At 69.0% G+C, this 112,630-nt stretch carries 104 protein-coding genes, 1 tRNA gene and 3 pseudogenes (1 of these 108 cut by a window edge); 57 read left to right on the top strand and 51 right to left on the bottom strand.

Features of this window, described 5'->3' with window-relative positions:
* The 5 genes in view from M2165_RS04440 to M2165_RS04420 are tightly spaced (at most 47 nt apart) and all read left to right on the top strand, a layout consistent with a single transcriptional unit that may run on beyond the window.
* Positions 1-943 carry the 3' portion of a formate dehydrogenase subunit gamma gene (locus tag M2165_RS04440; protein WP_280813470.1) on the top strand. Its footprint begins 248 nt before the window's first position, so the window shows 943 of its 1,191 coding nt (coding positions 249-1,191); its start codon lies beyond the left edge, outside the window; the stop codon is at positions 941-943.
* Entirely contained in the window at positions 940-1,350 is a 411-nt protein-coding gene (locus tag M2165_RS04435; RefSeq protein WP_280813469.1) for a hypothetical protein, read from the top strand. The genes M2165_RS04440 and M2165_RS04435 overlap by 4 nt, the downstream gene beginning before the upstream one ends.
* Before the next feature lie 2 nt (positions 1,351-1,352).
* The gene (locus M2165_RS04430) at positions 1,353-2,207 is read left to right on the top strand and encodes a formate dehydrogenase accessory sulfurtransferase FdhD (RefSeq protein ID WP_280817468.1); all 855 of its coding nucleotides are present in this window, start codon (positions 1,353-1,355) and stop codon (positions 2,205-2,207) included.
* Between the two features lie 47 nt (positions 2,208-2,254).
* Positions 2,255-4,855 carry an FtsX-like permease family protein gene (locus tag M2165_RS04425; protein WP_280813468.1) on the top strand — a complete coding sequence of 867 codons (2,601 nt, stop codon included), beginning with the start codon at positions 2,255-2,257 and terminating at the stop codon, positions 4,853-4,855.
* Positions 4,856-4,896: 41 nt separating this feature from the next.
* Positions 4,897-5,121, top strand: coding sequence for a SlyX family protein (locus M2165_RS04420; RefSeq protein ID WP_280813467.1), 225 nt, complete (start codon positions 4,897-4,899; stop codon positions 5,119-5,121).
* A gap of 145 nt (positions 5,122-5,266) precedes the next feature.
* On the opposite strand, the gene M2165_RS04415 is transcribed toward M2165_RS04420, so the two are convergent.
* From M2165_RS04415 to cyoA, 7 genes are all read right to left on the bottom strand, one after another.
* Positions 5,267-5,824 carry a response regulator transcription factor gene (locus M2165_RS04415; RefSeq protein ID WP_280813466.1) on the bottom strand — a complete coding sequence of 186 codons (558 nt, stop codon included), beginning with the start codon at positions 5,822-5,824 and terminating at the stop codon, positions 5,267-5,269.
* Positions 5,821-7,230, bottom strand: coding sequence for an ATP-binding protein (locus tag M2165_RS04410; RefSeq protein ID WP_280813465.1), 1,410 nt, complete (start codon positions 7,228-7,230; stop codon positions 5,821-5,823). Before M2165_RS04410 ends, M2165_RS04415 begins: the two co-directional genes overlap by 4 nt.
* Entirely contained in the window at positions 7,187-7,942 is a 756-nt protein-coding gene (locus M2165_RS04405) for an SURF1 family protein (protein ID WP_280817467.1), read from the bottom strand. The genes M2165_RS04410 and M2165_RS04405 overlap by 44 nt, the downstream gene beginning before the upstream one ends.
* Positions 7,943-8,013: 71 nt before the next feature.
* Positions 8,014-8,418, bottom strand: a complete 405-nt coding sequence (gene cyoD, locus M2165_RS04400; protein ID WP_280813464.1) for a cytochrome o ubiquinol oxidase subunit IV — start codon at positions 8,416-8,418, stop codon at positions 8,014-8,016.
* The gene (gene cyoC / locus M2165_RS04395; protein ID WP_280813463.1) at positions 8,415-9,080 is read right to left on the bottom strand and encodes a cytochrome o ubiquinol oxidase subunit III; all 666 of its coding nucleotides are present in this window, start codon (positions 9,078-9,080) and stop codon (positions 8,415-8,417) included. Before cyoC ends, cyoD begins: the two co-directional genes overlap by 4 nt.
* A complete protein-coding gene (gene cyoB / locus M2165_RS04390) occupies positions 9,073-11,079 on the bottom strand; it encodes a cytochrome o ubiquinol oxidase subunit I (protein ID WP_280813462.1) in 2,007 nt (668 codons plus the stop codon). Before cyoB ends, cyoC begins: the two co-directional genes overlap by 8 nt.
* A 2-nt stretch (positions 11,080-11,081) precedes the next feature.
* Positions 11,082-12,116: a ubiquinol oxidase subunit II gene (gene cyoA / locus M2165_RS04385; RefSeq protein ID WP_280813461.1), complete on the bottom strand. Its 1,035-nt coding sequence runs from the start codon at positions 12,114-12,116 to the stop codon at positions 11,082-11,084.
* Between the two features lie 177 nt (positions 12,117-12,293).
* Here cyoA and M2165_RS04380 point away from each other — a divergent pair, with 177 nt between their 5' ends.
* Together M2165_RS04380 and M2165_RS04375 are read left to right on the top strand one after the other, a co-directional pair.
* Complete coding sequence (locus tag M2165_RS04380) at positions 12,294-13,637, top strand: MFS transporter (RefSeq protein ID WP_280813460.1); 1,344 nt, start codon at positions 12,294-12,296, stop codon at positions 13,635-13,637.
* A 44-nt stretch (positions 13,638-13,681) separates the two neighbouring features.
* Entirely contained in the window at positions 13,682-14,359 is a 678-nt protein-coding gene (locus M2165_RS04375) for an HAD family phosphatase (protein ID WP_280813459.1), read from the top strand.
* Positions 14,360-14,490: 131 nt separating this feature from the next.
* Here the strand turns inward: M2165_RS04375 and M2165_RS04370 are convergent, their stop codons facing one another.
* From M2165_RS04370 to M2165_RS04350, 5 genes are all read right to left on the bottom strand, one after another.
* Complete coding sequence (locus M2165_RS04370; protein WP_280813458.1) at positions 14,491-15,513, bottom strand: 2-oxoglutarate and iron-dependent oxygenase domain-containing protein; 1,023 nt, start codon at positions 15,511-15,513, stop codon at positions 14,491-14,493.
* Positions 15,510-16,253, bottom strand: coding sequence for an amino acid ABC transporter ATP-binding protein (locus M2165_RS04365; RefSeq protein ID WP_280813457.1), 744 nt, complete (start codon positions 16,251-16,253; stop codon positions 15,510-15,512). The genes M2165_RS04370 and M2165_RS04365 overlap by 4 nt, the downstream gene beginning before the upstream one ends.
* On the bottom strand, positions 16,250-16,972 hold the full coding sequence (locus tag M2165_RS04360; protein WP_280813456.1) for an amino acid ABC transporter permease: 723 nt from the start codon (positions 16,970-16,972) through the stop codon (positions 16,250-16,252). Before M2165_RS04360 ends, M2165_RS04365 begins: the two co-directional genes overlap by 4 nt.
* A 2-nt stretch (positions 16,973-16,974) precedes the next feature.
* Positions 16,975-17,670, bottom strand: coding sequence for an amino acid ABC transporter permease (locus M2165_RS04355; protein WP_280817466.1), 696 nt, complete (start codon positions 17,668-17,670; stop codon positions 16,975-16,977).
* Positions 17,671-17,885: 215 nt separating this feature from the next.
* Positions 17,886-18,713 carry an ABC transporter substrate-binding protein gene (locus M2165_RS04350; RefSeq protein ID WP_280813455.1) on the bottom strand — a complete coding sequence of 276 codons (828 nt, stop codon included), beginning with the start codon at positions 18,711-18,713 and terminating at the stop codon, positions 17,886-17,888.
* 147 nt (positions 18,714-18,860) lie between these two features.
* Here M2165_RS04350 and M2165_RS04345 point away from each other — a divergent pair, with 147 nt between their 5' ends.
* Positions 18,861-19,280, top strand: coding sequence for a group II truncated hemoglobin (locus M2165_RS04345; RefSeq protein ID WP_280813454.1), 420 nt, complete (start codon positions 18,861-18,863; stop codon positions 19,278-19,280).
* A 35-nt stretch (positions 19,281-19,315) separates the two neighbouring features.
* Complete coding sequence (locus M2165_RS04340; RefSeq protein WP_280813453.1) at positions 19,316-20,539, top strand: FAD-dependent oxidoreductase; 1,224 nt, start codon at positions 19,316-19,318, stop codon at positions 20,537-20,539.
* Between the two features lie 32 nt (positions 20,540-20,571).
* Here the strand turns inward: M2165_RS04340 and M2165_RS04335 are convergent, their stop codons facing one another.
* A complete protein-coding gene (locus M2165_RS04335; RefSeq protein WP_280813452.1) occupies positions 20,572-21,240 on the bottom strand; it encodes a Smr/MutS family protein in 669 nt (222 codons plus the stop codon).
* Positions 21,240-21,917, bottom strand: a complete 678-nt coding sequence (gene radC / locus M2165_RS04330; RefSeq protein WP_280813451.1) for a DNA repair protein RadC — start codon at positions 21,915-21,917, stop codon at positions 21,240-21,242. The genes M2165_RS04335 and radC overlap by 1 nt, the downstream gene beginning before the upstream one ends.
* A 108-nt stretch (positions 21,918-22,025) precedes the next feature.
* On the opposite strand from radC, the gene M2165_RS04325 reads away from it, so the two are divergent.
* The 9 genes from M2165_RS04325 to M2165_RS04285 all read left to right on the top strand — a co-directional run bounded on the left by M2165_RS04325 (position 22,026) and on the right by M2165_RS04285 (position 31,045).
* Entirely contained in the window at positions 22,026-22,469 is a 444-nt protein-coding gene (locus M2165_RS04325; protein WP_280813450.1) for an FKBP-type peptidyl-prolyl cis-trans isomerase, read from the top strand.
* 31 nt (positions 22,470-22,500) lie between these two features.
* Entirely contained in the window at positions 22,501-23,469 is a 969-nt protein-coding gene (gene ispH / locus M2165_RS04320) for a 4-hydroxy-3-methylbut-2-enyl diphosphate reductase (RefSeq protein ID WP_280813449.1), read from the top strand.
* Positions 23,466-24,428 (top strand): threonine/serine dehydratase, encoded by a 963-nt coding sequence (locus M2165_RS04315; protein ID WP_280813448.1) that lies wholly within the window; start codon positions 23,466-23,468, stop codon positions 24,426-24,428. The genes ispH and M2165_RS04315 overlap by 4 nt, the downstream gene beginning before the upstream one ends.
* A 24-nt stretch (positions 24,429-24,452) precedes the next feature.
* Positions 24,453-25,784 carry a serine--tRNA ligase gene (gene serS, locus M2165_RS04310; RefSeq protein WP_280813447.1) on the top strand — a complete coding sequence of 444 codons (1,332 nt, stop codon included), beginning with the start codon at positions 24,453-24,455 and terminating at the stop codon, positions 25,782-25,784.
* Between the two features lie 57 nt (positions 25,785-25,841).
* Positions 25,842-25,931, top strand: a tRNA-Ser gene (locus tag M2165_RS04305).
* A gap of 201 nt (positions 25,932-26,132) precedes the next feature.
* On the top strand, positions 26,133-27,362 hold the full coding sequence (locus M2165_RS04300; RefSeq protein ID WP_280813446.1) for a polysaccharide pyruvyl transferase family protein: 1,230 nt from the start codon (positions 26,133-26,135) through the stop codon (positions 27,360-27,362).
* 140 nt (positions 27,363-27,502) lie between these two features.
* On the top strand, positions 27,503-28,720 hold the full coding sequence (locus tag M2165_RS04295) for a hypothetical protein (protein ID WP_280813445.1): 1,218 nt from the start codon (positions 27,503-27,505) through the stop codon (positions 28,718-28,720).
* Between the two features lie 243 nt (positions 28,721-28,963).
* Entirely contained in the window at positions 28,964-29,491 is a 528-nt protein-coding gene (locus tag M2165_RS04290) for a glycosyltransferase (RefSeq protein ID WP_280813444.1), read from the top strand.
* A 138-nt stretch (positions 29,492-29,629) separates the two neighbouring features.
* Positions 29,630-31,045, top strand: a complete 1,416-nt coding sequence (locus tag M2165_RS04285; protein WP_280813443.1) for a HAMP domain-containing sensor histidine kinase — start codon at positions 29,630-29,632, stop codon at positions 31,043-31,045.
* A gap of 142 nt (positions 31,046-31,187) precedes the next feature.
* Here M2165_RS04285 and M2165_RS04280 read toward each other — a convergent pair whose 3' ends face one another.
* From M2165_RS04280 to M2165_RS04250, 7 genes are all read right to left on the bottom strand, one after another.
* Positions 31,188-31,793: a response regulator transcription factor gene (locus tag M2165_RS04280; protein WP_280813442.1), complete on the bottom strand. Its 606-nt coding sequence runs from the start codon at positions 31,791-31,793 to the stop codon at positions 31,188-31,190.
* Positions 31,794-31,868: 75 nt separating this feature from the next.
* Complete coding sequence (locus M2165_RS04275) at positions 31,869-33,200, bottom strand: tryptophan--tRNA ligase (RefSeq protein WP_280813441.1); 1,332 nt, start codon at positions 33,198-33,200, stop codon at positions 31,869-31,871.
* Positions 33,201-33,212: 12 nt separating this feature from the next.
* Positions 33,213-33,884: a site-2 protease family protein gene (locus tag M2165_RS04270; RefSeq protein WP_280813440.1), complete on the bottom strand. Its 672-nt coding sequence runs from the start codon at positions 33,882-33,884 to the stop codon at positions 33,213-33,215.
* Between the two features lie 43 nt (positions 33,885-33,927).
* The gene (locus M2165_RS04265) at positions 33,928-34,563 is read right to left on the bottom strand and encodes an L-threonylcarbamoyladenylate synthase (protein WP_280813439.1); all 636 of its coding nucleotides are present in this window, start codon (positions 34,561-34,563) and stop codon (positions 33,928-33,930) included.
* Between the two features lie 15 nt (positions 34,564-34,578).
* Complete coding sequence (locus M2165_RS04260; protein ID WP_280813438.1) at positions 34,579-35,556, bottom strand: DMT family transporter; 978 nt, start codon at positions 35,554-35,556, stop codon at positions 34,579-34,581.
* A complete protein-coding gene (locus M2165_RS04255; RefSeq protein ID WP_280817465.1) occupies positions 35,553-36,410 on the bottom strand; it encodes a 3',5'-nucleoside bisphosphate phosphatase in 858 nt (285 codons plus the stop codon). The genes M2165_RS04260 and M2165_RS04255 overlap by 4 nt, the downstream gene beginning before the upstream one ends.
* Positions 36,411-36,507: 97 nt before the next feature.
* Positions 36,508-37,536 carry a transporter gene (locus M2165_RS04250; RefSeq protein WP_280813437.1) on the bottom strand — a complete coding sequence of 343 codons (1,029 nt, stop codon included), beginning with the start codon at positions 37,534-37,536 and terminating at the stop codon, positions 36,508-36,510.
* A gap of 140 nt (positions 37,537-37,676) precedes the next feature.
* Between M2165_RS04250 and ppk2 the strand changes: the two genes are divergently transcribed.
* The 13 genes from ppk2 (at position 37,677) to M2165_RS04185 (ending at position 51,950) form a co-directional block, all read left to right on the top strand.
* Positions 37,677-38,591, top strand: coding sequence for a polyphosphate kinase 2 (gene ppk2, locus M2165_RS04245; RefSeq protein WP_280813436.1), 915 nt, complete (start codon positions 37,677-37,679; stop codon positions 38,589-38,591).
* 25 nt (positions 38,592-38,616) lie between these two features.
* Positions 38,617-39,660, top strand: coding sequence for a PHB depolymerase family esterase (locus M2165_RS04240; protein WP_280813435.1), 1,044 nt, complete (start codon positions 38,617-38,619; stop codon positions 39,658-39,660).
* Positions 39,661-39,825: 165 nt separating this feature from the next.
* Entirely contained in the window at positions 39,826-41,094 is a 1,269-nt protein-coding gene (gene urtA, locus M2165_RS04235) for an urea ABC transporter substrate-binding protein (RefSeq protein ID WP_280813434.1), read from the top strand.
* A 164-nt stretch (positions 41,095-41,258) separates the two neighbouring features.
* The gene (gene urtB / locus M2165_RS04230) at positions 41,259-42,806 is read left to right on the top strand and encodes an urea ABC transporter permease subunit UrtB (RefSeq protein WP_280817464.1); all 1,548 of its coding nucleotides are present in this window, start codon (positions 41,259-41,261) and stop codon (positions 42,804-42,806) included.
* Entirely contained in the window at positions 42,803-44,038 is a 1,236-nt protein-coding gene (gene urtC / locus M2165_RS04225; RefSeq protein WP_280813433.1) for an urea ABC transporter permease subunit UrtC, read from the top strand. The genes urtB and urtC overlap by 4 nt, the downstream gene beginning before the upstream one ends.
* Entirely contained in the window at positions 44,035-44,913 is an 879-nt protein-coding gene (gene urtD / locus M2165_RS04220) for an urea ABC transporter ATP-binding protein UrtD (RefSeq protein ID WP_280813432.1), read from the top strand. Before urtC ends, urtD begins: the two co-directional genes overlap by 4 nt.
* Positions 44,914-45,054: 141 nt before the next feature.
* A complete protein-coding gene (gene urtE, locus M2165_RS04215) occupies positions 45,055-45,747 on the top strand; it encodes an urea ABC transporter ATP-binding subunit UrtE (protein WP_280813431.1) in 693 nt (230 codons plus the stop codon).
* Between the two features lie 141 nt (positions 45,748-45,888).
* On the top strand, positions 45,889-47,148 hold the full coding sequence (locus M2165_RS04210) for an MFS transporter (RefSeq protein ID WP_280813430.1): 1,260 nt from the start codon (positions 45,889-45,891) through the stop codon (positions 47,146-47,148).
* A gap of 77 nt (positions 47,149-47,225) precedes the next feature.
* Entirely contained in the window at positions 47,226-48,236 is a 1,011-nt protein-coding gene (locus tag M2165_RS04205) for an aldo/keto reductase (RefSeq protein WP_280813429.1), read from the top strand.
* 70 nt (positions 48,237-48,306) lie between these two features.
* On the top strand, positions 48,307-49,245 hold the full coding sequence (locus M2165_RS04200) for a VTT domain-containing protein (RefSeq protein ID WP_280813428.1): 939 nt from the start codon (positions 48,307-48,309) through the stop codon (positions 49,243-49,245).
* A gap of 49 nt (positions 49,246-49,294) precedes the next feature.
* The gene (locus M2165_RS04195) at positions 49,295-50,656 is read left to right on the top strand and encodes a cache domain-containing protein (protein ID WP_280813427.1); all 1,362 of its coding nucleotides are present in this window, start codon (positions 49,295-49,297) and stop codon (positions 50,654-50,656) included.
* Positions 50,657-50,662: 6 nt separating this feature from the next.
* Positions 50,663-51,319, top strand: a complete 657-nt coding sequence (locus M2165_RS04190) for a response regulator transcription factor (protein WP_280813426.1) — start codon at positions 50,663-50,665, stop codon at positions 51,317-51,319.
* A gap of 4 nt (positions 51,320-51,323) precedes the next feature.
* The gene (locus tag M2165_RS04185) at positions 51,324-51,950 is read left to right on the top strand and encodes a DUF938 domain-containing protein (protein ID WP_280813425.1); all 627 of its coding nucleotides are present in this window, start codon (positions 51,324-51,326) and stop codon (positions 51,948-51,950) included.
* Here M2165_RS04185 and M2165_RS04180 read toward each other — a convergent pair.
* On the bottom strand, positions 51,928-52,533 hold the full coding sequence (locus M2165_RS04180; protein ID WP_280813424.1) for a DUF4329 domain-containing protein: 606 nt from the start codon (positions 52,531-52,533) through the stop codon (positions 51,928-51,930). The two genes, M2165_RS04185 and M2165_RS04180, sit on opposite strands and share 23 nt — an antisense overlap.
* Positions 52,534-52,635: 102 nt before the next feature.
* Here M2165_RS04180 and M2165_RS04175 point away from each other — a divergent pair, with 102 nt between their 5' ends.
* The 8 genes and pseudogenes from M2165_RS04175 (at position 52,636) to M2165_RS04140 (ending at position 60,314) form a co-directional block, all read left to right on the top strand.
* Complete coding sequence (locus M2165_RS04175) at positions 52,636-53,118, top strand: C40 family peptidase (protein WP_280813423.1); 483 nt, start codon at positions 52,636-52,638, stop codon at positions 53,116-53,118.
* Positions 53,119-53,177: 59 nt separating this feature from the next.
* Positions 53,178-53,606, top strand: a complete 429-nt coding sequence (locus tag M2165_RS04170; RefSeq protein ID WP_280813422.1) for a hypothetical protein — start codon at positions 53,178-53,180, stop codon at positions 53,604-53,606.
* 142 nt (positions 53,607-53,748) lie between these two features.
* Positions 53,749-55,815, top strand: coding sequence for a carbon starvation CstA family protein (locus M2165_RS04165; RefSeq protein WP_280813421.1), 2,067 nt, complete (start codon positions 53,749-53,751; stop codon positions 55,813-55,815).
* A 10-nt stretch (positions 55,816-55,825) separates the two neighbouring features.
* A complete protein-coding gene (locus tag M2165_RS04160) occupies positions 55,826-56,032 on the top strand; it encodes a YbdD/YjiX family protein (protein ID WP_280813420.1) in 207 nt (68 codons plus the stop codon).
* A 250-nt stretch (positions 56,033-56,282) separates the two neighbouring features.
* Positions 56,283-58,426 (top strand): annotated as a pseudogene (locus tag M2165_RS04155) (TonB-dependent siderophore receptor).
* A gap of 119 nt (positions 58,427-58,545) precedes the next feature.
* A complete protein-coding gene (locus tag M2165_RS04150; RefSeq protein ID WP_280813419.1) occupies positions 58,546-58,965 on the top strand; it encodes a sel1 repeat family protein in 420 nt (139 codons plus the stop codon).
* 120 nt (positions 58,966-59,085) lie between these two features.
* Positions 59,086-59,433, top strand: coding sequence for a DUF1161 domain-containing protein (locus tag M2165_RS04145; protein ID WP_280813418.1), 348 nt, complete (start codon positions 59,086-59,088; stop codon positions 59,431-59,433).
* A gap of 44 nt (positions 59,434-59,477) precedes the next feature.
* Positions 59,478-60,314 (top strand): alpha/beta fold hydrolase, encoded by an 837-nt coding sequence (locus tag M2165_RS04140; protein ID WP_280813417.1) that lies wholly within the window; start codon positions 59,478-59,480, stop codon positions 60,312-60,314.
* A gap of 3 nt (positions 60,315-60,317) precedes the next feature.
* Here the strand turns inward: M2165_RS04140 and M2165_RS04135 are convergent, their stop codons facing one another.
* The 3 genes from M2165_RS04135 to M2165_RS04125 are packed head-to-tail and all read right to left on the bottom strand — an operon-like array spanning position 60,318 to position 62,728.
* Positions 60,318-61,148, bottom strand: a complete 831-nt coding sequence (locus M2165_RS04135) for an urease accessory protein UreD (protein WP_280813416.1) — start codon at positions 61,146-61,148, stop codon at positions 60,318-60,320.
* Positions 61,149-61,173: 25 nt separating this feature from the next.
* Positions 61,174-61,698: a nucleoside deaminase gene (locus tag M2165_RS04130; RefSeq protein WP_280813415.1), complete on the bottom strand. Its 525-nt coding sequence runs from the start codon at positions 61,696-61,698 to the stop codon at positions 61,174-61,176.
* A gap of 7 nt (positions 61,699-61,705) precedes the next feature.
* The gene (locus tag M2165_RS04125; protein ID WP_280813414.1) at positions 61,706-62,728 is read right to left on the bottom strand and encodes an ABC transporter substrate-binding protein; all 1,023 of its coding nucleotides are present in this window, start codon (positions 62,726-62,728) and stop codon (positions 61,706-61,708) included.
* Between the two features lie 284 nt (positions 62,729-63,012).
* On the opposite strand from M2165_RS04125, the gene M2165_RS04120 reads away from it, so the two are divergent.
* On the top strand, positions 63,013-64,071 hold the full coding sequence (locus tag M2165_RS04120; RefSeq protein ID WP_280813413.1) for a Rieske 2Fe-2S domain-containing protein: 1,059 nt from the start codon (positions 63,013-63,015) through the stop codon (positions 64,069-64,071).
* A gap of 138 nt (positions 64,072-64,209) precedes the next feature.
* Here the strand turns inward: M2165_RS04120 and M2165_RS04115 are convergent, their stop codons facing one another.
* The gene (locus M2165_RS04115; RefSeq protein WP_280813412.1) at positions 64,210-65,511 is read right to left on the bottom strand and encodes a D-amino acid dehydrogenase; all 1,302 of its coding nucleotides are present in this window, start codon (positions 65,509-65,511) and stop codon (positions 64,210-64,212) included.
* A gap of 128 nt (positions 65,512-65,639) precedes the next feature.
* On the opposite strand from M2165_RS04115, the gene M2165_RS04110 reads away from it, so the two are divergent.
* Together M2165_RS04110 and M2165_RS04105 are read left to right on the top strand one after the other, a co-directional pair.
* Positions 65,640-66,107: a winged helix-turn-helix transcriptional regulator gene (locus tag M2165_RS04110; protein WP_280813411.1), complete on the top strand. Its 468-nt coding sequence runs from the start codon at positions 65,640-65,642 to the stop codon at positions 66,105-66,107.
* A 61-nt stretch (positions 66,108-66,168) separates the two neighbouring features.
* Positions 66,169-66,570 carry an OsmC family protein gene (locus M2165_RS04105; RefSeq protein ID WP_280813410.1) on the top strand — a complete coding sequence of 134 codons (402 nt, stop codon included), beginning with the start codon at positions 66,169-66,171 and terminating at the stop codon, positions 66,568-66,570.
* Here M2165_RS04105 and M2165_RS04100 read toward each other — a convergent pair.
* Complete coding sequence (locus M2165_RS04100; protein ID WP_280813409.1) at positions 66,567-66,920, bottom strand: helix-turn-helix domain-containing protein; 354 nt, start codon at positions 66,918-66,920, stop codon at positions 66,567-66,569. The two genes, M2165_RS04105 and M2165_RS04100, sit on opposite strands and share 4 nt — an antisense overlap.
* A 117-nt stretch (positions 66,921-67,037) precedes the next feature.
* On the opposite strand from M2165_RS04100, the gene M2165_RS04095 reads away from it, so the two are divergent.
* The 3 genes from M2165_RS04095 to M2165_RS04085 all read left to right on the top strand — a co-directional run bounded on the left by M2165_RS04095 (position 67,038) and on the right by M2165_RS04085 (position 69,153).
* Positions 67,038-67,913 carry an NAD(P)-binding domain-containing protein gene (locus M2165_RS04095; RefSeq protein ID WP_280813408.1) on the top strand — a complete coding sequence of 292 codons (876 nt, stop codon included), beginning with the start codon at positions 67,038-67,040 and terminating at the stop codon, positions 67,911-67,913.
* Between the two features lie 72 nt (positions 67,914-67,985).
* A complete protein-coding gene (gene lpxO, locus M2165_RS04090) occupies positions 67,986-68,882 on the top strand; it encodes a lipid A hydroxylase LpxO (protein ID WP_280813407.1) in 897 nt (298 codons plus the stop codon).
* Between the two features lie 40 nt (positions 68,883-68,922).
* Positions 68,923-69,153, top strand: a complete 231-nt coding sequence (locus M2165_RS04085; RefSeq protein WP_280813406.1) for an oxidoreductase-like domain-containing protein — start codon at positions 68,923-68,925, stop codon at positions 69,151-69,153.
* A gap of 34 nt (positions 69,154-69,187) precedes the next feature.
* Here M2165_RS04085 and M2165_RS04080 read toward each other — a convergent pair.
* A pseudogene (locus tag M2165_RS04080) lies at positions 69,188-69,632 on the bottom strand (helix-turn-helix domain-containing protein).
* A gap of 75 nt (positions 69,633-69,707) precedes the next feature.
* Between M2165_RS04080 and M2165_RS04075 the strand changes: the two are divergent.
* Both M2165_RS04075 and M2165_RS04070 read left to right on the top strand, forming a co-directional pair.
* A complete protein-coding gene (locus tag M2165_RS04075) occupies positions 69,708-70,589 on the top strand; it encodes a class I SAM-dependent methyltransferase (protein WP_280813405.1) in 882 nt (293 codons plus the stop codon).
* Positions 70,582-71,079: a DUF2938 domain-containing protein gene (locus M2165_RS04070; RefSeq protein ID WP_280813404.1), complete on the top strand. Its 498-nt coding sequence runs from the start codon at positions 70,582-70,584 to the stop codon at positions 71,077-71,079. The genes M2165_RS04075 and M2165_RS04070 overlap by 8 nt, the downstream gene beginning before the upstream one ends.
* On the opposite strand, the gene M2165_RS04065 is transcribed toward M2165_RS04070, so the two are convergent.
* The 8 genes from M2165_RS04065 to M2165_RS04030 form a co-directional block, all read right to left on the bottom strand.
* Positions 71,076-71,552, bottom strand: a complete 477-nt coding sequence (locus tag M2165_RS04065) for a nucleoside deaminase (RefSeq protein ID WP_280813403.1) — start codon at positions 71,550-71,552, stop codon at positions 71,076-71,078. The genes M2165_RS04070 and M2165_RS04065 overlap by 4 nt on opposite strands.
* A gap of 121 nt (positions 71,553-71,673) precedes the next feature.
* A complete protein-coding gene (locus tag M2165_RS04060; RefSeq protein ID WP_280813402.1) occupies positions 71,674-72,441 on the bottom strand; it encodes an ABC transporter permease in 768 nt (255 codons plus the stop codon).
* 9 nt (positions 72,442-72,450) lie between these two features.
* Positions 72,451-73,296: an ABC transporter ATP-binding protein gene (locus M2165_RS04055; protein WP_280813401.1), complete on the bottom strand. Its 846-nt coding sequence runs from the start codon at positions 73,294-73,296 to the stop codon at positions 72,451-72,453.
* 11 nt (positions 73,297-73,307) lie between these two features.
* Positions 73,308-74,342, bottom strand: a complete 1,035-nt coding sequence (locus M2165_RS04050; protein WP_280813400.1) for an ABC transporter substrate-binding protein — start codon at positions 74,340-74,342, stop codon at positions 73,308-73,310.
* A gap of 160 nt (positions 74,343-74,502) precedes the next feature.
* Entirely contained in the window at positions 74,503-75,501 is a 999-nt protein-coding gene (locus M2165_RS04045) for a TRAP transporter substrate-binding protein (RefSeq protein WP_280813399.1), read from the bottom strand.
* 47 nt (positions 75,502-75,548) lie between these two features.
* Positions 75,549-76,814 (bottom strand): TRAP transporter large permease, encoded by a 1,266-nt coding sequence (locus tag M2165_RS04040; protein ID WP_280813398.1) that lies wholly within the window; start codon positions 76,812-76,814, stop codon positions 75,549-75,551.
* A 1-nt stretch (position 76,815) separates the two neighbouring features.
* Positions 76,816-77,430, bottom strand: coding sequence for a TRAP transporter small permease (locus M2165_RS04035; RefSeq protein WP_280813397.1), 615 nt, complete (start codon positions 77,428-77,430; stop codon positions 76,816-76,818).
* A gap of 186 nt (positions 77,431-77,616) precedes the next feature.
* Positions 77,617-79,920, bottom strand: coding sequence for an NADP-dependent malic enzyme (locus tag M2165_RS04030; protein WP_280813396.1), 2,304 nt, complete (start codon positions 79,918-79,920; stop codon positions 77,617-77,619).
* Between the two features lie 216 nt (positions 79,921-80,136).
* Here M2165_RS04030 and M2165_RS04025 point away from each other — a divergent pair, with 216 nt between their 5' ends.
* Positions 80,137-81,471, top strand: a complete 1,335-nt coding sequence (locus M2165_RS04025) for an NAD(P)/FAD-dependent oxidoreductase (protein WP_280813395.1) — start codon at positions 80,137-80,139, stop codon at positions 81,469-81,471.
* Positions 81,472-81,609: 138 nt separating this feature from the next.
* Here the strand turns inward: M2165_RS04025 and M2165_RS04020 are convergent, their stop codons facing one another.
* The 3 genes from M2165_RS04020 to gcl all read right to left on the bottom strand — a co-directional run bounded on the left by M2165_RS04020 (position 81,610) and on the right by gcl (position 85,316).
* On the bottom strand, positions 81,610-82,518 hold the full coding sequence (locus tag M2165_RS04020) for a 2-hydroxy-3-oxopropionate reductase (RefSeq protein ID WP_280813394.1): 909 nt from the start codon (positions 82,516-82,518) through the stop codon (positions 81,610-81,612).
* Between the two features lie 48 nt (positions 82,519-82,566).
* Positions 82,567-83,352 carry a hydroxypyruvate isomerase gene (gene hyi, locus M2165_RS04015; RefSeq protein WP_280813393.1) on the bottom strand — a complete coding sequence of 262 codons (786 nt, stop codon included), beginning with the start codon at positions 83,350-83,352 and terminating at the stop codon, positions 82,567-82,569.
* A gap of 170 nt (positions 83,353-83,522) precedes the next feature.
* Positions 83,523-85,316 carry a glyoxylate carboligase gene (gene gcl, locus M2165_RS04010; protein ID WP_280813392.1) on the bottom strand — a complete coding sequence of 598 codons (1,794 nt, stop codon included), beginning with the start codon at positions 85,314-85,316 and terminating at the stop codon, positions 83,523-83,525.
* A gap of 111 nt (positions 85,317-85,427) precedes the next feature.
* Between gcl and M2165_RS04005 the strand changes: the two genes are divergently transcribed.
* Entirely contained in the window at positions 85,428-86,330 is a 903-nt protein-coding gene (locus M2165_RS04005) for a LysR family transcriptional regulator (protein ID WP_280813390.1), read from the top strand.
* Between the two features lie 20 nt (positions 86,331-86,350).
* Here M2165_RS04005 and M2165_RS04000 read toward each other — a convergent pair whose 3' ends face one another.
* The 6 genes from M2165_RS04000 to M2165_RS03975 all read right to left on the bottom strand — a co-directional run bounded on the left by M2165_RS04000 (position 86,351) and on the right by M2165_RS03975 (position 93,354).
* Positions 86,351-87,859: a carotenoid oxygenase family protein gene (locus tag M2165_RS04000; protein ID WP_280813389.1), complete on the bottom strand. Its 1,509-nt coding sequence runs from the start codon at positions 87,857-87,859 to the stop codon at positions 86,351-86,353.
* Between the two features lie 11 nt (positions 87,860-87,870).
* Complete coding sequence (locus tag M2165_RS03995; protein WP_280813388.1) at positions 87,871-88,311, bottom strand: DUF2141 domain-containing protein; 441 nt, start codon at positions 88,309-88,311, stop codon at positions 87,871-87,873.
* Positions 88,312-88,429: 118 nt separating this feature from the next.
* Entirely contained in the window at positions 88,430-89,497 is a 1,068-nt protein-coding gene (locus M2165_RS03990) for an AI-2E family transporter (protein ID WP_280813387.1), read from the bottom strand.
* 68 nt (positions 89,498-89,565) lie between these two features.
* Entirely contained in the window at positions 89,566-90,273 is a 708-nt protein-coding gene (locus M2165_RS03985; protein ID WP_280813386.1) for a GntR family transcriptional regulator, read from the bottom strand.
* Positions 90,274-90,278: 5 nt separating this feature from the next.
* On the bottom strand, positions 90,279-91,622 hold the full coding sequence (locus M2165_RS03980) for a C4-dicarboxylate transporter DctA (protein WP_280813385.1): 1,344 nt from the start codon (positions 91,620-91,622) through the stop codon (positions 90,279-90,281).
* A 544-nt stretch (positions 91,623-92,166) separates the two neighbouring features.
* The gene (locus tag M2165_RS03975) at positions 92,167-93,354 is read right to left on the bottom strand and encodes a GGDEF domain-containing protein (protein WP_280813384.1); all 1,188 of its coding nucleotides are present in this window, start codon (positions 93,352-93,354) and stop codon (positions 92,167-92,169) included.
* Between the two features lie 282 nt (positions 93,355-93,636).
* Between M2165_RS03975 and M2165_RS03970 the strand changes: the two genes are divergently transcribed.
* The 4 genes from M2165_RS03970 to M2165_RS03955 all read left to right on the top strand — a co-directional run bounded on the left by M2165_RS03970 (position 93,637) and on the right by M2165_RS03955 (position 99,224).
* The gene (locus tag M2165_RS03970) at positions 93,637-94,986 is read left to right on the top strand and encodes a dicarboxylate/amino acid:cation symporter (RefSeq protein ID WP_280813383.1); all 1,350 of its coding nucleotides are present in this window, start codon (positions 93,637-93,639) and stop codon (positions 94,984-94,986) included.
* 173 nt (positions 94,987-95,159) lie between these two features.
* Positions 95,160-96,959, top strand: a complete 1,800-nt coding sequence (locus tag M2165_RS03965) for an ATP-binding protein (RefSeq protein ID WP_280813382.1) — start codon at positions 95,160-95,162, stop codon at positions 96,957-96,959.
* Positions 96,956-98,344: a sigma-54 dependent transcriptional regulator gene (locus M2165_RS03960; protein WP_280813381.1), complete on the top strand. Its 1,389-nt coding sequence runs from the start codon at positions 96,956-96,958 to the stop codon at positions 98,342-98,344. The genes M2165_RS03965 and M2165_RS03960 overlap by 4 nt, the downstream gene beginning before the upstream one ends.
* Before the next feature lie 22 nt (positions 98,345-98,366).
* A complete protein-coding gene (locus M2165_RS03955; RefSeq protein WP_280813380.1) occupies positions 98,367-99,224 on the top strand; it encodes an aldo/keto reductase in 858 nt (285 codons plus the stop codon).
* Between the two features lie 137 nt (positions 99,225-99,361).
* On the opposite strand, the gene M2165_RS03950 is transcribed toward M2165_RS03955, so the two are convergent.
* The 6 genes and pseudogenes from M2165_RS03950 to ppc form a co-directional block, all read right to left on the bottom strand.
* Positions 99,362-100,849: a nucleobase:cation symporter-2 family protein gene (locus M2165_RS03950; protein WP_280817463.1), complete on the bottom strand. Its 1,488-nt coding sequence runs from the start codon at positions 100,847-100,849 to the stop codon at positions 99,362-99,364.
* Positions 100,850-101,389: 540 nt separating this feature from the next.
* Positions 101,390-102,007, bottom strand: a pseudogene (locus tag M2165_RS03945) (NAD(P)-dependent oxidoreductase); the annotation flags it as partial.
* 11 nt (positions 102,008-102,018) lie between these two features.
* The gene (locus M2165_RS03940; RefSeq protein WP_280813379.1) at positions 102,019-102,795 is read right to left on the bottom strand and encodes a GntR family transcriptional regulator; all 777 of its coding nucleotides are present in this window, start codon (positions 102,793-102,795) and stop codon (positions 102,019-102,021) included.
* Between the two features lie 46 nt (positions 102,796-102,841).
* Positions 102,842-103,579 carry an aspartate/glutamate racemase family protein gene (locus M2165_RS03935; protein ID WP_280813378.1) on the bottom strand — a complete coding sequence of 246 codons (738 nt, stop codon included), beginning with the start codon at positions 103,577-103,579 and terminating at the stop codon, positions 102,842-102,844.
* 28 nt (positions 103,580-103,607) lie between these two features.
* A complete protein-coding gene (locus tag M2165_RS03930; RefSeq protein ID WP_280813377.1) occupies positions 103,608-105,104 on the bottom strand; it encodes an NCS1 family nucleobase:cation symporter-1 in 1,497 nt (498 codons plus the stop codon).
* Between the two features lie 283 nt (positions 105,105-105,387).
* Positions 105,388-108,249 carry a phosphoenolpyruvate carboxylase gene (gene ppc / locus M2165_RS03925; RefSeq protein ID WP_280813376.1) on the bottom strand — a complete coding sequence of 954 codons (2,862 nt, stop codon included), beginning with the start codon at positions 108,247-108,249 and terminating at the stop codon, positions 105,388-105,390.
* A 56-nt stretch (positions 108,250-108,305) separates the two neighbouring features.
* Here ppc and hemC point away from each other — a divergent pair, with 56 nt between their 5' ends.
* The 4 genes from hemC to M2165_RS03905 all read left to right on the top strand — a co-directional run bounded on the left by hemC (position 108,306) and on the right by M2165_RS03905 (position 112,629).
* Positions 108,306-109,259, top strand: a complete 954-nt coding sequence (hemC, locus tag M2165_RS03920; RefSeq protein ID WP_280813375.1) for a hydroxymethylbilane synthase — start codon at positions 108,306-108,308, stop codon at positions 109,257-109,259.
* 16 nt (positions 109,260-109,275) lie between these two features.
* Entirely contained in the window at positions 109,276-110,061 is a 786-nt protein-coding gene (locus M2165_RS03915; RefSeq protein WP_280813373.1) for a uroporphyrinogen-III synthase, read from the top strand.
* Positions 110,058-111,161 carry a uroporphyrinogen-III C-methyltransferase gene (locus M2165_RS03910; protein ID WP_280813372.1) on the top strand — a complete coding sequence of 368 codons (1,104 nt, stop codon included), beginning with the start codon at positions 110,058-110,060 and terminating at the stop codon, positions 111,159-111,161. The genes M2165_RS03915 and M2165_RS03910 overlap by 4 nt, the downstream gene beginning before the upstream one ends.
* Positions 111,162-111,339: 178 nt before the next feature.
* Positions 111,340-112,629, top strand: coding sequence for a heme biosynthesis HemY N-terminal domain-containing protein (locus tag M2165_RS03905; RefSeq protein WP_280813371.1), 1,290 nt, complete (start codon positions 111,340-111,342; stop codon positions 112,627-112,629).
* The last annotated feature ends 1 nt before the right edge of the window (position 112,630 follow it).

Raw genomic sequence — 112,630 nt, 5'->3', positions numbered from 1 at the left:
GCAGGGCGTGACCGGCTACAGCAGCCTGCCCGCGCGCGAGGCGCCCGAGGCCGGCAACCTGATCCAGCCCGTGGTGCAGTACCCCGGCTCCCGTCTCACCACCGCGGGCGAAGCATGGCGGCAGGTGCGCAACGACTGGATCATTCCCTACGGTGCGGCGCTGCTGTTCGTCACGCTGCTGGCGCTCGCGATCTTCTATTTCACGCGCGGCACCATCCGCCTGCACGGCGCCGAGACCGGCCGCCGCATCGAGCGCTTCACGCCGTTCGAGCGGGCCGCGCACTGGTCGAACGCGATCGCCTTCGTGGTGCTCGCGATCTCCGGCATCGTGATGGCCTTCGGCCGCTTCTTCATGCTGCCCTGGATGGGCGGCACGCTGTTCGGCTGGATCACCTACGCGCTCAAGAACGTGCACAACTTCGTCGGCCCGCTGTTCGTGGTGACCACGGTGTTCATGGTCTTCACCTTCATCCGCGACAACCTGCCGCGCGCCGTCGACCTGAGATGGCTGGCGCGCTTCGGCGGCCTGTTCGGCGGCCGCGAGGTGCCCTCGCACCGCTTCAACGCCGGCGAGAAGCTGGTGTTCTGGGGCGGCGTGCTGTTCCTCGGCATCTTCATCATCGGCTCGGGGCTCTTCCTCGACAAGCTGCTGCCGGGCTTCGTCTACACGCGCGGCCAGATGCAGGTGGCGCACATGATCCACGGCGTCGCGACGATCCTGATGATGGCGGTGATCATGGGCCACATCTACATCGGCACGCTCGGCATGAGCGGCGCCTACAAGGCCATGCGCACCGGCTACGTCGACGAGACCTGGGCCCGCGAGCACCACGAGCTCTGGTACGACGACATCGCTGCGGGCAAGATCCCGCGGCAGCGATCGCATCCCCCGGGCACTGCCACCGTCCGGGCGCCGAAGCCCGCCGAAGGAACCTCCGCATGAAGACCACGCAGTCCCCGTCGCTGAAGCTCTGCGCGCTGGCGCTCGCGCTGTGCGCGCCGATGGCCTGGGCCAAGCTGCCCGCGCCCAGCCCCGAAGCCAAGGCCAAGTCGGCCGAAGCCGCGGCCAAGACCGCCTGGAGCGGCAAGGTCGATGCGTACAAGCTGTGCCAGGCGCAGGACCGCGTCGCGGCCAAGTACCGGGCGAGCGCGACGGCGGCCGGCAAGACCGTGCCCGCCGCGCCCGAGACGCCCGCCTGCAGCGACCCCGGTCCCTTCGTCTACACGCCGCTCGGCGAGCCGAAGCCGCTCGAGGTGTCGGGCGCGCATTCCCCGGCGCCCACGGCCGCCGCGCCGCCGAGCACCCAGCAGCCCGCCGCCGTCACCAACCCGACGCCGAAGGCGCAGTGACGCTGCCGCTGCCGCGCCTGACCGAGGCCCGCGCCGCGCTGACGCGCGAGATCGAGGTCGTCGACGAGCACGGCGCGCGCGGCACGGTGTCCATTCCCGCCGAGCGCGACCTCACGGTCTACGTCGACCGGCGCGAGCTCGTCACGCTGATGACGCTCGGCGCCCAGCCCGAGCTGCTGGTGCTCGGCTACCTGCTGAACCAGCGGCTGATCGCCTCGGCCGCCGACGTCGAGTCGATCACCGTCGACTGGGAGGTCGGCGCGGCCGCGGTGCGCACCCATGCCGGCATCGACCGCATCGAGGAACGCACCGCGAAGAAGGTGGTGACCACCGGCTGCGGGCAGGGCAGCGTGTTCGGCGACCTGATGGCCGACATCGGAAAGCTCAGCCTGCCGCCCACGCGCATGACGCAGGCGCAGCTCTATGCGCTCGTCAATGCGATCCGGCTTCAGGAAAGCACCTACAAGTCGGCCGGCTCGGTGCACGGCTGCGCGCTCTTCACCCTCGATGCCGACGGCACCGGCGCCACCATGCACAGCTTCGTCGAGGACGTGGGCCGCCACAACGCCATCGACACCATCGCGGGCTGGTGCGCAATGCAGCCGCCCGGCTCGCTCGCCGGCGACCGCGTGTTCTACACGACAGGCCGGCTCACGAGCGAGATGGTGATCAAGTCGGCGCAGATGGGCGTGCCGATCGTGGTCTCGCGCAGCGGCATCACGCAGATGGGCCACGAGGTGGCCGCGCGCGTCGGGCTCTGCGCCATCGGCCGCGCGACCAACCGGCATTTCGTCTGCTACGCGGGCGTCGAGCGGCTGGTGCTGCAGCCGGAACTTGCGCGGCGCACGCCTGCCTAAGTCCCCGAAAAGCCCCCGGCGCCCGCGCGTCGGCTATCGTCTCGCCCATGAATGCCTCCCTCCGCCTTGGCTGGCGCACGCTCTGGCGCGATCTGCGCGCCGGCGAACTGCGCCTCTTGATCGTCGCCGTACTGCTGGCCGTGGCCGCGCTCACGGCGGTCGGCTTCTTCGCCGACCGGCTGCAGGGCGGCCTCCAGCGCGACGCGCGGCAGCTGCTCGGCGGCGATGCGGTGGTGGTGAGCGACAACCCCACGCCCGAACTCTTCATCGCGCAGGCGCGCGCCGAGGGGCTCGAGGGCACCGGCACCTACGGCTTTCCGACCATGGCGCGCGCCGACGACGCGCAGGGCGGCGCGAGCAAGCTGGTCGCGCTGAAGGCGGTGGCCGCGGGCTATCCGCTGCGCGGCAACCTGCAGACGGCCACCGCGGTCGGTGCGCCCGGCGCCATCACGCGCGACATTCCGCCGCCCGGCGAAACCTGGGTCGACGCCTCGCTGCTCGATGCCCTGGGCCTCAAGCTCGGCGACACGCTGCTGCTCGGCGACGCGGGCCTGCGCATCGGCCGCGTGATCACCCTCGAACCGGACCGCGGCGCGGGCTTCATGAGCTTCTCGCCGCGCGTGATGCTCAACCAGGCCGACGTGCCGCGCACCGGCCTCGTGCAGCCCGCGAGCCGCGTGAGCTACCGCTATGCGGTGGCGGGCGAGGATGCGGCCGTGAAGCGCTTTTCCGACTGGGCCGAAGCGACCATCAAGAAGGGCGAGCTGCGCGGCGTGCGGCTCGACTCCTTCGAGGGCGGACGGCCCGAGATGCGGCAGACGCTCGACCGCGCCGAGAAGTTTTTGAGCCTGGTGGCGCTGCTCGCGGCGCTGCTGTCGGCCGTCGCGGTGGCGCTGGCCGCGCGCGGCTTCGCGGCCAACCACCTCGACGACTGCGCCATGCTGCGGGTGCTGGGCCAGAGCCAGCGCACCATCGCGCAGGCCTATGCCTTCGAGTTCGCGATCGTCGGCATCGTGGCCAGCGCGCTCGGCGTGGCGATCGGCTTTGCGGTGCACCACGTCTTCGTGGTGCTGCTGTCGGGGCTGGTCGAGACCGCGCTGCCCGCGGCCACCCTGTGGCCGGCTGCGTTCGGGCTCGGCATGGGCCTCACGCTGCTGTTCGCCTTCGGCCTGCCGCCGGTGCTGCAGCTTGCCAAGGTGCCGCCGCTGCGCGTGATCCGGCGCGACGTCGGCGGGCTCAAGCCGGCCTCGCTGGCGGTGCTCGGCATCGGCGTGGCCGGTTTCGCGGCGCTGCTGGTCGCGGCCAGCAGCGACCTGAAGCTGGGGCTGATCGCGGTCGGCGGCTTCGCGGGTGCGGTGGCGCTGTTCGCGCTCCTGAGCTGGCTCGCGGTCAAGGTGCTGCGCCGCAGCGTCAACGAAGCCACCGCGCCGCGCTGGCTGGTGCTCGCCACGCGGCAGATCTCGGCCCGGCCGGCCTATGCGGTGGTGCAGGTCAGCGCGCTCGCGGTGGGGCTGCTCGCGCTGGTGCTGCTCGTGCTGCTGCGCACCGACCTGGTCGCGAGCTGGCGCCAGGCCACGCCCGCCGATGCGCCGAACCGCTTCGTCATCAACGTGATGCCCGACCAGAGCAGCGCGTTCCAGCAGACGCTGCGCGATGCCGGCGTGCGCAAGTTCGACTGGTATCCCATGATCCGCGGCCGGCTGGTGGCGGTGAACGGCAAGCCGGTGTCGCCCGACGACTACGTCGAGGACCGCGCCAAGCGGCTGGTGGACCGCGAGTTCAACCTCAGCAACAGCGTCGAGGCGCCGCCGCACAACAGCATCGTCGCAGGTGCCTGGACGCCGGAGGCCCAGGGCGAGGTCAGCGTGGAGGAGGGCCTGGCCGAGACGCTCGGCCTCAAGCTCGGCGACACGATGCGCTTCGACATCGGCGGCATGCAGAGCGACGCGCGCATCACCTCGTTGCGCAAGGTCGACTGGGGTTCGCTGCACGCCAACTTCTTCGTGATGTACACGGTGGGCAACCTGCCCGACGTGCCGGTCACCTACATGGGCGCCTTCCGCGCGCCCGAAGTATGGCCCCCGCGCTCCCCCGCTTCGCGTGGTCCGCTGCCCCCCGAGGGGGCGCCTTCCAGCCTGGGGCAGCCCGGCGATGGCAGCACCAGCTTCGACAACGCGCTGGTGCGCACCTATCCGAACGTGACCAACATCGACATGAGCGCGACCATCAACCAGGTGCAGCGCGTGCTCGACCAGGTGGTGCGCGCGGTCGAGTTCCTGTTCGGATTCACGCTCGCGGCGGGCCTGGTGGTGCTGTTCGCCGCGGTCACCGCCACGCGCGAGGAGCGCGCGCGCGAGTTCGCCGTCATGCGCGCGGTGGGTGCGCGTGCGAGCCTGCTGCGCCAGGTGCAGCGCGCCGAACTCGCGGGCGTGGGCCTGCTCGCGGGCCTGCTCGCGAGCCTGGTCGCCTCGGCCATCGGCTGGGGCCTCGCGCGCTACGTGTTCGACTTCAGCTGGACCGCGTCGCCGGTCGTGCCCATCGGCGGCGCGCTGGCCGGCGCGGTGCTGGCGCTGGCCGCGGGCTGGTGGGGGCTGCGCGACGTGCTGCGCCGGCCGGTGGTCGACACGCTGCGCCGCGCGGCGGAGTAGCTGACACGAAACCGCGGCCCTTCTTCCTGTCCAATAGCGGCATGGACAACGAACCCCAACAGCTCGCCGAACGCGTGACCGAGCTCGAGATCAAGGCCAGCTATGCCGACGACCTGCTCGACCAGCTCAACATGACGATCTACCGCCAGCAGCAGCAGATCGACCGGCTCCTCGCCGAGGTCGCGCAACTGCGCGAGCAGAGCCGCAATGCGATGCAGGAAGGCGCCGCGCGCAATCCGCGCGACGAACTGCCGCCGCACTATTGAACACCCCCCATGCCGCTTCGCGGCTCCCCCCTCTCTCGCCTGCGGCGGGAGGGGGGCGCACCCGGAAGCCCGGCGAAGCCAGTTCCTCGGGTGCCCTGGGGGCTTCGCTTTGCTCGCCGGCTGGAGCGGTCGGCGCCTCGACCTGCTACTTGACCTGCTGCTTGCCGAGCTTGCGCGCCAGCGTGCGCCGGTGCATGCCGAGCCGGCGCGCGGTCTCGGAGATGTTGAAGCCGGTCTCGGCGAGCGTCTCGTGGATGCGCTCCCATTCGAGCGTCTTGATCGAAGTCGAGCGGTTGGTCAGCTCGACCTCGGTGGTGCCCGCGGCGCGGCCGAAGGCGGCTTCGATGTCGTCGGTGTTCGAGGGCTTGGCCAGGTAGTGGCAGGCACCGAGCTTGATCGCCTCCACCGCGGTCGCGATGCTCGCGAAGCCGGTGAGCACCACGATCAGCATCTCGGGGTCGTGCCGGTGCAGCCGCTGCACGCATGCGAGGCCCGAGGCCTCGCCGTTGAGCTTGAGGTCGACCACCGCATAGCCGTAGCCGGCGGCCTCGTCCTGCAGCAGCGGCTCGAGCTCCTCGGCGCTCGCGGCCAGCGTGACCGCGTAGCCGCGGCGCTCGAACGAGCGGCCCAGCGTGCGCGCGAAGGCGGCGTCGTCCTCGACGATCAGCAGCCGGCGCACGGTTTCTTCGGCGTTGTCGGTCATGGTTTCTTCGATCCGCCGGCGGCGATCGCCTGTTCGAGTGCTTCCTCGTCCTCTTCCTCGAGCACGATGGCGGCGAGCGGCAGCGTGATCGTCACGACCGCGCCGCCTTCGGGCCGGTTCTGCGCCGCCACGCGGCCGCCCAGCGTGCGTGCCACGTTGGCCACGAGGAACAGCCCGAGCCCGCCGCCGGGCCGGTTCTTGCTCGACTGGTAAGGCTTGCCGAATTCCTTCAGGATCGCCGGCAGGAAGCCCGGGCCGGCGTCGGTGACCGTGATGGTCAGCGCATCGGCGTCGTGCGCGGCCTCGAGGCGCAGCCAGTGCGGCGAGGCTTCGAGCGCGTTGTCGAGCACGTTGCAGATCATCTGCTTGAGGGCCGAGTCGGAGACCATCGGCAGGTCGTCGCCGAAGCGGTTGTCGTACTCGAAGTCTTCCACCGGCCGCGTGGCGCGCCATTCGTCAACCAGGTCGGCCAGGAAGGTGCTGACCGTGGTTTCCTCCGACGACTCGCCGCGCGTCTCGCCCGCGGACAGCAGGATGCCGCTCACGATGCTCTTGCAGCGCTGGATCTGGAGTTCCATTTCGGCGACTTCGGTCAGGAGTTCGGGGTCGGAGCTGAAATGCGGGAGCCGGCGCCAGTCGCCGAGGATCACCGCCAGCGTGGCAAGCGGCGTGCCCAGCTCGTGCGCGGCGCCCGAGGCGAGCAGGCCCATGCGCACGATGTGCTCCTCTTCCGAGGCGCGCTGCCGCAGGTCGGCCAGCCGCGCGTCGCGCGCGCGCAGGTTGCGGCTGATGCGCGTGATGAACACCACCAGCAGCGCCGCATTGAGCGCGAAGCACACCAGCATGCCCTGCACGTAGGGGCTCCAGAGCCCGCGGTCGTGGTCGAGCGGCAGCGGCAGCGGGCGCGAGAACAGCGCCAGCCCGGCGAAGCAGATCGCCGTGATGGCGACGATGGTCCAGGTCGACCAGGCCTTGAGCAGCACCGCGCCCAGGATGACCTGCAGCAGGTAGAGGAAGACGAAAGGGTTGGTCGCGCCACCGCTCAGGTAGAGCTGGGCCGTGAGCGTGGCCACGTCGACCAGCAGCGCGAGGAAGAGCTCGCCGTTCGTCACGCGCCGCGGATTGCGCGAGCGCAGCAGGCTCACGCCGTTGAAAAGCGCGAGGCAGGTCAGCACCAGCAGCATCTGGTCGAGCGGCAGCCGGATGCCGAAGCCGTAGTGCACCACGAGGATGGTGACGACCTGGCCCACCACCGCGAACCAGCGCAGCTGGATCAGCTGCTGCATGTTCTGGTGCCCGGTGGCGTTGTCCAGGCTCGCGACGCCCGCGCGCGGCGGGTGCAGTTCGCCCGCGACGGCCTTCTCAGTCGCGGCGGGCGGCATCGGGACGGGAGCGGGCGGCTGCATGGGGCCCATTTTCGCCGCGCCGGCGGTCGTCGCGCCAAACGAACCAGGCCGCGGCCGCGACCATCAGCGCGAGGCCGTACCAGGTGAGGGCATAGACCAGGTGGCTGTTCGGAAAGGCGATGACCGTGAGGCCGCCCGCGGGCCAGGCGGGTGGCGCATTGGCGGCCGCGGGCGCGGCTGCGGCCTCGGCGTCGATGAAGTAGGGCGCCACGTCGGCCAGGCCGCGCGCCGCGGCGATCGCCTGCACGTCGCGCGAGAACCAGCGGTCGGCCGCGGGATCGTTGCGGCGCAGGAAGCCGCCCTTGGGCTCGGTGAGGCGCAGCAGGCCCGTGACCGTGGTCTCGCCGGCCGGTTCGCCGGTTGCGCGGGCGCTGCGCGCGCGCGCCTCGGGCGGCACGAAGCCGCGGTTGACCAGCACCACGCCGTCGGCAGTGCGCAGCGGCGTGAGCACCCAGAAGCCCGCGCCGAGCCGGGTGCTGGCCTGCACCAGCGTTTCCTTGTCGTGCAGGAAGGTGCCGGCGATGCGCACGTGGCGGTACTCGTCGGCGGCCGCATTCACCGCGGGCCACTGGCTGCGCCCGGGCGGCGCGGCGGCCGGGGCATGCACGCGCTGTTCGACGCGTGCGATGAGATCGAGCTTCCAGGCCCGGCGCTCGACCTGCCAGTTGCCGAGCGCCACGAAGCCCGCGAAGGCGAGCGCCGCGCAGACCATCCAGGCGATCCGCGCGGCCGCGGAACGCGGGCGGCCGGCGGCTGCGGGTGCTTGGTCTGGCGCGGAAGCGGTCAAGGCATGTTCTTCATGTCGTGCACCGACATCGGCATCATGTTGGTGTTCATGTGGTACATGACCCAGAGCGAGCCGGCCAGCGTGATGACGACGAGCACGATCGTGAAGATCAGCGCCAGCATGTTCCAGCCGCTCTCGGACTTGGCGTCCATGTGCAGGAAGTAGACCATGTGCACCACGATCTGCACCGCGGCCAGGCCCAGGATCACGAACGAGGTGGTGCTGGGCTTGCCGAGCACGTTGCCCATGACGAGCCAGAACGGGATCGCGGTCAGGATCACGGCCAGCACGAAGCCGGTCATGTAGCCCTTGAAGGTGCTGTGGCTCTCGGGGCCGTCGTCGTGGCCGTGCTTGTCGCGGCCATGGGCGCCGTGGCCGGCGGTTTCGGTGTGGGTGCTCATTGCATTGATCCCATCAGGTACACGAAGGTGAAGACGCCGATCCAGACCACGTCCAGGAAGTGCCAGAACATCGACAGGCACATCAGGCGGCGGCGGTTGGCGGCGTTGAAGCCGTGCTTGGGCAGCTGGAACATCAGCACCACGAGCCAGATGATGCCGAAGCTCACGTGCAGGCCGTGGGTGCCGACCAGCGCGAAGAAGGCCGACAGGAAGGCGCTGCGCTGCGGGCCCGCGCCCTCGTGGATCAGGTGCGCGAATTCGTACAGCTCGAGGCCGATGAAGCCGGCGCCGAGCAGGCCGGTGACCGCGAGCCAGACGAGCGTGCCGCGCATGCGCTTCTTCTGCATCTCGAGCACGGCGAAGCCGTAGGTGATCGACGACAGCAGCAGCAGCGAGGTGTTGACCGCCACCAGCGGCAGGTCGAACAGGTCGGCGCCCGAGGGGCCGGCCGCGTAGCTGCGGCCCAGCACGCCGTACACCGCGAACAGGCAGGCGAAGATGAGGCAGTCGCTCATCAGGTAGATCCAGAACCCGAGCAGGGTGCCGTTCTCCGGATGGTGGTCGTTGCCGACGTGGAACAACTCGAACACGGGCGGCTTGCCCGTCTGGTCGCTGTGGGCGTGGACGCCGCCGGGGGCGTGGAGTGCGGTGGTGTCAGACATGGGCGGTGGCCAGCAGGCGCGTGCGTTCGGTCTCGGTGCGAACCACCTCTTCGGCGGGGATGTGGTAGTCGCGCTTGTAGTTGAAGGTGTGGATGATCACGGCGGCGACCATGGCGACGAACGCCGCGCCGGCCACCAGCCACATCTGCCAGATCAGCCCGAAGCCGCAGACCGCGGACAGGGCCGCGATGATGAAGCCGGCGCTGGTGTTCTTCGGCATGTGGATCGGCGTGAAGCCCTCGAGCGGACGCGTGTAGCCGCGGCGTTTCATGTCGGTCCAGGCGTCGTTGTCATGGATGCGCGGCGTGAACGCGAAGTTGTAGGCCGGCGGCGGCGACGAGGTCGACCATTCGAGCGTGCGGCCGTTCCACGGGTCGCCCGTGGTGTCGCGCAGCGCGTCGCGGCGCAGGAAGCTCACGACCAGCTGGATCAGGAAGCAGGCGATGCCGAGTGCGATCAGCACCGCGCCGAAGGCGGCGATCTGGAACCAGATCTGCAGCGACATGTCCTGGAAGTGGCTCATGCGGCGCGTGACGCCCATCAGGCCCAGCACGTACAGCGGCATGAACGCGACCCAGAAGCCCACGAGCCAGAACCAGAACGAGCACTTGCCCCAGAACGGATCGAGCTTGTAGCCGAAGGCCTTGGGAAACCAGTAGGTGATGCCCGCGAGCATGCCGAACAGCACGCCGCCGATGATCACGTTGTGGAAGTGGGCGATCAGGAACAGGCTGTTGTGCAGCACGAAGTCGGCCGGGGGCACCGCGAGCAGCACGCCCGTCATGCCGCCGATCACGAAGGTGACCATGAAGCCCACGGTCCACATCATCGGCAGCTCGTAGCGGATGCGGCCCTTGTACATCGTGAAGAGCCAGTTGAAGATCTTCGCGCCCGTCGGGATCGAGATGATCATCGTCGTGATCCCGAAGAACGAGTTCACGCTCGCGCCCGAGCCCATGGTGAAGAAGTGGTGCAGCCAGACCAGGTACGACAGGATCGTGATCACCACCGTGGCGTAGACCATCGAGGCGTAGCCGAAGAGCCGCTTGCCCGAGAAGGTGGACACCACCTCCGAGAAGATGCCGAAGGCCGGCAGGATCAGGATGTACACCTCGGGGTGGCCCCAGATCCAGATCAGGTTCACGTACATCATGGCGTTGCCGCCGAGGTCGTTCGTGAAGAAGTTGGTGCCGACGTAGCGGTCGAGCGAGAGCAGGGCCAGCACGGCGGTCAGCACCGGGAAGGCGGCGACGATCAGCACGTTGGTGCACAGCGCGGTCCAGGTGAAGACCGGCATCTTCATCATCGTCATGCCGGGCGCCCGCATCTTCACGATGGTGACCAGCAGGTTGACCCCCGACAGCAGCGTGCCCACCCCCGCGATCTGCAATGACCAGATGTAGTAGTCGACCCCCACGTCGGGGCTGTAGAGGATGCCCGACAGCGGCGGGTACGCGAGCCAGCCGGTCTTGGCGAACTCGCCGACGAACAGCGACGCCATCACGAGCGCGGCGCCGAAGGTGGTCATCCAGAAGCTGAAGTTGTTCAGGAACGGGAAGGCCACGTCGCGCGCGCCGATCTGCAGCGGCACGACGAAGTTCATCAGGCCCGTGACCAGCGGCATCGCCACGAAGAAGATCATGATCACGCCGTGGGCGGTGAAGATCTGGTCGTAGTGGTGCGGCGGCAGGTAGCCCATGTTGTCGCCGAAGGCGACGGCCTGCTGGGCGCGCATCATGATCGCGTCGGCGAAGCCGCGCAGCAGCATCACCAGGCCGAGCACGATGTACATGATGCCGATCTTCTTGTGGTCGATGCTGGTGAACCAGTCGCGCCACAGCGTGCCCCAGAGCTTGAAGTAGGTGAGGGCGCCCACGATCGCGATGCCGCCCAGCACCACGGCCGCGAAGGTCGCGAGCAGGATGGGCTCATGCAGGGGAATCGCCTCCCAGCTGAGGCGGCCGAAGACGAGCTTCGTCAGGTCGAGGTTTTCGGGCATCGTCATTCTTCGGTGGTGCACATCGCGGTGACGTACTTGCGCTTGGGCGAATCGGTAAGGAGGGAATCGGTCTGCCAGGCCTGCTTGACGGCGACGTTGAAGGCGCCGGGCTTGCCCAGGCCGCCGTCCGCGTCGATGGCCATCATTTCCTTCATGCACATCTTGTTGCGGTCGACGCAGAGGTTGAGGATGGCGTCGTACAGGTCGGGCGCGATGGCGCGGTAGTGGCGCACGGGTTCGTATTCGGTCGGCCGCTCGAGCGTCTTCTGGTAGAGCTCGCGCGTGAGCTCGCCGTCCTTGCCGGCCTTGACCTTCTGCACCCACTGGTCGAAGCCTTCATGGCTCAGGCCGTGGAACTTGAAGCGCATGCCCGAGAAGCCCGCGCCGCTGTAGTTGGCCGAGAAGCCCTCGAACTCGCCGGGCTTGTTGATGACCGCGTGCAGCTTGGTCTCCATGCCGGGCATGGCGTAGATCTGGCCCGCGAGCGCCGGGATGAAGAAGGAGTTCATCACCGTGGAGGCGGTGATCTTGAAGGTGATCGGCCGGTCCACCGGCGCGGCCATCTCGTTGACCGTCGCGATGCCCTGCTCGGGGTAGATGAAGAGCCACTTCCAGTCGAGCGCCACCACCTGCACCTCCAGCGGCTTGACGTCGGCCGGCACCGGGCGCTCGGCGTCGAGGCGGGCGAGCGGGCGGTACGGATCGAGCGTGTGGGTGCTGATCCAGGTGATCGCGCCCAGCGCGATGATGATCAGCAGCGGCGCGGCCCAGATCGCGAGTTCGAGCTGCGTCGAGTGATCCCAGTCGGGCTTGTACTCGGCCTCCTTGTTCGACTGGCGATAGCGCCAGGCGAAGAACAGGGTCAGCGCGATCACCGGGACGATGATGATCAGCATCAGCACGGTGGAGACGACGATCAGCCGCCCCTGCTGGTTGGCGATGTCGCCGGAGGGGTTCATCAGCACCGTGTTGCAGCCCGCGAGCAGGGCCAGCGGGAGCAACAGGAGCCATCGGCGAAGGGATTTGGAGGTAGGCATGCCGAAAGAAGGAAGTGCGTGGGCTGCGCAAAGACCCCACAATCTACGACCAAAGGTTGCGGCCGGCCATTGGACGTTTTGTCCTATGGCGGGAATGCCCGTTCGGTGAGACGCTTGGAGCCTCAGTTCAATGGTCTACCCTTGTCACTGCACGTGACACCCGAATTAAAGAACGCAATGACGACGACGTCCAGCCTCAGTCCGCAAGGCGCACAGCCTGTGCCGCACACGTCCGTGAACGATGCCCGGGAGGGCGACGAGCATTCGCACATTGCGCCAGGCGAAATCGCCGTCGGCGTGGTCATCGGCCGCGCGTCGGAGTATTTCGACTTCTTCGTCTACGGCATCGCCTCGGTGCTGGTGTTCCCGGCGGTGTTCTTTCCGTTCGAGCCGCGCCTCGAGGGAACCCTCTACGCCTTCGTGGTCTTTTCCTTCGCATTCATCGCGCGGCCCTTCGGCACCGTCATCTCGATGATGATCCAGCGCCGCTTCGGGCGCGAGGCCAAATTGACGATCGCGCTCTTCCTGCTCGGCACCTCCACCGCGGGCATCGCCTTCCTGCCGGGCTACGCGAGCATCGGGTTCAGCGCGATCGTGCTGCTGTCGGTGTTCCGCTTCGCGCAGGGCCTCGCGCTCGGCGGCTCGTGGGACGGGCTGCCCTCGCTGCTCGCGCTCAACGCGCCGCAGAACCGCCGCGGCTGGTACGCGATGCTGGGCCAGCTCGGCGCGCCGCTCGGCTTCTTCGTGGCGAGCGCGCTGTTCGCCTTTCTCTACGCCAACCTCTCGCACAAGGACTTTCTCGACTGGGGCTGGCGCTACACCTTCTACGTGGCCTTCGCGATCAACGTGGTGGCGCTGTTCGCGCGCCTGCGGCTGGTGGCGGCCGACGAATACTCGCGCCAGCTCGAGGAGCGCGAGCTCGAGCCCACGAGCGTGGTCGAGCTGATCCGCTCCTCGCAGGGCACCAACCTGCTGATCGGCGCCTTCGCGGCCCTCGCGAGCTATGCGCTGTTCCACCTGATCACGGTGTTCCCGCTGTCGTGGATCACGCTCTATTCCGACCAGTCGATCACCGAGTTCCTGGTGGTGCAGATGATCGGCGCGGTGCTCGGCGCAGGTGGCATCGTGGCCTCGGGCCTGATCGCCGACCGCGTGGGCCGGCGCTTCACGCTCGGCGGCCTGGCCGCGCTGATCGCGGTGTTCAGCGGCTTCGCGCCCACGCTGCTCGACGGCGGCAACATCGGACAGGACATCTTCATCCTGCTGGGCTTCGTGCTGCTGGGCCTGTCGTACGGCCAGGCGGCGGGCGCGGTGAACTCGAACTTCGCGCCCAAGTACCGCTACACCGGCGCCGCGCTCACGGCCGACCTCGCATGGCTCATCGGCGCCGCCTTCGCGCCGCTGGTGGCGCTGGGCCTGTCGGCCAACTTCGGCCTGGCCTACGTCAGCGTCTACCTGCTCTCGGGCGCGGCCGGCACGCTGGCGGCGCTGGGGCTGAACCGCGCGCTGGTGCGCGACTGAAGCCGGCCGCCGCGCCCTCGCGCGCGGTGGCTTAGGATGCGGCCATGTTCGCCGCCGCCATCTTCGACATGGACGGGCTGCTGATCGATTCGGAGCGCCCCATCATGGCCGCATGGATCGAGGCAGCCCGCACGCTCGACATCGAGCTTTCGCACAGCGAGTACCTGCAGGTGGTCGGCCTGGCCACGGCGGAGTCGGAGCTGATCCTCGCCGGACTGCTCGGCGGCGCCGAGGCCTACCGGCACGCGGTCGCGCACGTGCGCAGGCTGCTGCAGCTGGAGCGCTCGGACGGCACGCCGCTGTTCCCGATCAAGCCCGGCGCGGGCGAACTGCTTGCCGCGCTGCGGGCGCGCGGCACGCGCTGCGCAGTGGCCTCGTCGTCGACCAGCGCGCAGATCCGCACCTGTCTGGAGAGCATCGACGTGCTCCACCACTTCGAGGCCTTCGCGGGCGGCGACGAGGTGGCGCGCGCCAAGCCCGACCCCGCCCTCTACCGGCTCGCGGCCGAACGCCTGGGCGTGGCGCCCGCCGACTGCATCGCCTTCGAGGACAGCGAGAACGGCGCCCGCGCCGCGCTGGCCGCGGGCCTGCGGGTGGTGATCGTGCCCGACCTCAAGCACCCGCCGGCGGCCGTCATCGCGCAGGCCTTCCACGTGCTCGAATCGCTGCACGACGCCATGGCGCACCTGCCGCGCTGGTTTCCGGGGATGAGGGTTGCCTGAAGGCGGGCAGCCGAACGCAGAGGGCGCGAAGGTCTCGCAGAAGTCGCAGAAGAACAGCCAAAACTTGATGGTTTTTTTTGCGACCTCTGCGCACTTTTGACTTCCTTCTGCGTTCGGCTGCCCGCCCCCTTTCACAGCACCTCGTCCCGCAACTGCGGGAACACCTTCGAGACCTTGGCCAGCAGGTAGTCGCCGTAGCGGCCGTTGAAGGCGTGCACGTTGGCGCGGTCCCAGCGCTCGGCGCTGTCGTCGCGCGCGGCGGCGCCTTCGAGGCCTTCGATGCGCTGCACGCGGGCTTCGAAGTTCGGATCGAAGAAGAGCGGGAAGGACAGCCGGTCGCGTCCCGAGGTGTTGCGCTTCACCCGGTGCGGCGTCGACTTGTAGAGCCCGCCCGTCATGCGGTCGAGCATGTCGCCGATGTTGCACACGAAGGAGCCCGCGATCGGCGGCGCGTCGATCCAGCCCGCGGGCGTGTGCACCGCGAGGCCGCCGACCGCGTCCTGGTGCAGGATCGTGAGCAGCCCGTAGTCGGTGTGCTCGCCCACGCCCCATTGCACGTCCAGCCCCTCGGGCACCGGCTGCGAGGGATAGTTGAAGAGGCGGAACAGGATCAGCGGATCGGCCGTGTAGCGTTCGGCGAAGTAGCCCGCGGGCAGGCCGAGGCTCAGCGCGATGCCTTCCATCAGCCGGTGGCCGAGCCCGGTCACGGCTGCCATGTAGGCGAGGATGGTCGCCCGGAAATCCTCCAGCCCCGGCGCGTCGGGAAACAGGTTGGGCCCGTGCACCGGCGTCTTCGCCTGCACCAGCGGATGGGTGGCGGGCAGCTCGGTGCCGAGGTAGAGGCCTTCCTTCCAGTCGGGCCGGCCCGAGGTCAGCTCGCCGCCGAGCGGAAAGTAGCCGCGCCAGGCGCGCCCGCCGAGCGCCATGCGCCACTGCATCTTGGTGGCTTCGGGCAGGTCGAAGAAGCGGTGGCTCAGCGCTTCGAGCCGCTGCACCAGCGCCGCATCGACGCCGTGGCCGGTGACGTAGAAGAAGCCGTGCGCGCGGCAGGCGGTGCCGATCTGCGCGGCCACGGCGTCGCGGCCGGGCGCGCCGGCCACCAGCGGCGCGACGTCGATCACGGGGAGGGCGGGGCGGGACTCGGTGTTCGTCATGGGGTGCGGGCGAAGGGCGAGCGGATGTCGGACAGGAACTGCTGCGCGCGCGGATGCTGCGGTCGGTTGAAGAAGTCGTCGGGCGTGGCGCGCTCGAGCACCCGGCCCTCGTCCATGAACAGCACGCGGTCGGCCACCTCGCGCGCGAAGCCCATCTCGTGCGTCACGCAGACCATGGTCATGCCGTCGCGCGTGAGGTCGCGCATCACCAGCAGCACCTCGCCGACCATCTCGGGGTCGAGCGCGCTCGTGGGCTCATCGAACAGCATCAGCGGCGGCTGCATCGCGAGCGCGCGCGCGATCGCCACGCGCTGCTGCTGGCCGCCCGAGAGCTCGCTGGGCCAGGCGCGCGCCTTGTTCGCGAGGCCCACGCGCGCGAGCAGCGCCATGGCTCGCTCGTCGGCCTCGGCGCGCGAGAGGCCGCGCAGCTGCATCGGCGCCAGCGTGCAGTTCTGCAGCACCGTGAGGTGCGGGAACAGGTTGAACTGCTGGAACACGAAGCCGATGCGCGAGCGGAACGCGTTCACGTCGATGCCCGGCGCATGGATGTCCTGGCCGTCGATCAGGATGCGGCCCGACTGGATCGGCTCCAGCCGGTTGAAGGTGCGGATCAGCGTGGACTTGCCCGAGCCGGAGGGGCCGCACACCACCACCACCTCGCCCTTCCGGATGGTTTCGCTCACGTCCACGAGCGCGTGGTAGCTGCCGTACCACTTGTCGACGTTCTGGAGTTCGATCATGCGGACACCTTGGGAGCCGCGTCGGGGTCGGCCACGGCCAGGCCGCGCCGGGCGAGCCGGCGTTCGAGCGCATAGGCCAGGCGCGAGAGCCCGAAGCAGAGGATGAAATAGGTCAGCCCCAGGATCAGGTAGATCTGGGCCGGCTTGGTGAACACCTGGGTGTTGATCTGGGTCGCGATGAACGACACCTCCGCCAGGCCGATGATGTAGCCGAGCGAGGTCTCCTTGATGGTGGAGACGAACTGGTTCACGAGCGAGGGCAGCATGCTGCGCAGCGACTGCGGCAGCACCACCAGGCGCATCGCGGCGCCGTAGCCGAGGCCGAGCGCGCGCGCGGTTTCCATCTGGCCGCGCGGCAGGCCCTGGATGCCGGCGCGCACGATCTCGGCGAGGTAGGCCGCATCGAACACCACCAGCGCGATCAGCATGGTGGTGAACTGGTCGGTCTTCACGCCCGTCACGCTGGGCAGGAAGAAGTAGGCCCAGAAGATCACCATCAGCAGCGGCAGCCCGCGCACCACGAACACGAAGCCCGTGACCGGCCAGCGCAGCCAGCGCCACGGGCTCACGCGCGCGAGCCCGAGCACGATGCCCAGCGGCAGCGCGAGCACCAGCCCGCAGGAGGCCAGCAGCAGCGTGAGCACCAGCCCGCCCAGCGGCCCGTTCGGGTACTGGCCGATCAGGAAGTAGACCCAGTAGTCCTGGACGACGTCGAGCATGCTCACAGCGTGCGCACCGGAAAGCGGTGGTGGTACCAGCTCGCGAGTCCCGTGATCGCGAGCGAGACCGTGAGGTAGGCCGCGCTCGCGAACGCGAAGGATTCGAAGCTGCGGAAGGTCGCGCTCTCGACCTGGCCGGCCTGGTACATCAGCTCGGCGACGCCGATCACGGTCGCGATCGAGGTGTTCTTCCAGAGGCTCAGCGTCTGCGAGATCAGCGGCGGCACGGTCACGCGCAGCGCCTGCGGCAGCACGACGCGGCGCATGGTGCCCAGAAAGCCGAAGCCGAGCGCGCGCCCGGCCTCGAACTGCACCGCGGGAATCGCGCGGATGCCGCTGCGGATGTCCTCGGCCATGAAGGCCGCGGTGTAGAGCGAGAGCGCGACGATGGCGCTGTAGGCCTCGATGTGGCCCTCGTAGAGCCGCTGCTTGATGCCCTCGGGCAGCAGCTCGGGCGCGCCGAAGTACCAGAACAGCATGTGCGCGAGCAGCGGAATGTTGCGGATCGACTCCACATACGCAAAGCCGAGCCAGCGCAGCGGCGCCACCGGCGCGAGCCGCAGCAGGGCGACCACCAGCGCGATCGGCAGCGCGCAGACGAGCGAGACGACGAGCAGTTGCAGCGAGAGCCACAGGCCCGCCACCAGCATGTCGTGGTATTGGCCGGTCAGCAGCAGCGAATAGTCGAACAGCGGCATGAGGGGCGACAGTATCACCGCGGTCGGTGTGGGTCGGTTCTTCGGGCGCGGACTTCCGGACGCAGAGGACGCGAAGGACTCGCGAAGGACGCGAAAGAAAACCTTGAAATTTTTCTTTCTCTCCTTTCGCGTCCTTCGCGGAATCTTCGCGTCCTCTGCGTCCGACTGCCCGCTCCCGCTCCCTCACCCCGCTCGAGCGAGGCGCCCCCGAAACGTCAATCGATCTTGTCGGTTTCGAGCTTGAAGTCGCGCGTCTGGAAGCCCGACGCCGTGTTCGGCCCATACCACTTGAGGAAGATCTTCTGCGCCTCGCCCGACTTCTCGAGTTCGCGCAGCGTGTCGTCCACCACCGCCTTGAGCGCGGTCTCGCCCTTCTTGATGCCGATCGCGAGCGATTCGGTGCTGAGGTTCTGCTTGAGCACCACGTACTTGGCCTTCTGCGGCCCGAGCTTGGCGTAGCTGCGCAGCAGCGCCGCCTCGTCGTCCACGTAGCCCACGCCCTTGCCCTGCTGCAGCGCCTGGAAGGCCTGCTGGCTGGTGTCGAAGGTCACGACCTCGGCCGTGGGCACGGCCTTGCGGATGTTCGGCTCCTGCGTGCCGCCACGGATGGTCAGCACCTTCTTGCCGGCGAGCTGGGACACCTCGGTGATGCCGCTGTCCTTCTTGACGACGGCCTTCTGGCCGGTCACGAAGGTGGTGAGCGAGAAGTCGATCTGCGCCTCGCGCTCCTTGTTGTGCGTGAGGCCCGCGGCCACCAGGTCGACGTGGCCCTGCTGCAGCTCGGGAATCCGCGCGGCCACGGCGATCTGCTTGAGCACCGGCTTCACGCCGATCTTCTTCGCGATCGCGTTCACCAGGTCGACCTCGTAGCCGACGATCTGGCGCGTCTTCGGGTCGATGAAGGTCGCGGGCTCGTCGGTGCCGAGCACGCCGACCACGAGCTCGCCCTTCTTCTTGATGTCGGCGAGCTGGTCGGCATGGGCGGCGCTGCCGAGCAGCAGGGCGGCGGCCGTCAGGGCCGCGGTCAGCAGGGTGTGGCGCATGGTGAGTCTCTTTCTCTCTGCGTGAGGGATGAATCGGGCGCGAACCATATCAATAAAACCCTGGATTATTAAATCGCGAATCGACATATGCATATGGATCAGCCCATGGGCCTGACCCCGGCATGGTCGCCGAGGGATACTCCCGGGATGCAGATTCAAGAAAAGCCGCCCTTCGACACGCCCTTCGAATGGATCGGCGGCGAGCCCAAGGTCCAGGCGCTGGTCGATCGCTTCTACGACCTGATGGAACTCGAGCCGGCCTATGCGCAGTTGCGCGCGGTGCACGGTCCCGACCTCGACAACGCGCGCCAGCGCCTCTTCTGGTTCCTTTGCGGCTGGCTGGGCGGGCCGCAGCACTACACCGACCGCTTCGGCCATCCGATGCTGCGTGCGCGCCATCTGCCGCAGAGCATCGGCGGCCACACCATCGGCATCAAGGAGCGCGACCAGTGGCTCGCCTGCATGGACCAGGCGATGGGCGAGACCGGCGTGCCCGAGGGCCTGCGCGCGCGGCTGCGCGACTCCTTCTTCCAGACGGCCGACTGGATGCGCAACCGCAACGGTTGACCCCCCGATACCCACGACTCCGAAAGACGCTTTCCATGAATTCCATCGTCATCATCGGCGGCGGCCACGCCGCGGCCCAGCTCTGCGCGGGCCTGGCGGAAGCCGGGCAGGGCGCGCGCGTGCATCTGGTCTGCGAGGAGGCCTGCGAGCCCTACCACCGGCCGCCGCTGTCGAAGGCCTTCCTGAAGAACGCCGAAGAAACCCCGCAGCCGCACAAGGCCGCCGACTGGTACCGCGAGGCCGGCATCACGCTGCACCTGGGCGATGCCGCCGTGGCGATCGACCGCGCGGCGCGCACCGTCACGCTGCGCTCGGGCGCGGTGCTGCCCTGGGAACACCTCGTGCTGGCCACCGGCACGCGCGCACGGCAGATGCCCGACCTGCCGCCGGGCCTGGAGAACGTCGCGAGCCTGCGCGCCGCCGACGAGGCGCACCGGCTGCGCGCGCGGCTGGCCGATGCGCAGCAGGTCACCATCCTCGGCGGCGGCTTCATCGGCCTGGAGGTGGCCGCGACCGCACGCGCGCTCGGCAAGCAGGTGCGGGTGATCGAAAGCGCGCCGCGGCTGCTGGGCCGCGCGGTGTCGCCCGAATTCTCGGCGCATGTGCTGGCCACGCACCGCGCGGCGGGCATCGAGATCGCGCTCGGCGCGCGCACGGGCGCCTTCGAGGTCGAGGGCGACCGGCTGCGCTCGATCGAGGTCGACGGCGTGAAGCATCCGGTCGACCTGCTGCTGCTGGGCATCGGCGCCGTGCCCGAGACCGCGCTCGCGCAGGCCGCGGGCATCGAATGCGCCGACGGCATCGTGGTCGACGCCCACATGCAGACCAGCGCGCCCGGCGTGCTCGCGGTCGGCGACTGCACGCGCTTTCCCGACCGCCGCGCGGGCCGCGCGCTGCGGCTCGAATCGGTGCAGAACGCGAACGACCAGGCGCGCACCGCGGTCGCGACGCTGACCGGTGCGGCGCGGCCGCACGATGCGGTGGCGTGGTTCTGGTCCGACCAGGGCGCCCTGCGGCTGCAGATGGCCGGCCTGATGCCCGCCGAGGGCACGCCCGGGCTCGCGAGCGTGCGCCGGCCCGGTCCCAAGCCCGATGCCTTCTCGCTGTTCCACTACGTCGATGGCCAGCTCGTGTGCGTGGAGTCGGTCAATGCGCCGGTCGACCACATGATGAGCCGCAAGCTGCTCGAGGCCGGCCGCAGCCCCGCGCCCGAAGCCGTGGCGGATGCCGCGGTGCCGCTCAAGAACCATCTGGCTTGAAGGACCGCGACCCGCGGCGCGGACCCGTGCGCTCAGCGCCGCGCCGGCGCGAGCAGCACCACGAGCGCGCCGGCACCGCCCTCGGCGGGCTTGGCCTGCACGAAGGCGATGACCTCGTTCTTCTGGATCAGCCAGCGCTGGGTCTTGGTCTTGAGCACCGGCTGGCGACCGGGCGAGCCCAGGCCCTTGCCGTGCACCACGCGCACGCAGCGCAGCCCCTGCTTGTGGGCATTGCGGATGAAGCCGCCGAGCGCCTCGCGCGCCTCGTCGCTGCGCATGCCGTGCAGGTCGATCTGGGCCTGGATGCTCCAGTCGCCCTTGCGCAGCCGCGCGGTCACGTCGGTGCCGATGCCGGGGCGGCGGAAGCTCATCGCATCGTCGACGTCGAGCAGCGTGGTCACGTCGAACTCGTCGGACAGCGATTCGCGCAGCACGCGCTGCTCGTCGAGCTGGTGCTGCACCGGAATGGGCGCCGGCGGCTCGGGCGCGAGCGCCACCACCGCCTTGCGCTTGAGCGGCGCCGTCGCGCCGATCGCGCGCGTGAACAGGTCCTTCTCGGCCGCGCGCCGGCGTTCGGCCGCGGCGCGCGCTGCGGCTTCGGCGGCCTCGCGCTCGCGGGTCTCGGCGATCGCGCGCTGCACCTTCTTCAGGTCCGCAAGGTCCTTGAGCGGCGCCGGGGCAGGAGGCTTGCGCGGCGCCATCAGAGCAGGCCCTGTTCGGCCATCGAGAAGCTCTGGCCGGCGCTGACGATGACGTGGTCGAGTACCCGCACGTCGACCAGCGAGAGCGCGGCGCGCAGCGTCTGCGTGAGCGACTCGTCGGCGCGCGAGGGCGCGATGCTGCCGCTCGGATGGTTGTGCGACAGCACCACGGCCGCGGCCTGGTGGTGCAGGGCGCGCACCACCACTTCGCGCGGATAGACGCTGGTCTGGTTCAGCGTGCCGCGGAACAGCTCCTCCAGCACGATCAGCCGGTGCTGCGCGTCGAGGAACAGCACCGCGAACACTTCGTAGGGCCGCGCGCCGATGTGCATCTGCAGGTACTGCTTGACCGCCTCGGGCGAATCGAAGACCGTTCGTTCCTTCAGGCGCTCCGCCATGGCGCGGCGCGCGAGCTCGAGCACCGCGATGAGTTCGGCGCGCTTGGTGTCGCCGCCCATGCCCTTGACCGTCTTGAGGTCTTCCGCGCTGGTCTGCAGCAGGCCCGCGAGGCCGCCGAAGCGTTCGAGCAGTTCCTGCGACAGCTGGAGCACGTTCTTTCCCGCGACGCCGGTGCGCAGCAGCAGCGCCAGCAGCTCGGCATCGGCCAGCGCAGCGGCGCCGCGCGCCATGAGCTTCTCGCGCGGGCGGGCGTGGGCGGGGAGGTCCTTGAATGCCATCGGAAAACCTGGTGAAACCTTGAAAGAGCGGGCGGAAGCCCCCGCTCCTTAAAATGCAGTCCAGTTTATCGGGACACCCGCCCTCTTTTGCCCACCTCCGCTGCACCCATGTCCCACGTCGTGAATTCCGGCTCCTTCCTGACCCTGCATTACCGCCTCGCGGGACCGGCAGGCGACATCATCAACACCTTCGCCGACAAGCCCGCGACCCTGTCGCTCGGCACCGGCGAGCTTTCGCCCGCGGTCGAGCAGCGGCTGATCGGCCTGGAGGAGGGCACGCACGCCACCTTCGAGCTGCCTGCCGGCGAGGCCTTCGGCGAGCGCAATCCCGAGATGCAGCAATGGGTGGCGCGCAAGCTGCTCGCGCAGATGGGCGATCCCGACGAGCAGTACGCGGTCGGCGACGTGGTGCAGTTCCCCACGCCCGACGGCGCCGGCAGCTATGCGGGCGCAGTGGTCGAATCGAACGAGACGGCGGTGCGCTTCGACTTCAACCATCCGCTCGCGGGCCAGCCCGTGACCTTCGAAGTCAAGCTGATCGGGGTGCTGTGATGTGCCCGCGTCCATCGCTTCGGGAGGCGCCATGAACCCCGGCATCGAGGAAGTCATCCTCGCCGAACCGCGCGGCTTCTGCGCCGGCGTGGACCGTGCGATCGAGATCGTCGAGCGCGCGATCGCCAAGTTCGGCGCGCCGATCTACGTGCGTCACGAGATCGTGCACAACACCTACGTTGTCAACGAGCTCAAGGCCAAGGGCGCGATCTTCATCGAGGACCTGGCCGAGGTGCCGCCCGGCGCCACGCTGGTGTTCAGCGCCCACGGCGTGAGCAAGGCGGTGCAGCAGGAGGCGCGCGACCGCGGCTTCGAGATCTTCGACGCCACCTGCCCGCTCGTGACCAAGGTGCACGTCGAGGTCGCCAAGCTCGCGAAAGAGGGCTACGAATTCATCATGATCGGCCACAAGGGGCACCCCGAGGTCGAGGGCACGATGGGCCAGCTCTCGAGCGGCATCCACCTGGTCGAGGACGTGGAGGACGTGGCCAGGGTCGCGCCCGCGCAGGCCGAGAAGCTCGCGGTGGTGACCCAGACCACGCTCAGCGTCGACGACGCGGCCGAGATCGCGGCGGCCGTGCGCGCGCGCTTTCCGAGCGTGCGCGAACCCAAGCAGCAGGACATCTGCTACGCCACGCAGAACCGCCAGGACGCGGTCAAGATCCTCAGCCCGCAGGTCGACCTCGTGATCGTGGTCGGCAGCCCCACCAGTTCCAACAGCAACCGCCTGCGCGAACTCGCGCAGCGCCTCGGCACCGAGAGCTACATGGTCGATTCGGCCGAGGAACTCAGGCCCGAGTGGTTCGAGGGCAAGACGCGCGTCGGCATCACCGCCGGGGCATCGGCGCCCGAGGTCCTGGTGCGCGACGTGATCGAGCGCGTGCGGGCCTTCGGCGCGGTGTCGGTCCGCAAGATGGACGGCATCGAGGAGACCATCAAGTTCCCGCTGCCCAAGGGGCTCAAGCTCGACGACATTCCACCACCGGGACACATCTCTTGATTCACGCGACAACCAATTGGCGCCTCGAGACCGAGGGCGCCGTGCGCAGGCTGCAGGCCGCTTCGGCGGGCTTCCTGCGCGAAACCCCGCTCTGGAAGCTGCCCGCGGGCGCCTTCGGCCTCGAGATTCCGCAGGCCGAGATCTGGCTCAAGCTCGAGCATCTGCAGGTGAGCGGCAGCTTCAAGGCGCGCGGCATGATGAACCGGCTGCTGGCCAACGAGATTCCGGCAAGCGGCGTCGTCGTCGCCTCGGGCGGCAACGCGGGCATCGCGACGGCCGCGGCGGCGCGGGCGCTCGGCGTGCGCTGCCAGGTGTTCCTGCCCGGCCTCTCGCCCGAGGCCAAACGCGCCCGGCTGCGCGCCCTCGGCGCCGAGGTGGTGGTCGTCGGCGAGGTCTATGCCGACGCGCTCGCCGCATGCCTCGCGCGGCAGAAGGAAACCGGCGCGCTGCTGACCCACGCCTACGACCAGCCCGAAGTCGTGGCCGGTGCCGGCACCCTGGGCCACGAGATCGAGACGCAGGGCGGACTGCCCGACGCGGTGCTCGTGAGCGTGGGCGGCGGCGGGCTGGTCGCCGGTCTTGCCGGCTGGTTCGAGCGGCGAGCCCGCGTGGTGGCGCTCGAACCCGAGCGCGCTCCGACGCTGTTTCGCGCACGCGAGGCCGGCGAGCCGGTCGACGTCGAGGTCGGCGGCATCGCGGCCGATTCGCTCGGCGCGCGGCGCATCGGCGCCATCGCCTGGGAGCTCACGCAGCAGCATGTGCAGAGCGCGCTGCTGCTGTCCGACGATGCCATTCGCGCCGCCCAGCAGTGGCTCTGGAAGGAAATGAAGCTCGCCGTCGAGCCGGCCGCCGCGCTGCCGCTCGCCGCGCTGCAGACCGGCGCCTACCGGCCGCGCGAAGGCGAGAAGGTGTGCCTGATCGTCTGCGGCGCGAACGTGGATCCCGCCACGCTGGCCTGAACCCCGGCCACCTAAAATCGCCCGATGCTCGACATCACCCTGCTCCGCAAAGACCTGGCCTCGGCCGTCGCCGGTCTCGAAAAACGCAAGAAGAACCAGCCCTACCTCGACGTCGCGGCCTTCACCGCGCTCGAGGCCGAGCGCAAGACCCTGCAGACCCGCACCGAGGAAATCCAGGCCCGCCGCAACGTGCTCAACAAGCAGATCGGCCCGCTGAAGGCCAAGGGCGAATCGGTCGATGCGCTGATGGCCGAGGTCAACGCGCTCAAGGCCGAGCAGGAATCGGGCGCGAAGCGCCTCGACGCGATCCAGCCCGAACTGCAGGCGCTTCTGCTGGCCGTGCCGAACCTGCCGCACGCCAGCGTGCCGGTCGGCGAGGACGAGACCGCCAACGTCGAGCAGCGCCGCTGGAGCCCGCAGGGCGGCGCCGGCGCATCGGCCGCGCCGCTGGGCTTCACGCCCAGGGACCATGTCGACCTTGGCGCGCCGCTGGGGCTCGACTTCGAGACCGGCGCCAAGCTCGCCGGCTCGCGCTTCACCGTGATGAAGGGCCCGATCGCCCGGCTGCACCGCGCGCTCGCGCAGTTCATGCTCGACATGCAGACGCAGCAGCACGGCTACACCGAGTGCTACGTGCCCTACATCGTCAACGCCGCCACCCTGAGCGGCACCGGCCAGCTGCCGAAGTTCGAGGGCGACCTGTTCGCCGCCAAGAAGGGCGGTCAGGACGGCGAGCCCGCGCCCGACCATTCGGCGCTCTACCTCATTCCGACCGCCGAAGTGCCGCTCACCAACTTCGTGCGCGACGAGGTGGTGGCCGAGTCGCAGCTGCCGATCCGGCTTACCGCGCATTCGCCGTGCTTCCGCTCCGAGGCCGGCAGCGCCGGCCGCGACACGCGCGGCATGATCCGCCAGCACCAGTTCGACAAGGTCGAGATGGTGCAGATCGTGCACCCCGAGAAGAGCTACGAAGCGCTCGAGCAGATGACCGGCCATGCCGAGGCCGTGCTGCAGGCGCTGGAGCTGCCCTACCGCGTGGTGCTGCTGTGCACCGGCGACATGGGCTTCGGCGCCACCAAGACCTACGACCTCGAGGTGTGGCTGCCGGCGCAGGACACCTACCGCGAGATCAGCTCGGTCTCGAACTGCGAAGCCTTCCAGGCGCGCCGCCTGCAGGCGCGCTTCAAGAACGCCCAGGGCAAGAACGAACTGGTCCACACGCTCAACGGCTCCGGCCTGGCCGTGGGCCGCACGCTCGTGGCGGTGCTAGAGAACCACCAGAACGAGGACGGCTCGATCCGCGTGCCCGCCGCGCTGCGCCCCTACCTGGGCGGCCTGGAAACGCTGCGGCCCTGAGCGACCGCGTGCAAAACCGCTCAATTTCTCTGCTAGAATCGCAGGCTCGACAGCACCGGAGAGGTGGCAGAGTGGTCGAATGTACCTGACTCGAAATCAGGCGTACGTGCGAACGTACCGAGGGTTCGAATCCCTCCCTCTCCTCCAAGAATGGCCCCGCAAGGGGCTATTTTTTTTGCTCGTCGCGCCGAATTCGCCCGTCATTGCTTTTTCCGATGGCGATATAGTCTGTCCTTGGACTGCGCGGTGGAATCGGGTATCCGGGCTCGCCGCCATGGCGTAAATGCATCTGCCTGTCCTGATTGCCGGGATCGGTAAATAGATTTGTCTTAATGTCAGCGCGGTAAAATGTTGCCCTCTTTTTCCGACGATCCATTTTTATTGTTGCTGCAGTCGCTCGCCGGCGAGCATGTTCACTTTTTCCCGAAATCGGGGAATGCCGGTGACGGATTTATTGCTCATGCAACCTACGAGTTGTTCAAGTCGTACGGAATAAAATTCACGGCGCATCATCAGACTGACACGGTTCGAAGTGGGACTGTGTTGATCGGCGGCGGTGGCAACCTCGTGGAAGGCCGATATGACGACGTGGCGGATCTGATCAGACGTCACGAAGCGGTGGACCGCATCATCTTGCTGCCCCATACCATCGTGGGCTTTGCGGATGTGCTTTCTCGTACCAAGCAGAATCTCACGGTATTCTGTCGCGAGCCCGTTTCCCATCGCATGGCATTGATGAACGGGGCCTCGGAGAAGAATACCCACTTGTCCCACGACGTCACATTCTTTCTGGATGACTCGTTTTTTGCCCGGTATTTTCAAGCAGGTTCCGGTTCTCTAAGCGCGTTTCGCACCGATGGTGAGGCGGCAGGCCGGATTCCTATACCGAGGGGAAATGTCGATATCTCCATGTCATGGAACGGAGATGTTTGGACTTCCGAGGAATTCTGCGGCCATGCCACGAACTCGATGGCTGCCTTCATCGCGCCATTCGAAATGGTTCGTACGGACAGATTGCATGTTTCGATCTTGTCCGCTTTCTTGAAAAAAAAGGTTTATTTGCTGCCAAATGCGTATTACAAAAATCGCGCGGTCTTTGAGCACTCGATGAGATCTCGATTTCCGAACGCGATTTTCGTGAATACCTCGGCGGATTCGACCGAACCGGACCTTGAAGGCCATGGCACGTTGCCAGACGCCGATGAGTCGGCGCGGGAACGGCGATGGAGGCTTGAGCTCGAAGAGGCTCGCGCTGTCATTCAGGAATTGAAAGAGGCACTCGAGCGAGAAACCACGCAGCGGGAAAAGCACCAGAGGGCGCTGCGATTGCAAAAGGACCGGTGGGACCTGAGCATGCGGGAGTTGAGAAGCGAGCTTGAAAACAGCGATGCGAGATGCCTTGCCGGAAAGCACCGTGAAGATGAGCTCCTGCTCGAGCTGGCTCGCACCCATGCAGAACTGAAAAAGGTGCTTGCCTCCTCCAGTTGGCGAATCACTCGGCCGCTCCGAGTGGTTGCAGAAGGCATTCCAGGCGGCTTCAAAGAACAGATCCGAAAGATCATCGGAAAAAGCAACTGACGAGGTTTGCGGCCGGCCCGTTCAAGTATCTATTGTTGTGACGACCAAATATGCGGCAGCAAGAATCGGTTAGTTCCCGTCTTCCCGGAGTCTCTCGAGAACTCGCAGAAGTCGGCATTCGCAGATTCGAGAAGCTGGCAATGTTCCTGAATCCAGGCCATGGCGGACTGCGAGCAGGCATGGGGACCGCGGGATCCGCGGCTCGCGACGAGGCCTGGGCTGCGCTGGAGGGGCGTGCCGCGTTCAGGCGAGAAGAAATTGCCCGCGCACTCGGATCCATGTCGCTTTCCGCGCCGGAAGCATTCGCTCTCGATGCGACTGTGGATCGGACGGCGCTCGTATCCAGCCTTCAGGAGAAGTGCATCTCGATCTACGTGAGCTCTCTAGGCAACATTTTCATGAAAGAGATTGCCGAGGACCTTGCGGCAGACCTCCGCAGTGCAGGCGTGAAGGTTGCACTGCTGGACGAGCGGGCGGAATCGAGAGCAGAGATGTCCTTGGGGATCGTGGTGGCGCCTCATGAGTTCTTCATCCTTGGTCAAGGACCGAGGTGGATGGAAGGCTCTTTCGTGGCCAACTCTTTCATGCTCAACACGGAGCAGTTGCAGACGCCCTGGTTCGCGCGAGCCCTGCCTGCGCTGTTGATGTCCCGCGGCATCCTGGATCTTTCGCCACAAGTGAGCTGCTTGCTTGCGCAGGCCGGGCTGCCAGCGCTGCACTTTGAGCCGAGCTCGAAGGTTCAGGCCTACGCCCTGGATGAAGCGGATGTGGACCATCCGCTTTTCAAAAGCCTCCCCGCGCAGGCGAGAAACAGGGACTCGCGCGCCCCCGATTGGTCCGCACGCCCTATCAGTGTTTCTTTTTTCGGCAGCGAGAGTGCGCGAAGAGATGCATTCTTTGCTCGCAACGCTGGTTTTTTTGCCAGAATTCCTTCATTCATTTACTACCGTCGTGCGTCGCGCGGCCCTATCCGTGCGGAAGCGGAGAATCAATCGTTGACTCGGCTGGCTGGGCATGTCGCTGGGCAATCGAAGATCAGTCTCAATATCCACCGAGACGAGTTTCCCTACTTCGAGTGGCATCGGATGGTTCGGCAGGGCATGGCATCGGGCGCTTTGGTTGTCACTGATCCATGTTTGCCCCATCCAGAGTTCAAACCGGGACAGCATTTCTTTCAGGAAGATGCCCGACATCTTCCGGCGTTGCTGGATTGGTTGATGTTCGATGTCGATGGGCAGGTCGAAAGCATGAGAGTCCGAGAGAACGCAGCAGCGCTGCTATCCCACGAACTGCGAAAGACGGCAAAAATCGACACTCTCTTGGCCTTTTTGGCGCAACACGAAAGTATTCAGCAGTGAATATCCGAATGACGCCTCGGCTGATTCGCCATGAAGTGGTCTACGAGAAAGTCCATCGCGCTCGGCCCGAAGCGCGCGGCATCACTGTAGCGGTCAGCCTCTACAATTACGCGCAGTTCGTCATAGAGTGCTTGGACTCGATATCGGCGCAGACACATCAAGATCTCGAGTTGATCGTGGTGGATGACCATTCCGTACGCGACGACTCCGTCGACGTCACAAGACGCTGGATGGAGCTGAACAGTGCCCGGTTCGATCGGGTTTCATTGCTTCGGCATGTTCAGAACCAGGGGTTGGCCGAGGCCCGAAATACTGCCCTTCGAGTACGCCCGGACGGACCCTGTATTCGTCATCGACGCGGATAACCAGATTTACCCTAGAGCGCTCGAACGGCTGCTGGAGGCTTTCAACGGCCGCGAATACGATGCGGCATATTCTCAGATCGAACTCTTCGGCAACCAGACCGGATTGGGGCTGGCGGATGTATGGAGCAAGAATCTTTTCCGATCCGGCAATTATGTCGATGCGATGGCATTGATCTCCAAGCGGTCGTGGTCACAGGTGGGTGGCTACTCTCACATCGAAAGCGGATGGGAGGATTTCGATTTCTGGTGCAAATTCGTGGACCACGGGATGGAGGCGATCTTTGTGCCGGAGATCCTGTGCCGCTACCGCGTGCACGGAGCTTCGATGCTGCGTACCGACACGATTGCTGCCACGGAGAGACTGAGGGTCGAGCTGACACTCCGCCATCCGTGGCTCGAGCTTTGACGTCACCGTCCTTGTGCACGCCCGATACAGGCGTGCCGTGCGGGCTATGACGACGCTGGTGGAATGGCCCGTTAAGATCGCCGTCATTTCGATCCTGCGAGCGATCGCTATTTCAACAACGAGGAGGCCCAGCGCCACATGGCCAATCCGTCGATCACGAGCGTGACACCGGTTCCGGCCTCCGCAGACGAAGCCGAATCGTGGGTCCGCGGCGAGTTGATCCGCAGCCTGATGCGTTCCGCGCGCGGTTCCTACCTCGTGTCGGCGGCGCTGATGCCCGCCATGGTCGGCCTGAACTGGAGCTACGTGCCGCGGTGGGAACTGCTCACCTGGCTCGCGGCCGGCCTCATCGCCACCATCTGCCGCGCATGGGGCGCGCGGGTCTATGCGGTGCGCTATGCGGGGCGCAGCGCCTCGGCGCAGCTGCAGTTCACCGAGCGCTATGGCTTCGTCTGGAGCACCAGCGCGATCGTCTGGGGCCTGTCGATCCTGCTGTTCTTCGAGCGCACGCCCCAGGTCAACCAGTTCATGAGCTGGCTGATCGTGGCCGGGGTGGGCACCTTTCCGCTCAACGGCCTGGCGCTGCATCCGCCGCTGCTCAAGCGCTACGTCAACACGCTGTTCATCACGATGCTCGGCGCGGTGCTGATCCGGCTCGTGAGCCTCAACATCGAGGAGCCGCATTTCCAGTACGGCTACCTGATGCCGATCCTGCCGATGCTGCACTGGTTCCTGCTGCTGCGCGCCGGCCGCCACATCCACGAGACGGCGCGCAACAGCCTGGAGCTGCTGTTCCACAACCACATCCTGATCAAGTCGCTCACGCAGCAGCGGCAGGCCGCGGTGTCGGCCGTGGCGATGAAGAACCGCTTCCTCGCGAGCGCCGCGCACGACATGCGGCAACCGGTGCTGGCGCTGTCGCTCTACGCCGACTGGCTGCGCAACGAGCCGGAACTGGTGCTCGAACTCGCGCCCAAGATCGTGCGCGCCACGCATGCGGTGAACGCGCTCTTCGATTCGATGTTCGACCTCGCGCGCATCGACTCGGGGCAGGTGCGGCTGCACATCGAGCGCGTCGACGTGGCCGAGCTGCTGCACGACCTCGAACTGCAGTACCGCCCGGTGGCCGAGAGCCGCGGGCTCGATTTCCGCGTGCACGTGACGGAAGGCAGCTTCCTCACCGATCCGATCCGCGTGCGCCGCATGATCGGCAACCTGCTCGCGAACGCGATCAAGTACACCACCCATGGCGGCGTGCTGCTGGCCTCGCGCCAGACGCGCGACGGCCTCAGGGTGGAAGTGTGGGACACCGGCATCGGCATCGCGCCCGAGCATCTGCGCGACGTGTTCCTGGAGTTCTACAAGGTGGCCGACCACGCCGGCACCTCGGACGGCTTCGGCCTCGGCCTCGCGATCGTCGCGCGGCTCTCGCACGTGCTCGGCCATCCGGTCAGCGTGCGCTCGCGCCTGGGCAGCGGCAGCGTCTTCCGCGTGGCGCTGCACGACGCCGACGAGGCGGTGGCGCAGGCCCGCGTCAGCGCCTCCGGCGGCTGATCGCAAGCAAGCCGCGCCTTTCCACCCTACGCACCCACCAACGCAAAACCGCGCCGAAGCGCGGTTTCTGCAGCGGGAGCCCCGCCTCGACGCGAGGCGCCGTCCGTGCCGGTGTTGCCCGCCCGCGAAGGGCAGTGCCTCCTCAGTTCCCCGACGACAGCAAGCCGTTCGTGCGCGCGTAGTGCAGCGCCTGCGTGCGGCTCTTCACGCCCAGCCGGCGGAACAGGCGCCACAGGTGCACCTTGACCGTGTGCTCGCTGATCTCGAGGTCGGTCGCGATGTCGCGGTTGCTCATGCCCTTGTCGAGCATCGCGATCAGTTGCGTCTGGCGCTTCGAGAGCTTGCTGTTGCTCGCCAGGGCCGGCTCGTCGGCTTCCTCGGAGCCGGCCATCAGCAGGCCGCGCAGCGCCGCCGCGAGCTCGGCCGAACTCGCCGACTTCTCGATGTAGGTGTCGGCGCCCGCTTCGATGCAGGCGTCTTCCATGTCCGCGGCCGGCGCCGCCGAGTAGACGGCGATCGGCACGTTCGGATAGACCTGCTTGACCGCGACCACGCCCGAGACGCCGTTGGTGTCCGGCAGCTTCAGGTCGAGGCAGAACAGCGTGGGCGCGCCGCGCTGCGCCACGGAGCCCGCGAGCTTGTCGAGGCGGTCGAGTTCAACGATGTTCTCGGCCGGCCGAAGGCGTCGCAGCACCATCACGATCGCGTCGCGCATCAGGGGGTGGTCGTCGATGACATAAATGCTCATGTTTTCTTCCTCGTTGGTGATCGCCCGTCGTCTTCTCTTCTGGTCACTCTCCGGCACTCGGCCGCGGGAGGGAGCTCAGCTTCCGTTGCCAGCGGATGCCGCCTCCGCCAGTGCTTCCAGCGCTTCGCTCGCAGCGCGCAATTCTTCCGTGCCCGCCGGCTCGAGCTGGTCCGCGAGCGCGGACAGCGCCGCGCCGCGCTGCTGCTGCAGGGCGGCAATGGCGCGCCCCGCCTCCTGCGGCGAGACGAAGCCGCGGCTCTGCAGCAAGGCGGTGCCCTGCGCGTCGAGCAGCTTGAAATAGAACATGCCGTCGCGCTCGCGGTACTGCTTGAAGCTCGGCTTCGAGGCCTTGGCCGCCTTGCGCGCGCCGCCCTTGTCGCGGCCCGCCGCCAGGTTGCGCAGCCCGACCGCGTGGCGCAGCTCGGTCATGAAGGGGCGCGAGAGCAGGCGCGCCTTCTCGGCGCCGGCGAGCAGGATGCGCTCGATCTGCGCCGGGTCGTTCATGAGCGCTTCGTAGCGCTCGCGCAGCGGCGCCACTTCGCGGTCGATGCGCTCGAACAGCAGCTGCTTGGCGTCGCCCCAGGCGATGCCATCGGCATAGGCACGGCGCAGGGTCTCGGTCTCTTCGGCGCTCGCGAAGGCCTGGTAGATCTGGAACAGCGCCGAGCCCTCGGTCTCCTTGGGCTCGCCCGGTGCGCGCGAGTCGGTCACGATGCTTGCAATCTGCTTCTGCAACTGGGCGCGCGGCGCGAACATCGGGATGGTGTTGCCGTAGCTCTTGCTCATCTTGCGGCCGTCGAGGCCGGGCAGGGTGGCGACGGCGTCGTCGATCTCGGCCTCGGGCAGCGTGAAGTGCTCGCCGTACTGGTGGTTGAAGCGCTGCGCCATGTCGCGCGCCATCTCGATGTGCTGCACCTGGTCGCGGCCCACGGGCACCTTGTGCGCGTTGAACATCAGGATGTCGGCGCCCATGAGCACCGGGTACATGAAGAGGCCGGCCGTCACGTCGGCGTCCGGGTCCTCGCCCTTGGCGATGTTCTTGTCGAGCTGGGCCTTGTAGGCATGGGCGCGGTTGAGCACGCCCTTGCCGGTCACGCAGGTGAGGAACCACGTGAGCTCGGGGATCTCGACGATGTCCGACTGGCGGTAGAAGGTCACGCGCTCGGGATCGAGCCCGCAGGCGAGCCAGCTCGCGGCGATCTCGAGCGTGGAGCGCTGGATCAGCGCCGGGTCCTGCACCTTGATGAGTGCGTGGTAGTCGGCCAGGAAGAAGAAGCTCTCCACGCCCGGCGCCACGCTCTGCCGCACCGAGTGGCGGATCGAGCCGACGTAGTTGCCGAGGTGCGGCGTGCCCGACGGCGTGATGCCGGTCAGGACGCGCAGGGGAGCGGAGGAAGACGTAGCCATGAGAGAAGGAACTTAACGCAGCAAAGCCGTGAGCGGGGAAATAAGCAGGTTCAGGACGGCGTATCCGGCATCCATCAGCGGACGCAGCCAGAAGGTGCTGACGATGCCCGCGAGCACCAGGCCCATCACGATGAAGAAGCCGAAGGGCTCGATGCGCGCGAGGAAATTCTGCGCCGGTCCGTTGGGAAGCAGGCCCGCGAGCACGCGGCCGCCGTCGAGCGGCGGCAGCGGAAAGAGGTTGAAGGCCCACATCACGAGGTTGACCAGCACGCCGCCCTGCGCCATCTTGATGAAAAAGGTCTCGTCGACGCCCGCGGCCAGCAATGCCACCAGCAGCAGTGCCCACAGGATGGCCTGCACGAAGTTCGATGCGGGGCCCGCCAGCGCCACCCAGATCATGTCGCGCTTCGGATGGCGCAGCCGGCCGAAGTTCACCGGCACCGGTTTGGCATACCCGAAAAGGAAGGCACCGGAGGTCGCGAAATAGAGCATCAGCGGCATCAGGATGGTCCCGATGGGATCGATGTGCTTCATCGGATTGAGGGTCACGCGGCCCATGACTTCGGCGGTGTTGTCGCCGAAGTGGCGTGCCACATAGCCGTGCGCCGCCTCGTGCACGGTGATGGCGAAGATCACCGGCAGTGCGTAGATCAGGACGGTCTGTATGAGGTTGGAGATATCCACTGGGCGATTGTGTCAGACAGCGTGAAGGCTTCGATGCCGCTCGTCAGAGGCCGAGCACCGCCAGCGCGCCGCGGCCCTGGCGCACGACCAGGGGCTCGTCGCCCGTGCCCATCGGCGTGAGATCGACCACGGTGGTGGGTTGCGAAGGGCAGGCGCCCGCGTCGATCACGGCGGCGATCTGCTTCTCGAAGCGCTCGCGGATCGCCTGTGCATCGTTCATCGCCTCGGTCTCGCCGGGCGGGATCAGCGTGGTGGCCAGCAGCGGTGCGCCATGCAGTGCGAGCAGTTCGCCGAGCACGCGGTGGTCGGGCACGCGCAGGCCGATGGTCTTGCGCTGCGGGTGGCTCACGCGGCGCGGCACTTCCTTGGTGGCTTCGAGCAGGAAGGTGTAGGGGCCGGGCGTGGCCGCCTTCAGCAGCCGGTACTGCTTGTTGTCGACGCGCGCGTAGTTGGCCAGTTCGCTGAGGTCGCGGCAGATCAGCGTCAGGTGGTGCTTCTCGTCGACCTGCCGGATGCGGCGCAGCGCGTCGACCGCGTCCTTGTCGTCGAGATGGCAGGCGAGCGCATAGCTCGAATCGGTGGGCACCGCCACGATCTCGCCGCGCTGCAGTAGCGTGGCGGCCTGCTTGAGCAGGCGCTGCTGCGGGTTGTCGGGATGGACTTCGAAGAACTGGGCCATGGGGAGGACTCCGGGTCAGGATTCAGCGGGTTCGATCGGCACGCGGCGCTCGCGCACCGTGAGCCAGGCGCCGGCGGCGCCGCAGACGGCGATCATCGCCATGCCGATCAGCGAGAAGCGGTCGGGCACGTGCGAGAACACCAGCCAGCCGCCGAGCATCGCGAACGCGATCTGCGCGTAGAGGTAGGGCGTGAGCGTGGAGGCCGGCGCGCGCTGGTAGGCGAGGATCAGGATGAAGTGCCCCACCGTGCCCATGAAGCCCATCAGGCACAGCAGCGCCCACCAGTGCCACGAGGGCAGGGCGGTCCACACGAAGGGCAGCGCGAGCGACGCGAGCAGCGTGCCGACCCAGCCGGTGTAGAAGTGCATCGTGAGCGGGCTCTCGGTCTGCGCCAGCTTGCTCGTGAGCACCTGGAACCAGGCGTTGGTCAGCACCAGGCCGATCGGCAGCAGCACGGCCCAGCTGAAGGCGTCGCCGCCGGGGCGCAGGATCACCAGCGTGCCGGCGAAGCCGCCGGCCACGAGCGTCCAGCGCAGCGCCGAGACGCGCTCCTTGAGCGTGGTGGCCGCGAGCAGCGTGATGACCAGCGGCGCGATCAGCACGATCGAGGTGAACTCGGCCAGCGGCATGTAGCGCAGGCTCAGGAAGGCCAGCGTGCTCGAGGCCAGCAGCAGCGCGCCGCGCAGCAACTGGTAGCGCGGGTGCTGCGTGCGCAGCAGCGCGACGCCATGCATCGGCAGCAGCACGGCCGTGGTGGCCACGGCCTGGAAGGCATAGCGGAACCAGACGCCCATCAGGATCGGCACCGCGGCGGTCGAGGTCTTGGTGGCCGTGTCGAGCGTGGCGAAGCAGGCCACCGCCACCAGCACCATGCCGATGCCCGCGAGGATGCGTTCGGATTCGAGGTCGCGCGTCTCGCGCGCCGCGGCGCGCGCCTGGGCCAGTGCCGCGGTGGCCGCGCTGTCGGTGCCGGGCCCGGGGGACTGGCTCACTGCTGGATGCGGTCGCTGAGCAGTTCCCACACCGGCGTGAGCGCACCGGGCAACGGTGGCAGCTGGCCGAGGTCGCAGTGGCTTTCGTCGGGGCTGTGGAAATCGCTGCCGCGCGAGGCGGCGAAATCGAACTCGAGCGCCTTGTCGGCGTACTCGACATATTCGGCCGTCGTATGGCTGCCGGTGACGACCTCGATCGCCTGCCCGCCATGCGCCTTGAACTCGAGGAACAGCGCGTATTCCTCGTTCGCGGTGAACTTGTAGCGCCCGGGGTGGGCGATGACCGCCATGCCCTTGGCGGCCGTGATCCATTGCACCGCGTCCTTCAGCGTGGCCCAGCGGTGCGGCACGTAGCCGGGCTTGCCTTCGGTCAGGAACTTGCGGAACACCTCGGGCGTGTCGCGGCAGTGGCCCTGCTCGACCAGGAAGCGCGCGAAATGCGTGCGCGAGATCAGTTCGGGGTTGCCGACGAACTTGAGCGCGCCTTCGTAGGCCCCGTGGATGCCCACGCGCGCCAGCCCCTCGGCCATCTCCATCGCGCGCTTGCCTCGGCCGCCCCGGGTGTCGTACAGGCCCTGGGTCATCGCGGCGTCGTCGGGGTCGAAACCCAGGCCCACGATGTGCACGGTCTCGTTGGCGAAGGTGACCGAGATCTCGGTGCCTGTCAGGTAGCGCATCCCGTGCGCGCGGGCCGCGGCGGCCGCGCGGTGCTGGCCGCCGATCTCGTCGTGGTCGGTCAGCGCCCACAGCTCCACGCCGTTGGCCGCGGCGCGCGCGGCCAGTTCTTCGGGCGTCAGCGTGCCGTCCGAGACCACGGAATGGCAGTGCAGATCGGCGTTGAGAATGGAGGACACCACGGCATTCTATTGGGTATGGAACGCCGATGCGGGCGCATGGATGCTATTGGGGTTGCTATTAAATAAATAGCATTAATGCAACGTGCCATGGGCGCTAGCGCTTCTTGCGAAAAGCCGCCCAGGCGGCCACCGCGGTGAAGCTCGCGACGATCGCCACCACGATCCAGAAGCCGTGCCTGTGCTCCGCCAGCGGGATGCCGCCCACGTTCATGCCGAACAGGCCCGCGAGGATGTTGATCGGCAGCGCGAGCACCGTCACCACCGTGAGCACGAACAGGCTGCGGTTGTTGTCCTCGTTCACGTTGGCGGCGATTTCTTCCTGCAGCAGCTTGATGCGCTCCTGCAATGCCTGCATGTCGCGCAGCACCACCGAGAACTCCTCGGTCGAGGCGCGCAGCGCCTGCGCATCGGGTTCGGCCATCCAGGCCGGCGGCCCCTGCAGCAGGCGGAACAGGGCGGCCGGCTCCGGCGCGAGCAGCCGCTGCAGCCGCACCAGCAGCCGGCGCAGCACGCCGAGCCGCGCGCGCTTGTGGTCGAGCCGACCCGCGAGCAGCTCGTCCTCGATGCGGTCGATGCGGGCCGTGACGCCGCGCACGATCTTCACCAGCACGTCGGCCTGCGCGCGCAGCAGATGCTCGAGCAGCTCGGTGCTCGAACGCGGCGCGTCGCCGGCCTTCACTGCAGTGCGCAGCGCATCGACCGAGCGCAGCGGCTTGGCGCGCGCCGTGACCACGAGCCGCGGCCCGACGCTGATCCAGAGCGTGGAGATGTCCGAGGGCTCGAAGCTGAATTCGAAATGCACGTCGTTGATGACCGCGATCAGCGAGTCGTCGGCGCGCTCGATGCGCGTGGAGGGCAGGCCCTCGTGCAGCGCTTCGTAGAAGGCGTCGGAGAGCCGCGCATGGCGCAGCAGCCAGCGCTCGGCCTGGGCGTGGCTCAGGTTGAAGTGCAGCCAGAGGAAGGCGGGGCCGGCCGGCGGTTCGGCGCCGAGCCAGGCCGCGGCCTGCGTCGAGTCGATCGCGTGCACCGGCGCGGGCGCGTCGGTGTCGAACAGGTAGCCGCAGATCAGCCCGGCTTCGTCGCCGCCGTACGAATTGGCGGCCAGGTCATGGAGTGCCGGCAAGGTCTTGCGTGTGCGTTGGTGGCGTGGGAACATGGTGTTCGCCCCGTGTGACAACTTCGTGTCAGCCGCGGCCGGCCGTCACGCAACCGTCATCCGGGCCGGGCAGCATGCCCCGTTCCATGCGACTTCCCTTGCCTGCCATGACGATGCCGACGCCGGACCACGAAGACCTGATGCAGCGCATCGCGCGCGACCTGATCGACAGCTACGACGAGGAGCTCGAACTCGAGATTGAGGACCGCGACATCGACGAGGCGGGCCAGGGCGTGCGCGCCGGCGACAAGGCCGCGCGGCAGCTCTATTTCAAGGAGCTGTTCCGCCTGCAGGGCGAACTGGTCAAGCTGCAGGACTGGGTGCAGCACAGCAGGCAGAAGGTGGTCATTCTTTTCGAGGGCCGCGACGCGGCGGGCAAGGGCGGTGTCATCAAGCGCATCACCCAGCGCCTGAATCCGCGCGTGGCGCGCGTGGCGGCGCTGCCCGCGCCCAACGATCGCGAACGCACGCAGTGGTACTTCCAGCGCTATGCGGCGCACCTGCCGGCCGCGGGCGAGATGGTGCTCTTCGACCGCAGCTGGTACAACCGCGCCGGCGTCGAGCGCGTGATGGGCTTCTGCACCGACGACGAGTACGAGGAATTCTTCCGCACCGTGCCCGAGTTCGAGAAGATGCTCGTGCGCTCGGGCATCAAGCTCATCAAGTACTGGTTCTCCATCACCGACGACGAGCAGCACATGCGCTTTCTCGGCCGCATCCACGACCCGCTCAAGCAGTGGAAGCTGAGCCCGATGGACCTCGAGAGCCGCCGCCGCTGGGAGGAATACACCAAGGCGAAGGAAATCATGCTCGAGCGCACGCACATCCCCGAGGCGCCCTGGTGGGTGGTGCAGGCGGTCGACAAGAAGAAGGCGCGGCTCAACTGCATCAGCCATCTGCTCGGCCAGCTGCCCTACCAGGAGGTGCCGCATCCGCCCGTCGAACTGCCCGCGCGCGAACGCCATGCCGACTACCTGCGGCAGCCGGTGCCCGCGAGCATGATGGTCCCCGAGATCTACTGACCGGAGGGGCTGGCACACTGCACCCATGCCCCGTCTTTCCACCGCTGCACTGTTCGCCCGCGCCTACGAGCGCAACCTGCGGGCGCTCACCAAGGCCACGCTCGGCAACAGCCGGCGCATCGCGGGCCAGGTGCAGCGGGCGACCGCCAAGCGGCTCAAGCCGCCGCCGGGCCGGGGCGACTGGCTCAGCGGCATGGCGATCGGGCCCGGCGGGGCGCGCGGCTACCACCTGTTCCGGCCGGCCGATCTGAAGCTGCAGCCCGGCGAACGCCTGCCGCTCATGGTCATGCTGCACGGCTGCGGCCAGACCGGGCGCGATTTCGCGGCCAGCACGCGCATGAACGCCCTTGCGGCGCGGGAGCGCTTTCTGGTGCTCTATCCCGAACAGGACCGCCTCGCCCATCCGCAGGGCTGCTGGAACTGGTACGAGCGGCGCTCCGGCAAGGCCGACGCCGAGGCTGCCACCTTGATGGCGGCCGTCGACCAGGCCTGCATGCTGTACCCCGCGGACCGCAGCCGGGTCGCGCTCGCCGGCCTTTCTGCCGGCGCCAGCATGGCCGCGCTGCTCGCCACGCGGTATCCGCTGCGCTTTCGTGCCGTGGTGATGCATTCGGGCGTGGCGCCCGGCGCGGCGAGCTCGTCGGCCACGGCGCTCGGCGCCATGCGCGGGCGGAACGTGCCGCCGATGCCCAGCACGGCCGTCGGCAAGGCGATGGGCGCGGCGGCGGTGTTCGCGACCCTGCCGCCGATGCTGGTGCTGCACGGCGACGCCGACACGGTCGTGGCCCCCAGCAACGCCGTCAACAGCGCGGCCGTCTGGGCCACGGCGCTGGGCGCCAAGCCCGGGCTCGCGCGCGAGGTGCGCCGCGGCAAGCGCCGGCCGATGCGCGTCACCAGCTTCAAGCGCAAGGGGCGCACGCTCGTCACGCTGTGCGAGGTCGAAGGCCTCGGGCATTCGTGGAGCGGCGGGGCGCCCAAGCTGCTGTTCAGCGACCCCGAGGGACCGGATGCCACGCGCATGAGCTGGGCCTTCGCCGCTGCGCAGTTCAAGGCGCAGATCGCGGCCTGAAGCGCGTCGCTTCGCCGCGCCGCGCATGGCGCCGCTCGGCCCCGCGGGCAGTCGCCATGTACGCCACCCGGCGTATTTCACCGCGATGGTGCATTCCGCAGACTCGCTCCCACGCCGGCAAAAGCGCCGGCGACAGGTTCAAACCACCCCGGAGCAGGAGTCCACATGCAACGTCGTTTCACCCTCAAGGCGCTCACCGCCGCCGTCGCGCTGGCCAGCATTTCTGCTGCGCCCGCATTCGCTGCCGACACCATCAAGGTCGGCGTGCTGCATTCGCTCTCGGGCACCATGGCCATTTCGGAGACCGTGCTCAAGGACACGGTGCTGATGGCCATCGACGACATCAACAAGAAGGGCGGCGTGCTCGGCAAGCAGCTCGAGCCCGTGGTGGTCGACCCGGCCTCCAACTGGCCGCTGTTCGCCGAGAAGACCAAGCAGCTGCTCGGCCAGGACAAGGTGTCGGTGATCTTCGGCTGCTGGACCTCGGTGTCGCGCAAGTCGGTGCTGCCCGTGGTCGAGGAGATGAACGGCCTGCTGTTCTACCCCGTGCAGTACGAAGGTGAAGAGCTCTCGAAGAACGTCTTCTACACCGGCGCCGCGCCCAACCAGCAGGCCATTCCCGCGGTCGACTACCTGATGAGCAAGGAAGGCGGCGGCGCCAAGCGCTGGGTGCTGCTGGGCACCGACTACGTCTACCCGCGCACCACCAACAAGATCCTGCGCGCCTACCTCAAGAGCAAGGGCGTGAAGGAGTCGGACATCGACGAGAAGTACACCCCCTTCGGCCACAGCGACTACCAGACCATCGTCGCCGACATCAAGAAGTTCTCGGCCGGCGGCAAGACGGCCGTGGTGTCGACCATCAACGGCGACTCCAACGTGCCCTTCTACAAGGAACTCGGCAACGCCGGCCTCAAGGCCAAGGACGTGCCGGTGGTGGCCTTCTCGGTCGGCGAGGAAGAGCTGCGCGGCGTGGACACCAAGCCGCTCGTGGGCCACCTCGCGGCATGGAACTACTTCATGTCGATCAAGAACCCGACCAACACCGCCTTCATCAAGCAGTGGAGCGACTACGCCAAGGCCAAGAACATCGCGGGCCACAAGGACAAGCCGCTGACCAACGACCCGATGGAAGCCACCTGGATCGGCATCCACATGTGGAAGCAGGCGGTCGAGAAGGCCAAGTCCACCGACACCGACAAGGTGATCGCCGCCATGGCCGGCCAGACCTTCACCGCACCCTCGGGCATCGTCTCGAAGATGGACGAGAAGAACCACCACCTGCACAAGAGCGTGTTTATCGGCGAGATCAAGGCCGACGGCCAGTTCAACGTGGTGTGGAAGACGCCGGGCCCGGTCAAGGCCAAGCCCTGGAGCCCGTACATCGAAGGCAACGACAAGAAGCCGGACCAGCCCGCCGGCAAGTCGATGTAACTGGGCTCGCCCCCAGGCTGCGCGCACTTCGTGTCGCTTCGCCAACCCCCTACCGGGGGCAACACCTGCGGCCCGGCAAAGCCGGTTCCGCGGTGTTTCCCGGATGAGAAAACGCCGTGCAACTTCTACTGCGCTCCATTTGCTCCTGCGCGACGGCGCTGCTGCTGCTGCTGCTGGCGGCGCCTGTCCACGCACTGACCGCCGACGAGGCCAAGGCCATCGCCTCGGGCGATTCCGAATCACGCATCACGGCGCTGAACCAGGCCGTGCTCACGGCCGACGAGAAGACGGCGGCCTTCATCCAGGCCATGTCCGAGGACGCGGTCAAGTACACCGAAGACAAGGTCTTCGTGATCAAGGACGACAAGGCCTACGACCCGGTGAGCGGCGAGGCGCTCGCGCTGCCCGACAACGCCGAGGACGTGGTCAACAACAACCTGATGCGCGGCGCGCTCGATGCCGCGCAGGCTGCGCTCAAGCTCACGAGCAAGGACGCCGCGGTGCGCGCCGAGGCGGCGCAGGCGCTGTTCAAGGAGCCCGACGAATCGCGCCTGCCGATGGTCGAGAAGGCGCTGGCCGCCGAGACCGATGCCGGCATCAGGGCGCGGCTCGAACTCGTGCGCGCGGCGAGCCTGCTCGGCAGCGCCGACCAGGCGCGGCGCCTCGCGGCCGCGAAGGAGCTCGGCGCCCACAGCAGCCCCGACACCAAGCTGCTGCTCAACCAGCGCCTCGCCGACGAGACCGATGCCGACGTGAAGGCTGCGATCACCGCCTCGATCGCGCGCATCGACGGCGCGCTGGTCTGGGGCGACCGCATCAACGCGGTCTTCAGCGGCGTGAGCCTGGGCTCGGTGCTGCTGCTCGCCGCGCTCGGCCTCGCGATCACCTACGGCCTGATGGGCGTGATCAACATGGCGCACGGCGAGCTGATGATGATCGGCGCCTACGCCACCTACGTGATGCAGGGCCTGTTCCAGCGCTACATGCCCGAGGCCGCGTTCGGCTGGTACCTCGTGGCGGCCATTCCGGTCGCCTTCCTGAGCTCGGCCCTCGTGGGCGTGGTGCTCGAGCGCGGCGTGATCCGCTTCCTCTACGGCCGGCCGCTGGAGACGCTGCTCGCCACCTGGGGCATCAGCCTGATGCTGCAGCAACTGGTGCGCTCGATCTTCGGCGCGCAGAACGTGGGCGTGGAGAACCCGGCCTGGATGAGCGGCGGCTTCACCATGCTGAGCAACGTCACGCTGCCGTGGAACCGCATCTGCATCATCGTCTTCGCGGCGCTGGTGCTCGTCGCCATGGGCTGGCTGATCGGCCGCACGCGCCTCGGCCTGTTCGTGCGCGGCGTCACGCAGAACCGCCCGATCGCCTCGTGCATGGGCGTGAACACCGCGCGCATCGACACCTACGCCTTCGCGCTTGGCTCGGGCATCGCGGGTCTCGCGGGCTGCGCGCTGAGCCAGATCGGCAACGTCGGTCCGGACCTGGGCCAGAGCTACATCGTCGACAGCTTCATGGTGGTCGTGATGGGCGGCGTGGGCCAGCTCGCGGGCACGGTGTACGCGGCGCTGGGCCTGGGCATCCTCAACAAGTTCATCGAAGGCTGGGCCGGCGCGGTGCTCGCGAAGATCGCGGTGCTGGTCTTCATCATCATCTTCATTCAAAAGAGGCCCCAGGGCATCTTCGCCATGAAAGGCCGGAGCGCAGAGGCATGAGCAAGGTCGTACTCCCAACCAAAGGGCCGCTCCTGAGCGGCAAGGGCTGGACGGCCTTCTTCGTCGCGCTGATCGTGGTCTGCGCGGTGGCGCCCGTGCTCAACATCTGGGTGCCCGCGGGCAGCCCGCTGCACATGAGCGACTACGCCGTCGCGCTCGTCGGCAAGATCATGTGCTACGCGATCTGCGCGCTCGCGATGGACCTGATCTGGGGCTACACCGGCATCCTTTCGCTGGGCCACGGGCTTTTCTTCGCGCTCGGCGGCTACATGATGGGCATGTACCTCATGCGCCAGATCGGCCGCGACGGCAACTACAAGAGCGAACTGCCCGACTTCATGGTGTTCCTCGACTGGAAGACGCTGCCCTGGCACTGGAGCTTCAGCGACAGCTTCGTCGCCACGCTGGTGCTGATCGTCGCGGTTCCGGGGCTGATCGCCTTCGTGTTCGGCTTCTTCGCCTTCCGCTCGCGCATCAAGGGCGTGTACTTCTCGATCATCACGCAGGCGCTGACCTTCGCGGCGATGCTGCTGTTCTTCCGCAACGAGACCGGCTTCGGCGGCAACAACGGCTTCACCGACTTCAAGCGCATCCTCGGCATTCCGATCGCGACGCAGCAGATGCGCATGACGCTGTTCGCGCTCACGGGCGCCACGCTGCTGGGCTTCTTCCTGTTCGCGAAGTGGCTGATCGCGAGCAAGTTCGGCCGCGTGCTGCAGGCGATCCGCGACGCGGAGTCGCGCGTGATGTTCTCGGGCTACAACCCGCTGCCGTACAAGCTCACGATCTGGGTGATCTCGGCCGTGATGTGCGGCGTGGCGGGCGCGCTCTACGTGCCGCAGGTCGGCATCATCAACCCGGGCGAGATGAGCCCGGCCAACTCGATCGAGATCGCGATCTGGGCCGCAGTGGGCGGACGTGCCACGCTGGTCGGGCCGATCCTCGGCGCCTTCATCGTCAACGGCGCGAAGAGCTGGCTCACGGTGGCCTATCCCGAGTACTGGCTGTACTTCCTCGGCGCGCTGTTCATCGCCGTCACGCTGTTCCTGCCGAACGGCATCGTGGGGCTGGCGCGCCAATGGCTCTCGCGCGGGAAGGCGAAGAAGGCGGAACCCGCCGCACCGGGTGCCGGCCGCGAGGAGGCGCAGCGCGCGCTCGCCGCCGCGCAGGGCATGGAGCCCGCGTCGCTGCATGCGCCGCTGGCGGCCGAAGTGAAGGGAGCCCGCGCATGACGCCCGACCTGATGGAAGCCGGCGCCGAGCGCGCGGCGCGCGCCAAGGGCCTGCACGGCGCGAGCGGCAACACCGAATCGGGCGGCCGTGCTGCCGGCTTCGGCCGCATCGCCACGCCCGGCGAGGTCGACGTCACGCACGGCCGCATCCTCTACCTGGAAGACGTGAGCGTGAGCTTCGACGGCTTCAAGGCGATCAATAAGCTCTCGCTCGACATCGCCCCGGGCGAGCTGCGCTGCATCATCGGCCCCAACGGCGCGGGCAAGACCACGATGATGGACATCATCACCGGCAAGACCCGGCCCGACGAGGGCACGGTGTTCTTCGGCAGCACCATCGACCTGCTGCGCCACAAGGAGGCCGAGATCGCGCAGCTCGGCATCGGCCGCAAGTTCCAGAAGCCGACCGTGTTCGAGCACCTGACGGTGTTCGAGAACCTCGAGCTCGCGCTCAAGACCGACAAGGGCGTGCGCGCCTCGATGCTGTTCCGCCTCGACTCGGCGCAGAGCGACCGGCTCGCCGAAGTGCTCCAGACCATCCACCTCGCCGACGCCGCGAACCGGCTCGCGGGCAACCTGAGCCACGGCCAGAAGCAGTGGCTCGAGATCGGCATGCTGCTGATGCAGGACCCGAAGCTGCTGCTGCTCGACGAGCCCGTCGCCGGCATGACCGACGAGGAGACCGCGCGCACCGCCGAACTCTTCCTTTCGCTCAAGGGCAAACACTCGCTGATGGTGGTGGAGCACGACATGAGCTTCATCCGCACCATCTCCGAGATCGTGACCGTGCTGTGCGACGGATCGGTGCTCGCGCAGGGCACGCTCGACGAGGTGCAGGCGGACGAGCGGGTGATCGAGGTTTATCTGGGCCGCTAGAAAGCGGACAGCCGAACGCAGAGGTCGCGAAGGTTTCGCAGAAGTCGCAGAAGGAAAGCCAAAATTTTCTTGGCTCCTTCTGCGACCTCTGCGTAGTTTTTGTCTTTCTTCTGCGTTCGGCTGCCCGATTTGGGAATTCACATGCTCACAGTCAAGAACATCCATCAGTACTACGGCGGCTCCCACATCCTGCGCGACCTGAGCTTCGAGGCGCGGCTCGGCAAGGTCACGGTGCTGCTGGGCCGCAACGGCGTGGGCAAGACCACGCTGTTGAAATCGCTCATGGGCCTGGTGCCGATCAAGAGCGGCAGCATCGAGCTCGAACGCCGGCCGATCCACAAGGCCACGCCGTACGAACGCGCGCGCGCCGGCATCGGCTTCGTGCCGCAGGGCCGCGAGATCTTCGCGCGGCTCACGGTCGAGGAGAACCTGCGCATGGGTCTCGCCTACAAGCGCGGCAGCACGCCGATCCCGGCCGAGCTGTTCGAGCTGTTTCCGGTGCTCAGGCAGATGCTGCACCGCCGCGGCGGCGACCTCTCGGGCGGCCAGCAGCAGCAGCTCGCGATCGCGCGGGCGCTCGCGCCGGGGCCGCGGCTGTTGATCCTCGACGAGCCGACCGAGGGCATCCAGCCGAGCATCATCAAGGACATCGGTCGCGTGATCCGCATGCTGGCCGACCGCGGCGACATGGCGATCGTGCTGTGCGAGCAGTACTACGACTTCGCGCAGGAACTCGCCGACGACTACCTCGTGATGGAACGCGGCGAGATCATCGCGCGCGGACTCGGCAAGGACATGGAGGCGCAGGGCGTGCGCCAGCTCGTCGCGATCTGACCGGCCCCGCCCGCCGGATGGCGGCCCGCGGCGCATCCGGGTACTGGGGTGACAGCATCCGCGTATCGGCGCAAATTCAGGGTTTACCCTAAAATCGGCCGCTGCCCGTCGCCGCCGGGCGACCTTCCCAGGAGCCTGGCCGTGAACGCCTCCCCACCCGCGCCGGACCGCGCGGACACCGACATTTCCGCCTCGCCTTCGTCGGCCGCGCCGGTCAACTTCCTGCGCGCCGTGCTGGCGCTGGGCGTCGGCGGCTTCGCGATCGGCACCGGCGAGTTCGTGATCATGGGCCTGCTGCCCGAGGTCGCGAGCGACATCGCGGTCAGCATTCCGCAGGCCGGCCACGTGATCAGCGCCTATGCGCTCGGCGTGGTGATCGGCGCGCCGGTGCTGGCGGTGCTCGCGGCCGGCTGGCGCCGCCGCGCATTGCTGATCGCACTGATGGCCGTGTTCGCCGCCGGCAACTTCGCGAGCGCGATGGCGCCCGGCTACACCTCGCTGAACCTGCTGCGCTTCGCGACCGGCCTGCCGCACGGCACCTACTTCGGCGTCGCCGCGCTGGTGGCCGCCACGCTCGCGCCGCCCGGGCGCCGGGCACGCGCCGTGGGGCTGGTGATGCTCGGCCTCACGGGCGCCACGCTGGTGGGCGTGCCGATCGCGGCCTGGCTCGGCCAGCTGTTCGGCTGGCGCGCGGCCTTCGTGTTCGTGGGCGTCATCGCGCTGGTCGCGGTGGCGCTGCTGCGCCGCGACATCCCCGACCTGGCGCCGCCCGCGGGCGCCAGCCCGTGGCGCGAACTGGGTGCGCTCAGGCGCAAGCAGGTCTGGTTCACGCTCGGCATCGCCGCCATCGGCTTCGGCGGCATGTTCTCGGTGTTCAGCTACATCAAGCCCACGCTGGTCGAGGTGGCCGGCCTGCCGCTCGGCGGCGTGCCCTTCGTGCTGGCGCTGTTCGGGCTCGGCATGGTCACCGGCAACCTCGTGGGCTCGCGCCTGGCCGACAAGTCGCTGATGCGCACCATCGGGGGCTTGCTGGTCTACGCGGCGCTGGTGCTCGCGACCTTCACCTTCGCAGCGCACAACGTCTTCACCGCGGCCTTCAACGTGTTCCTCATCGGCACCACCGTCGCCATCGGCCCGGCGCTGCAGATCCGCCTGATGGACGTGGCCGGCGACGCGCAGACGCTCGCCGCCGCGCTCAACCACTCGGCCTTCAACATGGCGAACGCGCTCGGCGCCTGGCTCGGCGGCGTGGCGATCGCGGCCGGCCTCGGCTGGACCTCGACCGGCTGGGTCGGCGCGCTGCTGGCGCTCGCGGGCGTGGGCATCTTCGGCTGGGCGGTGGCGAGTGCGCGCGCGAGCGCCCGGCCGGGCGCCGGCCGGCGCGCCACCAGCACCCCGTAGATCGCCGGCGCCTGCAGCCTCGTGCTGCGGTGACTATGATGGCCGTCGCCCTTTCATCGCCCGGAGCGACTTCCATCATGAGCCTTTCCACCACCCGCCTGGGCCGCACCGGCCTGACCGTCTCGCGCCTTGCGCTCGGCACCATGACCTTCGGGCTGCAGACCGACGAGCCGACCTCGCACCGCATCCTCGACAAGGCGGCCGAGGGCGGCATCAATTTTCTCGACACCGCCGACGTCTACCCGCTCGGCGGCACCGTCGAGACCACCGGCCGCACCGAGGAGATCATCGGCCGCTGGCTGCAGAAGCAGGGTCTCTCGGGCCGCCGCCGCTTCGTGCTCGCCACCAAGGCGGTGGGCAAGGTCGGGCCGCACAGCTGGGACCAGGGCGCCTCGCGCAAGCACCTGCTCGACGCGATCGACGCCTCGCTCGCGCGGCTGCAGACCGACCACGTCGACCTCTACCAGCTGCACAGCGACGACCGCGAGACGCCGCTCGAGGAAAGCCTCGAGGCGCTCGACGTGATCGTCAGGTCGGGCCGCGCGCGCTACGTGGGCGTTTCCAACTTCCTGGCCTACCGGCTCGCGCGCGCACTCGGCAAGGCCGAGCTGCTGCGGCTCACGCGCTATGTGTCGGTGCAGCCGCGCTACAGCCTGCTGTTCCGCGAGATCGAGCGCGAGCTGCTGCCGCTCGCGGCCGAGGAGGGCCTGGGCGTGATCCCCTACAACCCGCTCGCGGGCGGCCTGCTGACGGGCAAGTACAAACCGGGGTCGGCGCCCGAGCAGAACACCCGCTTCACCCTGGGCACGGCCGGCGGCATGTACCAGGACCGCTACTGGAACGAACGCAGCTTCAACACCGTGGCGCAGCTGCATGGCCTCGCCGACGAGGCCGGCGTGCCGCTCGCCACGCTGGCCGTGGCGTGGGTGATGGCGAATCCGCTGATCACCGCGCCGCTGCTCGGCGCCAGCCGTCCCGAGCAGCTCGACGCCACATTGGCCGCGGCCGAATACAGGCTCGATCCCGCGCTGAAGCAGAAGCTCGACGAACTGACCGCCGAATACCGCAAGGGCGACGCGCCGCGATAGGCATCGGCCACCACGTGCATTCCCCAGGAACCGACCCCCAACCACGCACGCGCAGGCAGGCGCGCCGGCCATGGCACAACTGATGTCGCTGCTGGTGCAGAACGCGATCGCGATCGTGTTCGCGGCCAGCTTCGCCGCGCGCCTCGGCCTGCCGGTGCCCGCGGCCGCGGTGCTGGTGGTCTCGGGCGCGCTGCTCGCGGCCGGCAACGTGTCGGTGGCGGGCGTGGTGCTGGCGGCGGTGCTCGCCAACCTGCTCGGCGACGGCGCATGGTTCTATGCCGGGCGCCGCTTCGGCTACCGCTTCATGCGGCTCCTGTGCCGCATTTCGCTCTCGCCCGACTCCTGCGTGCGGCGCGGCGAATCGCTCATCACGCGCTGGGGCGGCCTCTCGCTGGTGGCCGCGAAGTTCGTGCCGGGCGTCTCGGTGGTCGCGCCGCCGATGGCTGGCGCGCTGGGCATGTCGGTGCCGCGCTTCATCGGCTACGACACCGGCGCGGCGCTGATCTGGACCGGCGTGTTCCTCGGCCTGGGCTGGGTCTTCCGCGACCAGATCCAGGAAGTGCTCGCCATGCTGGCCCAGGCGGGCGGCATCGCGACCGCGGCGCTCGTGGTGGTGCTGCTGGTGGCGCTGGCGGTGCGCTACTGGCGCCGCCGCGCCTTCATGCGGCTCACGGGCATGCCGCGCATCACCGTCGACGAGCTGCACCGGCTGCTGGCCAGCGATTCGCCGCCGATCCTCATCGACGTGCGCGGCGAGGCCGGCGTGAAGGTCGATCCGCGCCGCATCCCGGGTGCCCTGCCTTACACCCTCAAGGCGCTGCAGCAGCGCCGGCTCGACCTGCCGCTCGACGGCATGCGCGACGTGGTGCTCTACTGCAACTGCCCCAACGAGGTCTCGGCCGCGCTGGCCGCGCGCGTGCTGCTCGCGCGCGGGGCGCGGCGCGCGCTGCCGCTCACGGGCGGGCTCGACGCGTGGGTGGCGTCGGGGCATCCGACGAGCCTGCACTGAGGAAGGCGTGGGCGGGCCGCCCACGGGCCGGTGGTAGTCTTCCGCCTCCATGAACCTCCGCACCAAGATCGTCGCGCTGGCCGTCGCACCGCTCGTGGTGGCGCTGGTGCTGGTGGCGCTGGCCGTGCGGCACCAGGAGCACGACCTCGCACGGCGCGAGCGGGCGCTGATCGAGAAGAGCTACATGGACCAGCGCCGCAGCGAACTGCGCAGCTACGTCGACCTGGCCGTGAGCACCGTGCGCCCGCTCTACGACGCGGGGCAGGACGACGAGGAGACCCGCAGCGAGGCGCTGCGCCGGCTGGCGGCGCTCGACTACGGCGACGACGGCTACTTCTTCGTCTACGACATGGAGGGCCGCTCGCTGATGCATTCGCGCCAGCCCGAGCTGGTGGGGCAGAAGCTCTGGGAAATGCGCGATTCGCACGGCCGCTTCACGATCCAGGACCTGATCGCCGGCGCGCGCGCGGGCGGCGGCTACGTCGAGTACGAATGGCGCAAGCCCTCGAGCGATCAGATGACGGCCAAGCTCGGCTACGTGACTTCGCTGCCGCGCTGGAACTGGATGGTCGGCACTGGCCTCTACCTCGACGACATCGAAGCCACCATGCGCGCGCTCGACCGGCAGATGAGCGCCAACGTCACGACCACGCTGCTGTGGATCGCGGGCATCGCGGCGCTGTGCCTCGGCGTGGTGAGCGCCACCGGGCTGCTGCTCAACCTCAGCGAGCACCGCGTGGCCGAGGCCAAGCTGCGACTGCTCGCGCGCCGCGTGGTGCAGTCGCAGGAAGAGGAGCGCGGCCACCTCGCGCGCGAGCTTCATGACGGCACGAGCCAGACGCTGGTCTCGGCCAAGCTGCTGATCGAGTCGGCGGTCGACGCGCTCGACCGCGGCCGGCAGCCCACGCCGCCCGCGCTCGGCAAGGCGCTGCAGCGGCTCAACGACTCGCTGCTCGAGGTGCGCCGCATCTCGCACCGGCTGCGGCCCGCGCTGCTCGACACCCTGGGCCTGCCGGCCGCGCTCGCGCGGCAGGTCGACGAGTTCGCCGAGGAGGGCCCGGTCGGCGCCTCGATCATGGTCGAGGGCGAGGCCTTCGAGCTCACGCCCGAGGCCAAGACGGCGCTGTTCCGCGTCACGCAGGAGGCGCTCACGAACGTGCGCAAGCATGCGCAGGCGCAGCAGGTGCACGTCGCGCTCGGCTTCTCCGAGGAGGGCGTGCGGCTCGAGATCGGCGACGACGGCGCGGGCTTCGACGTCGATGCGGTGCAGCTCGATCCGCGCCACGGCATCGGCCTGCGCAACATGCGCGAGCGCGTGGAGGCGATCGGCGGCATGCTGCGCGTGCACTCGCAGCGCGGCCGCACCACCATCGTGGCCGAGGTGCCGGCGCAGAGCGCGCGGGCCGCATAGCCGACCATGACGAACGCCACACCCTCCGCCGCTTCGATCCGCCTCTTCCTGGTCGACGACCATCCGCTGGTGCGCGACGGCCTGCGCGCGCGGCTCGGCGCCGTGCCGGGGCTGGAGGTCGTCGGCGAGGCGGGCGGCGCCGACGAGGCGCTGGCGCTGGTCGGAACGCTGGCGCCCGACCTGGTGCTGATGGACGTGGGCATGAAGGGCATGAACGGCATCGAACTGGCCGCGCTGCTGCTCGCGCGCTGCGAGCCTGCGCCGCACGTGGTGATGCTGAGCATGTACGACAACCCCGAATACGTGCAGAAGGCGCTGCAGGCGGGCGCGCGCGGCTACGTGCTGAAGGATGCGCCCGCGGCCGAGATCGTTGCGGCCATCGAGGCGGTGTCCGCGGGCGGCACCTTCCTGAGCCCCGCGGTGTCGAAGAAGCTGTTCCGCAACCAGGCCCCGCGGCCGCTGCTCACGCCGCGCGAGAGCGAGATCCTCGCCGCGCTCGGCCGCGGCGAATCGAGCAAGCAGATCGCGCGCGAACTCGGGCTGAGCGTGCGCACGGTCGAGGCGCACCGCCAGAGCATCAAGCGCCGCCTCGGCATCGAGGGGCAGGCCGAGCTCATCAAGTACGCGGTGGAGCATGCGCGCGAGTTCGGCGCGGGCGAGTGAAGCGATGACGCATCCGCCGCTGCCCTCCAGCCCGGCCGCCGAGCGCAACAAACAGCCGATCCTCGAAGTGCTCGCGCGCGTGCTGCCGGCGCACGGCGACGCGCTCGAACTCGCCGCGGGCACGGGCCAGCATGCCGCGTGGTTCGCGGCCGCGCTGACGCGATGGAACTGGCAGCCGACCGAAGCCGATGCGCGCCTGCTGCCCGTGCTCGCGCGCCGCGTCGAGGCCGCCGGGCTGCCGAACCTGCGCGCACCGCTTCAGCTCGACGCGACCGCGCCCGAATGGCCGCTGCCGGCGCACGCCTTCGATGCGATCTACTGCGCCAACATGCTGCACATCGCGCCGTGGGCGGCCTGCGCAGGGTTGATGCATGGCGCGGCGCGGCATCTGCGCGCGGGCGGTCTGCTCGTGACCTACGGGCCGTATCTCGAGGATGCGGTGCCCACGGCGCCGGGCAACCTCGCATTCGATGCCGACCTGCGCGCACGCGATCCCGCCTGGGGCCTGCGCCGCCTCGAGGACGTGGCCGCCGAGGCGCGCCGCGCAGGGCTGGCGCTGCGCGAGCGGCATGCCATGCCCGCGAACAACCTGCTGCTGGTGTTCGGCTTCAGCGAAGCGGCGGCATCTTGAGCGGGCGCTGCGCCGGGGCTTTGGGTTTCACCTTGGGCGGCGGCGGCGGTGCCGAGGGCGAGAGGAACTCGTACTTCAGTTCGAGATCCTGCTTCACCGTCTTCCAGTCCGGCACCGGCCCGCTGTCGGCGTTGCGCAGGCATTCGCCCGCGATGTAGGTCTTGCCGCTCGCGCGGTCGTACTTGAGGAACAGCCCCGAAACACTGCCGACGTAGGCATCGATCCCGGCCGACTTCGCCACGTCGACGTCGTCGCTCGAGAACTCGTCGGGCAACATCGTCATCTCCGCGCCCGCGACGTTGGGATGGGTGTGGAAATACGCCACTGCCACCGCCTTGGCGCCGACCGGCATGCAGCCCTTGTTCTCGTCCCGGTGGCCGGGGTAGACCTTGTTGCGCTCGCCGATGGTGAAGTGCGACACATAGAACTTGGTGCCGCGCCTGCAGATCATGCCGCCGAACTCGTTGCGGTTGGCGATCGACTGCCGCAGCAGCGCCTGCAGCGCGGCGCGTGCGGCTTCCTCGGGCGTGTCGAAGGGCTGGGTCGGCTTGGGAAACGGCGGCGGCGCGATGATGATTTCCATGCCCGCGAGTCTGCCGGCCACGCGCCGGCGACGCCATCGGCCGGATTGGATAGACCTCGCCTCCATTACAGTCGGGCCCACGTCCACAAGCCTCGCACCACCATGCTCTTCTGGATACCCCGTCTCCTGGCCCTCGCGGCCTGTCTTCTCGCGCTCGGCTGCGCCAGTCCGCGGCTGCCGCCGTCCCCGGCCTCGCACCCGCCTTCGCCGCTTTCGGCCGAGCAGTCGAACGGCGTCGCGATCCATGCGCTCGGCCTCGTCGGCACACCGTACCGCTACGGCGGCAACACGCCCGAGGGCGGCTTCGACTGCAGCGGCCTGATCGGCTACGTCTACCGCCACAGCGCGGGCCAGGCGATGCCGCGCACCGTGGCGCGGCTCGCGGGCTTCGGCCGGCCGGTGGCGGCGTCCGACATCCGCTCGGGCGATCTGGTGCTGTTCGGTGCAGCCACGCCGTCGCATGCTGGCATCTATGTGGGCGACGGGCAGTTCGTGCATGCGCCCTCCACGGGCGGCGAGGTGCGGCTCGATCGTCTCGACGGCGTCTACTGGTCGCGCCAGCCGGTGCAGGTGCGCAGACTCTGAAGCCGCGTGCGCGTGTGGCATGCTGCGCGGGTGCGACCGAACCTCCGCGGAGACCTGCCATGAAGAAATTTTTTGTACTTGCCATCCTGGGCCTCGCGAGCAGCCTTCCGGCCTTCGCGCAACGCGACTACGACGCCTACGAGCGCGACCGCCACTACTGCGCGAGCGGCCGCTCCGGCGTGGACTTCAACACCTGCATGTGGCGCGTGCAGCGCGAGCGCGAGGAGCGCCGCCAGGACCGCCGCGAGCAGCGTGCCTACGAAAGAGAGCAGCGCGCCTACGAGCGCGAGCAGCAGCGGCGCGAATACGAACGGCGCGAGCGCTGGGCCGCGCCGCCGCCGCCGGCCTACCGCCAGTGGGACGACGGCCCGCGCGGCGAGCCGCCGCGGCTCAGCGACATGCAGCAGCGCGCGCTCGACAACTGCAACCTGCTCGCGCCGCGCGACCAGCCACGCTGCCGCGCGACCGTGATGTCGACCGTGCGCTGACCTCGGCGGGCGCGCCCGGCGCCACGGATTAAGGGTTTTCCATTACGCAAAGCCACGCGGCCGGGCCGCGCGGTCCGACGGATGCGCGCGACCCGCGCTCACGCAACACTCCCGGGCTTCGATTCCCGAGGAGACATCCCGCATGCACAGCATCCGCCGCCACCTGGTGTGGCTCGTGGTGGCCGTGGTCGGCGCGTTCGCGCTGGCCACCGTCGCCCTCACGCGCGGCGAAAGCGTCAACGCCCTCTGGGTGGTGACCGCCGCGATCTGCACCTACCTGATCGCCTACCGCTACTACAGCCTCTTCATCGCCGACAAGGTGCTGGGCCTGGACGCGAATCGCAAGACGCCGGCGCACCGCCACAACGACGGGCTCGACTACGTGCCCACCGACAAGAACGTGCTGTTCGGCCACCACTTCGCGGCCATCGCGGGCGCCGGTCCGCTCGTGGGCCCGGTGCTCGCGGCGCAGATGGGCTACCTGCCGGGGCTCCTGTGGGTGCTCGCGGGCGTGGTGTTCGCCGGCGCGGTGCAGGACTTCATCGTGCTGTTCATCTCCACGCGGCGCGACGGCCGCTCGCTCGGCGACCTGGTCAAGCAGGAGATGGGTGCGGTGCCCGGCATGATCGCGCTGTTCGGCACCTTCATGATCATGATCATCATCCTCGCGGTGCTGGCGCTGATCGTGGTCAAGGCGCTGGCCGAATCGCCGTGGGGCACCTTCACCGTCGCCGCCACGGTGCCGGTGGCGCTCTTCATGGGCGTGTACCTGCGCTACATCCGGCCCGGGCGCATCGGCGAGGTCTCGCTGATCGGCTTCGTGCTGCTGATGCTCGCGATCTTCGGCGGCCAGGCCGTGAGCCAGAACCCCGAGTGGGCGCCGCTCTTCACCTTCGACGGCAAGGCGCTGACCTGGATGCTCGTCGGCTACGGCTTCGTCGCCGCGAGCCTGCCGGTGTGGCTGCTGCTCGCGCCGCGCGACTACCTCTCGACCTTCCTGAAGATCGGCACCATCATCGCGCTCGCACTCGGCATCGTGTTCGTCATGCCGACGCTGCAGATGCCCGCGCTCACGCAGTTCGCCGCCGGCAACGGGCCGGTCTGGTCGGGCAGCATGTTCCCGTTCCTCTTCATCACCATCGCCTGCGGCGCGGTGTCGGGCTTCCATGCGCTGATCTCCTCGGGCACCACGCCCAAGATGCTCGACAACGAACGCCATGCGCGCTTCATCGGCTACGGCGGCATGCTGGCGGAATCCTTCGTCGCGGTGATGGCGCTGGTCGCGGCCTCGTGCATCGAGCCGGGCATCTACTTCGCGATGAACAGCCCGGCCGCGCTCGTGGGCAGCACCGCGCAGCAGGCGGCGCAGACCATCTCGGGCTGGGGCTTCGTGGTCACGCCCGAGATGCTGATGCAGACCGCGAAGGACGTGGGCGAGACCACCATCCTCGGCCGCGCGGGCGGCGCGCCCACGCTGGCCGTGGGCATGGCGCACATCCTGCACCAGGTGATCGGCGGCCCCGCGATGATGGCCTTCTGGTACCACTTCGCGATCCTGTTCGAGGCGCTCTTCATCCTCACGGCCGTGGATGCCGGCACGCGCGCGGGCCGCTTCATGCTGCAGGACCTGCTCGGCAGCTTCGTGCCCGCGCTCAAGCGCACCGACTCGCTGCCCGCCAACCTGTTCGCGACCGCGCTGTGCGTGGCGGCCTGGGGCTACTTCCTCTACCAGGGCGTGGTCGATCCGCTCGGCGGCATCAACACGCTGTGGCCGCTGTTCGGCATCTCCAATCAGATGCTGGCCGCGGTGGCGCTGTTGCTCGGCGTGGTGGTGCTGTTCCGCATGAAGCGCGAGCGCTATGCCTGGGTCGCGATCGCGCCGGCCGCGTGGCTGCTGGCCTGCACGCTCACCGCCGGCTGGCAGAAGATCTTCTCGAGCGATCCGAAGATCGGCTTCCTCTCGCATGCGGCCAAGTACACCGAGGGCCTGGCCAACGGCGTGCTCGTGGCGCCCGCGAAGACGCCGGAGGCGATGTCGCGCATCGTCTTCAACGACCGGCTCGATGCCGCGCTGTGCGCGCTCTTCATGTTCGTGGTGCTCAGCGTGCTGGTCTACAGCATCAAGGCCTGCCTCGCGGCGCGCGCGGCCAACCGGCCGACCGCGCACGAGACGCCGTTCGAACCCGTCGCCGCATCGGCGGCGCGCTGAGGCCGGCGCCATGGGGCTCGCACTGCCCGAAGCCGGGCGCTACTTCGCCCGCTCGCTCAAGCAGTCGCTGCGGCTCATGGTGGGCCTGCCCGACTACGACGCCTACCTGAGCCACATGGCGGCCACGCATCCCGGGCAGGCGCCGATGAGCTACGAGCAGTTCTTCCGCGAGCGGCTCGAAGCGCGCTACGGGGCGGGCAAGGGGCGCTGCTGCTAGCGGCCTGCGCGCCCCTTTTGGTCACGCTTGTCAACGGACCACCTCCGAACCCACTGAACAGGCCCATCGGTCTATAGAATCCGCCGCGTCGCGCGATGCGACCCCCTTGCAGTCCCCCGGCACGTTGCCGGTGTGCGCACCGCAAGGGCCCCCAACCCAGAACTTTCCAGGCAGGGCACATGCGTTCCGCATCCACCGATGCGGACGGCATGTCGCTTCGCGCGCCTCGTCAATGTTCAGGGAGAAAATCATGTCCGTTCGTTCGCGCGCGCCGCATCTGCGCCGCCATTCGCTTTGTCTTGCCGTCCTGGCGGTGCTGCACTGCAGTGCACAGGCCCAGGAGGCCGCCACGCTCAAGGAAATCACCGTCACCTCCGAGCAGGAGGCCGGCTACGCGCCCGCGGTCGGCAGCACCGCCACCAAGGGCAGCGCGCCGCTGCGCGACGTGCCGCAGGCGGTGAACGTGCTGCCCGCGCAGCTGCTGCGCGACCAGGGCGCCACCTCGATGCAGGATGCGCTGCGCAATGCGCCCGGCGTGTCGTTCAGCCACGGCGACGGCCAGCGCGACCAGGTGGTGATCCGCGGCTTCACCGCCATTGCGGACTGGTTCGTGGACGGCGTGCGCGACGATGCGCTCTACTTCCGCGACCTGTCGGACACGGAGCGCGTCGAAGTGCTCAAGGGGCCGGCGGCCGTGCTGTACGGCCGCGGCTCGTCGGGCGGCCTCGTCAACCGCGTGACCAAGAAGCCGGTGTTCGGCCGCCAGGCCGGCGAAGCCTCGCTGGGCCTCGGCAGCCACGACTTCAGGCGACTCACGGCGGACCTCAACACGCCCGTGGGCGAGAACATGGCCTTCCGCCTCAACCTCGCGCGCGAGAAGTCGGGCAGCTACCGCGACCAGCAGTTCGTCGACCGCTACAACGTCGCGCCTTCGCTCGCGTTCAAGTTCAGCCCGCAGACCGACCTGCTGCTGCAGTACACCAACGCGCGCGACCAGCGGCTCACGGACTTCGGCATTCCCGCGCTCAATGGCCGCCCGGTCGACGTGCCGATCGGCACCTACTACGGCTCGGCCTTCGCGAAGCGCGACGACACCACCACCTCGAAGGTGCAGTCGTTCACCGCCACGCTCGACCACCGCTTCAGCGATGCGCTGAGCCTGCGCAACACCTCGCGCTACTACCGCTACGCGCTCGATCGCCACAACACCCTGCCCAGCGGCACCACCGACCCGGTGCGCTTGACCGTGGGCCGCACGCGCGGCTTCATCGAACGCGACGAAAGCGGCTGGTTCAACCAGACCGACCTGACATGGCGCAACGAGCTCGGCGGCCTGAAGCAGGAGTGGCTGGTCGGCGCCGAGTTCGGCCGGCAGCAGAAGGGCGCGCATTCGGTGTCGACGCCCTCCGGCTACGAGCGCGTGAGCATCCTGAACCCCGTGTCCGCACCGGCGCCGATTCCGCTCGCGAACTACTGGCCCAGCAATGCGAGCACCGCGACCTTCGAGACCGCGGCCCTCTACGCGCAGAACCAGATCACGTTGGCGCCGCAATGGAAGGCGCTCGTCGGCGGGCGCTACGACGTGTTCGGCCAGCGCACCGTGCTCGACCGCAACGGCGACACGGTATCGCGCACCGACCGCAAGTTCAGCCCGCGCGCCGGGCTGGTGTGGCAGCCCGGCGATGCGCAGTCCTACTACGTCTCGTACAGCCGCTCGTTCCAGCCCTCGGCCGAGACCTTCGCACTGTCGGCGAGCAACGCCGGCAGCGAGCCCGAGATCACGGTCAACAAGGAGATCGGCGCCAAGCTCGACTTCCTCGACGCGCGCTCAACCTCACGGCGGCGGTCTTCAACCTGGAGCGCTCGGGCATCAGGAACACCGACCCGGCCAACCCCGCACGGCAGATCAACGTGGGCACCCAGCGCACCAACGGCATGGAGCTCGCGCTCGCGGGCAAGTTGCCGGGGCGCTGGGACGTCAGTGCGGGCTATGCCTACCTGGACGCACGCATCGTGCGCTCGCTCGCCACGATGAAGGGGCAGCAATTGCCCGTCGGCCCCGCGATCCCGGTGCAGGGCAAGGTGGCGGCGATCACGCCCAGGCATTCGGCCTTCGTGTGGCTCATGAAGGACCTGGGCCACGGCTTCAGCGCGGGCGGCGGCATGAACTACGTGGCCGCCCGCTATGCCTCGCTCACCAACCTCGTCACGCTGCCTTCGTACCTCACGGCCGACCTCGCCGCGAGCTACAGGACCGCGCGCTACGAGCTGTCGCTGAACCTGAAGAACATCGCCGACCGCAAGCACTACGTCTCCGCGCACGGCAGCGTCGACAACCTGATCCTGCCGGGTCCGGGCCGCGAGCTGCAGCTGATGCTGACCACGAGGTTCTGAGCCTGCACCGGGCGCCGGGCTCAGGCGCGGGCTGAGCCTGCCTGCGCGAAATCCGGCTTCTTCGCACGCTCTGCCGCTGCCACGATGCATGCCATCGTAACGAATGGTGGAGTCCATCGATGGCATCCGAACTCGCTCAGGTCGCAAGCTGGTCGCTGCGCTGGCGCATTCTTCTTTCGGCCGTGCTGTGCGTCGCCGCGGCGCTCGCGGTGGCGGAGCCGCCGGGGCGCGAGGCGACGCTGTACGCCGAGCAGCGCTTCCAGCTCGCACTCGAGGCGCAGGCCGCGCGCGACTACCCGGCCATGCTCGCCGAGCTGCGGCAGGCGGCCGTCGAAGGCCATCCGGGGGCGCAGGAGATGCTCGGCATGGTGCTGCTGGCCGGGCCGACGCTCTACGGGCCGGCCGTGAAGGCGAACCGCTGCGAGGCGCGCCGCTGGATGCTGCGCGCCGCATCGCAGGGCAGCGACACCGCCCGGGTCCAGCTCACTTTCCTCAACCGGCTGCGCCAGTCGCCCGCCGGCCTCAACGCCTGCGAATGAGCAAGGCGCCGCTGCCGGAGCCGACGGTTTCCGGCAGCCGCGCGGGGAAGTGTCCGGCAGCGCGCCGGGAAGGGAGGGGGCTAGACTCGGCGCTCACATTCCTCGCGAAGAGGCAGCCCCATGACCCACCCCCGATCGATTTTTCTCGTGCTCGCGCTCGCCTGCGCGGGCGCCGTCCACGCCGCGGAGGGCTGCGAAGCCCTGCGCGCCCAGATCGAGTCGAAGATCGCCGCGGCCGGCGTGGCGCGCTTCGCCGTGCTCACCGTCGATGCCAATGCACAGGCCGCCGGCCAGGTGGTCGGCAGCTGCGACCTGGGCACGCGGAAGATCGTCTACCAGCGCGATGGCGCCGCGGCATCCGATGCGGCGGCCGCGCCGCGGGCGGCACCTGCTTCCGCGCAAGACGAGCCCATCCTGACCGAGTGCAAGGACGGGACGGTGAGCGTCGGCGGCGACTGCAGAAAATAGACCCGCAGTCGCGCATCCGGCCACCGCATCTTCTGGAGCAGAACTTGTCCCGCAACAAAGCATTTCGCATCGCACTCTCGGCTTCGGCCGCGGCCCTCGGCGGCATCGCCGCCTACTGGACGCTGCTCGCCACACGGCAGGGACACATCCTCTTCGACGCGCGCAGGCTGCCGGTGGTCCATCTGTCGGACGACTTCTCCACCTATTCGCACACCGTGCCGGGCGGCATGGTCCGCGGCTACGTCTACCACCCGCAGGGCGAAGAAGCGCTGCGCGACCTGTTCATCTACTTCGCGGGCCGCGGCGAGGACGTGCGCGCCACCGCGCAGGCGCTGCACTGGCTGCCCGAGGGCTTCGGCTTCGCGGCGGTCAACTACCGCGGCGTGGCCGATTCCGAAGGGCATCCCTCGGAGATCGCCTCCGTGGCCGATGCGGCGCAGTTCGCCAGCCACCTGCGCAAGGCCTTTCCGCTCGCCCGGCTGCACGTGGTGGGGCGCAGCCTCGGCACCGGGGTTGCGATCCAGCTGGTGGCGCGGCAGGACTTCGCGAGCCTGCAACTGGTCACGCCCTACGATTCGATCCTCGAGGTGGCGAAGCGGCGCTTTCCGCTGGTGCCGCTCTCGCTGCTGCTGCGCAACCGCTTCAATTCGCTCGCGCACTGCAAGGAAGTGGCGGCCAAGACGCAGGTGCTGCTGGCCGAGCGCGACGACGTCGTGCTGCCCGAGCGTTCCGACAAGCTCATCGCCGCCTGGCCCACGCCGATCTGCGTGCAGACCGTGCCGGGCTCCGACCATCACAGCATCATGCGGATGGAGTCCACCTGGCTGCACCTGGTGGACTTCGCATTGACCGCCATCATCCCCGAGCCCAAGGCCGCGTAGCGCTCAGGTGGACCAAATGCGCGGGGTGCTCGGGGGCAGCCGCCAGAGCTCGGCACGCCACGCCTGCCACACCTGACGCAGCAGCTGCATCGCCGGCTCGACCACGGGCGCGAGCACGCGCAGCAGCACGATCTCGGCATGCGGGCTGGTCGCGCCCGCGCTCTGCGCGAGGCCGTGCGCATCGATGGCCTCGCGCGCGAGCGCGAGCAGCGCCTCGCGCCGTGCGCGCTCGGCCGGCGTGCCCGCGACGAAAAACAGCGAAGCGATGCACCGGTGGCCGCCGAAGCCCAGCGGACTCTGCAGCAGCCGCTGGTCGGCCGCGTCGATGCGGCCGCGTTCGAGCCACACGCCGGGCACCTCGATGTGCTGCAGGTAGCTGCCGCGCTCGAAGGGCTGCTGGGCATTAGGCAGGCCCAGGGCCGTGACGTCCCAGCCGATCAGCTCGGCGCCGGGCGCGGCCTCGATCACGAGGCGGTTCTCGGCATGGCAGCCGCTGTAGCAGATGGCTTCGAGCGGCAGCCATTCGAGCCGGGCGCCGCGCGCGAGCCGGATGTGCGTGCGCTGCAGCGCCAGCTCGCCTTCGGATCGGTAGAAGCGCGAGGCGCCGGGCGTGGTGACGAGGCCGTGGCTGCCGTCCGCGGCCTCGATCGCGATCTCCAGCGTGTCGCCGCCCACGAGACCGCCGGGCGGATGCACGAGCACGTTGTGGCAGACCGCATCGCCTTCGGGATAGAGGCTCTGCAGGATGCGCAGCGGCCCGTCGTGGCGGAAGCGCGCGACGGTGCGCGCGGCTTCCCGTCGGTAGTCGAGATGGAGATGGGCGTGCCAGGGCATCGGGCGAGTCTATGCGCCCGCCATGCTACTTCCAGGCACCATCGTGCGCGGCGGCGGCCTCGTCCAGCAGCGCGGGGCCGATGCATTCGATCGGATGCGGGGAGGCGCGGAACACGTCGCGGCACGACAGTTCGGCGTCGCGCTGGTCCTGCCGCTCGCCGCGGAACACGCGCAGCCGCTCCGCGTCGATGCCGAACACCACGCGGCCGATGTTCGACCAGAAGATCGCGCCCGCGCACATCACGCAGGGCTCGCCCGAGGCGTAGAGGGTGGCGCCCGCGAGCGCCTCGCGCGTGAGGCCGCGGCCCGCGAGCGCGCGCAGCGCGTTGACCTCGGCGTGCGCAGTGCAGTCGCCGGTCTCGTGGTTGCTGTTGGCGGCCTCGGCGAGCACCTCGCCCTCGGCCGAGACGATCACCGAGCCGAAGGGCCGGTTGCCGCGGCGCCGCGCCGCATGCGACCAGACGATGGCCTTGCGCAGGTAGCGCTCGTCGCGTTCGTCGAGCGTGCTTTCCTCGGGAAGGGTGGTGGAACTGTTGCTGCTGAAATTCATGCCGGGTTCATGCCTTGGGAAGGTTGCGTTCGTTGCGCGATGGCAGCATCGACGAATTGAAGATCGCGTCGGACGCGGGCTTGACCTTGAGGCCGAATACGTCGACGACCTCGTCGACCTGCTGCTCCAGCGTGAGCTTGCGGATGTCGCCCAGGCCGTGGCCGCGCGTGTCGGCGGCGCCCACGTACTGCGCCGTGACGCTCCAGCGCTCGCGTTCGATCTTCTCGTCCAGGATGGGTTCGCGCTGGCGCATCGCGGCAATGCTGGGGCCCGGGTCGGCGAAGGTCTCGACGATCGCGCGGTTGGTGGCGCGCAGGAAGGCGGCCACCAGCGCGGGATTCTGCGCCACGAGGTTGCTGCTCGCGAGGATCGCGTTGCCGTAGAGGTTGACGCCGGCATCGGCATAGCGCAGCACCGAGAGATCGTCGGCCTTCATGCGCGCGAAGAGCGAGATCGCCGAATCGTGGAAGTAGGTCGCCGCATCGACGTCGCCGCGCACCATCACGTTGTCGCGTGCGCTGAAGTCGGTGGTCTGCCACTGGAAGGCATCGGCGCGCATGCCCTGCTTGCGCGCCACCATCGGCCATGCGCGCCGGGTCGACTCGACGGCGGCCGCGGCCACCTTCTTGCCCGCGAGGCTCTTGAAGTCGCCCGTGATGCCGCGGTCCCTGCGGCCGATGATCACGAACGGTGCGCGGTTGTAGTACTGGTAGACCGCCTGCACCATCGGCGTGCCCGGATTCTGTGCGTTGAATTCGACCAGCGAACTGATGTCGCCCAGGCCCATCTGGTACACGCCGCTCGCGATGCGCGTGATCGAGGCGACCGAACCCGCGCCGGTGTCGATGGCGACGTCGAGGCCCTCGTCGCGGTAGTAGCCCCTGGCCTGCGCGAGGAAGAAGGGCGCGGTCTGGCCATTGATGCGGAAGTCGAGCGTGAACTTGAGCGGGGTGAGCCGGGGGCCGCCCTGCGCGAGCACGGCGGGGGCGGCGAGGGTGGCTGCGGCGGCAAGGAAGAAGCGGCGTTGCATCGTGGGGCCTCGGGGTCATGGGTCTTGATCCCTCCTGCGGTGGCGGGAGGTGCCTCAAGAGCAATTTCCGGGCGGGCGCACGATCGTGGTGCGTGCGCTGCTGAACGCTTCTACTCTTGCGGCGGTTCATGCACGACGCATGCCAGCGTGCGACCGCTGCGGCACAATGCGGGCGCGCAACTTGCATGGCAGGCGGCGCAGAGTAGAAGCGTTCAGCCCTTGCGGCGGGAAATTGCTCTTTCAGGTTCGTTCGTACCCCCACGCGCCACAGAAGGAGTTCCCGCATGCTCGTCACCCGACAACCCGTCTTCCGCAAGTTCTGGCATGCCGTCATGCCGCTCACCGCGCTTGCCGATGGCCCACGACCTTTCAAGCTGCTCGGCGAAGACATCGTCCTCTTCCTCGATGCCGAGGGCCAGCCCGCCGCGCTGCGCGACCGCTGCTGCCACCGCACCGCGAAGCTCTCGAAGGGCTGGTGCGTGAATGCCGAGGGCCGCGCCTGCGGCCAGGGCGCGATCCAGTGCGGCTACCACGGCTGGACCTACGACCGCAGCGGCCAGGTGATCCGCATTCCGCAGTACGAGCCCGACCGGCCGATCTCGCCCGACTACCGCACCACCGCCTACCGCTGCACGGCGCGCTACGGCTACGCCTGGGTGGCGCTGGAGGAACCGATCGCCGACATCCCCGAGATCCCGGAGTTCGACGATCCGGCCTACCGCACCATCTTCCAGTTCTACGAGGAGTGGCAGACCAGCCCGCTGCGCGCGCTCGAGAACTCGTTCGACAACTCGCACTTCAGCTTCGTGCACCGCGCCACCTTCGGCGTGGCCGCGAGCCCGAAGCCGAGCCGGTACGAACTGGTGGAGAACGCGAACGGCTTCCACGCCGAGACGGTCATCGAGGCGACGAATCCGGTGAAGTTCCACGCGATCAGCGGCGTGACCGATCCGATCACCACGCGCCACATGCGCAACGCCTACTTCATGCCGTTCTCACGCCGGCTCGACATCGAATACCCGAGCGGCGTGCGCCACATCATCATCAACTGCTTCACGCCGATCGACGACACGCGCATGCAGCTGTGCCAATGGCTGTTCCGCAACGACACCGAGGCCGATTGCGCGGCCCGGATGCTGATCGACTTCGACGAGGAGATCACGCGCGAGGACAAGGACATCCTCGAATCGACCGACCCCGACGCGGTGGTCGACACGCGCCGCCGCGGCGTGGAGTACTCGATGGACTCGGACCGGCCGGGCATGCTGATCCGCAAGCACCTGATGCAGCTGCTTGCGCGGCACGGGGAGGCGGAGGTGTATCGCGGGATGGAAGCTGCTTGAAGGCGGGAGCGGGCAGCCGAACGCAGAAGGAAGACAAAAGTCTCGCAGAGGTCGCAGAAGAAGACCTCGAAAAATCTTCTGGATTTCTTAGCGACTTTTGCGGAACCTTCGCGACCTCTGCGTTCTGCCCCCGCTTTCTCAGGCCGTCGCAGCAGCAGGGCGCCCGCCACGCAAGCGCGTGGACTGCGCCTCGTAGCGATCCATCGCCAGCCCATCGGTGCGGATCTCCGGGCGCTGCCCCGTCACGATGTCGGCGATCAGCTTGCCCGAGCCGCAGGCCATGGTCCAGCCCAGGGTGCCGTGGCCGGTGTTGAGGAACAGGTTCGCATGGCGCGTGGCGCCGATGATCGGCGTGCTGTCGGGCGTCATCGGGCGCAGGCCGGTCCAGAAGCTCGCGCGCGGCAGGTCGCCGCCCGGGAACAGGTCGCTCACCACTTTCTCGAGCGTGGCGCGGCGCTGCGGATTGAGGCTCAGGTCGAAGCCGCCGAGCTCGGCCATGCCGCCCACGCGGATGCGGTTGTCGAAGCGCGTCACGGCCACCTTGTAGGTCTCGTCGAGCACCGTCGACTGCGGCGCCAGCGATTCGTCGACCAGCGGCACGGTCAGCGAATAGCCCTTGACCGGGTACACCGGAATGTCGAGGCCGAGCGCGGCGACGGCCGCGCGCGAGTAGCTGCCGAAGGCCATCACGTAGCGGTCGGCCGTGAGGATCTTGCCAGTCGTGGTGCGCACGCCGGTGATGCGGTCGCCCACGGTCTCGAGCGCCTCGACCGCCTGGCCGAAGCGGAAGTCCACGCCCAGGCCGCGCGCGATCTCGGCCAGGCCGCGCGTGAACAGGTGGCAGTCGCCGGTTTCGTCGTTCGGCAGCCGCAGGCCGCCCGCGAGCCGGTCGCGCGCGCCCGCGAGCGCGGGCTCGACGCGGGCCAGGGCATCGCGGTCGAGCAGTTCGTAGGGCACGCCGCATTCCTCGAGCACCGCGATGTCGCGCTGCACCGCGTCGAGCTGGGCCTGCGTGCGGAAGAGCTGCAGCGTGCCGCCGGTGCGGTGCTCGTACTGCAGCCCGGTGTCGGCACGCAACTGCTGCAGGCAGCGGCGGCTGTACTCGGCCACGCGCATCATGCGTTCCTTGTTGACCGCATAGCGCTCGGGCGAGCAGTTGCGCAGCATCGCGGCCATCCAGCGCAGCTGGAACAGCGTGCCGTCGGGGCGGATCGACAGCGGCGCATGCTTCTGGAACATCCACTTCAGCGCCTTGAGCGGAATGCCAGGCGCGGCCCACGGCGTCGAGTAGCCCGGCGACACCTGGCCCGCGTTGCCGAAGCTGGTTTCCTCGGCCGGACCGGGCTGCCGGTCGAGCAGCGTCACTTCGGCACCGGAGCGCGCGAGGTAGTAGGCCGTCGTGGTGCCGATCACGCCGCCGCCGAGAACGAGGACTTTCATGGGTATTTACCAGAATGAAGGTGAATACGCTGAATTTACGGGTCAGAATGCAGTGGATTCCACCGAAATAAAGCCTTCCGCGGTGAAAACCGCTGCCAGGAGCCGCGCCGGACCGCGCGCGAAGTGAAATGCCCGAACTCGACCGCATCGACCGCAAGATCCTCGACGTGCTGCAGCGCCAGGGCCGCATCGCCATGACCGAACTCGCGGAGCGCATCGGCCTCTCGGCCTCGCCCTGCGCCGAGCGCGTGAAGCGCATGGAGCGCGAGGGCGTCATCACCGGCTACCACGCGCACGTCGCGCCCGAGGCGCTCGGCAAGACGCTGCTGGTGTTCGTCGAGATCAAGCTCTCGGCCAAGTCGGGCGACGTGTTCGACAAGGTGCGCAAGGAACTGCTGCACATGCCCGAGGTGCTCGAATGCCACCTCGTCTCGGGCAGCTTCGACTACCTCGTGAAGGCGCGCCTGAGCGGCATGAGCGAATACCGGCATCTGCTCGGCGACATCCTCAAGAAGCTGCCGGTGGCGGCGGAGTCGCACAGCTACGTGGTGATGGAGGAGATCAAGGAGACGCTGGTGCTCGCGACGGATCGCTGAGCGCCGGCGCGCGCCCCGCGGCTACGATCGGCGGCGTGATCCACCACCCGCGAACCGCACCATGAGCATCTCGATCCGCCGCGACGGCACCACCGGCACGCGCCACATCCTCAAGATCCGCAACCACGAGATCGCCGTCGATGCCTCGCCCGCAGGCGGCGGCAACGACGACGGCCCCCAGCCGCACGACCTCTACGACGCCTCGCTCGCGGCCTGCAAGGCGCTCACGGTGCTGATCTACGCGCGCCGCAAGGGCATTCCGGTGGAGGACATCGAGGTGCTGGTCGACCGCGACGACAGCGAGGAGCGCAAGGGCACCTACCGCCTCGACACCAAGCTGCGCGTGACCGGCGCGCTCAGCGAGGCGCAGCGCGACGAGCTGATGCGGGTGGCCGGCAAGTGCCCGGTGCACAAGCTCATGACCGAGGTGAAGACCGAGATCAGCACCGGCTGGGCCGATTAGGCCGAGGCCTGCGCCGCCTTGCGCGCCGCTTCCACGCGCTTCGCGTAGCGGTCGCCCCAGTCCGCGAGCGGACCGAGCGCCGCATTGAGCGTGGCGCCGAGCTTCGTCTCCGAATACTCCACGCGCGGCGGCACCTCGCGGAACACCTCGCGCGCGACGATGCCGTCGGTCTCGAGCTCGCGCAGCTGCTGGATCAGCATCTTCTCGCTGATACCCGGCAGCAGCCGCCGGAGCTCGCCGAAGCGGCGCGGCTGCAGGTGCAGCTCCCAGAGGATCAGCGCCTTCCACTTGCCGCCGATCACCTCGAACGCGGGCCCGATGCCGCAGACGTAGGGCTTCTTCGATGCCATGCCGTTCGCTCCAATACTGATGTTTTGGTAAGTACCTCACTTTATTGTAGGTACTTGACCGTTGGAGAGCCAGCTTCGAGGATGCAGGCCTTCTCAACAACATCCGGGCGAACCGACATGAACGACAGGCAGATCACCGTGCTGGGGCTGGGCTCCATGGGCAGCACCATCGCACGCCTCTATCTCGACCAGGGCTACCAGGTCACGGTCTGGAACCGCAGTGCCGACAAGGCGGAGCCGCTCGTCGCGCGCGGCGCCACCCTCGCGCGCAGCGCGGCCGACGCCGTGCGCGCGAGCCCGGGGGTGCTGATGTGCGTGTACGACTACCGCGCGGCCGACGCGATCCTGGCCATGGAAGGCGTCGCCGCCGCCATGGACGGCCGGCTCCTGGTGCAGCTCACCACCGGCAGCCCGCAGGACGCGCGCGATGCCGACGCCTGGGCGAAGCGCCACGGTGCGCGCTACCTCGAGGGTGCGATCCAGGCCGCGCCCGACCAGATGGGCCAGCCCGACACGCCGATCCTGATGTCCGGTGCCGAGGCCGTGTTTCGCGCGGCCGAGCCGCTGCTCGGCGTGCTCGGCGGCGGCACCGTCTACCTGGGCGCGGAGGCGGGCGCTGCGGCCGCCATGGACCTCGCGACGCTGTCGACCATCTACGGCACGCTGCTCGGCTTCATGCACGGCGCGCGCGTGGCGGAGCACGAGGGCTTCGACGTGGCGGAGTTCGGCCGCATCGTGGCCGGGATCATGCCGACCTTCGGCGGCTTCCTGCAGCACGAGGCGCGCGTGATCCAGTCGGGCGATTTCGCGATCTCGCAAAGCCCGATGCGCATTTCCGTCGAGGCCACGCAGCGCATCCTCGACACCGCGCGGCAGGCCGGCATCGACACCGAGTTCCCGGCCTTCGCGGCGGGTCTTTTCCGGCGTGCGGACGCGGCCGGGCTCGGCGGCGAGGAGATCGCGGCGCTGATCAAGTTGCTGCGCGGCGCCTGAAAAGGCGCCCGGCCGCCCGAAAAAGCATGAAGAACTACACTATCGGGCTGCCTACAGCACACATTCACACCGATGAAGTGGGTCATCCTCGCCATCTTCGCGCTCAGCGCTCTCTACGTTCACTTCCGCGGCCAGGTCCGGCACCGCTTCTTCCGGCAGCTGTCGGACCATTCGACCTTCCTCGCGCCGCTGAACGTGTTCATGTACATGTTCTCCAAGGTGCCGGGCACGCCGTACCTGTCGCCGGCGCAGTTCCCGGAGATGCGCGTGCTCGAGGAGAACTGGGAAGTCATCCGCGAAGAAGCGCTCGCGATGCGCAACGGCGGCAGCATCAAGGCCTCGAACCAGTTCAACGACGTCGGCTTCAACTCCTTCTTCAAGAGCGGCTGGAAGCGCTTCTACCTCAAGTGGTATGACGATGCGCATCCCTCGGCCGCCGTGCTGTGCCCCCGCACCACCGAGCTGCTCAAGGGCATCGGCACCATCAAGGCCGCGATGTTCGCCGAGCTGCCGCCGGGCAGCCGCCTCGTGCGCCACCGCGATCCCTTTGCCGGTTCGCTGCGCTACCACCTGGGCCTGTGGACGCCGGGCGTCGAAGGCTGCTACATCGACGTGGACGGCCAGCGCTACCACTGGCGCGACGGCGAGGCCGTGGTGTTCGACGAGACCTACATCCACTACGCCGAGAACACCACCGACCACGACCGCGTGATCCTGTTCTGCGACATCGAGCGTCCGCTCAAGTACCGCTGGGCCAGCGCGGTGAACCGCTGGTTCGCGAAGAACCTGCTCGCTGCGGCCGCATCGCCCAACGACGCGGGCGACAAGACCGGCGGCCTGAATCGCGCCTTCAAGTACATCTACCAGATCCGCGTGCAGGGCAAGCGGCTCAAGGCCTGGGACAAGCGGGTGTACTACCTCGTGAAGTGGGCGATCTTCGGCGGGCTGGCGCTCTGGATCTTCTGGTAGCCGCTGCCGACGCGGCCCGCCGGCCGCGGGACGCCATGCCATGCCGCTTTCCGACCGAGACCTCGTCGCACCGACGGACCTGGCCAGCGCCGAGGCGCTGATCGGGCGCATCCAGGCGCTCCTGGCGGCGCATGAGCTTGCCATGCGCGCACCGCCGCCGCCGCCCACCACCTGCTGCGGCCGCGGCTGCAACGGCTGCGTGTGGGAGGGCTGGCTCGCCGCCGTCGCCTACTGGCGCGACGAGGCCTCGCTGGTGCTGCCGCAGGGCTGACCACGCCTCCCGCACGGGAGCCAGCGGTTCGTGCTCAGGTCCGGTATGGCGCCGGCACCTTCCGGCGCCGCCCGCCGCCGATGGCACCCGACGCCGCCGCGCCCAGGATGCGGCGGAAGGTCGGGCATTCCATGTGGCTCGGCGCGGGGCACACGGCCGCATGGCGCAGGCCGTCGCGCATCGCGGTCAGGCCGCGGATCGTCCGGTCGATCTCGTCCGCCTTGGCCGTGAGCATCCGGCGGTCGATGTCGGGCCGGCCGTCGGCCGCGAACATCGCGGCGATCTCGTCGAGCGAGAAGCCGGCCGCGCGGCCCAGCGCGATCAGCGCCAGCCGCTCGAGCACGCGCTCGTCGAACAGCCGGCGCAGGCCCCGCCGGCCGGTGGGAGGCGATCAGCCCCTTCTCGTCGTAGTAGCGCAGGGCCGACGCGGTCAGGCCGGAGCGCTGCGCCACCTCGGTGATGTCCAGATGTCTCGTCACCCTCTTGACCTCAAGTTGACTTGAGCTTGCATAGTGCCGCTTCCGCTTGACCAAAGCAAGAGAAAGGACCAAGCCATGAACGACATTCCCGACACCGGCGACGAGCAGGCGCGGCTCTGGAACGGCCCCGCGGGCCGCGCCTGGGTCGATACGCAGGAACTGCTCGACCATCTGTTCGAGCCGCTCGCGGCACCGCTCGTCGAAGCCGTGCCCGAAGGCGCGGCCGCACGTGTGCTCGACGTGGGCTGCGGCACCGGCGCTGTGACGCTGGCCGTCGCGCGCCGGCTCGGCGCCGCCGGGCGCTGCACGGGCATCGACATCTCGCAGCCGATGATCGCGGCGGCCCGCATGCGCGCCGAACGCGCGCGCCTCGCAGCCGGCTTCGTCGAGGCCGATGCGCAGGTCCATGCGTTCGAGACGGCGGCGTTCGACACCATCGTCTCGCGCCTCGGCGTGATGTTCTTCGCCGACCCGGTCGCTGCCTTCGCCAACCTGCGGCGCGCCGCGAAGGCGGGCGCCGTGCTGCGCTTCGTCGCGTGGCGCGGCGCGGCCGAGAACCCGTTCATGACCACCGCGGAAAGGGCCGCGGCACCGCTGCTGCCGGACCTGCCGCCGCGCCGGCCCGGTGCGCCGGGGCAGTTCGCCTTCGCCGAGCGCAACCGCGTGGCCGCGATCCTCGAGGACAGCGGCTGGACCGGCATCGAGGTGCAGCCGGTCGAGTTCGCCTGCGCCATGCCCGAGTCCGGCCTGCTGCCGTACCTGCAGCGGCTCGGCCCCGTCGGGATCGCGCTCGCGCAGGCCGATGCGCCGCTGCGCGCGCGCGTGGTCGAGCGCGTGCGCGCCGCCTTCGAGCCCTACGTGCAGGGCGGCGAGGTGCGCTTCACGGCGGCATGCTGGCTGGTGGAGGCACGCGCCCGGTCGGCGCCGCCCGCGGCAAGGAGGGCCGTCCATGTCTGAAGCGATCGAATTCGCATGGCGGGCGCTGCTGATCGGCGCCGGTGCGACGCTCGTCATGGACGGCTGGACGCTCGCGCGCAAGCGGCTGTTCGGGAGGCCTTCGCTCGACTACGCGCTGGTCGGGCGCTGGGTCGGCCACATGACGCGCGGGCGCTTCATGCACGATCCGATCGCCGCCTCGGCGCCGGTGCGCGGCGAGCGGGCGTTGGGCTGGGCGGTGCACTATGCGACCGGCATCGGCTTCGCGGCGGTGCTGCTCGCGCTCGCCGGCCCCGGCTGGGCGCGCAGCCCCACGCTCTGGCCGGCGCTCGCGCTCGGCATCGGCAGCGTGGCCGTGCCTTTCCTGGTGATGCAGCCGGCCCTGGGCGCGGGCATCGCCGCGCGCCGCACGCCGCGCCCGGCCGCCGCGCGGCTGCAGAGCCTCGCGACGCACGGCGTGTTCGGGCTGGGGCTCTATGCGGCGGCCTGGCTCACGCGCGGCTGGCCCTAGCGGCTTTCCCAGAAGCCCCGGTGCGTGGCGATCATCTCGTCGGCCACCTCGGGCACCGGCCCGATCACCTCGATCTTCTTCTGCCCGCGCGCGAACACCTCGCGGCAGGGCAGGCTCAGCGTGGGGTTCTCGGGATGGTCGCCCGTGAGCGCGAGCAGCGCGCTCTCCTCGGCGCCGTAGACGACGCGGCCGATGTTGGCCCAGTAGCTCGTGCCCGCGCACATCGCGCAGGGCTCGAAGGTGGTCACGAGCGTGCACTGCCAGAGGTAGTCGGCGGGCCAGTTCTGCGCCGCGTGCCGCGCGAGCGTGGCCTCGGCATGCTGCACGGTGTCGATGTTGCCCTGCTCGGCGAGGATGGTCTCGCCATCGGGCGCGACCAGCACCGCGCCGAAAGGATGCCGGCCCATCGCCATCGCGCGGCGCGCCACTTCGTCGGCCCGCCGCAGCGCCCGGATCACCTGCGCCGGCGTCATGCAGTGCATCCCGTGCGCGAAACACCGCGGAACCGGCTTTGCCGGTTCCGCGGTGTTGCCCCCGGCGAGGGGGTGGGCGAAGCGACACGAAGTGCGCGAAGCCTGGGGAAGTGCCTCATGCTCACGCCTGCGAACCCCGGTGCGCCCAGCCGGTGGTGTGCTTCTCGACCAAGCTGAAGAGCTCGTACATCAGCATCGCCATCGCGCCCACCACCATCAGGCCCGCGAAGGCCAGACCCATCTGCATCGCCGAGCCGGCGGAGATCAGCAGGTAGCCGATGCCTTCGTTGGCCGCGGTCATCTCGCTCACCGTGGTGCCGACGAAGGCCAGCGTGATCGCCACCTTGAGCGAGCCGAAGAAGTAGGGCATGGAGCGCGGCAGGCCGATCTTCATCAGCACGTCCCAGCGCTTGGCGCCGAGCACGCGCAGCACGTCCTCCAGCTCGGGCTCGAGCGTCGCGAGGCCGGTCGCGATGTTGACCATGATCGGGAAGAAGCTGATCAGGAAGGCGGTGAGGATCGCGGGCCCGATGCCGATGCCGAACCACACGACCAGGATCGGCACGAAGGCCGCCTTGGGCAGCGCGTTGAAGGCCGTCATCAGCGGATAGATGGCCGCATAGGCGAGCCGCGAGCTGCCGATCACGAAGCCGAGCAGCACGCCCACCACGATCGCGAGGCCGAAGCCCGCCATCGTGACCCAGAAGGTGCGCCAGGCATGGCCCGCGATGATGGCCTTGAACTCCCAGAACTGCTCCCAGATGCGCAGCGGGCTCGGGAAGATGAAGTCCGACACGCCGAAGCCCGCGCAGATCACCTGCCACAGCAGGATCACCGCCACGAGCAGCAGCCAGGGCGACCAGCGTTCGAGTTGCTTGCTGTTCTTCATGGCCGTTCCTCAGTGCGCCGCGGCCGCCGGGGCGCCCGCCGCATTGCCGCGGATCGCGCCGATGTGGCTGCGCAGCTCGAGCACGATGTCGGTGAATTCCTTGGTGTAGGTGAGCTCGAGCTCGCGCGGGCGCGGCAGCTCGATTTCGCGCTTCACCACGAAGCGGCCGGGGCTCTTGCTCATCACGTAGACCGTGTCGGCGAGGAACACCGATTCGCGCAGGTCGTGCGTGACCAGGATCACGTTGAACTGCTGCTCGGTCCAGAGGTCGCGCAGGATGCACCAGAGCTCCTCGCGCGTGAAGGCGTCGAGCGCGCCGAAGGGCTCGTCGAGCAGCAGCATCTTGGGCTCGTGGATCAGCGCGCGGCAGATGCTCGCGCGCTGCTGCATGCCGCCCGAGAGCTGCCACGGAAACTTGTCCTCGTAGCCGCCGAGGCCCACCTTCTGCAGCAGGCGGCGGGCGCGCTCCTCGTATTCCTTGCGCTTCGCCTTGAAGCTGGAGCGGTAGGGCTCGACGATCTCCAGCGGCAGCAGCACGTTGTCGACCGTGGTGCGCCACGGCAGCAGCGAAGGCGCCTGGAACGCCATGCCGGAGATCTTGAGCGGCCCGTTCACCGGCTGGCCGTCGATGCGGATGCGGCCCATCGACGGCATGCGCAGCCCGGTCGTGAGCTTCATGAAGGTCGACTTGCCGCAGCCCGACGGGCCGACGATCGCGATGAACTCGCCGCGCCGCACCTGCAGGTCGATGGCCTCGACCGCGAAGTGGTTGGCGCGCAGCAGCTCCTCGTTGTAGGCGAGCCAGACGTCCTGGAAATCGACGAAGGGGGCGGCGGCCGCGTCGTTGTTCGTCAAGGCGGCCTGCATCACTTGCGCAGGATTCCGCTCAGTTCAGCCGCGGGCGGCAGCAGCGCGGCCGTCCACACCGCATCGGGGCTCACGCGGGTCTTGGTGTTGAAGGCGTCCGACACCTGCGAGGCCATGAGCGACATGCGGCCCGCGTTGGCCGCGCCGAAGCCGTCGGCGCGCGCGTCGGCGCTGTTGATCACCGTGTCGATGGCCAGTTGCAGCCGGCGCGTCTCGAGCTTGCTGTCGATGATGCCGTCGCGCGCCTTGACCGATTCGATCGCCGCAGCCGGGTTCGCGATGACCTCCCGGGCGCCCTTCGCGAAGGCGGAGAGGAATTTCTTCACCGCCTCGGGGTTCTCCTTGATGAGCTTGGGCGAGGCGATGATCACGTTGCCGTAGAGCTTCACGCCGTAGTCGGGGTAGGGGAGGATCACCACGTCGGCGGCCTTGGCGCCGCGCGCTTCGAGGTTCAGCAGCGAGGTGAAGGTGAAGCCGGTGATCGCGTCGATGTCGCCGCGGATCAGCATGGTCTCGCGCAGCGTCGGGTCCATCGCGGTCCAGTTGACGCTGCCGATGTTGTTGGCCTTGGCGAAGATCGGGAAGGCGCGGCGGCCCGCGTCGAACACCGGGGCGCCGAGCTTCTTGCCCGTGAGGTCGCCGGGTTTCGTGATGCCGCTCTTCTTGAGCGTCATCACCGAGGCCGGCGTGTTGTTGTAGACCATCATCACCGCGACCGGCTTGTTCGGGCTGTCGGGGTTGTTGGCGTGGAACTCCATCAGCGCCGCGAGGTCGGCAAAGCCCATGTCGTAGGCGCCCGAGGCCACGCGCGTGACCGTGCCGCCCGAGCCGTTGCCCGCGTCGATCGTGACGTCGAGCCCCGCCGCCTTGAAGTAGCCCTTGGCTGCGGGATGCAGGAACAGCGCGGCCGGCCCTTCGAAGCGCCAGTCGAGCTGGAACTTGATCGGCGTCGTGGTCTGGGCCAGGGCCGAGGAAAGGCCGAAGCTGAGGGCCGAGGCGGCGAGGAAGGACTGGAGCAGTTGGCGCTTGTTCATGCGGAATCCGTGGATGTGAATGCTTCGGCATTCAAGCAAAAACGGTGCCCGCACGCGATTGGTGCGAACCCTCCCGCGGCCCCGCTTGCGGTGCGGCGATGCACCGTTGTCGTGAACACGCGCGCGAAATGAACCAGCGTGGGGCGCGCCGGCCCCGGGCTCAGAGTGCCGCGCCGATCCTGCGCAGTTCGGCGATCTGCGGCGCCTTCGGCAGCCAGATCTTGTCGAAGGCCGCGATCACCGGCGCGGGGTCGTAGCCCGCATCGCTCCTGATCGCGAGGCCGCTTGCCTTGAACTTGTCGATCAGGCCGAGCTCGGTGGTCACGATGTCGCGGATCTGGGCGTCGAGCGACTGCTTCACGAGATCGGTCACCAGTGCCTTGTCCTTGGCGTCGAGCGTCTGCCAGATGCGGCCCGACACCAGCGGGGCGAAAGGCATGAAGAGCGCGTTCATCGGCAGCATCGTCTTCGCGACGCGGTCGAAGCGCTGGTTCCACGAGAACTCGATGTCGGCCTCGAGCCCGTCGACCTGGCCGTTGGACATCGCGTCGAACACCGCGGGCGTGGGAATGGGCGTGGGCGCCGCGCCGAGCAGCTGGTAGAAGTCGCGGTACACCGGCGTCGGGTTGATGCGCAGCTTCATGCCCTTGAGGTCGGTGGGCGTCCCGATCGGCTTGGTGGAGAACACCACCCGCATGCCGGTGATGCCCCAGCCCAGGCCGATGGTGCCGGTCTCGCGCGGCAGCACCTCGAGCAGCTTGAGCGCCGCGGGCGTGCGCACCAGCGAGGCCACGTTGGTGGTCGAGCGCACGAGGTAGGGCGCGTTGATCGCCGCCACGCTCGCCACGCGCGAGCCGAGCTCGGCGGCCTGGATCCAGCCCATGTCCAGCGCGCCCGACTGCAGCTGCTGCATCATCGCGGACTCGTTGCCGAGCTGGCCCGAATGGAACACCGTGGCGCCGAGCCGGCCGTCGGTGGCCTTCTTGAGCGCCTCGCCGAAGCTCACGGCGGCGCGGTTCCACGAATGGCCGGCCGGCGTGATCAGGCCGAGGCGGAAGTCCTTCGCGGCGGCGGCGCGCGAGACGGTACCGAAGAGCGCGGTCGATGCGGCGGCGGCGCCGGCGGCGGCCTGGACGAAGTGGCGGCGGGTGAGGGACATGCGTGACTCCGGGGTCGAGTGAAAGAACGGGGGACCGGACGCGCCGCCTACTTGAGCAGCGCGAGCGAGAGGCTCGGGAACAGCGACAGCAGCACCAGCGCCGCGCAGCAGACCAGGAAGAAGGGCAGCGTGACCATGAACATCTTCCCGGGCTTCGCGCCGGTCACGGCCGACGCGACGAAGAAGCTCAGGCCCACGGGCGGCGTCATCAGCCCGAGCACGAGGTTGATCACCACCACCACGCCGAAGTGGCGCGGGTCGATCCCGTAGATCTCGGTGGCGATCGGCAGCAGGATCGGCACCGTCATGATCAGCCCCGGAATGCCGTCGATCACGGTGCCGATCACGAGTAGGATCAGGTTCGCGAGCAGCAGGAACGCGACCGGGTCCTTCGCTACGGTCTGGATCCAGGCGGCCGTGGCCTGCGGCACCTTGCCGTAGATCAGCAGCCACGAGAACACCGCCGCCGCGGCCACGAGGAACAGCACCACGGCCGAGTAGATCGCCGACTTCAGCAGGATCTGCGGAATCATCGCGAAGCGGAATTCCCTGGTCACGTAGCGCCCGACCAGCACCGCGGCCACCGCGCCCACCGCGGCCGCTTCCGTCGGGTTGGCGAAGCCGCCCAGGATCGAACCCACGATGACGATCGGAATGAGCAGCGTCGGGCAGGCGGTGACGATGGTGCGCAGGCGCTGGCGCAGCGTGCGCCTTTCGGTGCGGGGGTAGTCGTAGATCCAGCCCATGCAGGCGATCACGACGAAGAACAGCAGCGTGAGGATCACGCCCGGCAGGATGCCCGCGATCAGCATGTCGCCCACCGCCACCTGCGCGAGCACGCTGTAGACCACGAACATCACCGACGGCGGGATGATCGGCCCGAGCATGCCGCCATACACCGTGATGCCGGCCGCGAAGGTCTTGTCGTAGCCCTGCTTCTCCATCTCGGGCACCATGATCTGGCTCATGATCGCCACCTGCGCCGTGGCCGAGCCGATGATCGACGACACCAGCATGTTGGCCAGGATGTTCACGTAGGCGAGCCCGCCCTTGACCGAGCCGATGAAGGCCAGCGCGAGATCGACCAGCCGGCGCGTGATGCCGCCGCCGTTCATGACCTCGCCGATCAGGATGAAGAGCGGGATCGCGATCAGGCTGTAGCTGTCGACGCCGCCGAACATCTGCGCCGGGAACGACTGGAACAGCACCGTGTCGCCGGCGTTCAGGATGTAGACGATGCCCGCGAGGCAGAGGCAGGCGCCGATCGGCACGCCGACCAGCATGATCACGAGGAAGAAGATCGAGGTCAGCATCTCAGTTCACCGCGTCCGCGCTGGTGACGCCGAAACCCGTGAGCGTGCGCCGCGGCGCGAGACCCAGGTCCTCGATCAGGTTCGCCAGCGCATGCAGGCTCAGCGTGGCAGAGAAGAGCGGCAGCACCAGCTGCACCGCCCAGACCGGCCATTCGAGCGTCTGCGTGCGCTCGGTGTAGAGGAAGTTGAACGAGGCCGCCGCGTAGTCCCTGGCATCGAAGCCGTGGCGCGCGATGCCCGCGGGGTCCATGTAGAGCCAGCACATCGCGAGCAGCGCGAGGCCCAGGGCCAGCACCCCGCCCGACGCCAGCGCCTTGGCGATGCGCACGGCACGGGCGCCGAGCTTGTCGGTCAGCAGCGTGACCGCGAAGTCGAGGCGCAGCCGCGTCATCGCCGAGGCGCCGAGGAAGGTGAGCCAGACCACGCAGTACACCGACGCCTCGTCGACCCAGTAGAGCGGCATGCGGCCGTAGCGCGTCGCCACGTTCAGCAGCACCAGCACGATGAGCAGCCCCATGAGGCCCGAGAGCAGTCGGCGCTCGCAGCCCAGGACGAAGTCCGAAGCGTCGAGCAACCGGTGGGCGAAGGCCGCGCGGCGCGGGGCAGGTGCGTGCATGGTGTCTCGTTCCGGTGCGTCGAAGGGAGGGATGAAGGTTCTAAATATATTAAGAAGATATTTGGAATATCCGATCAGGGTATTAGCAGATTGCGTGCCAGCGCGAAAGATGGTGGGCGGTGCGCGCAAGAAAAAACGCCCCGCTGCGTGACACAGCGGGGCGCGGGCGCGGCGGGGTGCGCGGTGTTATTTCAATGCAGTCGTCGCATTGGCCACTGCCAGCGCCGTCATGTTGACCACGCGCCGCACGGTCGACGACGGCGTGAGCACGTGCGCCGAGCCGGCCGCGCCGAGCAGGATCGGGCCGACCGTGATGCCGTTGGCGCCGGTCATCTTGAGCACGTTGTAGAGGATGTGCGCCGCGTCCAGGTTGGGGCAGACGAGCAGGTTGGCCTCGCCCGTGAGCGTGGTCTCGGGCAGGGCGTTGCGGCGGATCTCTTCGGACAGTGCCGCGTCGCCGTGCACTTCGCCGTCGCATTCGATGTCGGGCGCCATCTTGCCGAACAGGTCGCGCGCGAGCCGCATCTTGCGCGCCGCGCCACGGTCGGAGCTGCCGTAGTTCGAGTGCGAGAGGAAGGCCACCTTGGGCGGCAGGCCGAAGCGGCGCACTTCCTCGGCCGCCATCCGCGCGATGTTCGCGAGCATCTCGGCATCGGGATCGTCGTTGACGTTGGTGTCGGTGATGAACACGGTGCGCTTCTCGAGCGTGAGCGCATTGAGCGTGGCGAAGCCCGGCGCACCCTGCCTGAGGCCGATCAGGTTGCGGATGTGCTCGAGGTGCGCGTCGAAGCGGCCCACGAGGCCGCAGATCATCGCGTCGGCATCGCCCAGGTGCAGCATCAGCGCCGCGATGGTGGTGTTGGAGCGCCGCACCATCGTCTTCGCCGCCTCGGGCGTCACGCCGCGCCGGCCCATGAGCCCGCGGTAGGTCTCCCAGTAGGTGCGGAAGCGCGGATCGTCCTCGGGGTCGACGATCTCGAAGTCGGTGCCGGAGCGGATGTGCAGGCCCGCCTTCTTGATGCGCGCCTCGATCACCGCGGGACGGCCGACCAGGATCGGCTGCGCCAGGCCCTCGTCGACGGCCCATTGCGCCGCGCGCAGCACGCGCTCGTCCTCGCCTTCGGCATAGGCCACGCGCTTGGCGGCCGCGATCTTGGCGGCGCTGAACACCGGGCGCATGAACATGCCGGTCTGGAACACGAAGCGCGTGAGGTGCTGGCGGTAGGCCTCGAGGTCTTCGATCGGCCGCGCGGCCACGCCCGACTCGTGCGCGGCCTTGGCCACGGCCGGCGCGATGCGCAGGATCAGCCGCGAATCGAAGGGCTTCGGGATCAGGTAGTCGGGGCCGAAGGCGAGTTCCTGTCCGGCGTAGGCGGTGGCCACTTCCTCGCTGATGTCGGCCTTGGTGAGCTCGGCGATCTCGCGCACGCAGGCGAGCTTCATTTCCTCGGTGATCTTGCTCGCGCCGCAGTCGAGCGCGCCGCGGAAGATGTACGGGAAGCACAGCACGTTGTTGACCTGGTTCGGATAGTCCGAACGGCCGGTGGCGATGATGCAGTCGGGCCGCACGGCCTTCGCGAGCTCGGGGCGGATCTCGGGCTCGGGGTTGGCGAGCGCCAGGATGATCGGCTGGCCGGCCATGGTCTTGACCATCTCGGCCGTCAGCACGCCGGGCGCCGAGCAGCCGAGGAACACGTCGGCCTCCTTCACCACGTCGGCCAGCGTGCGCGCGCCGGTGTCCTTCTGCGCATAGCGCGCCTTGGAGTCGTCGAAGCCGCCCGCGCGGCCCATGTAGATCAGGCCCTTGGAGTCGCAGGCGAAGATGTTGGCCGGCTTCGCGCCCAGGCCCACCATCACGTCGAGGCAGGCGATGGCCGCGGCGCCCGCGCCCGAGACGGCGATCTTCACGTCCTCGATCTTCTTGCCCACGAGCTCGAGCCCGTTGATCAGCGCCGCGGCCGAGATGATGGCCGTGCCGTGCTGGTCGTCATGGAACACCGGGATGTTCATGCGCTCGCGCAGCTTCTTCTCGATGTAGAAGCACTCGGGCGCCTTGATGTCCTCGAGGTTGATGCCGCCCAGCGTGGGCTCGAGCGCCGCGATGATGTCGACCAGCTTGTCGGGGTCGGTCTCGGCCAGCTCGATGTCGAACACGTCGATGCCCGCGAACTTCTTGAACAGGCAGCCCTTGCCCTCCATCACCGGCTTGGCCGCGAGCGGGCCGATGTTGCCCAGGCCGAGCACCGCGGTGCCGTTGGTCACCACGCCCACCAGGTTGCCGCGCGCCGTGAACTCGGCCGCCATGGCCGGATCGGCCGCGATGTCGAGGCAGGGATAGGCCACGCCGGGCGAGTAGGCGAGCGACAGGTCGCGCTGGTTCAGGAGCGCCTTGGTCGGCGTGACCGAGATCTTGCCCCGGACGGGCGAGCGGTGGTATTCGCGCGCTGCTTCGCGAAGTGCTTCTTCTGCGGGGGAGAGGGGTGCAGCCATGAAATGTCTCCTTGTTTCTGACGGGCAACGAGGCTACCGCAAAAGCATGGCTCGGTCGTGCAAAGGGAATGCCGAAAAAGCCTGAACCCATAGCGGCGGCAGCGCCGGCGGCCCGTGGCGGTTCGCTAAACTCCGCAACCTGTTAACCGGGGTCACATGCTGTCGACTGCGGTAACGTCATCGTCAACAAGACACAACGATATCGAGGGGCAGCGCATGACACCCGGACCTTTCACCAGCACCGAGCCCGACGTCGTGGTCATCGGCGGCGGCCCTTCGGGCTCCACCGTGGCCGCGCTGCTCGCGGACAAGGGGCACGACGTGGTGCTGATCGAGAAGGCGCAGCATCCGCGCTTCCACATCGGCGAATCGCTGCTGCCGATGAACATGCCGCTGTTCGACCGGCTGGGCGTGCGCACCGAGGTCGAGGCGATCGGCCTGCGCAAGCACGGCGCGGAGTTCGTCTCGCCCTGGCACGACCACAGCAGCGAGTTCCGCTTCGGCGAGGCGATGGACAAGAGCTTTCCCTATGCGGTGCACGTGCGCCGCTCCGAGTTCGACGAGCTGCTGTTCCGCCATGCCGGCAAGCGCGGCGCGCGCACCTTCGAGGGCCAGCGCGTCACCGGCGTCGACATGGAGGCGGGCAAGGGCACCGCCGACAACCGCCCGCTCGTGAAGGTCAAGGCCGACGACGGCAGCGAGACCGAATGGCGCCCGCGCTTCGTGATCGACGCGAGCGGCCGCGACACGCTGCTGTCGAGCCAGTTCGACGTCAAGCGGCGCAACCGCAAGCATGCGAGCGCGGCGCTCTACGGCCACTTCGTCAATGCCGAGCGCCGGCCGGGCCGTTTCGAGGGCAACATCACGCTGTTCTGGTTCGACCACGGCTGGTTCTGGTACATCCCGCTCAAGGACGGCACCGTGAGCGTGGGCGCCGTCGCTTCGCCCGCCTACTTCAAGCGCCGCAAGGGCTCGCTGGAAGAGTTCCTGATGGAGACCATCGCGCTCGCGCCCAAGCTCGCCGCGCGGCTCAAGAACGCCACGCTGGTCGACGGCGTCACCTCCACCGGCAACTACGCCTACGACTCGGCCTTCTGCCGCGGCGACCGCTTCGTGATGGTGGGCGACGCCTATGCCTTCGTCGATCCGATGTTCTCCTCGGGCGTCTACCTCGCGATGAACAGCGGCTTCGAGGCCGCCACCGCGGTCGAGCACTGGCTCAAGGGCGAGGCGAAGGAAGCCGAGCGCGCCTTCCGCCACTACGAGAAGGTGATGAAGCGCGGACCGCGGATGTTCTCGTGGTTCATCTACCGCATCACCTCGCCCGCGATCCGGCGCCTCTTCATGAATCCGCGCAACATCTGGCGCATGCAGGAGGCGCTGCTGTCGATCCTCGCGGGCGACCTGTTCCGCAACACGCCGATCGGGCCGCGCTTCTGGGGCTTCAAGGTGACCTACTACGCCTCCTGCCTCGGCATCCTGCCGCAGGCCGTGAAGACCTGGGCGTGGCGGCGGCGCAATCTGAAGGAGTCGCTGGAGGCGGCGAAGTAAAGCGGGAGCGGGCAGCCGAACGCAGAGAGCGCGAAGGTTCCGCAGAGGTCGCAGAAGAAAACCAAAAACAGGTTCCTGGTTTGTTCTGCGACTTCTGCGTAGTTTTTGTATTCCTTCTGCGTTCGGAAGTCCGCTTTCTCAGTCCGGCGCCACCGTGTGCTGCGCCAGCGCCTCGAGTGCGCGCACCAGCGCCGAGTGGTCCTGCTGGCCGTGGCCCAGGGCCGCGCAGGCGTTCATCAGCTGCGCGGCGCCCGCGGTCTGCGGCAGCGCCATGCCGAGCGAGCGGGCGCTCTGCAGCGCGAGGTTCAGGTCCTTCTGGTGCAGCCCGATGCGGAAGCCCGGCGCGAAGGTGCGCTTGATCATGCGCTCGCCGTGCACCTCCAGGATGCGCGAGCTCGCGAAGCCGCCCATCAGCGCCTGGCGCACCTTGGCCGGGTCGGCGCCGGCCTTCGAGGCGAACAGCAGCGCCTCGCCCACGGCCGCGATGTTCAGCGCCACGATGATCTGGTTGGCCACCTTGCAGACCTGGCCGTCGCCCGCGCCGCCCACGAGCGTGACGTTCTTGCCCATCTTCTCGAGCAGCGGGCGCACGCGGCCGAAGGTGCCCTCGTCGCCGCCGCACATGATCGTGAGGCTCGCGGCCTTGGCGCCGACCTCGCCGCCCGAGACCGGCGCGTCGATGTAGCCGCAGCCCAGCGCGGTGATGCGCTCGGCGAACCCCTTGGTCGCGATCGGATCGATGGAGCTGCAGTCGACCACGATCTTGCCCTTGCTGAGCCCCGCGGCCACGCCGTCGCGGCCCGGCTCGCCGAACAGCACCTTCTCCACGTCGGGCGTGTCGGGCACCATCACGAAGATCACGTCGGCCTGGCGCGCCACCTCGACGGGCGAGGCGCAGATCGTGGCGCGCGAGATGAAGGGCTCGGGCGTGTTGCCGTGCGTGTTGACGAAGAGCTGGTGACCGGCTTCGAGCAGATGGCCCGCCATGGGCGCGCCCATGATGCCGAGGCCGATGAATCCGATGCGTTGCGATGCTTGTTGTGTCATGTCTCAGGTTTCCTAGGGGATGTCGTCGTGTCGTCTTCGTTCGTTCAATCAGTGCGCGCGGGTCAGCGCCTCGCGCCATCCCAGGCCTTCCGCCGTGGTGCCGCGCGGCTTGTATTCGCAGCCGATCCAGCCGTCGTAGCCCAGCGCGTCGATGTGCCGGAAGAGCCACGGGTAGTTGATCTCGCCGGTGCCCGGCTCGCCGCGGCCCGGGTTGTCGGCCAGCTGGATGTGGCCGATGCGCGCGAAGTGCTTCGCGAGCGTGTTGCCCAGTTCGCCCTCGGTGCGTTGCGCGTGGTAGATGTCGTACTGCACGCGCAGGTTGGCCGAGCCGACCTCGTCGATCAGCGCGATCGCCTGCTCGGTGCGGTTGAGGAAGAAGCCGGGAATGTCGAAGGGATTGATCGGCTCCACGAGCAGGCCGATGCCCGCCGCCTCGAGCTCGCTGGCGGCGAGGCGCAGGTTCTGGACCAAGGTCTTCTGCGCCGCGTCGGAGCTCACGCCGGCCGGCAGCTTGCCGACCAGGCAGTTGACTTGCGGGCAGCCGAGCGCGGTCGCGTAGTCGATGGCCATCGCAATGCCTTCACGGAACTCCCCCGTGCGGTCCGGATGGCAGGCGATGCCGCGCTCGCCCTTGTCCCAGTCGCCGGCCGGCAGGTTGTGCAGCACCTGCACCAGGCCATTGGCGCGCAGGGCGGCCGCGAGTTCCTTCTTCTCGAAGGGATAGGGAAACAGATATTCCACCGCGTCGAAGCCGGCCTTGGCGGCGGCCTCGAAGCGCTGCATGAAGGGCAGCTCGGTGAAAAGCATGGTGAGGTTGGCGGCGAACTTGGGCATGGGGTCTCTCAATCAAGGCAGGTCGAAATCGGGATCGGATTTCCGGACGCGAAGGACGCGAAGGTTCCGCGAAGGTCGCAAAAGAACAGCCACAAAAAGGTTTTTCTTGAATTCCTTTCGCGTCCTTCGCGAAACCTTCGCGCCCTCTGCGTCCGGCTGTCCGTATTCGCTCAGTCCAGCAGCACCGCAGCAACAGCGGTCGGCGCATCGGCCGGCGTCTCGGCGAGCGGTTCGAACTCGGTGATGTTGTCGATCTCGGTGCCCATCGCGATGTTGGTCACGCGCTCGAGCATCACCTCGATCACCACCGGCACGCTGTGCTCGGCCATCAGCGCCTCGGCCTGGCGGATGGCGGGTGCGATCTCTTCCTGCTTGTTCACGCGGATCGCCTTGCAGCCCAGGCCCTCCACCACCTTGAGGTGGTCGACGCCGTAGCTGCTCTCGATGCCCGCATCGGGACCGGCGTTGATGTTGTCGAACGCGAGCTGCACGCAGTAGTCCATCTCGAAGCCGCGCTGCGCCTGGCGGATCAGGCCGAGGTAGGAGTTGTTCACCACGATGTGGATGTAGGGCAGCTTGAACTGCGCACCCACCGCGAGCTCCTCGATCATGAACTGGAAGTCGTAGTCGCCCGAGAGCGCGACGATCTTGCGCGTGGGATCGGCCGCGCGCACGCCCAGGGCGGCCGGGATGGTCCAGCCCAGCGGGCCGGCCTGGCCGCAGTTGATCCAGTGGCGCGGGTTGTACACGTGCAGGAACTGCGCGGCCGCGATCTGCGACAGCCCGATGGTGCTCACGTAGCAGGTGTCGTTGTCGAAGTTGTTGTTCATGCACTGGTACACGCGCTGCGGCTTCATCGGCACGTCGTCGAAGTTGGTCTTGCGCAGCATCGTCTTCTTGCGCTCGATGCACGCGCGCGCCCATTCGCGGCGGCTCGGCAGCCGGCCCGCGGCCTTCATCTCCTCGGCCACCTCGACGAAGAGTTCGAGCGCGGCCTTGGCATCCGAGACGATGCCGAAGTCGGGCGTGAACACCCGGCCGATCTGCGTGGGCTCGATGTCCACGTGCACGAACTTGCGGCCCTTGGTGTAGACGTCGATCGAGCCCGTGTGGCGGTTGGCCCAGCGGTTGCCGATGCCGAGCACGAAGTCCGAGGCCAGCATGGTCGCGTTGCCGTAGCGGTGGCTGGTCTGCAGCCCGCACATGCCGGCCATCAGCGGATGGTCGTCGGGGATCGCGCCCCAGCCCATCAGCGTGGGGATCACCGGCACGCCGGTGGCTTCGGCGAAGCGCACCAGCAGATCGCTCGCATCGGCGTTGATCACGCCACCGCCGGCCACGATCAGCGGGCGCTCGGCGGCGTTGAGCATCTCGATCGCCTTTTCGATCTGGCTGCGCGTGGCGGCCGGCTTGTAGGGCTTGAGCGGCTCGTAGCTGTCGATGTCGAACTCGATCTCGGCCATCTGCACGTCGAAGGGCAGGTCGACCAGCACCGGGCCCGGGCGGCCCGAGCGCATGAGGTGGAAGGCCTGCTGGAACACCTGCGGCACCTGGCCCGGCTCGCGCACCGTGACCGACCACTTGGTGACCGGCTTGGAGATCGACTCGATGTCGACCGCCTGGAAGTCTTCCTTGTAGAGCCGCGCACGCGGCGCCTGGCCGGTGATGCACAGGATCGGGATCGAATCGGCCCAGGCCGAGTAGAGGCCCGTGATCATGTCGGTGCCCGCGGGCCCCGAGGTGCCGATGCACACGCCGATGTTGCCGGCCACCGCGCGGGTGTAGCCCTCGGCCATGTGCGAGGCGCCCTCGACGTGGCGCGCGAGGATGTGCGAGATGCTGCCGCGCGCACGCAGCGCCGAATACATCGGATTGATCGCCGCGCCGGGCACGCCGAAGGCCTGCGTCACGCCTTCCTTCTCCATCACCAGCACCGCGGCCTGGACCGCCTTCATCTTTGCCATGAACTGTCTCCTTGTGGAGTGCCCACTGTAGGAAGCCGGGGCGCCGCGAAGAAGACGGCCAGGGGCCATAAAGCCTATTCCGGATTGGAATAAGTGACTACGATGGCGGCCATGGACAGATTGCTAGCGATGGAGATGTTCGTGCGCGTGGTCGAGACCGGCAGCTTCTCGAAGGCTGCGCGCGAGTTCCACACCACCCAGCCCACGGTGACCAAGCAGGTCGCGGCCACCGAGGCGCGGCTCAAGGTGCGGCTGCTCAACCGCAACACGCGCGGCGTGAGCCTCACCGAGCCGGGCGCGCTCTACTACGAGAAGTGCAAGACCATCGTGCGCGAGGCCGAGGAGGCCGACAGCATCGTGCAGCTGCGCCAGACGCAGGCGCAGGGCCTGCTGCGCGTGGGCACCTCGGTGGCCTTCGGCCGCCGCGTGGTGGTGCCCCTCGCGCTCGAGTACATGCGCCGGCATCCGCAGGTGCAGCTGGACCTGAGCTTCGAGGACCGCTACGTCGATCTGATCGCGCAGGGCATCGACGTGGCGATCCGCATGGGCAAGCTGGCGGATTCCTCGCTCGGCGCGCGCTACCTCGGCACCAATCCCTGGGCGATGGTGGCCGCGCCCGGCTATCTCAAGAAGCACGGCACGCCGAAGCGCGCGCAGGACCTGAGCGCGCACGTGGCGCTGGTCTACAGCAGCGTGGTCGGCGACGAGTTCTGGCGCATGCACACGCCCCGGGGCGAGGCCGTCACGGTGCCGGTGTCGGGCCGCTTCCGCTCCAACAACCTCTCGGCCGTGCTGGCCGCCGCGCGCGACGGCCTCGGCATTGCGCTGATGCCGCGCTACGTGGCGAGCGATTCGCTGGCCTCGGGCAAGGTGCTGGAGGTGCTCGCCGACCACGCGCTGCCGGAGCAGGAGATCCACGCGGTCTTTCCTTCGCCCAAGCTGGTGCCGGGGAAGGTGTCGGGCTTCGTGGCCTTCCTGCAGGGGCGGTTCGCCGAAGGATGGTGGGGGGGATAGGCTCCCGCATTCCGCGGCCCTCAAGCCGCCGCGAACACCCCATGCAGCCCCAGCGGCAGCGCATACGGCAGCGTGGCCTGCGCCACCGGCCCGGCGCCCAGCGCATCGGCCGCGAAGCACGACAGCAGCGTCTTCTGCCGCCCGAAGTCGAGCGCCGTGCCGAGCACCCAGCCGGGTCCGGTGCCGTCGGGCACGAAGACGTGTTCTTCGACGATGGCCTGCGCGCCGTAGCCGTGCTGCTGGCTGCGGCCGGTCTCGACGTCGGTGCGTGCGATGGCGCTGAAGCCGGGGCGGCCCGGCAGGCTGCGGCTCGCGTGGATCACATGGCGGTGGCGCAGGCCGGTGCGGCGCGGATCGATGCGCGGGAACTCGGCGTCGACGGGCAGCGCGGCCTGCGTGGCGCGGCCGGTGCCGAGGTCCAGCCTGACCGTGGTCAGTTGCGGCACCGGGCGCTGCACCCAGCGTGCGCGCATGAGTTCGCGGCTGGTGGTGAAGACCGTGTCGGCGGTGTCGGAGCGCACGTAGTCGACGTGGATGCGCGTGCCTGCCGGCGTCTCTTCCTCCCACGCATTGCCGACGTGGAACAGGAAGCCGGCGGGCAGCGCGAGCATGCGGCGGCGCGTCCAGTCCTTCTTCTCGACCACGAGCACGCGCATGCCGAGCTCGGGCCGCCAGACGTGCGCATCGAGGAAGCTCGCGCCGGCCTCCTTGCGCTTCGCGTCGTAGACCAGCGGCGGCATCAGGAACACGAGGTGCCGTGCAGTCACCGCGAAGTCGTGGATCATCGGCAGATCGGGCACGAGGATGGCATCGGCGCGGCGCAGCGCGCCGTCGGGCGCGATCTCGTAGAGCGCGAGCAGGCCCTGGCCCGAGCCGATGCCGAAGTTCCAGACCGTGCCGTCGGGGTCCACGCGCGGATGGGCCGAGAACGGCATGCCCGCGAGGTCGGGCCGCCAGGTCTTGAAGCCCAGCGTGTCGAGCGTGCGGGCGTCGAGCCGCACGGCCGAGCCGCCTTCCCACAGCGCGAGCAGTTCGCCCGCAAGCCGCAGGAGGCTGGTGTTGGCCACGTTGATGCTGTCGGGCGAAGGCGGCGGTTCCGCGCCCGGCGGCAGGGTGCCGAAGGCCTCGGCGAGCCGGCGGCCGGCACGCAGTTCGGCCACGCGCTTGGGCGTGGCGACGTAGCGGCCCTCGTGCAGCACCTCGCGGCCTGCGATCGTGAAGCGCTGCACCATGCCGTCGCCGTCGAACCAGTGGTGGTAGCGCTCGCCGCCGAGGTCGTGGCCCGCGGGCCCGTTGCGCAGCAGCGTGCCCGCGACCGCATCGGGAAAGCGGCCGCGCACGCTGGCGCGCACCGGCGGCAGGTCGGCCCGGGGCGTGGCGAAGCCCGATTTCCAGGGCACCTGGGCGGCCTCGAACTCGGCCTGCCAGTCGTCCTTCGGCGCCGCGGCGCGCGCGAGCGCGGGCAGCCAGGGAAGGACGCCGGCGGCGAGCAGGCCGCGCAGCAGTTCGCGTCGCTGGGTGATGGTCATGGCGGACCTCCTCAGCGCAGGCGGATCACGGCCGAGCGATCGGCCGTGTCGATCTGCAGCGCGGCGGCCTCGAAGGCTGGCGCGCCGCGGTTGCCCCTGGCGTCGTTCGAGAAGCCGTAGCGCTCGAGCGGCAGGCCCATCGGGTTGGTGTCGAGCTGGCCGTTGCCGTTCTCGTCGGCGAACACGCGCAGCGCGTAGTGCCCCGGCGCAAGATTCGGAAAGCGCAGCTGCGCCGAGCCTTCGCGCAGCGGCGCGATCTGCGTGGCCACCGGCTTGCCGCCGCCGGCAAAGGTCTCGGCGCTGTCGTACAGCGCAGCGTAGAGCGTCGCCTCGGCGGCCGGGCCGTCGGTCACGCGCAGGGTCAGCTCGGCGGCGAGCGCCGCCAGCGGCGACGCGAGGAGCAGGGCGGCGCAGCGCATGCGCGGCCCGCGTGGCAGTGGGAAGTTCGTCATCGTCAGACCTCTTGGAAGTGGGAGGTCCGGACGATCCCGCAACGCGCCTGCGCTGCGAAGCGGCATGCGACGGAATGCGCCGTTGCCGCGCGAAATGCGCCCCGCGGGCGCGAACGGCTCAGGCCTTGGGCGGGACTTCGAGCTTGTGCGAGGCCACGAACAGGCTCCACGCCGCCATGAACAGCGCCGCGATCACCGGGCCGATCACGAAGCCGTTGATGCCGAAGATCGCCATGCCGCCGATGGTGGACATCAGCACGATGTAGTCGGGCATCTGCGTGTCCTTGCCCACGAGCACCGGGCGCAGGATGTTGTCGACCAGGCCGATCACGAACACGCCCACGAAGATCAGGACGCCGCCCTGCCAGAAATGCCCCGTCGCGAGGAAGTAGACCGCCACCGGCGCCCAGATCAGTGCCGCGCCCACGGCGGGCAGCAGCGACAGGAAGGCCATGAGCACGGCCCACAGCAGCGCACCCTGCACGCCGAGGAACCAGAACGCGAGCCCGCCGATCGTGCCCTGCGCGATCGCGACCGCCACGTTGCCCTTCACCGTGGCGCGGATCACGGTCGTGAACTTGTTGAGCAGGTACTCGGTGTGCGGCTGCGCGAGCGGCACCGCCTCGCGCATCGTCTTCGACAGGCTGGCGCCGTCGCGCACCAGGAAGTACAGCAGATACAGCATCACGAAGAAGCTGACCAGGAAGTCGAAAGTGTTCTGTCCGATGGTGAGCGCCTGGCTCGCGATGAGCTGGCTGCCCTGCGCCGCGCCGGCCGAGATGCGCGTCTGCCAGGCTTCCATGTCGCCCAGCGCGAAGCGGTCGAAGATGCTCCGCAGGCTCTGCGGCATCGCGTTGAGGATCTGCTGGAAGTAGGCGGCGAAGTTGATCTGCCCCGAGCGGATCTTCTGCGTGACCTGCGTCACTTCCTGTACCAGCGAGACGCCGATCATCGTCAGCGGAAGAATGACGATGAACAGGCAGATCGCGAGCGTGGAGAGCGCCGCGGCATTGTGCTTGCCCGGCATCTTGCGCAGCAGCCACTTGTAGAGCGGCGTGAACAGGATCGCGAGCGAGACGCCCCACAGCACCGCGCCGAAGAACGGCATCAGCACCCAGAAGAAGGCGACGGTGACGACGGCGAGCAGGGCGAGGAAGACGCCGCGCTGGAGTTGGGGTGAGTTCATACGTGAACCGCACTGTAGCCGAGCACGGCGGCGGCGGCGTGTCGGCCGGCGCCGCCCGCCGCTGCCGCTCAGCGCCGCGCGCGCAGCGGCAGCGCCACCGGTGCCAGCGTGGCCCGCAGCCGTGCGGGTGCGTCGGGTTCGGCGGGGCTCTCGACCTCGAGCGAGCGCTCGACGTTGCCGATGTGGTCGAGCATCAGCCGGCGCGCCTTGTCGGTGTCGCCGGCTTCCAGCGCGGCGACGATGGCGCCGTGCTCGGCGCACGACTGCCCGGCTTCGTGCTTCGACTGGTAGAGCGTGGCCGCCAGCGTGGTGCGGGCCGTGAGGTCGCGCAGCACATCGACCAGCAGCTGGTGCCCCATCTGCTCGGCCAGGCAGACGTGGAAGTCGGCCAGCAGGAAGGCGCGCGTGGCGGCATCGGCGCCCTCGATCGCGCGCTGCTCGTCGGCGATGTGGTCGCGCAGCTTGCGGATGGCCTTCTGCAGCGGCCGGCCTTCGCTCTCGGCCAGGATGCCGGCCTCCACGATGCGGCGCGCCGAGAAGGCATCGCGCGCCTCTTCGGCCGAAGGCTCGACCACGTACCAGCCGCGGCGCGACTGCACCTCGACGAAGCCGCGCGCCTGCAATTGCATCAGCGCCTCGCGCACCATGGTGCGGCTGACCGCGAAGTTCTCGGCCAGCGCCTGCTCGCCGAGCCGCTCGCCGGGCGCGAGCTTCTGCGCGAGGATGGCCTCGACCACGCGCTCGGCGATGGCGGTGGGGGTGACGTCGGTGCTCATCGCGCTCAGTGGCTGCCGACGCGCGCCGCGCCGGTGGCGGCGAGCGGCGGCACGGCCACCGGCTCGGCCGCGGCTTCCTCGTCGGGCACCCAGGTGCCGTCGAGCACCGCATGGGCGCGTTCGCGGTCGATGTCGCCTTCCCAGGCCGCCACGGCCACGGTGGCCACGCAGTTGCCGATCAAGTTGCCGAGCGCGCGCGCGATGCCCATGAACCAGTCGACCGAGAGCACCAGCACCAGCCCGATGGCCGGGATCGCGGGAATGGCGTGCAGCGTGGCCGCCAGCACCACGATCGCCGAGCCCGGCACGCCGTGCGCGCCCTTGGAGGTGACGAGCGCGATGGCCAGGATGGTCAGCAGGTCGCCCATGCCGATCGGTGTGTTGGTGGCCTGCGCGATGAACACCGCCGCGAGCGTGATGTAGATCGAGAAGGCATCGAGGTTGAACGAGTAGCCGGTCGGGATCACCAGCCCCACGGTCGAGTCGCGGATGCCCATGCGGCGCAGCTTGGCCATGATCTGCGGCAGCACGCTGTCGGACGAGGTGGTGGCGAACACGATCGCGAGCTCCTCGCGCAGGTAGCGCAGCAGCTTCCAGAGGCTGAAGCCCGACATGCGCATCACCGCGCCGAGCACCACGAACACGAACACCAGCACCGCGCCGTAGAACAGCGCCACCAGCATGCCCAGCTGCTTGAGCGAGCCGACGCCGTACTTGCCGACGGTGAAGGCGATCGCGCCGAGCACGCCCAGCGGCGCGAGCTTGATGATGATGCCCATGATCTTGAAGAGCACCAGCGAGAGCGCGTCCACCACCACCGCCACCGGCTTGCCGCGCTCGCCCAGCAGCGAGAGCGCGCAGCCGAACAGCACCGCGAACAGCAGCACCTGCAGCACGTCGCCGGTCGCGAAGGCGTTGACCACCGTGGTCGGGATCAGCTTCATCAGGAACTCGACCGTGCCGCCGCTGGTGAGCTTGTCGGCGTTCGAGGCATAGGCGCTCATCGCGGCCGCATCGAGCTTGCCCGGGTCCACGTTCATGCCCACGCCGGGCTGGAACACGAAGGCCAGCACCAGCCCCATCGCGAGCGCGAGGGTGGTCAGCACCTCGAAGTAGATCAGCGCCTTCACCCCGACCCGGCCCACGCGCTTCAGGTCGCCCGCGCCCGCGATGCCGTGCACCACCACGCAGAACACCAGCACCGGGATGATCATCTTGATCAGCTTGATGAAGCCGTCGCCGAGCGGCTTGAGCTTGACGGCGAATTCCGGGGCGACGAGCCCCAGTGCGACACCGACCAGGAGCGCGAGGACGACCTGGCCGAAAAGGGAGCGGGTGAAGCGACGCATGGGGTTGTCTCCGGTTGTGCTTGCATGCATGCAAGTCGTCAGCAATCTTGCATACAAGCAATGTAGGCAAGGAGCGGCCGACGAGGCAGAGGGTATTCCCTGGGAAACCGCATGCGAGCACGCTCTGCGGCTGCCTTCACAACGTACATTCCTGTTCCAAGGCCGCGCAAAGGCATTCAGTGGGCGGCCGAAATGCTCGTTTGGGCGCATGTCCCCGCAACCTGCGAGCAATTTCGCCAACTGTCGGACCTGTCGTCGCAACGCAGACGCTCGGTACTGGAAGCCAGATGACATGAAGCTCGGAGGCCCAACGGCGATCCTTCTGACAACGTTGACCATCCTCTGCGCGGCCGCAGGGTGGTATGGCTGGGAGCGCGGAAAGCAGCCGCGGGCTTCTGCGGTGGACGCCTGCAGGAAGCAGTGCCACCCCTTGCCTGGGCAGGTCAGGGGCGAAAAGCGGATCCCCAATGCGCCGGAGGGCTGGCGCAACTATCCCGTTCTTCCGACCTGCGTCTGCGGTTGACCGGCGGTGCCGGCGGCCGCTTCAGGCCGCCGAAGCCATGACGACGCGGTCGCGCCCCGCCGCCTTCGCGCGGTACAGCGCCTCGTCGGCGCGCCCGAGCATGTCGTCGATGTCCGCGCCGGGCCGGTGCGGCGCCACGCCGATGCTGACAGTCACGGCGCCGACGGCCGCGAGCGGCGAGTCGGGCGGCAGGGCCTCGCGGGCGTGCGCGCCGAGGCGTGCCGCGAGCTCGGCGGCCTCGGCGGGCGATGCATCCGGCAGCAGCACCACGAACTCCTCGCCGCCGTAGCGGCCGAGCAGGCCGCTGTCGCCGAGCGCGCGCTCCATGCGGCCGACCACCTCGCGCAGCACGGCGTCGCCGGTCTGGTGGCCGAAGCGGTCGTTGATCGGCTTGAAGTGGTCGACGTCAACCATCATCAGCGCGAGCCGCCGCGCCTTCGCCGCGCCCTCGCGCGCCGCGGCGGCGAGTTCGGCCTGGCAGGCCTCGAGCAGCGCGCGGCGGTTGAGCACGCCCGTGAGCGGATCGCGCGTGGCGAGGAACTGGAACTCCGAGCGCATGCGGTCGGTGGCCATCAGGATGGCCGCGATCGTCAGCAGCAGCACGGTGAAGGAATACATCGAGATGTAGAGCGACTGCAGCCAGGTCGCGTCCATCAGGCTGCTGCCGGCCATGCCAGCGAGCACCGAAACCAGCCGCGCCGCCGCCACCGTGGCCTGCAGCAGCAGCAGGCCCGTCATGAGCTGCTTGCCGAACACCCGGTCCTTGTGCCGCAGGTACAGCGCGGCATGGTTGAAGAACAGCGCGGCCACGAGCGCGGTCACGACCAGCAGCCGCATCGCGTAGTCGGGCTTCACCTCGCTGTACCAGAAGAGCAGCACGCCCATCAGCAGGTTGATCGCGACCCAGGCGCGGGTGTTGCTGCGGCCGAGCAGGAACTTCTGGCTGCCCGCGTAATAGAGCGTGCAGGCCTGGAACAGCACCATGTTGGCGACCACGATGGTGAAGAAGTCGGGAATCACGTCGCGCGCCGAGAACAGCACGGTGCTCGCGAAGGCCACGAGCGGCGCCCACGACCACTCACGCAGCCCGCCGATGCTGGCCGGGTAGGCGCGCCGCATGAAGAACACCACCACCGACATCACCATGCCCATGAAGCCGGCCAGCACGATGACGGACCGGGGGTCGAGAACGGAAGGCAAGGCACCCATGTGCCCCGGATTCTGCACGGCGGCGCGGACGCTTCCGTGGCGGCGCCTTCCGGAGGCTGTCTGCGCCGACCTAGGGTTTTCCCTTGGCAGCGCGTCCGAAACGCCGGACGGCCGGCGCGGCCCACGTCCGGAAGCTCGGCGGCCGGTTGCTGCGGCTTGTGACTTTTCTCAATGAAATCAATGGCTTGGATCGTCCCAGCATGTGATTTCCACTGGCATGTGCGTTGCTCCACGTTCCCGCCCGCTGCCATCCGGCGGCGCACGAAAACCAGGAGATAAACCGTGGATCACGCACCCGCATCCCCCGCCGCACCCAAGCCTTTCTACCGATCGCTCTACTTCCAGGTCATCACCGCCATCGTCATCGGCGTGCTGCTCGGCCACTTCTACCCCGACACCGGTGCCGCGATGAAGCCGCTCGGCGACGGCTTCATCAAGCTCATCAAGATGATCATCGCGCCGATCATCTTCTGCACCGTGGTGGTCGGCATCGCGGGCATGGAGGACATGAAGAAGGTCGGCAAGACCGGCGGCCTCGCGCTGCTGTACTTCGAGATCGTGAGCACCATCGCGCTGATCGTCGGCCTGATCATCATCAACGTGGTGCAGCCCGGCCACGGCATGAACGTGGACGCGAGCCAGCTCGACACCAAGTCGATCGCGGCCTACACCGGCCCCGGCAAGATGGCCTCGACGACCGAGTTCCTGCTCAACGTGATCCCGAGCACCGTGGTCGATGCCTTCGCCAAGGGCGAGATCCTGCAGGTGCTGCTGATCGCGGTGCTGTTCGGCTTCGCGCTGCACCGCTTCGGCGGCCGCGGCACGCTGGTGTTCGACTTCATCGAGAAGTTCTCGCACGTGCTGTTCGGCATCGTGGGCTACATCATGAAGGTCGCGCCCATCGGCGCCTTCGGCGCGATGGCCTTCACCATCGGCAAGTACGGCGTGGGCTCGCTGGTGCAGCTCGGCGCGCTGATGGCCACCTTCTACGCCACCTGCCTGTTCTTCATCTTCGTGGTGCTCGGCGCGATCGCGCGCGCGCACGGCTTCAGCATCTGGAAGCTGATCAAGTACATCAAGGAAGAACTGCTGATCGTGCTGGGCACCTCGTCGAGCGAGGCCGCGCTGCCGCGCATGATGGCCAAGATGGAGAACCTCGGCGCGAAGAAGTCGGTGGTGGGCCTGGTGATTCCCACGGGCTATTCGTTCAACCTCGACGGCACCTCCATCTACCTGACGATGGCGGCGGTGTTCATCGCGCAGGCCACCAACACGCCGATGACGCTGACCCAGCAGCTCACGCTGCTGCTCGTGCTGCTGCTCACCTCCAAGGGGGCGGCGGGCGTGACCGGCAGCGGCTTCATCGTGCTCGCCGCCACGCTCTCGGCCGTGGGCCACGTGCCGGTCGCGGGCCTGGCGCTGATCCTCGGCATCGACCGCTTCATGTCGGAAGCGCGTGCGCTGACCAACCTGATCGGCAACGGCGTCGCGACCCTGGTGGTCGCCAAGTGGACCGGCGACCTCGACAGCGCGCGCATGACGCGCCACCTGAACCAGGAAAGCGGCACCGAGGCCGACGAGCCCGAGCTCGTGCTCGACGCGACCGACGCGCACATGCCGGTCAAGGCCTGAGAGGCCGCTGAAATCGGACGTCCGGACGCAGAGGACGCGAAGGTTCCGCGAAGGACGAAAAGGAATATGCAGGGGAGCTTCTGGTTTATCTTCTGCGACTTCTGCGTTGCTTTCGTCTTCCTTCTGCGTTCGGCTGTCCGCTCCCTCTTCGACTTCATCCGAGAACCCACCCCGTGACGATCACGCCGCGCACGCTTCGCTCGGTGCTTCGCTGGAGCGCTGCGCTGGTGCTCGTGGCGCTCGCGGCCCTCGTCGGGCAGCGCATCGCGCTGCAGGCGGGGCTCGCGCGGCTGTCGGAGGCGGCCGAGCACCGGCTCGACATGATCGCGACCGGGCTCGATGCCGAGCTCACGCGCTTCGACTACCTGCCGGCGCTGCTCGAGATGACCCCGGTGGTGCCCGAGCTGCTGCGCGCGCCGGGCGATGCCTCGCTGCGCGATGCGGCCAACCGCTACCTCGCGGGCGTCAATGCCACCGCGCGCGCCGAGATGCTGTACGTGCTCGACGCCGGCGGCACCTCGCTCGCAGCCTCCGACTGGGACCGGCCGGGCACCACGCTGGGCCAGGACTTCTCGTTCCGCCCCTACATGATCGATGCGCTCGCGCAGGGCCGCGGGCATTTCTACGGCGTCGGCATCACGAGCCGGCGGCCGGGCTACTACCTCTCCTATGCGCTGCGCCGCGAGCAGGCCATCCTCGGCGTGGTGGCGGTGAAGATCAACCTCGAGGACAACGAGTCGGCCTGGCGGAAGCTGCCGGGCGACGTGGTGGTGGTCGACCAGCGCGGCGTGGTGATCCTCTCGACGCGCGACGACCTGAAGTTCCGGCCGCTGCTGCCGCTCGACGCGCTGCAGCGGGCCGAGGTGCTGCGTTCGCGGCCCTATGGCGAGGCCGCGCTCGCGCCGCTGCGCTGGGAGCGCATCCAGGCGCTGGGGCCGGGCGTGGCGCTGGTGCGCGTCGAGGGCGCGGACAAGCTGGCGGCCAGCCGGATGCTGCGCCATGCGCCCTGGCAGCTGATGACGATCGACGACCTCGCCGCGCTGCGCGTGGGCGCGCGCAATGCGGGCGCCACCGCCGCGCTCGCCATGGTGGCGCTGCTGCTGCTCGGCGTCGCGCTCTGGCAGCGCCGCCGTGCCGAGCGCCAGAAGCTCGCGAACCAGGCTGCGCTGCAGGCCGCGCACGACAACCTCGAGTCGATGGTGGTCGCGCGCACCGCGCAGTTGCGCGCCGCGCAGGACGAACTCGTGCAGGCCGGCAAGATGGCGGCGCTCGGCCAGATGTCGGCCGGCCTCGCGCACGAACTCAACCAGCCGCTCACGGCGATGCGCACCTTGTCGGAAAGCGCCGCCATCCTGCTCGACCATGGCCGCGACGACGAGGTGCGCGGCAACCTGCAGCGCATCCGCGACATGGTGGACCGGCTCGCGCGGCTGACGTCGCAGCTCAAGACCTTCTCGCACAAGAGCCGGCTCGGGCCGGCGCCGGTGTCGCTCGCGCATGCGATCGGCGACGCCCGCGTGATCGTCGCGAGCGCCGCGGAGAAGCACGGCGTGCAGATCGAGGTCGACATCGATCCGCCGCAGCTCGCGGTGATGGCCGACGAGGCCGCGCTTGGCAGCGTGCTCGTGAACCTGATGCGCAACGCGATCGAGGCGATGGAGCACATGCCCCAGCGCGTGCTGCGGCTGGAGGGGCGGCTCGGCGCCGACGGCCGCGCGGTGCTCAGCGTCAGCGACACCGGCCCGGGCATCCGCGACGACGTGGCGCCGCGGCTCTTCGAGCCCTTCGTCACCACCAAGGCCGCGGGCGCGGGGCTCGGGCTCGGCCTGGTGCTGTGCGCGCAGCTCGTGCGCGCGATGAACGGCGGCCTGCGCGCCGCCAACCGCGAGGACAGGGACAAGGACAAAGGCGAGGGCGGCGGCGCATACTTCGTGGTCGACCTGCCCGCCGCGCCGCCTTCGACCCCGCCATGACCAACCCGCCGCCCGCCGCCGCCAACGAAGCCCCCGCGATCCGCGTGCTGCTGGTCGAGGACGACGACGACGTGCGCCTGAGCACCACGCAGATGCTGAGCCTCGCGGGCTTCGAGGTCGAGGCCTTTCCCAGCGTGGAGCGGGTGCGGCCGCACATCGTCTTCGGCGTGCCCGCGGTGGTGGTGTGCGACGTGCGGCTGCCGCGCATGAGCGGCACCGAATGGCTGCCCGAGGTGCGCGGCATCGACCCCGAGCTGCCGGTGATCCTGGTCACCGGCCACGGCCACATCGCGATGGCGGTGGCGGCGATGCGCGACGGCGCCTACGACTTCATCGAGAAGCCCTTCACCACCGAGCGGCTGGTGGCGATCGTGCGCCATGCGATCGAGCGGCGCCAGCTCGCGCTGCAGGTGCGCAGCCTGCGCGAGGCGCTCGACAACTGGAACGGCATCCAGTCGGTGCTGATCGGCCGCTCGGCGCAGATGCAGCAGGTGCGGCGCAACGTGATGACGCTGGCCGGCACCTCGGCCGACGTGCTGATCTACGGCGAGACCGGCACCGGCAAGGAACTGGTGGCGCGCTGCCTGCACGAGCACAGCGCGCGCCGGCGCCAGCATTTCGTGCCGCTCAACTGCGGCGGCCTGCCCGAGGCGCTGGCCGAGAGCGAACTCTTCGGCCACGAGGCCGGCGCCTTCACCGGCGCCAGCCGCACGCGCGTGGGCAAGTTCGAATACGCGAGCGGCGGCACGCTGTTCCTCGACGAGATCGAGAGCATGCCGATGGCGGTGCAGATCAAGCTGCTGCGCGCGCTGCAGGAACGCAGCGTGGAGCGCATCGGCGCCAACAAGCCGATTCCTTTCGACTGCCGCGTTGTGGCGGCGAGCAAGGACGACCTCAAGGAGCTCAGCGACCGGCAGAAATTCCGCGCCGACCTGTACTACCGCATCGGCGTGGCCTTCATCGAGCTGCCGCCGCTGCGCGAGCGGCGCGAGGACATCCCGCTCCTGTTCGAGCATTTCGTGCTGCAGGCGGCCGCGAAGTACGACCGTCCCGCGCCCGTGCCTAGCGCGGCGCAGATGGCCGACCTGATGGCCTACGCCTGGCCCGGCAACGTGCGCGAGCTGCGCAACGTGGCCGACCGCTTCGTGCTGGGCCTGCTCGGCGAGCGGCTCACGCAGGTGCGCGGCATCGGCCTGGGCGACGCGCCCGCACTGCCGCAGGCGCTGCCGCAGCAGGTCGAGGCCTTCGAGCGCGCGGTGATCGTCGAGGCGCTGCGCCGGCACCACGGCGACCAGCCCGCGACCGCCGGCGCGCTCGGCATCGCGCGCCAGACGCTGTTCGACAAGCTGCGCAAGCTCGGCATCGCGGCCGACGAGTTCAAGTAGCGCCCGGCGCTACCATGCGCCGATGCGGACACTTTCACTTCCAGACGGTGGCGAGATGCCGGTGCTGGGCCTCGGCACCTGGCGCATGGGCGAGGTTTCAGGCCGCCGAAAGGCCGAGGTGGCCGCGGTGCGCGAGGCGATCGCGCTCGGCTACCGCCTCTTCGACACCGCCGAGATGTACGGCGAGGGCGGCGCCGAGAGCGTGCTCGGCGAAGCCATTGCCGGCGCGCTGCGTGCCAACGAGGTGCGGCGCGACGAGCTCTTCGTCGTCAGCAAGGTCTATCCGCACAACGCCAGCCGCCGCGGCACGCCCGCGGCCTGCGAGCGCAGCCTGGCGCGGCTCGGCCTCGACGCGATCGACCTCTACCTGCTGCACTGGCGCGGCAGCCATCCGCTCGCGGAAACCGTCGAGGCGATGCAGTCGCTCGTCGCGGCCGGGCGCATCGCGCGCTGGGGCGTGAGCAACTTCGACACCGACGACATGCGCGAGCTCGAAGCGGTGGTGCAGGGCGGCCCGCCCTGCGCGGCGAACCAGGTGTACCTCTCGCTCGGCGAGCGCGGCCCCGAATTCGACCTGCTGCCCTGGCTGCGCGAACGCGGCATGCCGCTGATGGCCTACAGCCCGATCGACCAGGGCGCGCTGGCGGGCGACCAAGGGCTCGGCAAGCTGGCGTCCGAACTCGGCGTGAGCGCAGCCCAGCTCGCGCTCGCGGCCGTGATCGCACGGCCCGGCGTGGCGGCGATCCCCAAGGCGGTGGGCAGCGCCCACCTGCGCGAGAACTTCGCCGCGGCCTCGCTGCAACTCGATGCCGGGGTGCTCGCGAAGCTCGACCGGCTGCATCCGCCGCCGAAGCGGAAGATGCCGTTGGCGATGATCTGAGGCTGTTGAAAGCGGACAGCCGAACGCAGAAGAAAGACAAAGGTCCGCAGAAGTCGCAGAAGACACCTTTTTTGGCTGTTCTTCTGCGACCTCTGCGCAACCTTCGCGACTTCTGCGTTCGGCTGTTCGTCTGCGATTCAGTGCGCGTCCGCGTGCTTCGCCGCCGCGATCACCGCCTCCTCGTCGTGCTTCGCGCCGTTGAGGAACAGGTTCAGCGCCACTGCCGCAATCGACGCGAGCAGGATGCCCGATTCGATCAGCGAATGGATCGCATGCGGCATCCACTGCTTGAAGTTGGGCGCGATCAGCGGAATCATGCCGATGCCGATCGACACCGCGACGATCATCGCGTTGTGGCGGTTGTGCTTGAAGTCCACGCCCGCGAGGATGCGGATGCCCGTGGCGGCCACCATGCCGAACATCACGAGGCCGGCGCCGCCGAGCACCACCGTGGGCAGCGATTCGACCAGCGCCGCCATCTTCGGCAGCAGGCCCAGCACGATCAGGATCACGCCGCCCGCCACGCACACGTAGCGGCTCTTGATGCCCGTGACCGCGACCAGGCCCACGTTCTGCGAGAAGCTGGTGTAGGGGAAGGTGTTGAAGATGCCACCGATCAGCGTGCCCAGGCCGTCGGTGCGCAGGCCCTTGGCGAGGTCCTGCTGCGAGATGCGGCGCTCGGTCATCTCGCCGAGCGCGAGGAACATGCCGGTCGATTCGATCATCACCACGACCATGATCAGCGTCATCGTGAGGATCAGGACCGGGTCGAACTGCGGCATGCCGAAGTGGAACGGCAGCACCACGTCGAACCAGGCCGCCTTGCCGACCTTCTCGTAGGTCATCAGGCCCGTGGCCGAGGCCACCACCGCGCCGATCACGATGCCGAGCAGCACCGAGATGTTGGCGACGAAGCCGCGCGCGTACTTCACGATCAGCAGGATCGACACCAGCACCAGCGCCGCCACGCCCAGGCCCGACAGATCGGCGTACTTGGGGTTCGGCACCGTCGGCATGATCGCGAAGCCCTTGGGCACCGCGGGGATGGAGCTGCCCGGCGAGGTGACCTCGGCGAGCCACTTGGCATAGACCGGATCGACCAGCGCGGGCGCCGTCGGCCCGACCGGGTTGCCGAAGATCCAGTTGATGCCCACGCGCATCAGGCTGATGCCGATGACCGCGATGATCGTGCCCGTGACCACGGGCGGGAAGAAGCGCAGCATGCGGCTCACGAAGGGCGCGATCAGGATCGAGACGATGCCCGCGCCGATGATCGCGCCGAACAGCAGTTGCGCGCCGTTCTGGCCCGGATTGGCGTTGGCGATGGCGACCATCGGCGCCACGGAGGCGAAGGTCACGCCCATCATCACCGGCAGCTTGATGCCGAACCACTGCGTGGCGCCGAGCGCCTGGATCAGCGTCGCGATGCCGCAGCAGAACAGGTCGGCCGAGATCAGCAGCGCCACCTCGTCGGGCGTGAGCTTGAGCGCGCGCCCGACGATCAGCGGCACCGCCACGGCGCCCGCGTACATCACCAGCACATGTTGAAGCCCCAGGGCCGCGAGCTTGCCCGAAGGCAGGCGCTGGTCCACCGGATGGACTGTGGAAAGGGAGTCGGCCGACATCGTGAATCTCCTGCTGCGGCAATGAGAGAAAGACAGATGGAGGGCGTGGCGCGCAGTCGTCAAGCGCGTCCACCGCATCTGGTGTACGCGAAACTGTATACAATTTATGCGGCAATTCTTCTTGAGGAAAACCCGGGTGCCGCGTATCCGGGTGTTGCCGCGGCTCCGCGCTTCTCCGGCCACCGGATACGGCCCGTCCTCGAACGGCTCGGCGTGGTAGCCCTTGCTGCCGACCGCGAGCGCGAGTTCGCTGCGAAAGTCGCGGCCTTCGCGCAGGCACCGCAGCACATGCGCGAAGCCGAAGCGCGGGTTCCAGCCCAGCGCCTGCCGCGCACGCGCGTTCACGTACACGCGGTCGATGCCCGCGGGCAGGGTCCAGCCCCGCTGCGCATAGAGCGCCTCGCCATCGGGAAAGAGCCGGCGCAGCACGCGCGGCGCATCGTCGCGCAGCAGGGCGAGGTCGCCGGGGCCGAAGGGCGTGGTGGCCGAGACGATGTAGCGCCCGAAGCCGAGCGTTGGTGCCCGCTCGGCGGCACAGAGGTGCGCGTCGACGATGTCCGCGATGTCGGCACGGCGGTGCAGCAGCTCGTTGGCCTGCGCGTTCTCCAGCGTGTGGCGCGCGCGGGCCTCGGCGTCGTCGTCGGCCTCGGGAAAGAAGCGCGAGGTGCGCAGCACGATCGCGTTCAGGCCGTGCCTGCGATGGAAGAGCTCGCACAGGTCCTCGGCCGCGGTCTTGGTCACGCCGTAGATGTTCTTCGGGACCGAGGCCACCTCCTCGGTGATCCAGGCCGCAGGCTCGCCCGCCGCCGGCGTGAGCGCGGCGCCGAAGGCGCTGGTGGTGCTGGTGAAGACGAAGGCCTCGACGCGCGCCGCCACCGCTTCCTCGAGCAGCGCGAGCGTGCCCGAGACGTTGGTGTCGACGAAGTCCTGCTTCGGATGCGTGGCCACGTGGGGCTTGTGCAGCGTGGCCGCATGCAGCACCGTGCGCACGCCACGCAGGCAGTCGCGCACGAAGCCGCAGTCGGTGATCGAGCCCACGCGGTCGGTGAACGGCGACGCGAGCAGGTCGATGCCGCGCGCCGCCCGGCCGTTCGCGCGCAGCGTGCGCATCAGCGCTTCGCCGAGATGGCCGGCGCTGCCGGTGACCAGGACGACCACGGGCGCTCCTTTCAGGCCAGCAGCGCCTTCACCAGATCGAGTTGGCGGTCCGGCTTGCCGGTGCCGAGTTCGAGGCTGGCCTCGATGCGCTCCAGATGCTCCGTCATGCTCGCGACCGCGCCTTCGACGTCGCCCTTGCGGCAGATGCGCAGGAAGTCGGCGTGCTCGTCGGACGAGCAGTGCGGATCGTTCGAGGAGTGGTAGACCATCGCGATCAGCGAGCTGCGCGCGACGAGCTCGCGCACCAGTTCCGCGAGCGTTCGATTGCCCGTGGCCTCGGCCAGCACCACGTGGAAGTCGCCGAGCAGCTTCTCGCGCACGGTGCTGCCCATGGTGGTGCTCTGGCGCAGCGCGTTGCGCTCGAAGCGGATGTGCTGCTCCAGCGCCTGGTAGTCGCGCGGCCGGGCGTTGGCGATGAACAGGCGCACCACCTCGGTCTCGAGGATGCGGCGCACCGCGAACACCTCGCGCGCTTCCTCGACCGTGGGCTGGCAGACGAAGGCGCCCTTGTCGGGAATGATCTCGATCAGCTTGTCCTTCGAGAGCGTGAGCAGGGCCGCGCGGATCTTCGTGCGGCTCACCGAATAGACGCGCCCCAGCGCCTCCTCGCGCAGCCAGGTGCCGGGCGGCAGCCGCTTCTCGACGATGGCGGTGGCGATGTCCTGGGCAATGCTCTCGATGGAGCTGTTCCTGTCGGCCGCGCCGGCGGGCACGGAGGCCGGACCTTCGTCGATCGGCGAGGGCGCGGCGGGCGCGGGCTTGGCGGTGGATCGGGGGGCGCGTGGCATGGGCGGATTGTCGCTCGACGGTCGACGCCCCCGCGGCCCGTGCCGGTCAGCCGTGGAGCGTGAAGCCTTCGAGCGCGCCGACGATCGGCTTGGGCAGCGGCTGCGCGAGCTCGCCGCGCTTGCTCGTGCCGAGCCGCAGCGCCACCATCGATTCGACCAGCTTGGTGCCGGCCGCCACGCCGTCGATCACCGGCACGCCGAGCAGCCCGGCGATGTGCGCGCACAGGTCGGTCATGCCGGCGCAGCCGAGCACGATGCAATCCGAGCCGTCCTCCTCGAGCGCGCGCCGGCATTCGTCGACGATGCGTTCGCGCGCATTGGAGCCGGGTTCTTCCAGTTCGAGCACCGGCAGTTCGCAGGCGCGCACGTTGGCGCAGAAGCGCTGCATGCCGTAGATCTCGGCCAGGTGCCAGGCCTGGCCCATGGTGCGGCTGAGCGTGGTGACCACGCTAAAGCGGCTCGCGACCATGCTCGCCAGATGCATCGCGGCCTCCGCGATGCCGACCACCGGGCCGCGTGCGAGCTCGCGCGCGGCCTTGAGTCCCGGGTCGCCGAAGCACGCGATCACGTAGCCGTCGATGCCCTCGCGCTCGCCGGCCGCGATCTCCTGCAGCAGGCCGGGCACGGCCAGCGCCTCGTCGTAGTGGCTCTCGATCGACACCGGTCCCATCGAGGGGCTCACGGCCACGATCTCGGTGCCGGCGTGCGCTACCGCGCGGGCGCAGGCACCGATCTTCTCGGTCATGCTCCAGGTGGTGTTGGGATTGATGATCTTGATGCGCACGTGGCGGCCTTCCTTTCGATGCTTGGGGTCAGTTCGGTCTGTGGTTGCGGTTCAGCAGCGCGTAGATCACGAAGCCCAGCGCCATGCCGATGAACCAGGCGTAGTTCGCCGCGCCACGCAGCGTGGGCACCATCACGCAGAGGATGGGCACGATCGCCGAGGGGATCATGGCCTGGATGGCCTTCGGGTTGTAGCCGCCGCTGTACCAGTACGCGCCGCTGGTGTTCATGGTGTAGAGCGCGTCCACGTCGATGCGCTGGCGGCGCACGATGTAGTAGTCGGCGATCAGGATGCCGAACAGCGGTCCGATGAAGGAGCCCAGCACGTCGAGCGTGTAGTGGATGACCTCGGGGCTGTTGTAGAGGTTCCACGGCGTGAGGAACACCGAGCCCACCGCGGCGATCATGCCGCCCGTGCGCCAGCTGATGTGCTGCGGCGCCACGTTCGAGAAGTCGAAGGCCGGCGAGACGAAGTTGGCGACGATGTTGATGCCGATGGTGGCGATCATGAAGGTCAGCGCGCCCAGCACCACGGCGGTGGTGCTGTCGATCTTGCCGACGGTGTGGACCGGGTCGGTGATCAGTTCGCCGAACACCGGCAGCGTGGCCGCGGTGGTGATCACGGTCAGCAGCGAGAAGAACACGAAGTTGACCGGCAGGCCCCAGAAGTTGCCCTTCTTCACCGCCTCGAAGCTCTTGCCGTAGCGCGAGAAGTCGCCGAAGTTGAGCATCGGCCCGCTGAAGTAGCTCACCACCAGCGCGATCGCCGAGAGCATCACCGGCAGCGCGTCCCAGCCCTGGAACTTGATGCCGCCGAGGTTCAGGTCGATGTTCTGCCAGCCGGCCTTCCACACCAGCCAGCCGCAGAGCACGGCCATCACCACGTACACCGCGGGGCCGGCCCAGTCGATGAACTTGCGGATCGCTTCCATGCCGTGCCAGAACACGAAGGCCTGCAGCACCCACATGATCATGAAGGCCACCCAGCCGAGCGTGGAGAGGCCCACGAAGCCGTGCTGCGCCACGTCCGCGTAGGGCGCGAGGTTGGGGAACATGTGCAGCGCCAGCACCATGAAGGCGGCCGAGGCGAGGTAGGTCTGCACCCCGTACCAGGCCACCGCGATCAGGCCGCGGATGATGGCCGGGATGTTGGCGCCGAGCACGCCGAAGGAGGCGCGGCACACCACGGGGTAGGGCACGCCGGTCACCTGGCTGGGCTTGGCCACGAGGTTGCAGAACACCTGCACGATCACGATGCCCACGAGCAGCGCCACCAGCACCTGCCAGCTCGACAGGCCGAGCGCGAACAGGCTGCCGGCCGTGATGTAGCCGCCCACGCTGTGCACGTCGGACATCCAGAACGCGAAGATGTTGTACTGGCCCCAGGTCTGTTTCTTCAGCGGGGCGAGGTCTTCGTTCGTCAGCCGCGGGTGGTAGCCGGGCTTGATGAGGGCGTTCGATTCCGCGTGCGGCCCGGTGACGGACTCGCCGACCCCGATGGGGGCGTCGCTGGCGACTGTGCTCATGGTCTTACCTCGTTGAGTGGTTGGTTGGGAAGCCCGATGCGACGCAAATTTCGCGCCCGTTATGAGTTCGATATTTGTATACAAAAAATGGATGCGATCAAGGGCATCCGGAAACTCATATATCCGTACATTCCCTGAGAACGTGCGCGCCGCCCTGGCCTGGGGCGCGGGCTGCACCGCGCAGGGGCGCGCATCGGCCGCCCTGGGGGCCGAGGTCGAGGTTGGAGAGGAAGGCGCTCCCGCGCGCACGGGCGCGGGAGCATGGGGCGCTGCGGCGCCCCGGTCAGCCGGTGTTGCGCAACCCGGCGGCCACGCCGTTGATGGAGATGTGGATGCCGCGCTGCAGCCGCTCGCCGCCGTCGCCCGCGCGGTAGCGGCGCATGAGCTCGACCTGCAGGTGGTGCAGCGGGTCGATGTAGGGGAAGCGGTGGCGCACCGAGCGCTGCATCTCGGCGTTGCCTTCGAGCCGCTGCTTCGCGCCGGTGATCAGCGTGAGCGCGTCGGAGGTGCGGTGCCACTCGGCGTCGATCATCGAGAACACCTTCTGGCGCAGCTTGCGGTCGCTCACGAGTTCGGCGTAGCGCGAGGCCAGCGCCAGGTCGCTCTTGGCCAGCACCATGTCCATGTTCGACAGCAGCGTGCGAAAGAACGGCCACTGCGCGTACATGCGGCGCAGCACCGCCACCCGCTCCTTGCGCGCCGCCGGCGTGGCCGCCGCCGCGAGGAACTGCTCCACGCCCGAGCCGAAGCCGAACCAGCCCGGGATCGTGAGCCGGCACTGGCCCCAGCTGAAGCTCCACGGCACCGCGCGCAGGTCGTCGATCTTGTGGCTCGGGTTGCGCGAGGCGGGGCGCGAACCGATGTTGAGTTCGGCGATCTCGCGGATCGGCGTCGCGCCGAAGAAGTAGTCGCCGAAGCCCGGCGTCTCGTACACCAGCTTGCGGTAGGCCGCCATGCTCGCCGACGAGAGTTCGGCCGCCGCCGAGAGGAAGGTGGCGGGCGCGGACTTGCCCTGCGGCAGCAGCGTGGCCTCGAGCGTGGCGGCCACCAGCGTCTCGAGGTTGCGCCGGCCGATCTCGCGGTTGGCGTACTTGGAGCCGATCACCTCGCCCTGCTCGGTGAGCCGGATCTGGCCGCGCACCGTGCCCGGCGGCTGCGCGAGGATCGCCTGGTAGCTCGGGCCGCCGCCGCGTCCCACCGTGCCGCCGCGGCCGTGGAACATGCGCAGCCGGATCGGCGGGCGGCCGTTGCGCGCGGCTGCCTTCTTCTTGTTGAGTTCGTCGAACAGCGCCACCAGCGCGGTGCCGGCGCGGTAGAGCTCCCAGTTGCTGGTGAAGATGCCGCCGTCCTTGTTGCTGTCGCTGTAGCCGAGCATCACGTCCTGCTCGCCGCCGGAGCGCTCCACCAGTTCGGCGATGCCGGGCAGGCCGTAGAAGGCGCGCACGATCGGCGCGGCATTGCGCAGGTCCTCGATGGTCTCGAACAGCGGCACGACGATCAGGTCGCACACCGCGTTCTCGCTCAGGCTGCCGCGCAGCAGGCCGACTTCCTTCTGCAGCAGCAGAGCTTCGAGCAGGTCGCTCACCGTCTCGGTGTGGCTGATGATGTAGTGGCGGATCGCGGCCGCGCCGTAGCGCGCACGCGCGGTGCGCGCGGCCGCGAAGATCGCGAGCTCGCTGGCGGCGAGCGGCGAGTACGCGGCATCGGGCACGCGCAGCGGGCGTGCGTCGTCGAGCAGCTTGAGCAGCAGCGTCTGCTTGGCTTCCTCGGCCAGCCCGGCGTAGGCGGGCTCGATGCGCGCGGTGGCGAGCAGTTCGGCGATCACGGCCTCGTGCTTGTCGGAGCTCTGGCGCAGGTCCACCGTGGCGAGGTGGAAGCCGAACACCTCGACCGCGCGGATCAGCGGCCGCAGGCGTGGCGCCGCGAGCACGCTGCCGTGCTTCTCGCCGAGCGATTCCTCGATCGTGCGCAGGTCGGCCAGGAACTCCTCGGCCGCGGGGTAGGGGTTCTGCGGCGGCACGGCGTGGCGCGCGGCCTCGCCGCCGGTGAGCTCGCGCAGCGTGGCCGCGAGGCGCGCGTACACGCCGGTCAGCGCGCGGCGATAGGGCTCGTCCTTGCGGTGCTCGCTGGTGTCGGGCGAACGCTCGGCCAGCGCCTGCATCTCCACCGACACGTCGACCAGCGTGGCCGACACCGAGAGCTCGCCGCCAAGGTAGTGCACCTCGGTGAGGTAGTGGCGCAGCGCGAGTTCGGCCTGCCGCCGCAGCGCGTATTCGAGCGTCTCGGCCGTGACGTTGGGGTTGCCGTCGCGGTCGCCGCCGATCCACTGGCCCATGCGCAGGAAAGGCGCCACCGACGGCACCGTGCCGCCCTGGCCGAGCGCCTTCTCGAGGTCGGCGTAGACGCGCGGGATCTCGCGCAGGAAGGTGGCCTCGTAGTAGCTCAGCGCGTTCTCGATCTCGTCGGCCACGGTGAGCTTGGAGAAGCGCAGCAGCCGCGTCTGCCACAGCTGCGTGACGCGGATGCGCATCTGCGTTTCGTTCTCGGCGAATTCGAGCGGCGTGAGTGCGTCCTTGGCGCCGGCATAGGCGCTCTGGCGCAGCTTGATCTCGTCGCGCGCGGTGAGCAGCTGCGCGATCGCGCGCTCGGCATCGAGGATGCTCTTGCGCTGCACTTCGGTCGGATGCGCGGTCAGCACCGGCGACACATAGCTGTGCGCGAGCGAGGCCACCACTTCCTCGGGCTTGACGCCCGCCTTGCGGATGCGCGCGAGGGCGGTCTGCAGGTCGCCGTCGGCGCTTTCGCCGGCGCGCTCGGCCTCGGTGCGGCGGCGGATCTGGTGCCGGTCCTCGGCCAGGTTGGCAAGATGGCTGAAGTAGGTGAAGGCGCGGATCACGCGCACCGTCTCGACGGCGCTCAGCCCCTTGAGCAGGTTCTTGAGCGCGCGGTCGGCCGCATGGTCGGCATCGCGGCGGAACGCGACCGAGAGCGTGCGGACCTTCTCGACCAGCGCGTAGGTCTCGGGCCCCTCCTGCTCGCGGATCACGTCGCCGAGGATGCGGCCCAACAGCCGGATGTCGTCGATGAGGGGTTGGTCTTCGGCTTGCCGGCGCTTCGCGGGCGCAGGTGTCTTGCTGGCTTTCATTCGATGGTTGTTCCTGGACGTGAAAGAAGACGCCGCCTGCGTTGCTGCGGCGCAACATGCTAGCATTCCGGCCGTTTGGAACTCGTACTTTTTTGGGAGCGGTCTTGAGCCCTATCGTGATCGCCACGCGCGAAAGCCGGCTGGCCCTGTGGCAGGCCGAACACGTGCAGCAGCTGCTCCAGGCCCGCGGCCACGCCGTCAGCCTGCTCGGCATGACCACCCGGGGCGACCAGATCCTCGACAAATCGCTCAGCAAGGTGGGCGGCAAGGGCCTCTTCGTGAAGGAGCTCGAGCTCGCGCTCGAGGAAGGCCGCGCCGACATCGCCGTCCATTCGCTCAAGGACGTGCCGATGGACCTGCCCGACGGCTTCGTGCTCGCCTGCGTGCTGGAGCGCGAAGACCCGCGCGATGCGCTGGTGTCGCCGCGCTACGCCTCGCTCGACGAACTGCCGCAGGGCGCGGTGGTCGGCACCTCGAGCCTGCGCCGCGTGGTGCTGCTGCGCGCGCTGCGGCCCGACCTGCGCATCGAGCCGCTGCGCGGCAACCTCGACACCCGGCTGCGCAAGCTCGACGAAGGCCAGTACGACGCGATCGTGCTCGCGGCGGCCGGGCTCAAGCGGCTCGGCCTGGAGGCGCGCATCCGCGTCGCCTTCGACCCCGACACCATGCTGCCCGCGGCGGGGCAGGGCGCCCTCGGCATCGAGGTGCGCGCCGACCGCGCCGATCTGATCGCGCTGCTCGGCACGCTCGCGCACCCGCGCGACTGGCTCGCGACCGCCGCCGAACGTGCGGTGAGCCGCGCCATGGGCGGCAGCTGCTCCATGCCGCTCGCCGCGCATGCACGCTGGCAGCCCGATGGCGCACTGCGCATCGATGCCGCCTGGGGCGACCCTGAAGGCCGCGCGACGCTGGTGCGCGTCGATGCCCGCGCCGAGGTGGCCGATCTGTCGCAGGCCGGCACGCTGGGCGAGCACGCGGCCGGCCTGCTGCGCGAAGCCGGAGCCCGCTGAGGCGGCGCGCCGAGGCATGGCCGCGAAGCCCGTCATCGTGACGCGGCCCGCGCGCGAGGCCGCGCAGTGGGTGCGCGATTTCCGCGCCGCCGGCATGGAAGCGCTGGCGCTGCCGCTGATCGTCATCGAACCCGCGCTCGACCCGGCGCCGCTGCGCGCGGCCTGGGCGCATCTGGCCGACCATGCCGCGCTGATGTTCGTGAGCGCCACGGCGGTGGAGCAGTTCTTCCACCATGCGGGCCCCGGCGAGGGTGCGGGCGCGCTGCCGCCCGGGCTGCGCTGCTGGGCCACCGGGCCAGGCACCACGCGCGCGCTGCGGCACGCCGGCGTGCCGGAAGAGGCCATCGACGCGCCGCCCGCGGACGCCGCGCGCTTCGATTCCGAGGCGCTGTGGGAGCGCGTGCGGTCGCAGGTGGGCGCCGGCGTGCGCGTGCTGATCGTGCGGGGCGGCGATGCCGCGGGCCGTCCGGCCGGGCGCGACTGGCTCGCGCGCGAGATCGACAGCGCCGGCGGCACGCGCGACACCGTCGTCGCCTACCGGCGCCTGCCGCCTGCGTTCGACGACGCTGCGCGCACGCTGGCGCACGAAGGCGCGGCAGGCCGCGCGGTCTGGCTGTTCAGCAGCTCCGAGGCCATCGCCAACCTGCGCCTTGCGCTGCCCGAACTCGACTGGGGCGCGGCCTGCGCGGTGGCGACCCATGCGCGCATCGGCGAAGCCGCGCGCGGCGCGGGTTTCGGCACGGTCCGCGTGTGCGCGCCCTTGCGTGACGCGCTGATCGCGTCGATAGAATCGTTGCCATGAGTGCCGCGTCCCCGCCCGACGACTTCTCCCCTTCCTCCACTGCTGCCGCCGCGACCGCGCCGGTGCCCGCCACGATGGCGGTGTCGCAGTCGCCCGAGTCGCTGGCCGCCGCCGCCAAGACGCTTTCCCGCATCGCCTTCGGCCTGCTCGCCCTCGTGGCGCTGGCTGCGCTGGTGATCGCGATCGCGCTCTGGCAACGGGTCAGCGGCATGCAGGAGCAGCTCGCGCGGCAGAGCGCCGAGGCGCAGGCGCAGTCGCTCGAGGCGCGCACGCTCGCGCGCCAGGCCATGGACACGGTGCGCGACACGGCGGCCCGCGCGGCGCTGACCGAGACCCGCGTGGCCGAGGTCGCGCTGCAGCGCTCGCAGCTCGAGGAACTGATGCAGAGCCTCTCGCGTTCGCGCGACGAGAACCTCGTGGTGGACATCGAGTCGGCCGTGCGGCTCGCACTGCAGCAGGCCCAGGTCACGGGCAGCGTCGAGCCGCTGCTCGCGGCGCTGAAGTCGGGCGACCTGCGCATCGCGCGCGCGGCACAGCCGCGGCTGGCACCGCTGCAGCGCGCGATCCAGCGCGACGCCGACCGGCTGCGCAGCAGCGCGAGCGCCGACAACGGCGAAGCGCTGCAGAAGCTCGACGAGCTGATGCGCGGCATCGACGACCTGCCGCCGCTCAATGCCGTCGCGATGCGCGGCAGCGGGCTCAACACCTGGCAGCCCGAACCGATCCCGGCCGACGCCGCATGGTGGGAGCGCGCGCTGCTGACGGTGCGCGGCGAACTGCGCTCGCTGGTGCGCGTCGGCCGCATCGAGCGGCCGGAGGCCGTGCTGCTCGCGCCCGACCAGACCTACTTCCTGCGCGAGAACCTCAAGCTCAAGCTGCTCAACGCGCGGCTGTCGCTGCTGTCGCGGCAGATGGACACCGCGCGCAGCGAACTCGCCACCGTGGCCGCTTCGCTGAACCGCTATTTCGATCCCGCCTCGCGGCGCACGCAGGCGGCCGCGACGCTGCTGCAGCAGTTGCAGGCGCAGGTGAAGAACGTCGAGCCGCCGCGCATCGACGAGACCCTGGCGGCGCTGACCACCGCGGCGGCGGGGCGCTGACATGAGGCCCCCACGCTCATCACTTCGTGTATTCGCTGCCCCCCGAGGGGGCGCAGGCCTCCCTTGGGGCGGCCCGGCGGGAGGCCTGACATGAGCCGCCACGCTCCTCACTTCGTGTATGCGCTGCCCCCCGAGGGGGCGCAGGCCTCCCTTGGGACGGCCCGGCGGGAGTCCTGACATGCGCGCCGCACTCTGGCTCCTCGGCCTGTTCGCCATCGCCGCCGCCGTGGCGCTGTTCGCCGGCAACAACCAGGGCACGATCACAGTGTTCTGGCCGCCGTGGCGCGTCGATCTGTCGCTGAACCTCGTGCTGCTGATCCTGTTCGCGGCCTTCGCGCTGCTGCACCTCGCGCTGCGCGGCCTCTCGGCGCTGTTCTCGCTGCCGACGCAGGCGCGCCAGTGGCGGCTGCAGCAGAAGGAGCGCACGCTGCATGCGGCCCTGCTCGACGCGATGGTGCAACTGCTCTCGGGGCGCTTCTCGCGCGCGCGCAAGGCCGCGCAGGCCGCGCTGGTGCAGGAGAAGACGCTCGCGGCGCTCGACGCCAGGTTGCCGCAGGCGCAGCAGGTGCGCGTGCTCTCGCATCTGCTGGCGGCGGAAAGCGCGCAGGCGCTGCAGGACCGGCCCGCGCGCGATGCGCATCTGCAGCAGGCGCTCAACGAAAGCGCCGACCGCACCATGCTCGCGAGCCCCGAGACGCGTGAAGGCGTGCAGCTGCGCGCCGCGCGCTGGGCGCTCGAGGACCGCGATCCCGCGGCGGCGCTGGCGCGGCTCGAGGAACTGCCGCAGGGCGTGCAGCGCCGCACGCTCGCGCTGCGCATCCGACTGAAGGCGGCGCGCCAGGAGCGGCGCACGCTCGAGGCGCTCGAAACCGCACGGCTGCTCGCGAAGCACCGGGCCTTCTCGGAAGCCGCCGCGCAGAGCATCGTACGCGGGCTCGCCACCGACCTGCTCTCGGGCGCGCACGATCCCGCGCAACTGCTTCGCGCCTGGTCGGAACTCGATCCTGCCGAACGCGAGATGCCCGAAGTGGCGATCCATGCGGCGCAGCGGATGGTGGCGCTGCGCGGCGATCTGTCGGTCGCGCGCGGCTGGCTGGTGCCGGCCTGGGAGCGCATGGTGTCGCAGCCGCACGGGCTCGGCGACGCCCTGCGCGTCAAGCTCGCGCGCGCACTCGAAGCCGGCCTCGATTCGGTCGACGCCGAATGGCTCGCACGCATCGAGACGGCGCAGCGCAACAACCCGCGCGACCCGAACCTGCAGTACCTCGCGGGCATGGCGTGCATGAAGCGCCAGCTCTGGGGCAAGGCGCAGCAACTGCTCACGCAGGCCGGCCTCGGCCTGCAGGACGTGGACCTGTACCGCCGCGCCTGGCTCGCGCTCGCCGAACTGGCCGAGGCGCGCGGCGACGAGGAGCAGGCGGCCGCAGCTTGGAAGCGCGCTGCGCAGGCGCAGACCGAGAAGGCCTGAC

It is taken from the genome of Variovorax sp. TBS-050B (assembly GCF_029893635.1).
Lineage (GTDB): Bacteria > Pseudomonadota > Gammaproteobacteria > Burkholderiales > Burkholderiaceae_C > Variovorax.
This window is presented reverse-complemented; position numbering and strand designations above follow the sequence as displayed.

Coding starts and splice junctions, on each gene's coding strand:
- M2165_RS04420 (WP_280813467.1), top strand. CDS start 4,897: ATGGACAACGAACCCCAACAGCTCGCCGAACGCGTGACCGAGCTCGAG.
- M2165_RS04325 (WP_280813450.1), top strand. CDS start 22,026: ATGTCCCACGTCGTGAATTCCGGCTCCTTCCTGACCCTGCATTACCGC.
- cyoA (WP_280813461.1), bottom strand. CDS start 12,116: ATGCCTACCTCCAAATCCCTTCGCCGATGGCTCCTGTTGCTCCCGCTG.
- M2165_RS03930 (WP_280813377.1), bottom strand. CDS start 105,104: ATGAGCACAGTCGCCAGCGACGCCCCCATCGGGGTCGGCGAGTCCGTC.
- urtA (WP_280813434.1), top strand. CDS start 39,826: ATGCAACGTCGTTTCACCCTCAAGGCGCTCACCGCCGCCGTCGCGCTG.
- M2165_RS04045 (WP_280813399.1), bottom strand. CDS start 75,501: ATGTCCCTCACCCGCCGCCACTTCGTCCAGGCCGCCGCCGGCGCCGCC.
- M2165_RS04120 (WP_280813413.1), top strand. CDS start 63,013: ATGCTCGTCACCCGACAACCCGTCTTCCGCAAGTTCTGGCATGCCGTC.
- M2165_RS03950 (WP_280817463.1), bottom strand. CDS start 100,849: ATGTCGGCCGACTCCCTTTCCACAGTCCATCCGGTGGACCAGCGCCTG.
- M2165_RS04180 (WP_280813424.1), bottom strand. CDS start 52,533: ATGGAAATCATCATCGCGCCGCCGCCGTTTCCCAAGCCGACCCAGCCC.
- M2165_RS04295 (WP_280813445.1), top strand. CDS start 27,503: ATGTTCCTGAATCCAGGCCATGGCGGACTGCGAGCAGGCATGGGGACC.
- cyoC (WP_280813463.1), bottom strand. CDS start 9,080: ATGTCTGACACCACCGCACTCCACGCCCCCGGCGGCGTCCACGCCCAC.
- M2165_RS04285 (WP_280813443.1), top strand. CDS start 29,630: ATGGCCAATCCGTCGATCACGAGCGTGACACCGGTTCCGGCCTCCGCA.
- M2165_RS04110 (WP_280813411.1), top strand. CDS start 65,640: ATGCCCGAACTCGACCGCATCGACCGCAAGATCCTCGACGTGCTGCAG.
- M2165_RS03975 (WP_280813384.1), bottom strand. CDS start 93,354: ATGGGTGCCTTGCCTTCCGTTCTCGACCCCCGGTCCGTCATCGTGCTG.
- M2165_RS04050 (WP_280813400.1), bottom strand. CDS start 74,342: ATGAACAAGCGCCAACTGCTCCAGTCCTTCCTCGCCGCCTCGGCCCTC.
- M2165_RS04380 (WP_280813460.1), top strand. CDS start 12,294: ATGACGACGACGTCCAGCCTCAGTCCGCAAGGCGCACAGCCTGTGCCG.
- M2165_RS04265 (WP_280813439.1), bottom strand. CDS start 34,563: ATGGCCCAGTTCTTCGAAGTCCATCCCGACAACCCGCAGCAGCGCCTG.
- M2165_RS04145 (WP_280813418.1), top strand. CDS start 59,086: ATGACCCACCCCCGATCGATTTTTCTCGTGCTCGCGCTCGCCTGCGCG.
- M2165_RS04020 (WP_280813394.1), bottom strand. CDS start 82,518: ATGACACAACAAGCATCGCAACGCATCGGATTCATCGGCCTCGGCATC.
- cyoB (WP_280813462.1), bottom strand. CDS start 11,079: ATGCCCGAAAACCTCGACCTGACGAAGCTCGTCTTCGGCCGCCTCAGC.
- M2165_RS04075 (WP_280813405.1), top strand. CDS start 69,708: ATGAACGACATTCCCGACACCGGCGACGAGCAGGCGCGGCTCTGGAAC.
- cyoD (WP_280813464.1), bottom strand. CDS start 8,418: ATGAGCACCCACACCGAAACCGCCGGCCACGGCGCCCATGGCCGCGAC.
- M2165_RS04160 (WP_280813420.1), top strand. CDS start 55,826: ATGGGGCTCGCACTGCCCGAAGCCGGGCGCTACTTCGCCCGCTCGCTC.
- M2165_RS04105 (WP_280813410.1), top strand. CDS start 66,169: ATGAGCATCTCGATCCGCCGCGACGGCACCACCGGCACGCGCCACATC.
- M2165_RS04040 (WP_280813398.1), bottom strand. CDS start 76,814: ATGCTGACCTCGATCTTCTTCCTCGTGATCATGCTGGTCGGCGTGCCG.
- M2165_RS04410 (WP_280813465.1), bottom strand. CDS start 7,230: ATGCAGCCGCCCGCTCCCGTCCCGATGCCGCCCGCCGCGACTGAGAAG.
- M2165_RS04185 (WP_280813425.1), top strand. CDS start 51,324: ATGACGCATCCGCCGCTGCCCTCCAGCCCGGCCGCCGAGCGCAACAAA.
- M2165_RS03995 (WP_280813388.1), bottom strand. CDS start 88,311: ATGACGAACTTCCCACTGCCACGCGGGCCGCGCATGCGCTGCGCCGCC.
- M2165_RS04200 (WP_280813428.1), top strand. CDS start 48,307: ATGGCACAACTGATGTCGCTGCTGGTGCAGAACGCGATCGCGATCGTG.
- M2165_RS04070 (WP_280813404.1), top strand. CDS start 70,582: ATGTCTGAAGCGATCGAATTCGCATGGCGGGCGCTGCTGATCGGCGCC.
- M2165_RS03915 (WP_280813373.1), top strand. CDS start 109,276: ATGGCCGCGAAGCCCGTCATCGTGACGCGGCCCGCGCGCGAGGCCGCG.
- M2165_RS03980 (WP_280813385.1), bottom strand. CDS start 91,622: ATGCGTCGCTTCACCCGCTCCCTTTTCGGCCAGGTCGTCCTCGCGCTC.
- M2165_RS04065 (WP_280813403.1), bottom strand. CDS start 71,552: ATGACGCCGGCGCAGGTGATCCGGGCGCTGCGGCGGGCCGACGAAGTG.
- M2165_RS04125 (WP_280813414.1), bottom strand. CDS start 62,728: ATGCAACGCCGCTTCTTCCTTGCCGCCGCAGCCACCCTCGCCGCCCCC.
- M2165_RS04355 (WP_280817466.1), bottom strand. CDS start 17,670: ATGCCGCTGTTCGACTATTCGCTGCTGCTGACCGGCCAATACCACGAC.
- M2165_RS04035 (WP_280813397.1), bottom strand. CDS start 77,430: ATGCACGCACCTGCCCCGCGCCGCGCGGCCTTCGCCCACCGGTTGCTC.
- hyi (WP_280813393.1), bottom strand. CDS start 83,352: ATGCCCAAGTTCGCCGCCAACCTCACCATGCTTTTCACCGAGCTGCCC.
- M2165_RS03940 (WP_280813379.1), bottom strand. CDS start 102,795: ATGCCACGCGCCCCCCGATCCACCGCCAAGCCCGCGCCCGCCGCGCCC.
- M2165_RS04115 (WP_280813412.1), bottom strand. CDS start 65,511: ATGAAAGTCCTCGTTCTCGGCGGCGGCGTGATCGGCACCACGACGGCC.
- M2165_RS04000 (WP_280813389.1), bottom strand. CDS start 87,859: ATGACCATCACCCAGCGACGCGAACTGCTGCGCGGCCTGCTCGCCGCC.
- M2165_RS04435 (WP_280813469.1), top strand. CDS start 940: ATGAAGACCACGCAGTCCCCGTCGCTGAAGCTCTGCGCGCTGGCGCTC.
- M2165_RS04335 (WP_280813452.1), bottom strand. CDS start 21,240: ATGGCGCCGCGCAAGCCTCCTGCCCCGGCGCCGCTCAAGGACCTTGCG.
- M2165_RS04190 (WP_280813426.1), top strand. CDS start 50,663: ATGACGAACGCCACACCCTCCGCCGCTTCGATCCGCCTCTTCCTGGTC.
- ppc (WP_280813376.1), bottom strand. CDS start 108,249: ATGAAAGCCAGCAAGACACCTGCGCCCGCGAAGCGCCGGCAAGCCGAA.
- M2165_RS04100 (WP_280813409.1), bottom strand. CDS start 66,920: ATGGCATCGAAGAAGCCCTACGTCTGCGGCATCGGGCCCGCGTTCGAG.
- M2165_RS03960 (WP_280813381.1), top strand. CDS start 96,956: ATGACCAACCCGCCGCCCGCCGCCGCCAACGAAGCCCCCGCGATCCGC.
- M2165_RS04405 (WP_280817467.1), bottom strand. CDS start 7,942: ATGGTCTGCGCGGCGCTCGCCTTCGCGGGCTTCGTGGCGCTCGGCAAC.
- M2165_RS04360 (WP_280813456.1), bottom strand. CDS start 16,972: ATGCTCGACGTCGTCCAGGACTACTGGGTCTACTTCCTGATCGGCCAG.
- M2165_RS03905 (WP_280813371.1), top strand. CDS start 111,340: ATGCGCGCCGCACTCTGGCTCCTCGGCCTGTTCGCCATCGCCGCCGCC.
- M2165_RS04195 (WP_280813427.1), top strand. CDS start 49,295: ATGAACCTCCGCACCAAGATCGTCGCGCTGGCCGTCGCACCGCTCGTG.
- M2165_RS03985 (WP_280813386.1), bottom strand. CDS start 90,273: ATGAGCACCGACGTCACCCCCACCGCCATCGCCGAGCGCGTGGTCGAG.
- M2165_RS04205 (WP_280813429.1), top strand. CDS start 47,226: ATGAGCCTTTCCACCACCCGCCTGGGCCGCACCGGCCTGACCGTCTCG.
- M2165_RS04415 (WP_280813466.1), bottom strand. CDS start 5,824: ATGACCGACAACGCCGAAGAAACCGTGCGCCGGCTGCTGATCGTCGAG.
- M2165_RS04240 (WP_280813435.1), top strand. CDS start 38,617: ATGCCCCGTCTTTCCACCGCTGCACTGTTCGCCCGCGCCTACGAGCGC.
- M2165_RS04165 (WP_280813421.1), top strand. CDS start 53,749: ATGCACAGCATCCGCCGCCACCTGGTGTGGCTCGTGGTGGCCGTGGTC.
- M2165_RS04280 (WP_280813442.1), bottom strand. CDS start 31,793: ATGAGCATTTATGTCATCGACGACCACCCCCTGATGCGCGACGCGATC.
- M2165_RS04365 (WP_280813457.1), bottom strand. CDS start 16,253: ATGATCGAACTCCAGAACGTCGACAAGTGGTACGGCAGCTACCACGCG.
- M2165_RS04130 (WP_280813415.1), bottom strand. CDS start 61,698: ATGAATTTCAGCAGCAACAGTTCCACCACCCTTCCCGAGGAAAGCACG.
- M2165_RS03910 (WP_280813372.1), top strand. CDS start 110,058: ATGAGTGCCGCGTCCCCGCCCGACGACTTCTCCCCTTCCTCCACTGCT.
- M2165_RS04005 (WP_280813390.1), top strand. CDS start 85,428: ATGGACAGATTGCTAGCGATGGAGATGTTCGTGCGCGTGGTCGAGACC.
- M2165_RS04300 (WP_280813446.1), top strand. CDS start 26,133: ATGTTGCCCTCTTTTTCCGACGATCCATTTTTATTGTTGCTGCAGTCG.
- ispH (WP_280813449.1), top strand. CDS start 22,501: ATGAACCCCGGCATCGAGGAAGTCATCCTCGCCGAACCGCGCGGCTTC.
- M2165_RS04085 (WP_280813406.1), top strand. CDS start 68,923: ATGCCGCTTTCCGACCGAGACCTCGTCGCACCGACGGACCTGGCCAGC.
- M2165_RS04025 (WP_280813395.1), top strand. CDS start 80,137: ATGACACCCGGACCTTTCACCAGCACCGAGCCCGACGTCGTGGTCATC.
- hemC (WP_280813375.1), top strand. CDS start 108,306: ATGCTAGCATTCCGGCCGTTTGGAACTCGTACTTTTTTGGGAGCGGTC.
- M2165_RS04095 (WP_280813408.1), top strand. CDS start 67,038: ATGAACGACAGGCAGATCACCGTGCTGGGGCTGGGCTCCATGGGCAGC.
- gcl (WP_280813392.1), bottom strand. CDS start 85,316: ATGGCAAAGATGAAGGCGGTCCAGGCCGCGGTGCTGGTGATGGAGAAG.
- M2165_RS03955 (WP_280813380.1), top strand. CDS start 98,367: ATGCGGACACTTTCACTTCCAGACGGTGGCGAGATGCCGGTGCTGGGC.
- urtE (WP_280813431.1), top strand. CDS start 45,055: ATGCTCACAGTCAAGAACATCCATCAGTACTACGGCGGCTCCCACATC.
- ppk2 (WP_280813436.1), top strand. CDS start 37,677: ATGACGATGCCGACGCCGGACCACGAAGACCTGATGCAGCGCATCGCG.
- M2165_RS04345 (WP_280813454.1), top strand. CDS start 18,861: ATGCAGATTCAAGAAAAGCCGCCCTTCGACACGCCCTTCGAATGGATC.
- M2165_RS04135 (WP_280813416.1), bottom strand. CDS start 61,148: ATGCCCTGGCACGCCCATCTCCATCTCGACTACCGACGGGAAGCCGCG.
- M2165_RS03990 (WP_280813387.1), bottom strand. CDS start 89,497: ATGAACTCACCCCAACTCCAGCGCGGCGTCTTCCTCGCCCTGCTCGCC.
- M2165_RS04175 (WP_280813423.1), top strand. CDS start 52,636: ATGCTCTTCTGGATACCCCGTCTCCTGGCCCTCGCGGCCTGTCTTCTC.
- M2165_RS04060 (WP_280813402.1), bottom strand. CDS start 72,441: ATGAAGAACAGCAAGCAACTCGAACGCTGGTCGCCCTGGCTGCTGCTC.
- radC (WP_280813451.1), bottom strand. CDS start 21,917: ATGGCATTCAAGGACCTCCCCGCCCACGCCCGCCCGCGCGAGAAGCTC.
- urtC (WP_280813433.1), top strand. CDS start 42,803: ATGAGCAAGGTCGTACTCCCAACCAAAGGGCCGCTCCTGAGCGGCAAG.
- M2165_RS04170 (WP_280813422.1), top strand. CDS start 53,178: ATGAAGAAATTTTTTGTACTTGCCATCCTGGGCCTCGCGAGCAGCCTT.
- M2165_RS04150 (WP_280813419.1), top strand. CDS start 58,546: ATGGCATCCGAACTCGCTCAGGTCGCAAGCTGGTCGCTGCGCTGGCGC.
- M2165_RS04425 (WP_280813468.1), top strand. CDS start 2,255: ATGAATGCCTCCCTCCGCCTTGGCTGGCGCACGCTCTGGCGCGATCTG.
- M2165_RS04375 (WP_280813459.1), top strand. CDS start 13,682: ATGTTCGCCGCCGCCATCTTCGACATGGACGGGCTGCTGATCGATTCG.
- M2165_RS04370 (WP_280813458.1), bottom strand. CDS start 15,513: ATGACGAACACCGAGTCCCGCCCCGCCCTCCCCGTGATCGACGTCGCG.
- M2165_RS04350 (WP_280813455.1), bottom strand. CDS start 18,713: ATGCGCCACACCCTGCTGACCGCGGCCCTGACGGCCGCCGCCCTGCTG.
- urtD (WP_280813432.1), top strand. CDS start 44,035: ATGACGCCCGACCTGATGGAAGCCGGCGCCGAGCGCGCGGCGCGCGCC.
- serS (WP_280813447.1), top strand. CDS start 24,453: ATGCTCGACATCACCCTGCTCCGCAAAGACCTGGCCTCGGCCGTCGCC.
- M2165_RS04030 (WP_280813396.1), bottom strand. CDS start 79,920: ATGGCTGCACCCCTCTCCCCCGCAGAAGAAGCACTTCGCGAAGCAGCG.
- lpxO (WP_280813407.1), top strand. CDS start 67,986: ATGAAGTGGGTCATCCTCGCCATCTTCGCGCTCAGCGCTCTCTACGTT.
- M2165_RS04275 (WP_280813441.1), bottom strand. CDS start 33,200: ATGGCTACGTCTTCCTCCGCTCCCCTGCGCGTCCTGACCGGCATCACG.
- M2165_RS04340 (WP_280813453.1), top strand. CDS start 19,316: ATGAATTCCATCGTCATCATCGGCGGCGGCCACGCCGCGGCCCAGCTC.